This is a genomic window from Burkholderia sp. MS455, from assembly GCF_016899445.1.
Classification (GTDB): domain Bacteria; phylum Pseudomonadota; class Gammaproteobacteria; order Burkholderiales; family Burkholderiaceae; genus Burkholderia; species Burkholderia pyrrocinia_C.
Map to the genome: position 1 here is coordinate 1,470,276 of NZ_CP041779.1, position 113,498 is coordinate 1,583,773.

At 66.9% G+C, this 113,498-nt stretch carries 101 protein-coding genes, 2 tRNA genes and 1 pseudogene (2 of these 104 cut by a window edge); 70 read left to right on the forward strand and 34 right to left on the reverse strand.

The features are described from left to right. The 4 genes in view from FPJ27_RS25930 to FPJ27_RS25945 are tightly spaced (at most 47 nt apart) and all read right to left on the reverse strand, a layout consistent with a single transcriptional unit that may run on beyond the window. Positions 1–178 carry the 5' end (the start) of a pirin family protein gene (locus FPJ27_RS25930; protein WP_204426191.1) on the reverse strand. The gene continues 716 nt to the left of window position 1, outside the view, so the window shows 178 of its 894 coding nt (coding positions 1–178); it begins with the start codon at positions 176–178; the stop codon falls past the left edge of the window. A gap of 32 nt (positions 179–210) precedes the next feature. Then, complete coding sequence (locus FPJ27_RS25935) at positions 211–603, reverse strand: OsmC family protein (RefSeq protein WP_034183342.1); 393 nt, start codon at positions 601–603, stop codon at positions 211–213. 47 nt (positions 604–650) lie between these two features. Further along, complete coding sequence (locus FPJ27_RS25940; RefSeq protein ID WP_072435776.1) at positions 651–2,231, reverse strand: sodium:proton antiporter; 1,581 nt, start codon at positions 2,229–2,231, stop codon at positions 651–653. Between the two features lie 25 nt (positions 2,232–2,256). After that, positions 2,257–2,517 (reverse strand): XapX domain-containing protein, encoded by a 261-nt coding sequence (locus FPJ27_RS25945; protein ID WP_072435775.1) that lies wholly within the window; start codon positions 2,515–2,517, stop codon positions 2,257–2,259. On the opposite strand from FPJ27_RS25945, the gene FPJ27_RS25950 reads away from it, so the two are divergent. Next, positions 2,516–2,791, forward strand: a complete 276-nt coding sequence (locus FPJ27_RS25950; RefSeq protein ID WP_204426192.1) for a hypothetical protein — start codon at positions 2,516–2,518, stop codon at positions 2,789–2,791. The two genes, FPJ27_RS25945 and FPJ27_RS25950, sit on opposite strands and share 2 nt — an antisense overlap. A gap of 8 nt (positions 2,792–2,799) precedes the next feature. After that, positions 2,800–3,486, forward strand: coding sequence for a hydrolase (locus FPJ27_RS25955; protein WP_072436401.1), 687 nt, complete (start codon positions 2,800–2,802; stop codon positions 3,484–3,486). Positions 3,487–3,508: 22 nt separating this feature from the next. On the opposite strand, the gene FPJ27_RS25960 is transcribed toward FPJ27_RS25955, so the two are convergent. Next, positions 3,509–4,432: a LysR family transcriptional regulator gene (locus FPJ27_RS25960; protein ID WP_072435774.1), complete on the reverse strand. Its 924-nt coding sequence runs from the start codon at positions 4,430–4,432 to the stop codon at positions 3,509–3,511. A gap of 103 nt (positions 4,433–4,535) precedes the next feature. Here FPJ27_RS25960 and FPJ27_RS25965 point away from each other — a divergent pair, with 103 nt between their 5' ends. The 6 genes from FPJ27_RS25965 (at position 4,536) to FPJ27_RS25990 (ending at position 10,262) form a co-directional block, all read left to right on the forward strand. Continuing rightward, entirely contained in the window at positions 4,536–4,703 is a 168-nt protein-coding gene (locus tag FPJ27_RS25965; protein WP_204426193.1) for a DUF1427 family protein, read from the forward strand. Between the two features lie 20 nt (positions 4,704–4,723). Beyond that, positions 4,724–6,613: an amidohydrolase gene (locus tag FPJ27_RS25970; protein ID WP_204426194.1), complete on the forward strand. Its 1,890-nt coding sequence runs from the start codon at positions 4,724–4,726 to the stop codon at positions 6,611–6,613. 1 nt (position 6,614) lies between these two features. Further along, positions 6,615–7,076 carry a DoxX family protein gene (locus tag FPJ27_RS25975; protein ID WP_204426195.1) on the forward strand — a complete coding sequence of 154 codons (462 nt, stop codon included), beginning with the start codon at positions 6,615–6,617 and terminating at the stop codon, positions 7,074–7,076. A 26-nt stretch (positions 7,077–7,102) separates the two neighbouring features. Beyond that, a complete protein-coding gene (locus FPJ27_RS25980; protein WP_204426196.1) occupies positions 7,103–8,017 on the forward strand; it encodes a glyoxalase in 915 nt (304 codons plus the stop codon). After that, positions 8,014–8,709, forward strand: a complete 696-nt coding sequence (locus FPJ27_RS25985; protein ID WP_204426197.1) for a YoaK family protein — start codon at positions 8,014–8,016, stop codon at positions 8,707–8,709. The genes FPJ27_RS25980 and FPJ27_RS25985 overlap by 4 nt, the downstream gene beginning before the upstream one ends. Positions 8,710–8,783: 74 nt before the next feature. Next, positions 8,784–10,262 carry an alginate export family protein gene (locus tag FPJ27_RS25990; RefSeq protein WP_204426352.1) on the forward strand — a complete coding sequence of 493 codons (1,479 nt, stop codon included), beginning with the start codon at positions 8,784–8,786 and terminating at the stop codon, positions 10,260–10,262. A gap of 106 nt (positions 10,263–10,368) precedes the next feature. Here FPJ27_RS25990 and FPJ27_RS25995 read toward each other — a convergent pair whose 3' ends face one another. Next, the gene (locus FPJ27_RS25995) at positions 10,369–11,955 is read right to left on the reverse strand and encodes an acid phosphatase (RefSeq protein WP_204426198.1); all 1,587 of its coding nucleotides are present in this window, start codon (positions 11,953–11,955) and stop codon (positions 10,369–10,371) included. 221 nt (positions 11,956–12,176) lie between these two features. Between FPJ27_RS25995 and FPJ27_RS26000 the strand changes: the two genes are divergently transcribed. The 4 genes from FPJ27_RS26000 (at position 12,177) to FPJ27_RS26015 (ending at position 16,050) form a co-directional block, all read left to right on the forward strand. Further along, the gene (locus FPJ27_RS26000; RefSeq protein ID WP_204426199.1) at positions 12,177–13,526 is read left to right on the forward strand and encodes a cytochrome c peroxidase; all 1,350 of its coding nucleotides are present in this window, start codon (positions 12,177–12,179) and stop codon (positions 13,524–13,526) included. Between the two features lie 136 nt (positions 13,527–13,662). Beyond that, the gene (locus FPJ27_RS26005) at positions 13,663–14,049 is read left to right on the forward strand and encodes an RT0821/Lpp0805 family surface protein (RefSeq protein WP_072444405.1); all 387 of its coding nucleotides are present in this window, start codon (positions 13,663–13,665) and stop codon (positions 14,047–14,049) included. 11 nt (positions 14,050–14,060) lie between these two features. Beyond that, on the forward strand, positions 14,061–14,531 hold the full coding sequence (locus FPJ27_RS26010; protein ID WP_204426353.1) for an NUDIX hydrolase: 471 nt from the start codon (positions 14,061–14,063) through the stop codon (positions 14,529–14,531). Between the two features lie 313 nt (positions 14,532–14,844). Then, positions 14,845–16,050, forward strand: a complete 1,206-nt coding sequence (locus FPJ27_RS26015; RefSeq protein ID WP_204426200.1) for a hypothetical protein — start codon at positions 14,845–14,847, stop codon at positions 16,048–16,050. A gap of 128 nt (positions 16,051–16,178) precedes the next feature. Here the strand turns inward: FPJ27_RS26015 and FPJ27_RS26020 are convergent, their stop codons facing one another. Then, positions 16,179–17,888: a glutamine--tRNA ligase/YqeY domain fusion protein gene (locus tag FPJ27_RS26020; protein ID WP_204426201.1), complete on the reverse strand. Its 1,710-nt coding sequence runs from the start codon at positions 17,886–17,888 to the stop codon at positions 16,179–16,181. A 252-nt stretch (positions 17,889–18,140) separates the two neighbouring features. Between FPJ27_RS26020 and FPJ27_RS26025 the strand changes: the two genes are divergently transcribed. Next, positions 18,141–18,350 carry an ornithine acetyltransferase gene (locus FPJ27_RS26025; protein WP_011656605.1) on the forward strand — a complete coding sequence of 70 codons (210 nt, stop codon included), beginning with the start codon at positions 18,141–18,143 and terminating at the stop codon, positions 18,348–18,350. A gap of 165 nt (positions 18,351–18,515) precedes the next feature. Then, positions 18,516–19,064, forward strand: a complete 549-nt coding sequence (locus FPJ27_RS26030; RefSeq protein ID WP_204426202.1) for an alpha/beta hydrolase — start codon at positions 18,516–18,518, stop codon at positions 19,062–19,064. A 48-nt stretch (positions 19,065–19,112) separates the two neighbouring features. Here FPJ27_RS26030 and FPJ27_RS26035 read toward each other — a convergent pair whose 3' ends face one another. Then, entirely contained in the window at positions 19,113–20,333 is a 1,221-nt protein-coding gene (locus FPJ27_RS26035) for a CaiB/BaiF CoA-transferase family protein (protein ID WP_204426354.1), read from the reverse strand. A gap of 254 nt (positions 20,334–20,587) precedes the next feature. Between FPJ27_RS26035 and alaS the strand changes: the two genes are divergently transcribed. Beyond that, positions 20,588–23,212, forward strand: a complete 2,625-nt coding sequence (gene alaS, locus FPJ27_RS26040; protein WP_204426203.1) for an alanine--tRNA ligase — start codon at positions 20,588–20,590, stop codon at positions 23,210–23,212. A gap of 237 nt (positions 23,213–23,449) precedes the next feature. Here the strand turns inward: alaS and FPJ27_RS26045 are convergent, their stop codons facing one another. Beyond that, positions 23,450–24,364, reverse strand: a complete 915-nt coding sequence (locus tag FPJ27_RS26045) for a LysR substrate-binding domain-containing protein (protein ID WP_204426204.1) — start codon at positions 24,362–24,364, stop codon at positions 23,450–23,452. Between the two features lie 123 nt (positions 24,365–24,487). On the opposite strand from FPJ27_RS26045, the gene FPJ27_RS26050 reads away from it, so the two are divergent. From FPJ27_RS26050 to FPJ27_RS26085, 8 genes are all read left to right on the forward strand, one after another. Then, the gene (locus FPJ27_RS26050) at positions 24,488–25,723 is read left to right on the forward strand and encodes a YbfB/YjiJ family MFS transporter (RefSeq protein ID WP_204426205.1); all 1,236 of its coding nucleotides are present in this window, start codon (positions 24,488–24,490) and stop codon (positions 25,721–25,723) included. A gap of 122 nt (positions 25,724–25,845) precedes the next feature. Continuing rightward, on the forward strand, positions 25,846–26,382 hold the full coding sequence (locus FPJ27_RS26055) for an NUDIX domain-containing protein (protein ID WP_204426206.1): 537 nt from the start codon (positions 25,846–25,848) through the stop codon (positions 26,380–26,382). A 139-nt stretch (positions 26,383–26,521) separates the two neighbouring features. Then, positions 26,522–26,959, forward strand: a complete 438-nt coding sequence (locus FPJ27_RS26060; RefSeq protein ID WP_047901196.1) for a thioesterase family protein — start codon at positions 26,522–26,524, stop codon at positions 26,957–26,959. A 9-nt stretch (positions 26,960–26,968) separates the two neighbouring features. After that, positions 26,969–27,904 carry a branched-chain amino acid ABC transporter permease gene (locus FPJ27_RS26065; protein WP_204426207.1) on the forward strand — a complete coding sequence of 312 codons (936 nt, stop codon included), beginning with the start codon at positions 26,969–26,971 and terminating at the stop codon, positions 27,902–27,904. Further along, complete coding sequence (locus FPJ27_RS26070; RefSeq protein ID WP_204426208.1) at positions 27,897–29,126, forward strand: branched-chain amino acid ABC transporter permease; 1,230 nt, start codon at positions 27,897–27,899, stop codon at positions 29,124–29,126. The genes FPJ27_RS26065 and FPJ27_RS26070 overlap by 8 nt, the downstream gene beginning before the upstream one ends. Further along, positions 29,123–29,875: an ABC transporter ATP-binding protein gene (locus FPJ27_RS26075; RefSeq protein ID WP_204426209.1), complete on the forward strand. Its 753-nt coding sequence runs from the start codon at positions 29,123–29,125 to the stop codon at positions 29,873–29,875. The genes FPJ27_RS26070 and FPJ27_RS26075 overlap by 4 nt, the downstream gene beginning before the upstream one ends. Continuing rightward, positions 29,872–30,579, forward strand: a complete 708-nt coding sequence (locus FPJ27_RS26080) for an ABC transporter ATP-binding protein (RefSeq protein WP_204426210.1) — start codon at positions 29,872–29,874, stop codon at positions 30,577–30,579. The genes FPJ27_RS26075 and FPJ27_RS26080 overlap by 4 nt, the downstream gene beginning before the upstream one ends. 161 nt (positions 30,580–30,740) lie before the next feature. Next, entirely contained in the window at positions 30,741–31,487 is a 747-nt protein-coding gene (locus FPJ27_RS26085) for a glucose 1-dehydrogenase (protein WP_204426211.1), read from the forward strand. Positions 31,488–31,548: 61 nt separating this feature from the next. On the opposite strand, the gene FPJ27_RS26090 is transcribed toward FPJ27_RS26085, so the two are convergent. From FPJ27_RS26090 to iolC, 5 genes are all read right to left on the reverse strand, one after another. Further along, a complete protein-coding gene (locus FPJ27_RS26090; RefSeq protein WP_204426212.1) occupies positions 31,549–32,028 on the reverse strand; it encodes a heme-degrading domain-containing protein in 480 nt (159 codons plus the stop codon). Between the two features lie 79 nt (positions 32,029–32,107). Then, a complete protein-coding gene (gene iolB, locus FPJ27_RS26095) occupies positions 32,108–32,926 on the reverse strand; it encodes a 5-deoxy-glucuronate isomerase (RefSeq protein ID WP_204426213.1) in 819 nt (272 codons plus the stop codon). Positions 32,927–32,979: 53 nt separating this feature from the next. Further along, complete coding sequence (gene iolE, locus FPJ27_RS26100; protein WP_204426214.1) at positions 32,980–33,909, reverse strand: myo-inosose-2 dehydratase; 930 nt, start codon at positions 33,907–33,909, stop codon at positions 32,980–32,982. Between the two features lie 61 nt (positions 33,910–33,970). After that, positions 33,971–35,854 carry a 3D-(3,5/4)-trihydroxycyclohexane-1,2-dione acylhydrolase (decyclizing) gene (gene iolD, locus FPJ27_RS26105; RefSeq protein WP_204426215.1) on the reverse strand — a complete coding sequence of 628 codons (1,884 nt, stop codon included), beginning with the start codon at positions 35,852–35,854 and terminating at the stop codon, positions 33,971–33,973. A gap of 47 nt (positions 35,855–35,901) precedes the next feature. Then, positions 35,902–37,857, reverse strand: a complete 1,956-nt coding sequence (iolC, locus tag FPJ27_RS26110) for a 5-dehydro-2-deoxygluconokinase (protein ID WP_204426216.1) — start codon at positions 37,855–37,857, stop codon at positions 35,902–35,904. Between the two features lie 307 nt (positions 37,858–38,164). Between iolC and FPJ27_RS26115 the strand changes: the two genes are divergently transcribed. The 8 genes from FPJ27_RS26115 to FPJ27_RS26150 all read left to right on the forward strand — a co-directional run bounded on the left by FPJ27_RS26115 (position 38,165) and on the right by FPJ27_RS26150 (position 47,223). After that, a complete protein-coding gene (locus tag FPJ27_RS26115; protein WP_175961624.1) occupies positions 38,165–39,091 on the forward strand; it encodes a sugar ABC transporter substrate-binding protein in 927 nt (308 codons plus the stop codon). Between the two features lie 67 nt (positions 39,092–39,158). Continuing rightward, positions 39,159–40,754 (forward strand): sugar ABC transporter ATP-binding protein, encoded by a 1,596-nt coding sequence (locus FPJ27_RS26120; protein WP_204426217.1) that lies wholly within the window; start codon positions 39,159–39,161, stop codon positions 40,752–40,754. A 27-nt stretch (positions 40,755–40,781) separates the two neighbouring features. Beyond that, complete coding sequence (locus FPJ27_RS26125) at positions 40,782–41,807, forward strand: ABC transporter permease (RefSeq protein ID WP_111017279.1); 1,026 nt, start codon at positions 40,782–40,784, stop codon at positions 41,805–41,807. Positions 41,808–41,850: 43 nt separating this feature from the next. Then, entirely contained in the window at positions 41,851–42,762 is a 912-nt protein-coding gene (locus tag FPJ27_RS26130) for a sugar phosphate isomerase/epimerase (protein ID WP_204426218.1), read from the forward strand. Positions 42,763–42,822: 60 nt separating this feature from the next. After that, positions 42,823–43,836 (forward strand): Gfo/Idh/MocA family oxidoreductase, encoded by a 1,014-nt coding sequence (locus tag FPJ27_RS26135; protein ID WP_072444357.1) that lies wholly within the window; start codon positions 42,823–42,825, stop codon positions 43,834–43,836. Between the two features lie 62 nt (positions 43,837–43,898). Continuing rightward, complete coding sequence (locus FPJ27_RS26140) at positions 43,899–44,825, forward strand: TIM barrel protein (protein WP_204426219.1); 927 nt, start codon at positions 43,899–43,901, stop codon at positions 44,823–44,825. A gap of 48 nt (positions 44,826–44,873) precedes the next feature. Next, positions 44,874–46,046, forward strand: coding sequence for a Gfo/Idh/MocA family oxidoreductase (locus tag FPJ27_RS26145; RefSeq protein ID WP_204426220.1), 1,173 nt, complete (start codon positions 44,874–44,876; stop codon positions 46,044–46,046). Positions 46,047–46,338: 292 nt separating this feature from the next. Beyond that, on the forward strand, positions 46,339–47,223 hold the full coding sequence (locus FPJ27_RS26150; RefSeq protein WP_072444351.1) for a MurR/RpiR family transcriptional regulator: 885 nt from the start codon (positions 46,339–46,341) through the stop codon (positions 47,221–47,223). A gap of 57 nt (positions 47,224–47,280) precedes the next feature. Here the strand turns inward: FPJ27_RS26150 and FPJ27_RS26155 are convergent, their stop codons facing one another. Further along, positions 47,281–48,801 carry a CoA-acylating methylmalonate-semialdehyde dehydrogenase gene (locus tag FPJ27_RS26155; RefSeq protein WP_072444348.1) on the reverse strand — a complete coding sequence of 507 codons (1,521 nt, stop codon included), beginning with the start codon at positions 48,799–48,801 and terminating at the stop codon, positions 47,281–47,283. Positions 48,802–48,911: 110 nt separating this feature from the next. Here FPJ27_RS26155 and FPJ27_RS26160 point away from each other — a divergent pair, with 110 nt between their 5' ends. From FPJ27_RS26160 to FPJ27_RS26190, 7 genes are all read left to right on the forward strand, one after another. Continuing rightward, positions 48,912–49,847 (forward strand): LysR family transcriptional regulator, encoded by a 936-nt coding sequence (locus FPJ27_RS26160; protein ID WP_065500209.1) that lies wholly within the window; start codon positions 48,912–48,914, stop codon positions 49,845–49,847. Between the two features lie 116 nt (positions 49,848–49,963). Further along, positions 49,964–50,191, forward strand: coding sequence for a sulfurtransferase TusA family protein (locus FPJ27_RS26165; RefSeq protein ID WP_006402122.1), 228 nt, complete (start codon positions 49,964–49,966; stop codon positions 50,189–50,191). A 306-nt stretch (positions 50,192–50,497) separates the two neighbouring features. Then, a complete protein-coding gene (locus tag FPJ27_RS26170) occupies positions 50,498–50,932 on the forward strand; it encodes a peptidase (RefSeq protein ID WP_204426221.1) in 435 nt (144 codons plus the stop codon). 269 nt (positions 50,933–51,201) lie between these two features. Continuing rightward, a complete protein-coding gene (locus FPJ27_RS26175) occupies positions 51,202–51,906 on the forward strand; it encodes a response regulator transcription factor (protein WP_034183383.1) in 705 nt (234 codons plus the stop codon). Then, complete coding sequence (locus FPJ27_RS26180) at positions 51,903–53,249, forward strand: FecR domain-containing protein (protein ID WP_204426222.1); 1,347 nt, start codon at positions 51,903–51,905, stop codon at positions 53,247–53,249. Before FPJ27_RS26175 ends, FPJ27_RS26180 begins: the two co-directional genes overlap by 4 nt. Positions 53,250–53,259: 10 nt before the next feature. Next, positions 53,260–55,647, forward strand: a complete 2,388-nt coding sequence (locus tag FPJ27_RS26185; RefSeq protein WP_204426223.1) for a CHASE2 domain-containing protein — start codon at positions 53,260–53,262, stop codon at positions 55,645–55,647. A gap of 35 nt (positions 55,648–55,682) precedes the next feature. Next, positions 55,683–56,297, forward strand: a complete 615-nt coding sequence (locus tag FPJ27_RS26190) for a DUF4136 domain-containing protein (protein ID WP_072444340.1) — start codon at positions 55,683–55,685, stop codon at positions 56,295–56,297. A gap of 52 nt (positions 56,298–56,349) precedes the next feature. Here FPJ27_RS26190 and galU read toward each other — a convergent pair whose 3' ends face one another. Together galU and FPJ27_RS26200 are read right to left on the reverse strand one after the other, a co-directional pair. Then, positions 56,350–57,234 (reverse strand): UTP--glucose-1-phosphate uridylyltransferase GalU, encoded by an 885-nt coding sequence (galU, locus tag FPJ27_RS26195; protein WP_034183387.1) that lies wholly within the window; start codon positions 57,232–57,234, stop codon positions 56,350–56,352. An 87-nt stretch (positions 57,235–57,321) separates the two neighbouring features. Next, positions 57,322–60,189: a valine--tRNA ligase gene (locus FPJ27_RS26200; RefSeq protein WP_072444338.1), complete on the reverse strand. Its 2,868-nt coding sequence runs from the start codon at positions 60,187–60,189 to the stop codon at positions 57,322–57,324. A 214-nt stretch (positions 60,190–60,403) separates the two neighbouring features. On the opposite strand from FPJ27_RS26200, the gene FPJ27_RS26205 reads away from it, so the two are divergent. Both FPJ27_RS26205 and FPJ27_RS26210 read left to right on the forward strand, forming a co-directional pair. Next, on the forward strand, positions 60,404–62,767 hold the full coding sequence (locus FPJ27_RS26205; RefSeq protein WP_204426224.1) for a UvrD-helicase domain-containing protein: 2,364 nt from the start codon (positions 60,404–60,406) through the stop codon (positions 62,765–62,767). Next, positions 62,764–63,561 carry a 5'-methylthioadenosine/adenosylhomocysteine nucleosidase gene (locus tag FPJ27_RS26210; RefSeq protein WP_204426225.1) on the forward strand — a complete coding sequence of 266 codons (798 nt, stop codon included), beginning with the start codon at positions 62,764–62,766 and terminating at the stop codon, positions 63,559–63,561. The genes FPJ27_RS26205 and FPJ27_RS26210 overlap by 4 nt, the downstream gene beginning before the upstream one ends. A gap of 66 nt (positions 63,562–63,627) precedes the next feature. Here the strand turns inward: FPJ27_RS26210 and FPJ27_RS26215 are convergent, their stop codons facing one another. Continuing rightward, complete coding sequence (locus tag FPJ27_RS26215; protein ID WP_072444332.1) at positions 63,628–64,866, reverse strand: MFS transporter; 1,239 nt, start codon at positions 64,864–64,866, stop codon at positions 63,628–63,630. A 403-nt stretch (positions 64,867–65,269) separates the two neighbouring features. On the opposite strand from FPJ27_RS26215, the gene FPJ27_RS26220 reads away from it, so the two are divergent. Next, positions 65,270–66,943 carry a methyl-accepting chemotaxis protein gene (locus tag FPJ27_RS26220; RefSeq protein WP_204426226.1) on the forward strand — a complete coding sequence of 558 codons (1,674 nt, stop codon included), beginning with the start codon at positions 65,270–65,272 and terminating at the stop codon, positions 66,941–66,943. Between the two features lie 21 nt (positions 66,944–66,964). Here the strand turns inward: FPJ27_RS26220 and FPJ27_RS26225 are convergent, their stop codons facing one another. The 4 genes from FPJ27_RS26225 to FPJ27_RS26240 are packed head-to-tail and all read right to left on the reverse strand — an operon-like array spanning position 66,965 to position 71,841. Further along, positions 66,965–67,840 carry an HlyD family secretion protein gene (locus FPJ27_RS26225; RefSeq protein ID WP_014897260.1) on the reverse strand — a complete coding sequence of 292 codons (876 nt, stop codon included), beginning with the start codon at positions 67,838–67,840 and terminating at the stop codon, positions 66,965–66,967. 12 nt (positions 67,841–67,852) lie between these two features. Next, a complete protein-coding gene (locus FPJ27_RS26230; protein ID WP_048244099.1) occupies positions 67,853–68,056 on the reverse strand; it encodes a DUF1656 domain-containing protein in 204 nt (67 codons plus the stop codon). After that, positions 68,053–70,257 (reverse strand): FUSC family protein, encoded by a 2,205-nt coding sequence (locus tag FPJ27_RS26235; RefSeq protein WP_204426227.1) that lies wholly within the window; start codon positions 70,255–70,257, stop codon positions 68,053–68,055. The genes FPJ27_RS26230 and FPJ27_RS26235 overlap by 4 nt, the downstream gene beginning before the upstream one ends. Positions 70,258–70,272: 15 nt before the next feature. Then, a complete protein-coding gene (locus tag FPJ27_RS26240; protein WP_204426228.1) occupies positions 70,273–71,841 on the reverse strand; it encodes an efflux transporter outer membrane subunit in 1,569 nt (522 codons plus the stop codon). Positions 71,842–71,998: 157 nt separating this feature from the next. Here FPJ27_RS26240 and FPJ27_RS26245 point away from each other — a divergent pair, with 157 nt between their 5' ends. After that, a complete protein-coding gene (locus FPJ27_RS26245; RefSeq protein ID WP_204426229.1) occupies positions 71,999–72,940 on the forward strand; it encodes a LysR family transcriptional regulator in 942 nt (313 codons plus the stop codon). A 117-nt stretch (positions 72,941–73,057) separates the two neighbouring features. Then, the gene (locus FPJ27_RS26250) at positions 73,058–73,222 is read left to right on the forward strand and encodes a hypothetical protein (protein ID WP_165948056.1); all 165 of its coding nucleotides are present in this window, start codon (positions 73,058–73,060) and stop codon (positions 73,220–73,222) included. 69 nt (positions 73,223–73,291) lie between these two features. Here FPJ27_RS26250 and FPJ27_RS26255 read toward each other — a convergent pair whose 3' ends face one another. From FPJ27_RS26255 to wrbA, 4 genes are read right to left on the reverse strand one after another with little or no spacing between them, the layout of a single operon-like run. Continuing rightward, entirely contained in the window at positions 73,292–74,122 is an 831-nt protein-coding gene (locus FPJ27_RS26255) for a metallophosphoesterase (RefSeq protein WP_204426230.1), read from the reverse strand. A gap of 25 nt (positions 74,123–74,147) precedes the next feature. Beyond that, the gene (locus FPJ27_RS26260) at positions 74,148–75,569 is read right to left on the reverse strand and encodes an FAD-binding oxidoreductase (RefSeq protein WP_204426231.1); all 1,422 of its coding nucleotides are present in this window, start codon (positions 75,567–75,569) and stop codon (positions 74,148–74,150) included. 18 nt (positions 75,570–75,587) lie between these two features. Further along, positions 75,588–75,980 (reverse strand): DUF2069 domain-containing protein, encoded by a 393-nt coding sequence (locus FPJ27_RS26265; RefSeq protein WP_204426232.1) that lies wholly within the window; start codon positions 75,978–75,980, stop codon positions 75,588–75,590. Next, a complete protein-coding gene (gene wrbA, locus FPJ27_RS26270; protein ID WP_111017255.1) occupies positions 75,977–76,597 on the reverse strand; it encodes an NAD(P)H:quinone oxidoreductase in 621 nt (206 codons plus the stop codon). Before wrbA ends, FPJ27_RS26265 begins: the two co-directional genes overlap by 4 nt. Before the next feature lie 144 nt (positions 76,598–76,741). On the opposite strand from wrbA, the gene FPJ27_RS26275 reads away from it, so the two are divergent. Next, a complete protein-coding gene (locus FPJ27_RS26275) occupies positions 76,742–78,070 on the forward strand; it encodes a YihY family inner membrane protein (RefSeq protein ID WP_204426233.1) in 1,329 nt (442 codons plus the stop codon). 15 nt (positions 78,071–78,085) lie between these two features. Here FPJ27_RS26275 and FPJ27_RS26280 read toward each other — a convergent pair whose 3' ends face one another. Further along, complete coding sequence (locus FPJ27_RS26280) at positions 78,086–78,403, reverse strand: Mpo1-like protein (protein ID WP_072444312.1); 318 nt, start codon at positions 78,401–78,403, stop codon at positions 78,086–78,088. 156 nt (positions 78,404–78,559) lie between these two features. Between FPJ27_RS26280 and FPJ27_RS26285 the strand changes: the two genes are divergently transcribed. From FPJ27_RS26285 to aroC, 3 genes are all read left to right on the forward strand, one after another. Beyond that, a complete protein-coding gene (locus FPJ27_RS26285; RefSeq protein ID WP_006488504.1) occupies positions 78,560–79,015 on the forward strand; it encodes a CBS domain-containing protein in 456 nt (151 codons plus the stop codon). A 142-nt stretch (positions 79,016–79,157) separates the two neighbouring features. Beyond that, complete coding sequence (locus FPJ27_RS26290; protein ID WP_072444310.1) at positions 79,158–81,092, forward strand: MFS transporter; 1,935 nt, start codon at positions 79,158–79,160, stop codon at positions 81,090–81,092. 253 nt (positions 81,093–81,345) lie between these two features. After that, on the forward strand, positions 81,346–82,446 hold the full coding sequence (aroC, locus tag FPJ27_RS26295; RefSeq protein WP_204426234.1) for a chorismate synthase: 1,101 nt from the start codon (positions 81,346–81,348) through the stop codon (positions 82,444–82,446). 149 nt (positions 82,447–82,595) lie between these two features. Here aroC and FPJ27_RS26300 read toward each other — a convergent pair whose 3' ends face one another. After that, entirely contained in the window at positions 82,596–84,269 is a 1,674-nt protein-coding gene (locus FPJ27_RS26300; RefSeq protein ID WP_204426235.1) for an electron transfer flavoprotein-ubiquinone oxidoreductase, read from the reverse strand. Between the two features lie 178 nt (positions 84,270–84,447). On the opposite strand from FPJ27_RS26300, the gene FPJ27_RS26305 reads away from it, so the two are divergent. Next, positions 84,448–85,230, forward strand: coding sequence for an SDR family oxidoreductase (locus FPJ27_RS26305; protein WP_072444305.1), 783 nt, complete (start codon positions 84,448–84,450; stop codon positions 85,228–85,230). A gap of 32 nt (positions 85,231–85,262) precedes the next feature. Continuing rightward, positions 85,263–85,703: a thioesterase family protein gene (locus tag FPJ27_RS26310; protein WP_034184001.1), complete on the forward strand. Its 441-nt coding sequence runs from the start codon at positions 85,263–85,265 to the stop codon at positions 85,701–85,703. Between the two features lie 116 nt (positions 85,704–85,819). Here the strand turns inward: FPJ27_RS26310 and FPJ27_RS26315 are convergent, their stop codons facing one another. Further along, a complete protein-coding gene (locus FPJ27_RS26315; protein WP_072444303.1) occupies positions 85,820–86,365 on the reverse strand; it encodes a LuxR C-terminal-related transcriptional regulator in 546 nt (181 codons plus the stop codon). A 223-nt stretch (positions 86,366–86,588) separates the two neighbouring features. Here FPJ27_RS26315 and FPJ27_RS26320 point away from each other — a divergent pair, with 223 nt between their 5' ends. Together FPJ27_RS26320 and FPJ27_RS26325 are read left to right on the forward strand one after the other, a co-directional pair. Continuing rightward, entirely contained in the window at positions 86,589–87,293 is a 705-nt protein-coding gene (locus FPJ27_RS26320) for a CoA transferase subunit A (protein ID WP_111017248.1), read from the forward strand. Between the two features lies 1 nt (position 87,294). Then, positions 87,295–87,936, forward strand: coding sequence for a CoA transferase subunit B (locus FPJ27_RS26325; RefSeq protein WP_204426236.1), 642 nt, complete (start codon positions 87,295–87,297; stop codon positions 87,934–87,936). A 142-nt stretch (positions 87,937–88,078) separates the two neighbouring features. Here FPJ27_RS26325 and FPJ27_RS26330 read toward each other — a convergent pair whose 3' ends face one another. Genes FPJ27_RS26330 through FPJ27_RS26340 form a run of 3 tightly spaced genes read right to left on the reverse strand, consistent with a single transcriptional unit; the run spans position 88,079 to position 90,416 of the window. Beyond that, positions 88,079–88,795 carry an SDR family oxidoreductase gene (locus FPJ27_RS26330; RefSeq protein WP_072441745.1) on the reverse strand — a complete coding sequence of 239 codons (717 nt, stop codon included), beginning with the start codon at positions 88,793–88,795 and terminating at the stop codon, positions 88,079–88,081. Between the two features lie 35 nt (positions 88,796–88,830). Continuing rightward, the gene (locus tag FPJ27_RS26335; RefSeq protein ID WP_072441743.1) at positions 88,831–89,847 is read right to left on the reverse strand and encodes a polysaccharide deacetylase family protein; all 1,017 of its coding nucleotides are present in this window, start codon (positions 89,845–89,847) and stop codon (positions 88,831–88,833) included. A gap of 11 nt (positions 89,848–89,858) precedes the next feature. Continuing rightward, positions 89,859–90,416 carry an ester cyclase gene (locus FPJ27_RS26340; RefSeq protein WP_072441776.1) on the reverse strand — a complete coding sequence of 186 codons (558 nt, stop codon included), beginning with the start codon at positions 90,414–90,416 and terminating at the stop codon, positions 89,859–89,861. Between the two features lie 138 nt (positions 90,417–90,554). Between FPJ27_RS26340 and FPJ27_RS26345 the strand changes: the two genes are divergently transcribed. From FPJ27_RS26345 to FPJ27_RS26405, 13 genes are all read left to right on the forward strand, one after another. After that, positions 90,555–91,463, forward strand: coding sequence for a LysR family transcriptional regulator (locus FPJ27_RS26345; RefSeq protein ID WP_072441741.1), 909 nt, complete (start codon positions 90,555–90,557; stop codon positions 91,461–91,463). 198 nt (positions 91,464–91,661) lie between these two features. Next, positions 91,662–92,567: an alpha/beta hydrolase gene (locus FPJ27_RS26350; RefSeq protein WP_204426237.1), complete on the forward strand. Its 906-nt coding sequence runs from the start codon at positions 91,662–91,664 to the stop codon at positions 92,565–92,567. A gap of 80 nt (positions 92,568–92,647) precedes the next feature. Next, positions 92,648–93,001, forward strand: a complete 354-nt coding sequence (locus FPJ27_RS26355; protein ID WP_034184009.1) for a RidA family protein — start codon at positions 92,648–92,650, stop codon at positions 92,999–93,001. A gap of 54 nt (positions 93,002–93,055) precedes the next feature. Then, positions 93,056–95,290, forward strand: a complete 2,235-nt coding sequence (locus FPJ27_RS26360) for a bifunctional (p)ppGpp synthetase/guanosine-3',5'-bis(diphosphate) 3'-pyrophosphohydrolase (protein ID WP_204426238.1) — start codon at positions 93,056–93,058, stop codon at positions 95,288–95,290. A gap of 85 nt (positions 95,291–95,375) precedes the next feature. Continuing rightward, positions 95,376–95,452: transfer RNA gene (locus tag FPJ27_RS26365), tRNA-Val, on the forward strand. Between the two features lie 271 nt (positions 95,453–95,723). After that, a complete protein-coding gene (thrS, locus tag FPJ27_RS26370) occupies positions 95,724–97,631 on the forward strand; it encodes a threonine--tRNA ligase (protein ID WP_072441734.1) in 1,908 nt (635 codons plus the stop codon). Between the two features lie 49 nt (positions 97,632–97,680). After that, positions 97,681–98,205 (forward strand): translation initiation factor IF-3, encoded by a 525-nt coding sequence (gene infC / locus FPJ27_RS26375; protein WP_071734130.1) that lies wholly within the window; start codon positions 97,681–97,683, stop codon positions 98,203–98,205. A 190-nt stretch (positions 98,206–98,395) separates the two neighbouring features. Beyond that, the gene (gene rpmI / locus FPJ27_RS26380; RefSeq protein WP_004191477.1) at positions 98,396–98,593 is read left to right on the forward strand and encodes a 50S ribosomal protein L35; all 198 of its coding nucleotides are present in this window, start codon (positions 98,396–98,398) and stop codon (positions 98,591–98,593) included. Between the two features lie 30 nt (positions 98,594–98,623). Beyond that, a complete protein-coding gene (gene rplT, locus FPJ27_RS26385; protein ID WP_004192938.1) occupies positions 98,624–98,983 on the forward strand; it encodes a 50S ribosomal protein L20 in 360 nt (119 codons plus the stop codon). Between the two features lie 283 nt (positions 98,984–99,266). Continuing rightward, complete coding sequence (gene pheS / locus FPJ27_RS26390; RefSeq protein WP_034184012.1) at positions 99,267–100,280, forward strand: phenylalanine--tRNA ligase subunit alpha; 1,014 nt, start codon at positions 99,267–99,269, stop codon at positions 100,278–100,280. 97 nt (positions 100,281–100,377) lie between these two features. After that, on the forward strand, positions 100,378–102,807 hold the full coding sequence (gene pheT, locus FPJ27_RS26395; RefSeq protein ID WP_204426239.1) for a phenylalanine--tRNA ligase subunit beta: 2,430 nt from the start codon (positions 100,378–100,380) through the stop codon (positions 102,805–102,807). Positions 102,808–102,879: 72 nt separating this feature from the next. Continuing rightward, positions 102,880–103,266, forward strand: coding sequence for an integration host factor subunit alpha (locus FPJ27_RS26400; protein WP_040144036.1), 387 nt, complete (start codon positions 102,880–102,882; stop codon positions 103,264–103,266). Positions 103,267–103,327: 61 nt separating this feature from the next. Further along, complete coding sequence (locus FPJ27_RS26405) at positions 103,328–103,744, forward strand: MerR family transcriptional regulator (protein WP_072441730.1); 417 nt, start codon at positions 103,328–103,330, stop codon at positions 103,742–103,744. 81 nt (positions 103,745–103,825) lie between these two features. On the opposite strand, the gene FPJ27_RS26410 is transcribed toward FPJ27_RS26405, so the two are convergent. Then, complete coding sequence (locus FPJ27_RS26410) at positions 103,826–106,042, reverse strand: hypothetical protein (RefSeq protein ID WP_204426240.1); 2,217 nt, start codon at positions 106,040–106,042, stop codon at positions 103,826–103,828. Positions 106,043–106,468: 426 nt separating this feature from the next. On the opposite strand from FPJ27_RS26410, the gene FPJ27_RS26415 reads away from it, so the two are divergent. The 5 genes and pseudogenes from FPJ27_RS26415 (at position 106,469) to FPJ27_RS36935 (ending at position 111,811) form a co-directional block, all read left to right on the forward strand. Next, positions 106,469–107,182, forward strand: a complete 714-nt coding sequence (locus tag FPJ27_RS26415) for a methyltransferase domain-containing protein (RefSeq protein ID WP_204426241.1) — start codon at positions 106,469–106,471, stop codon at positions 107,180–107,182. A 160-nt stretch (positions 107,183–107,342) separates the two neighbouring features. Continuing rightward, a tRNA-Pro gene (locus tag FPJ27_RS26420) sits at positions 107,343–107,419 on the forward strand. 131 nt (positions 107,420–107,550) lie between these two features. Beyond that, positions 107,551–108,735, forward strand: a complete 1,185-nt coding sequence (locus FPJ27_RS26425) for a DUF6538 domain-containing protein (RefSeq protein ID WP_204426242.1) — start codon at positions 107,551–107,553, stop codon at positions 108,733–108,735. Positions 108,736–109,172: 437 nt separating this feature from the next. Next, positions 109,173–110,977: pseudogene (locus FPJ27_RS36930) on the forward strand (type VI secretion system Vgr family protein); the annotation flags it as partial. Beyond that, a complete protein-coding gene (locus FPJ27_RS36935) occupies positions 110,972–111,811 on the forward strand; it encodes a DUF2345 domain-containing protein (RefSeq protein ID WP_239483394.1) in 840 nt (279 codons plus the stop codon). The pseudogene FPJ27_RS36930 and the gene FPJ27_RS36935, both read left to right, overlap by 6 nt. Positions 111,812–111,996: 185 nt before the next feature. On the opposite strand, the gene FPJ27_RS26435 is transcribed toward FPJ27_RS36935, so the two are convergent. Further along, positions 111,997–113,322, reverse strand: coding sequence for an IS256 family transposase (locus FPJ27_RS26435; RefSeq protein WP_239483157.1), 1,326 nt, complete (start codon positions 113,320–113,322; stop codon positions 111,997–111,999). Between FPJ27_RS26435 and FPJ27_RS26440 the strand changes: the two genes are divergently transcribed. Next, on the forward strand, positions 113,293–113,498 hold the beginning of the coding sequence (locus FPJ27_RS26440; protein ID WP_204426243.1) for a hypothetical protein. The gene runs 925 nt beyond the window's last position; the window shows 206 of its 1,131 coding nt (coding positions 1–206); its start codon is at positions 113,293–113,295; the stop codon falls past the right edge of the window. The two genes, FPJ27_RS26435 and FPJ27_RS26440, sit on opposite strands and share 30 nt — an antisense overlap.

Genomic DNA, 113,498 nt, shown 5'->3' on the forward strand with positions numbered 1-113,498 from the left:
GCGGATGCGGCAGCACGTCGATGCCGCGGCCGGCCGGCAGCACGGCCGGGCCCATCTCGTCGAAGAAGATGAACGGGCCGACGAGGCGCGCGGCGCGCGCGGGCAGCACGCGGCGCACGACGAGGTTGCCGATGTCGTTTTCGCGCGGCGTGAGCAGGGTCTTGATCGATGCGGTCATGATGGGGAACTCGTGTTCGGTGCGGTGGGCGGTCAGGCGATCGCCGTGTCGATCGTGATCGGATGCGTGAGGATCTTGTGTACCGGGCACGCGTTCGCGATCTGCAGCAGGCGCTCGCGCTGTTCGCCGGACAGGTCGCCTTCGAGCGTGATGCGGCGCACGATCGTGCTGCCCGCGCTGCCCGATTCGTGCGCGAGCTTCACGTGTACTTCGGCGAGCGGCCAGCCCTTGCGCTGCGCATACATCTTCAGCGTGATCGCGGTGCAGGCGCCGAGGCTCGACAGCAGCAGCGCGACGGGCGTCGGCGCCGCATCGCCGCCGCCGAGCGGCGCCGGTTCGTCGGCACGCCACTGGTGGACGCCATCGCTGAAGTGGACCAGGTAATCGACCGAGCCGATGCTCGCTTCGACGGACAGTTCGCTCATTGCAGTTCCATGGGGGAAAGGGGGAGGGCCGGCGGCTTGGCCGGACGTTACGGTTCGAGCAGCCGCTGCAGCCGCAGTTCCTCGAAATCGAGCTCCGATTCGATCCGGTGCAGCACCGTGTCGTCGACCTTGCCGTCGCGATGCAGGTCGAGCAGCGCCTGGCGCGACACGCCGACGAGTTCGAGCTCGACGCGCAGCATCCGTGCTCGCATGTCGGCCGGCTCGGCACCATGCCGATGCGCGCGTTCGTTGAACATGACGCGGTTGCGGTATTCGGCGAGCAGGCGGTCGAGCGAAGGGCGCTCGAGGTTCGACCCGCGCTGCTCCAGCGCGTCGAGTTCGGCGAGCGCCGCGCCGAACGTATGCGCGCGCACCGCGTGCTCGGACATCGTGTGCCGCGCGACGGGCCGCAGCTTCAGCACGCGGATCAGCGGCGCGAGCGTGCCGCCCTGCACGACGAGCGTCGCGATGATCAGCAGGAACGTGCTGAACAGGATCAGGTCGCGGCCGGGAAAGTTGCTCGGCAGCGCGATCGCGGCCGCGAGGCTCACGACGCCGCGCATGCCCGACCAGCCGAGCACGACGGCCTCGCGCCACGACCACCGCGCGTGGCCCGCGCGCGGTGCGCGCAGGCGGTCCGGCAGCCACATCGCGACGAATACCCACACGACGCGCGCACCGATCGCGGCGGCGGTGGCGGGCAGCGCGACGCGCAGGCCGGCCATCAGCACCGCGCCTTCGTGGTTCACGCGCACGAGGATCGCGTGCAGCGCGAGACCGATCAGGATGAACACGAGCGCATCGAGCACGAACACGATCGCTTCCCACGTCGCCTTCGCCTTGATCCGCAGGTCGGCGTCGAACACGCGATGCTGGCGCACGCCGAGCACGAGGCCGCAGGTCACCACCGACAGCACGCCCGAGCCGTCGACGGCTTCCGCGATCCCGTAGCTGCCCCACGCCATCGCGAAAGTCACGACGATGCCGAGCATCGGGTCGCGCAGGCGCGGCAGCACCCAGCACATCGCATGGCCGCACGCGAGGCCGACCGCGATGCCGATCAGCGTCAGCGAGAAGAACAGGCCGGTGGCGCTCGCGGCCGTGATCGACACGGCGAGCGCGGCCGACACGGCCATCTGGTACAGCAGCAGGCCCGACGCATCGTTGACGAGGCTTTCGCCTTCGAGCACCGCGACGAGCCGCGCGGGCAGCGGGTAGCGCTGCAGGATCGCCTTCGCGGCCACCGCGTCGGGCGGCGACACGATCGCGCCGAGCGTGAAGCACGCGGCCCACGGCAGCGCCGGGTTCGCGGCACGCACGGCCACGGCGACCGCGACGGTCGTGAACGCCACCGCACCGAGCGCGAGCGACGCGATCGATGCGAGCTCCTGCCTGAATTCCTTCCATGCGGTGTAGAACCCGCTCGACATCAGCAGCGGCGGCAGTACGGCCGCGAGCAGCAGCGCCGGGTCCATGTCGGGCACGCGCTTGCCGGCGATCGCCACCGCGCAGCCGCCCAGCAGCAGCACGACGGCCGGCGGAATCGAGATTCGTTCGGCGAGCCACGTGAGCGCGCCCGCGCCGCAGATCAACAGCAGCAGGTAGTGGAACAGCTCGACGTTGGTCATGCGCGGCCTGCGGCGACGGCGTGCATCACGACGGCTTGCGGTCGTTCGCGGCGCCACCCGGCAGCGCGCCGAACATGTGCTGGCTGCATTGCGCGTCGCGCCATGCGGTATTCAGCCGGTGTCCGGAAAGCATCCGGCGCGCGACGGGCAGGATCTGTTCGCCGGCCAGCATGCCGAGCAGGCCGGTGAGCGCGATGATGGGCGGCGCCGGCGAATTCACGCCGAGCGCGCCGTAGATGACACCGGCGAGAATGCCGGCGAGCAGCGACAGAAAATACGGTTTCATGATGAAAACCTCTCGTGATAGGCTGGTCGGGCGCGAAGGGCGCGCCTTCAATGTGCTGGAAGCGTATCGGGTTTACGTGTGGAAAAAAAGGGCGGATTGCCCTTGGGAGACCCCTCTTTCGGAATTCGATCGATTCCGTTTCTTGGATGTTCGAGCTGCGACTTTTCCGATTAAATGGCTGCAACCGGAAGACGCAAATCCGGGGCAACGCACAGTCGGCTCCTCGTACTTTCCGATCGAGGCAAGCCTTAAACGTTTCCTGTCCAAAGGATGATTCGCGCCATGAGCAACCCCAAGCTTGAAGTCCTCACTCCCCAGAACAGCCAGTTGATCTTCATCGACCAGCAGCCGCAGATGGCATTCGGCGTGCAGTCGATCGATCGCCAGACGCTGAAGAACAACGTCGTCGGGCTCGCGAAGGCAGCGAAGGCATTCAACATTCCGACCACGATCACGACGGTGGAATCGGAGAGCTTCTCCGGTTACACCTATCCCGAACTGCTCGACGTGTTTCCGAACCAGAAGACGCTTGAACGCACGTCGATGAACTCGTGGGACGACCAGAAGGTGCGCGACGCGCTGGCCGCGAACGGCCGCAAGAAGGTGATCGTGTCGGGCCTGTGGACCGAAGTCTGCAATACGACGTTCGCGCTCTGCGCGATGCTCGAAGGCGACTACGAGATCTACATGGTGGCCGATGCATCGGGCGGCACGTCGAAGGACGCGCACGACTTCGCGATGCAACGGATGATCCAGGCTGGCGTGGTGCCCGTCACGTGGCAGCAGGTCGCGCTCGAGTGGCAGCGCGACTGGGCACGCCGCGACACCTACGACGCCGTGATGGCGATCGCGAAGGAGCACTCGGGCGCGTACGGGATGGGCGTCGACTATGCGTACACGATGGTCCACAAGGCCGAACAGCGCACCGCGACGCCGCACGAGTCGCTCGCGCCGGTGCCGGCGAAGTAACGGGCCGCGTGCCGCCGCGCGTTCAAACGGGCGGCAGTGCCCACGGCGCGTGTGTCAGATTCTCGACGAGAAAGTCGAGCAGGGCCGTCACACGCGCCGCACGCAGCATGCCGGGCGGCGTGACGAGGTTGACGTTGATGTCGGGGATTTTCCAGTCGTGCATCACTTCCTCGAGCTCGCCGCTTTGCAGCGCATCCCACACCAGGAACGCCGGCTGCAGCGCGAGGCCGTGGCCGGCGATCAGCGCGGGGCAGAGGACGTCGGCGTTGTTGGCGCGAATGCGCCCGCGCACGGGCACGCCGAATTCGTCGCCCGACGCCGTGTGGCGAAAGCGCCAGTATTCGGGTGTCGGTATGTTCGTGTAGGTCAGGCACACGTGCTGGTCGAGTTCGCTCGGATGGGTCGGCCGGCCGCGCCGGTCGAGATACGCGGGCGATGCGACGAGCGGCCGGCGCACGGCGCAGAGGCGGCGCGCGCGCAGCGACGAATCGTTCAGTTCGGCGATCCGGATGGCGACGTCGAAGCCGCCGGACACGATGTCGACGAAGTTGTCGGTGAGCACGAGGTCGACGTCGACGCGCGGGTAGCGCTCGAGAAACGCGGGCAACAGCGGCGCGAGATTGCACAGGCCGTAGGACATCGGCGCGTTCACGCGCAGCAGGCCGTGCGGTTCGAGCGCGTGCGCGGACGCCTCGCCTTCGATCAGCTCGGCGTCGGCGAGCAGCCGGATCGCGCGATCGCGCAGCAGTTCGCCGGTCGGTGTGAGCGACAGCTTGCGCGACGTGCGGTACAGCAGCATCGAGCCCAGGCGTTTTTCGAGACGCGCGATCGCTTTCGACACCGTCGGTTGCGATATGCCGAGCAGGTCGGCGGCCTTGGCGAACGAACCGGTTTCCGCGACGCGCGCGAAGATGGCCCAGGCTTCGAGATCGGGAAGATGTTGCATGGCTGGAAGGCGTGGCAGGGAAGCGAAGCGGATTCGGCGGCAGCGGATCGCGCCGATGGCGCGCGGCAATGCGGGTCATTCTAATCCAGTCGGGAGGGAGCATATGGAATCGTATGTCGTTTCACTGGGCGCCGGCGTGTTGATCGGCGTCGTATACAGCGTGATCAAGGTGCGCTCGCCCGCACCGCCGCTGATTGCACTGGTCGGGCTCGCCGGCATGCTGATCGGCGCAGCGGGCATCGCGCCGGTCCGTCACTGGCTCGGCTTCTGATTGCATCGAGGACCCAATTGATGAGCGCAACCGACACTCAACCCGATCTCATCCTGCACAACGGGCGCATCACGACGCTCGATCGTGCGAACCCCGTCGCCACCGCCGTCGCGATCAAGGACGGTCGCTTCGTCGCGGTCGGCGGTAACGCGGACGTGATGCCGCTCGCGGGCCGTGCGACGAAGGTCGTCGATCTCGACGGCCGCACCGTGCTGCCGGGCCTGATCGACAACCATACGCACGTGATTCGCGGTGGCCTGAACTACAACATGGAACTGCGCTGGGACGGTGTGCCGTCGCTCGCGGTCGCGATGGACATGCTCAGGCGGCAGGTCGCGATCACGCCCGCGCCGCAATGGGTGCGCGTGGTCGGCGGCTTCACCGAGCACCAGTTCGCCGAGAAGCGCCTGCCGACGATCGAGGAGCTCAACGCCGCCGCGCCCGATACGCCGGTGTTTATCCTGCACCTGTACGACCGTGCGCTGCTGAACGCGGCCGCGCTGCGCGTGGTCGGCTACACGAAGGACACGCCCGAGCCGCCGGGCGGCACGATCCTGCGCGACGCCGCGGGCAACCCGACCGGGCTGCTGCTCGCGAACCCGAACGCGACGATCCTCTACGCGACGCTCGCGAAGGGGCCGAAGCTGCCGTTCGAATACCAGTACAACTCGACGCGCCACTTCATGCGCGAACTGAACCGTCTCGGCGTGACGGGCGTGATCGATGCGGGCGGCGGTTCGCAGAATTATCCCGACGATTACGAAGTGATCCGCAAGCTGCACGACGCGGGCGAGATGACGATCCGGATCGCGTACAACCTGTTCACGCAGAAGCCGAACGCCGAGAAGGAAGACTTCGTGAACTGGACCAAGAGCGTCAAGTATCACGACGGCACCGACTATTTCCGCAACAACGGCGCGGGCGAGATGCTGGTGTTCTCGGCGGCCGACTTCGAGGATTTCCGCGTCGCGCGGCCGGACCTGCCGGCGCAGATGGAGGACGATCTCGAAGGCGTCGTGCGCGTGCTCGCGCAGAACCGCTGGCCGTGGCGCATGCATGCGACCTACGACGAAACGATCGACCGCGCGCTCGACGTGTTCGAGAAGGTCAACAAGGACATCCCACTCGAAGGCCTGAACTGGTTCTTCGATCACGCGGAAACCATTACCGAAAAATCGATGGACCGTATCGCGGCGCTGGGCGGCGGCATCGCGGTGCAGCACCGGATGGCGTACCAGGGCGAATACTTCGTCGAGCGTTATGGCGCGCAGGCGGCCGAGGCGACGCCGCCCGTCGCGAAGATGCTCTCGAAGGGCATCAAGGTGTCGGCCGGCACCGACGCGACGCGCGTTGCGTCGTACAACCCGTGGGTGTCGCTCGCGTGGCTCGTGACGGGCAAGACGGTCGGCGGGCTGCGCATGTATCCGCAGCGTAACCTGCTCGATCGCGAGACCGCGCTGCGGATGTGGACCGAATACGTGACCTGGTTCTCGAACGAAGAGGGGAAGAAAGGGCGCATCGCGGTCGGGCAGCTTGCCGACCTGATGGTCCCGGATCGCGATTTCTTCACATGTGCGGAGGATGATATCGTCGACACGACAGCGTTGCTGACGGTGGTCGGCGGCAAGATCGTATGGGGCGCGGGGCCGTTCGCGTCGCACGACGCGCCGATTCCGCCCGCGATGCCGGACTGGTCGCCCGTGCGTGAGTACGGCGGCTACGGCGGCTGGGGCGCGACGCAGCGCAACGGCGCACCGTTGCAGCGTGCGGCGGCCGCCGCGATGTGCGGCTGCGCGAGCGCGTGCAGCGTGCACGCGCATGCCCATGCGAGCGCGTGGGGCAGTGCATTGCCGACGTCGGACGCGAAGGGCTTCTGGGGCGCGTTCGGTTGTTCGTGCTGGGCGGTCTGACATGGCGGCCCCGATCAAATCCGGCGGCTTCGGCAACCCGGCGTGGGTCCGCGCGCTGCTGGCGCAGCCGTGGGTCCTGCCGCTCGTGCGCCTCGCGCTGGTGTCCGCCTACCTGATCGGCGGCGTCGCGAAGGCGCTGGATTTCGACGGCGCGGTCGCCGAGCAGGCGCATTTCGGCCTGCATCCGGCCGCGCTCTGGGCGGCGCTCGCGATCGCGGTCGAGATCGCCGGCTCGCTGTGCGTGGTGTTGAACCGCTTCACGTGGCTCGGCGCCGGCAGCCTCGGCATGCTGACGCTCGTCGCGATGCTGGTGGCGAACGATTTCTGGAATCGCACGGGCGCCGATCATTTCATGGCGCTCAACAGCTTTTTCGAGCATCTCGGGCTGATCGCCGCACTCGTGCTCGCGATGCCGCTCGCCGATGCGAAGCACACGGCCGGCGACGGCCGTACCACTCGATGACGATGAAACAACAAGGAAATCCTGTGATGAAAACGATTCGTTCCGCCTTGCTCGCGCTTGCGATCGCCGCCGGCCTCGTCGCGGCGCCGGCGTCGTACGCGAAGCCGCCCGTGCCGCCGGCGGCCACGCCGGCGCTTGCCGTCGGGCCGCAATACGACACGACACACGTATACGTCGCCCCCGAGGATTTCGATCGCTTCACCGACAGCTTCGTCGCGACGTTCGGCGGCAGCAAGTCGAAGCAGGGCGTGTTCCAGGTCACGCCGACCCCGAGCCAGACGATGTCGCAACTCGTTTTCACGCCGGCGGGCACGATCTCCGTGTTCGGCTTCAAGACGCCCGTGCCCTGGCCGTTCGGCGCGGAGCGCACGGGTTATCTCGTCGCCGACATGGACGCGGCGATGAAGGTGGCGCGCGAGCATGGCGCGGAAGTGATCGTCGACACGTTCCCCGATCCGATCGGCCGCGATGCGGTGATCGCGTGGACGGGCGGCGTGAAGATGCAGCTGTACTGGCACACGCAGGCGCCGAACTACGCGGCGCTGCAGACGATCCCCGAGAACCGCGTGTATGTGTCGCCGCAGAGCGTGCGCAAGTTCGTCCATGATTTCGTCAAGTTCTCGAACGGCAAGGTGGTGTCCGACAACCTCAAGGCGCCCGGCATCGAGATCGGCCGGCCGAACGACACCTATCGCCGCATTCGCATCACGTCGGGCTTCGGCAAGATGACCGTGCTCGTGACGGACGGCCAACTTCCTTACCCGTACGGCCGCGAGATGACCGGCTACGAAGTGCCGGATCTGGCCGCGACGCTGAAGCAGGCGCAGGCCGCGGGCGTGAACGTGCTCGTGCCGTCGTATACGGCGGACGGGCGCGATGCGGCGCTCGTGCAGTTCCCCGGCGGCTACGTCGCCGAGATCCACGCGAGCGCGGCGCGATGAAGCACGAAGACACGATCCTTTCCGCGGTGGCCGGCTTCGTCGATACGCTGAGCTTCGTCGCGCTGTTCGGACTGTTCACCGCGCACGTGACGGGCAACTTCGTGCTGATCGGCGCGGGCGTCGCGGGGTTCGGGCAGGGCGTCCTGCTGAAGCTCAGCGTGTTTCCCGCGTTCGTGTGCGGCGTCGTCACGAGCAGCCTGATTGCGCGCGCGCTCTCCGCGCGACCCGCATGGCAGGGCGCGCGAGCGCTGCATACGGTGCAGGCGGTACTGCTGCTCGGCTTCTGCGCGGCCGGCGTGTGGGCGACGCCCGTGACGCAATCCGACAGCCTGCCGGTGCTGGTGGCGGGTTTCGTCGGCACGTTCGCGATGGGCGTGCAGAACGCGCATCCGCGCGTGATCGCGCGCGCCGGCGTGCCGAACACGGTGATGACCGGCAACGTCACGCAGGCGATCCTCGATGTCGTCGACCTGCTGTCCGCCGGCACGGCCGACAGCGTGCGCGCGACGGCACGCGCGCGCTTCGCGAAGATGCTGCCGGCGATCGTCGCGTTCGCGCTCGGCGCGGTATGCGGCGCGCTGGGTTTTCGCCATATCGGGTTCTGGGCGCTGCTTGTGCCCGCCGGCACGCTCGCGGTGCTGGCCGCATGGACGGGGGTGTCCGCCCGTACCGGCACGCAGGAGCATGCATGATCGTGCAGCGTGGAGGGGCGCGTCGCGACCGCGGCGGGCGAGCAGGCCGGACCGAGGCAGGCGGTCGCGAACGGATGGCCGCGACAAGCGGACAGCGTGCCGCGACGACCCGAGGCAGACGCTTCGACCGGGTTGCCCGCGCATCGGTTGTCGCGGGGCTGCTGCTTGCGGGTGCCGATGCGGCGTTCGCGGACACGGCGACTGCACCGGCGGCGGACAGCGCGCCCGCATCGACGTGCACGGCCAAGCGGCCGACCGTGCTGTTCAACCGCTGGCAGGAAGACTGGTCGGTGCTCGCGAATCCATGCGTGCCGCGCGCGCCGCTCGACGGGTTGAAATACATCCCGCTCGGAAACGATCCGTCATCCTATCTTTCGCTCGGCGTGAACCTGCGCGAGCGTCTGGAAACCAACGACGCGCCGCTGTTCGGGACCGGCTCCGCGCAATCGGACACGTACCTGATCCAGCGCGTCGAAGTGCATGCCGATGCGCATCTCGGCCAACACTGGCAGTTCTTCGTGCAGTTGCAGGACGACCGCGCGTTCGGCAAGAACACGATCTCGCCGGTCGACAAGAACCCGCTCGATCTCGAACAGGCATTCGCGACCTACACGGGTGCGCTCGGCGGCGGCACGTTCAAGTTGCGCGTCGGCCGGCAGGAGATGGCGTTCGACCTGCAGCGTTTCATCGCCGCGCGCGATGGCCCGAACGTGCGGCAGGCGTTCGATGCGGTGTGGGCCGACTACGAATATCAAAAGTGGCGCTTTATCGCGTATGCGACGCAGCCCGTGCAGAACCGCACCGTGTCCGCGTTCGACGACGTGTCGAACCGCAACCTCACGTTCAGCGGCGTGCGCTTCGAGCGGCAGTCAGTCGGGCCCGGCGACCTGTCGGGCTACTGGTCGCGCTACAACCGCAGCAACGCACGCTTTCTCGACGCGAGCGGCGCCGAGCGCCGCGACGTGTGGGACGTGCGCTACACGGGCACGCAGGGGCGCTTCGACTGGGATCTCGAAACGATGCTGCAGACGGGGACGGTCGGCAGCAGCTCGATCCGCGCGTGGGCGCTCGGCTCGATCGCAGGCTACCGGCTCGATGCGCCATGGTCGCCGCGCGTCGCGCTGCAGGTCGACGCGGCGTCGGGCGACCGGCATCCGCACGACGGCCGCATCGGCACCTTCAATCCGCTGTTTCCGAACGGCTATTACTTCACGCTCGCGGGCTTTACCGGCTACTCGAACCTGATCCACGTGAAGCCGTCGGTGACGCTGAAGCCGTCGCCGAACCTGGCGCTGCTCGGCGCGCTCGGTTTCCAGTGGCGCGAGACGACCGGCGACGCCGTCTACCAGCAGGGCAACGCCGTGGTGCCGGGCACGGCCGGCAAGGGCGGGTTGTGGACGGGGATGTACGTGCAGCTGCGGGCGGACTGGACGATCGCCGCGAACCTGATCGGCGCGGTCGAAGCCGTGCATTTCCAGGTCGGCGACGCGATCCGGCAGGCGGGCGGGCACAACGCCGACTATGTCGGCGTCGAGCTCAAGTACGGCTGGTGACGAAGGGGCGCGACAACGACGCGCACTCATGAACGAAGGGCGGCCATGAGGCCGCCCTTCGTTCGTCCGGACCGGCAGCGCCGCCGGCCCGTTCGTCGCGATGCCGTTACAGGTTCGGCGACAGCGTGAGCGCGTTCGTCAGGTCGCCCATCGGCTGCGCGCCGTTGGCCTTCAGCGCGTCGTCGCGCTGTTGCAGGCCCGCGAGGCGCGGCAGCGAGTAGCGGCGCGTGATGAAGCGCAGGATCGAGCCCGTGTCGTACTGCGTGTGGTCGACGAAGCCCTTCTTCGCATACGGCGACACGATCAGCGCCGGAATGCGCGTGCCCGGACCCCAGCGGTCGGCGGTCGGCGGCGCGGCGTGATCCCAGAAGCCGCCGTTTTCGTCGTACGTGACGACCACGACCATGTTCTTCCACTGCGGGCTCGCCTGCAGGTGCGCGATCACGTCGGCGATGTGCTGGTCGCCCGACGTGACGTCCGTGTAGCCCGGGTGCTCGTTCAGGTTGCCCTGCGGCTTGTAGAACGTCACCGCCGGCAGCGTGCCCGCGTCGATCGCCTTGATGAACTCGGCGCCGTTCGCGCCGCCGTCGAGCAGGTGCTGCGCGCGGTTCGCGGTGCCCGGCGCCTGGTTCGCGAAGTAGTTGAACGGCTGGTGGTGCGGCTGGAAGTTCGGCGTCGACAGGTCGGCGCCGTAGATCACGTTCGACGTGCCGTTCTGGCTCGCCTGCAGCGCCTGGCCCCACGCGCCGCTATACCATGCCCACGACACGTTCGCGCTGGTCAGCAGGTCGCCGATGTTGGTGGCCGTCTGCGGCGGCATCGTCGACGCGTTGGCCGGGTCGGCGAGCAGCGGGTCGCCGCCCGTGGCCGCCTTGTTGCCGCTCGGCTGATACGGCGGCTGCATCGTGTTGACCGCGAAGAAGTCGGGCGTGATCGCGCCGTCGTTGACGAACTTCGGCGGGCCGCTCAGCGCGGAGGCGGGCGAATTCGCGGCGACCTTCAGCGACTTGCCGTCCGCGTTCAGGACCGCGATCTTGCCGGCCGCGGGGCTCGTGTTCGCGTTCGCGTAGAACGGCGCGCACGCGCAGATCAGGTACTGGTGGTTCAGGAACGAGCCGCCGAACGCGCCCATGAAGAAATTGTCGGCGAGCACGTACTGCTGCGCGATCTTCCACAGCGGCAGCTTCGACGGGTCCGGCGTGTAATGGCCCATCGTCAGGCCGCCGGCATCGGTCCACGCGGCGTACATGTCGTTCTTGCCGCCGTTGATCTGCATCTGGTCCTGGTAGAAGCGGTGCACGATGTCGCGCGTCGCGATGCTCATCGGCTGGTTGAAGCCGTTCGGATCGTCGATCGCGAATGGTGCGTTCGGCAGGTTCGCCGTCATCGCCTCGGTGAGCGCCGGCGTGATGCCGGTCGCGGTCAGGCCGCCCCAGACCTTCGGCAGCGTCGCCATCGTCGAGCCGTCGCGATCCTTCTGCACCGAGTTCGCGGCCGTTGCGTTCTGCAGGCCGTTCGCGCCCGGGAAGTTACCGTACAGGTTGTCGAAGCTGCGGTTTTCCGCATAGATCACGACAACGTTCTTGACGGCCGACAGGCCCTGTTGGGTGACGTCGTCGCCGCCGCAGGCGGTCAGGCTGAGCGCGGCCGCGAGGGCGATCGGCGTATGGCGAATCCAGGCGTGCTTCTTCATGCGATGTTCTCTCTTTCGTCGTTGGTCGCGTGTGGGAACCGGGGTGGCTTGGGGCCGGCGCAGCAGGCGCCGGGCGCCGACCGGCTGCGCGCATTATCTGGAACCCGTTTGACAGGCGGGTGTAGGGGCGCTTTCAATTGACTGTCGGCGGAACGTCACGCGACGGACACGGAACTGACATAAGCTCCGGCCGATTGCCCACCGCTACCCATAGAACGACGATGCCCACCACCCCGAAATCCTTTGCGTCCGCGCGATCGTTGATCCATGCCGCGGCGGCCCTGGCGCTGGCTGCCGGGCTCGCGGCGCTCGCCGGTTGCGATGCGCGGCCCGGCACGAATTCGCCGGCGGCGGCCATCGTGCCGGCCGCCCAGGCCGCGCCGGTCGCGCCCGCGGTCGCACCGGCCAGCCAGCCGCAGACGCGTGCGCAGGTGTTCGAGGGCGTGAAGCAGATGACGGCGCTCGGCAAGCAACTGTTCTCCGATCCGTCGCTGTCGGGTTCCGGCAAGCTCGCGTGCGCGTCGTGCCACAGCGCCGAACATGCGTTCGGGCCGCCGAACGCGCTGTCGGTGCAGCTCGGCGGCGACGACATGCATCGCATCGGGTTCCGTGCGGCGCCGTCGCTGAAGTACTTGCGCGGCATCCCGCCGTTCAGCGAGCATTTCCACGATTCGCCCGACGAGGGCGACGAAAGCATCGACGCGGGCCCGACCGGCGGGCTGACCTGGGACGGCCGCGTCGACACGCGCGACGCGCAGGCGCGCATTCCGCTGCTGTCGCCGTTCGAGATGAGCAGCTCGCCGGCGCGGGTCGCGCAGGCGGTGCGCGCGGCGCCGTATGCGGACGCGTTCCGCAAGGCATTCGGCGAGCGGGTGCTCGGCGACGATCAGGCCGCCTTCGACGCGGTGTTGCGTGCGCTCGATGCGTTCCAGCAGCAGCCTGCGCTGTTCGATCCGTACACGAGCAAGTACGACGCGTACCTGGCCGGCCGCGCGCAGCTCACGCCCGCCGAGTTGCACGGTCTGCAACTGTTCAACGACGAGAAGAAGGGCAATTGCGCGAGCTGCCACATCAGCCAGCGCACGCTCGAAGGCGGCCCGCCGCAGTTCAGCGATTTCGGGCTGATCGCGATCGCGGTGCCGCGCAACCGCGCGCTGCCTGTGAACCGCGACCCGAGCTTCCACGATCTCGGCGCGTGCGGCCCCGAGCGCACCGACCTGAAGGGCCGCGACGAATTCTGCGGGCTGTTCCGCACGCCGTCGCTGCGCAACGTCGCGCTGCGCAAGACGTTCTTCCACAACGGCGTGTATCACTCGCTCGAGGACGTGATGCGCTTCTACGTCGAGCGCGACATTCATCCGGAGAAGTTCTATCCGGTCGTGCACGGCAAGGTGCAGATCTACGACGACCTGCCGAAGCGCTACTGGCCGAACATCAACCGCGAACCGCCGTTCGACCGCAAGCGCGGCGAGCAGCCGGCGCTGAACGCGGCCGAGATCAAGGACGTGATCGCGTTCCTGGGCACGCTGACTGACGGATATCAACCCGGGTCGACGCAGGCGGCCCGCTAGGGCCCGTTATTAGAGGGAACAGGCCCGAAAGCGTCGCGCGCGGCACGCATGCTATGCTCGCTCGCTGACGGGCGTGGCGCGTGCCGGTTCGCCGGCATGCACCGCGCCGTTCGATCGAACATCCAAGGAGAACAACATGTCGATGCGTGCATCCCTTTCCGTCGTCACGCGTGTGCTGGCCGGCGCCGCGTGCGTTGCCGCGATGCTGCCCGCCCACGCGCAGAACAATCTGAACTTCCTGAACGACACGCCGCTCAGCTATTTCAGCAAGGCCGACACCGCATCGCTGTCGAAGGCCGCCGCGAAGGTGCGCGACGAAGGCAAGGACGGCGAGACGACGACGTGGCAGAACAGCGGCAGCCGTACGCAGATCGAGGCGAAGCTCACGCCGACCACGACCGAGACGGACGGCAAGACCTGCCGCGAAATCACCACCGACATCACCGCGAAGGGCCAGACGATGACGCTCAAGCCCGTCTACTGCAAGACGGCCGCGGGCAAGTGGCAGTTGCAGAAGCGCTGAGCACGCGGGTGATGAAGCGGGGCGACGCGCCGCGCGCGGTGTCGTGCGGCGTCGTGATCCTCGATGCGGGCGGCCGCGTGTTCCTCGCGCACGCGACGGACACCACGCACTGGGACATCCCGAAGGGGCAGGGCGAGCCCGGCGAGACGCCGGCCGACGCGGCGCTGCGAGAGCTGCTCGAGGAAACCGGCATCGAGTTCGCGCCGGCCCGGCTGCTCGATCTCGGCCGCTTCGCGTACCGGCACGACAAGGACCTGCACCTGTTCGCGGTGCTGGTGGCGGACGGCGAGATCGATCCCGCGCTGTGCACGTGCACGTCGCTGTTCCCGAGCCGTCGCGACGGCTCGATGATTCCCGAGATGGATGCGTACCGCTGGACCGCGCCGGGCGATATCGACGCGTATGCGAGCCGCAGCCTCGCGCGGCTGTTTCGCACGAAGCTGTCGCTGGCGGAACTGCATCGGCGGCTGTCGGGCGCGTGAAGGAACGCGGTGGCTTCCGTCACCGCGTCTCTTGGCTTCGTTGCATGCAATAAAAAAACCGGCCCTCGAGCCTAATGCCGTTCAGTTAAGAACTGAACGGCATTTTTTATTAGCAGCGCCACCCGATGGAACGGGTGGCGTTTTTTTTGCAATCGCGTCGCATGACGCACCGGGTTGCCATCGCGCTTCGGATTTCAGTGCGCGGATTCGCGGGTGGCGCAAGCGCGCCGGAGACGCTGGGCGATAGTCAGGCACTCGCCAGGACGATCGCAATGAGCCTGGCTTTCACACGTCTCAAAATGGAAAATTGGCCATGAGCAGCCCGTCGGGAATTAACCGTTCGTCACCGAGAATGCGGCAGTTGGAAACATCCCAGGTTATCGCCCCGCGCCCCGACAATTCGCGTCCCGGCGGGAGCGTATCGGGAGGCGGATCGTCACCACAGCTCCAGGCTTTGACGCCTCATTCGAGTACGGCGACACTGGTAACGAACAGGGCCCCCCTGCCCTCCGCACGCGCGTCATCGGCATCGGCACCCGCACCGGAAACCGGCTTTTCACCGGCGCCGACGGGAGGAGGCGCCAAGGACTGGGCGGAATGGTATGCAGCCAACGCGTCGAAAGTCGGCACGTCGGCGGGCGACGTAGCGGCAGGAAAACAAAGGAAGCTGCCGGAAGAACTCCCTCCGAGGCTCCAGGAGGCGCTCAGATTCCTCGAGAAAACGGGTGACCTCAAACAATATAGCTCTCCGAAAGAACTTGTCGACCACCTCAAGCAAGTGAACGACTCTCGGCCGGGTGTGGAATTTTTCAGCGAGACCAAGAGCCAGTTTCGCGTTTTCCCCGGTGAAATGGACCCCTCCAACAATGGGTTCCCGAAGAATTGGGACCTTGGAACACCCACGGCGCATGCGGTTCCGACCGAACTGGACCCGGCGACCACGACCTCCCTCGCACACGTCACCCGGCCGAGTGCGCTTCACCACTTCGATCACGCACAGGTCAATGTGGACAGTGGAGAGGGAGAATTCGGCAAAGGATTCTATCTGACGACTGGGCACGAGACCGCCGCACAAAACCAAATTGCTTCGGTCTGGAACAAGCCGGGCGCCAAGGAGAACCTTCAGGAGGTGCTTCGCTTCGACGTCGGAAACAACGTGTTGCGCAAGATGGTCGAGACGGATGGACAGCGCGATTTCCTCGTCCATGTGATGCAGAATCGCAATGGTTACCCGGAGGGCATGACCGAGCAGGCTGCCGTCGAGATGATCAATCAGATCAACGCGCAGGGAAAGGTTCTGATCTTTCCCGACAACAAGGACACCAAGGTCAAGATCGACTCGACCAACGAGAAGAGTTGGCACGAGTATGTCGAAATGAAAGGCGGGACCGGCGATCACTATATGGTGATCGGTCCGCAAAAGCCGGACGACCTACAAGGCATCCGGCAAATCGCGATGCGTTATCAGATGGGCGAGTTCATGATCAATTCGGTTCCGCGCTCGCATCAACAGATGTGAACCGAACAGATGGCGGTGGCCCGTACCGGCCCCGCTTCTGGAAAAGACCGGGCATCGCCCCTCGAGCCGGTTTTTTCATGGTCGCGCGACGTCGGCCCGAGGCCGCGCGCCGCGCGCGGAGCAGGCCGTCAGGCCGGCTTGCCCCAGCTGTCGCGCAGCCCGACGATCCGGTTGAACACGGGCTTGCCCGGCTTCGAATCGACACGGTCGGCAACGAAGTAGCCGTGCCGCTCGAACTGCAGGCGCGTTTCCGGCGCGATGTCGCTGTTGCCCGGCTCGACGTACGCCTGCACGATCTTCTTCGAATCGGGATTCAGCGCTTCGAGGAAGTTCGCGCCGCCCGCGTCCGGATGCGGCTCCTTGAACAGGCGGTCGTAGATCCGCACTTCGGCCGGCTGCGCATGCTTCGCGCTGACCCAGTGGATGTTGCCCTTGACCTTGTACGTGTTCGCGCCGTCGGTGCCCGACTTGCTGTCCGGGAAGTAGTTGCAGTGCACGGCCGTCACGTTGCCGTCGGCGTCCTTGTCGAAGCCCGTGCACTCGATCACGTAGCCGTAGCGCAGGCGCACCTTGTTGCCCGGGAACAGGCGGAAATAGCCCTTCGGCGGGTTCTCGACGAAATCCTCGCGCTCGATCCACAGCTCGCGCGAGATCGGGAACGTGCGCACGCCGCGCTCCGGGTGATGCGGATGCACGGGCGCCGTGCACGCTTCTTCCTGGTCTTCCGGATAGTTGTCGATCACGAGCTTCAGCGGATCGAGCACCGCGACCGTGCGCGCGGCCTTGTCGTCGAGGTCGTCGCGCAGCGCGCCTTCGAAGATGCTCATGTCGATCCACGAGTCGATCTTCGTCACGCCGATCCGCTCGCAGAACAGGTGGATGCTCTCCGGCGTGAAGCCGCGGCGGCGCACGCCGACGATCGTCGGCATCCGCGGGTCGTCCCAGCCGTCGACGTGGCCTTCGGTGACGAGCTGCAGCAGCTTGCGCTTGCTGGTGATCGCGTACGTGAGGTTCAGCCGCGAGAATTCGATCTGCTGCGGCAGCGGGCGCGTGAACACGCCGGCTTCCGCGAGTTCGTTCAGCACCCAGTCGTACAGCGGGCGGTGATCCTCGAATTCGAGCGTGCACAGCGAATGCGTGATGCCTTCGAGCGCATCCGAGATGCAGTGCGTGTAGTCGTACATCGGGTACACGCACCACGCGTCGCCGGTGCGGTAGTGGTGCGCGTAGCGGATCCGGTAGATCACCGGGTCGCGCATGTTCATGTTCGGCGAAGCCATGTCGATCTTCGCGCGCAGCACGTGCTCGCCTTCCTTGAACTCGCCGGCCTTCATGCGGCGGAACAGGTCGAGGTTCTCGTCGGGCGTGCGGTCGCGGAACGGCGACGGCTTGCCGCCTTCCGTCAGCGAGCCGCGGTTCGCGCGCATTTCGTCGGCGCTCTGGCTGTCGACATATGCCTTGCCGCGCTTGATCAGGAGCTCGGCGAATTCGTACAGCTTGTCGTAGTAGTCGCTCGCGAAATACTGGTGGTCGACCGCGTCCTTGCGCCAGTCGAAACCGAGCCAGCGCACCGCGTCGACGATCGAATCGACGTACTCGACGCTTTCCTTTTCCGGGTTCGTGTCGTCGAAGCGCAGGTGGCACACGCCGCCGTAGTCGCGCGCGACGCTGAAGTTCAGGCAGATGCTCTTCGCGTGGCCGATGTGCAGATAGCCGTTCGGCTCGGGCGGGAAGCGCGTTTCGACGCGGCCGCCCCATTTGCCGGTGCGGTTGTCGTCGTCGATGATGTTACGAATGAAGTTGGAAGCCGCGGGGGCGTCGTTGCGTTCGGTGCTCATGCGGTTGGCGTCAGGTTGTGTCGGCGCGTCGCGCCGGTTTAATCCTGTAATTCTACCTGACCGGGGTCCGTCCCGCGCGGCTTGCGGGTGAGGGCCGTTGCGTTCGCGATGCGTGCCGCAATATCTCGATAGTGTGTCGGCTGTAACACGACGTAAATCGGATTGCTCGCGCCGTTCGGGTTTTCCTATGATGGCTTCACCGATTCAATGCCGCCATTCGCGTAATTGCGTGGCGGGAGGAAGCCAATAATCATGATGAAGAAGACCACTTTTCTCGTTCGTACCGCGGTGATCGTCGCGGTGCTGTCGCAACTCGGCGCATGCGCGATGACGCATACGCAACGCAATGCCGGTATCGGCGCGGCCGCTGGCGGCGCGCTCGGTTACCTGATCACGGGCGGCCCGGTCGGCACGGTTGCCGGCGCGGCGGCAGGCGGCCTGGTCGGCGCCGGCGTGCGCTGATCGAAGCCGGCGCGATCGAGCGCCGGCCGGGCGTGACGCCGATTCGAGCGCGTCACGATCCGCTGCACATCCTTCCGGTTTTTTGACAGGCAGCATCAGGGAGAGGAGGGTGTGCGACACTTCGTCGACATCACATTACGACACCATTCGTCGACGAATCCTTTCATGAGCGCCCCCCTCGTTTTCGTCCTGCCGGGCTACGCCAATTCGGGCCCGCTTCACTGGCAAAGCCGCTGGGAGCGCGCAGATGCGCGCTTCTCGCGCGTCTCGATGCCCGACTGGGACCGCGCGTTCCGCAACGGCTGGTGTCTCGCGCTCGATCGCGCGGTCGAAGCCGCACACGCTCCCGTGCTGATCGCAGGTCACAGCCTCGGCACGCTGACCGCCGCGTGGTGGGCGACGCGTTATGCGCGTCCGGCCGCGCTCGCGAAAGTGCGCGGCGCGCTGCTCGTCGCGCTGCCCGATCCCGCCGGGTCGGCGTTTCCCGCCGATGCGCACGGCTTCGGGCCCGTGCCGCACGAGCGGCTGCCGTTTCCGACCTGCGTGGTCGCGAGCAGCGACGATCCGTACGGCTCGCTCGCGTTCGCGCGCGGCTGCGCACATGCATGGGGCAGTGAATTCCGCGACATCGGCCCGCGCGGCCACATCAACGCGGACAGCGGGCTCGGCGACTGGCCGGCCGCGCGCGGCTGGCTGGACGCGCTCGCGCGGTAGACGCCGGTCGGGTAGCCGTCGCCGCGCGAGCCGTTGAAGCGTCGATCGTCAGATCGCCTGCTTCGCCTTCAACGCCGCGATCCGTTCGTCGTCGTAGCCGAGCATGTCGCGCAGCACGTCGTCGGTCTGCGCGCCGAGCAGCGGCGGGGCCGTGCGCGCGTCGGGCGGCGTCGCGCTCATCCGGATCGGGTTGCGCACGAGCTGCACGTCCGCGCCGCACGGGTGCGGCAGCGACACCTGCATCCCGCGGGCGACGACCTGCTCGTTGTCGAACACTTCCTCCAGATCGTTGATCGGCCCGCACGGCACGCCGGCCGCTTCGAGCACGCCGATCCAGTCGGCCTTGCCGCGCGCCTTCACCATCTCCGCGAGGATCGGCACCAGCGTGTCGCGGTGGCGCACGCGCGACGGGTTCGTCGCGAAGCGCTCGTCGTCGGCCAGTTCGGGCCGGCCGCCGGCCTCGACGAACTTGCGGAACTGCCCGTCGTTGCCGACCGCGACGATGATCCACCCGTCGCTCGTCTGGAACGTCTGGTACGGCACGATGTTCGGATGCGCGTTGCCCCAGCGCATCGGCGGCTTGCCGCTCGCGAGGAAGTTGGTGTTCATGTTCGCGAGCAGCGCGACCTGCACGTCGAGCAGCGCCATGTCGATGTACTGGCCTTCGCCCGTGCGGTCGCGGTGCGCGAGCGCGGCGAGCACGGCGATCGTCGAGTAGAGGCCGGTCGCGAGATCGGCGATCGCGACGCCGGCCTTCTGCGGGCCGCCGCCCGGCTCGCCGTCGCGCTCGCCGGTGATGCTCATGAAGCCGCCGATTCCCTGCACGATGAAGTCGTAGCCCGCGCGGTGCGCGTACGGGCCCGTCTGGCCGAAGCCGGTGACCGAGCAGTAGACGAGATCGGGCTTCACCGCGCGCAGCGATTCGTAATCGAGCCCGTATTTCTTCAACTGGCCGACCTTGTAGTTCTCGAGCACGACGTCGCATTGCGCGGCGAGTTCGCGCACGATCTGCTGGCCTTCGGGCGTCGCGATGTCGATCGTCACCGAGCGCTTGTTGCGGTTCGCCGCGAGGTAGTACGCGGCCTCGGCGGTATCCGCGCCGTCCGCGTCCTTCAGGTACGGCGGCCCCCAGTGGCGCGTGTCGTCGCCGGCGCCGGGGCGCTCGACCTTGATCACGTCCGCGCCGAAATCGGCGAGGGTTTGCGCGCACCACGGGCCCGCGAGCACGCGGGTGAGGTCCAGCACGCGGATATGGCTCAGGGCACCCATCGTCGAATCGTCTCCTTTCATGGCTGGCCTCCGTTGCTCGGCAAGGCCGATTGGCATGCCGAGCATCTTAAGGCGAATCGGCCGCGCGGGTGGCCCGGCCGGGCCGGCCGGATGGCCGGACCGCTTTGCCGGCGCTTTGCCCGGAAGCCGGCCCCGATCCCGTATAATCGATCGTTTCCGAATCCATGCCGCCGCGCGCCCCGCCTGGGGCGACGGCGTTTGAAGCCGTCTTTGCCAGACTGTCCCCGCACGCCATGAAAGCTGCCGAAATCCGCGAGAAATTCCTCAAATTCTTCGAATCGAAGGGCCACACGATCGTCCGCTCGTCGAGCCTCGTGCCCGGTAACGACCCCACGCTGATGTTCACGAACTCGGGCATGGTCCAGTTCAAGGACGTCTTCCTCGGCACGGACCAGCGCCCGTATTCGCGTGCCACGACGGCGCAGCGCAGCGTGCGCGCGGGCGGCAAGCACAACGATCTCGAGAACGTCGGCTACACGGCGCGCCACCACACGTTCTTCGAGATGCTCGGCAACTTCTCGTTCGGCGACTACTTCAAGCACGACGCGATCCGCTTCGCGTGGGAGCTGCTGACCACGGTCTACCAGCTGCCGAAGGAAAAGCTGTGGGTCACCGTCTACCAGGAAGACGACGAGGCGTACGACATCTGGGCGAAGGAAGTCGGCGTGCCGGCCGAGCGCATCATCCGGATCGGCGACAACAAGGGCGCGCGCTACGCGTCCGACAACTTCTGGACGATGGGCGATACGGGCCCGTGCGGCCCGTGCACGGAAATCTTCTACGACCACGGCCCGGACGTGTGGGGCGGCCCGCCGGGATCGGCCGAGGAAGACGGCGACCGCTACATCGAGATCTGGAACCTCGTGTTCATGCAGTTCAACCGCGACGCGCAGGGCAACATGACCCGCCTGCCGAAGCAGTCGGTCGACACCGGCATGGGCCTCGAGCGCCTCGCCGCGGTGCTGCAGCACGTGCATAGCAACTACGAGATCGACCTGTTCCAGAACCTGATCAAGGCCGCCGCGCGCGTGACCGAGATCAGCGACCTCACCAACAACTCGCTGAAGGTGATCGCCGATCACATCCGCGCGTGCTCGTTCCTGATCGTCGACGGCGTGATCCCCGGCAACGAAGGCCGCGGCTACGTGCTGCGCCGGATCGTGCGCCGTGCGATCCGCCACGGCTACAAGCTCGGCCGCAAGGGTTCGTTCTTCCACAAGCTGGTGGCCGACCTCGTCGCCGAGATGGGCGGCGCGTATCCGGAGCTGAAGGAAGCCGAACAGCGCGTGACCGACGTGCTGCGCCAGGAAGAGGAGCGCTTCTTCGAAACGATCGAGCACGGGATGTCGATCCTCGAGGGCGCGCTGGCCGACGTCGAAGCGAAGGGCGGCAAGGTGCTCGACGGCGAACTCGCGTTCAAGCTGCACGATACCTACGGCTTCCCGCTCGACCTCACGGCCGACGTGTGCCGCGAGCGCGGCATGACGGTCGACGAGCCGGCATTCGACGACGCGATGGCGCGCCAGCGCGAGCAGGCGCGCGCGGCCGGCAAGTTCAAGGCCACGCAGGGCCTCGAATACACGGGCGCGAAGACCACCTTCCACGGCTACGAGGAAATCGCGTTCGACGACGCGAAGGTCGTCGCGCTGTACGTCGACGGTTCGTCGGTCAGCGAAGTGAAGGCCGGCCAGGATGCGGTCGTCGTGCTCGACCACACGCCGTTCTATGCGGAGTCGGGCGGCCAGGTCGGCGACCAGGGCGTGCTCGCGAATGCGTCGACGCGCTTCGCGGTGGCCGATACGCTGAAGGTGCAGGCCGACGTGATCGGCCACCACGGCTCGCTCGAGCAGGGCACGCTGAAGGTCGGCGACGTGCTGCGCGCGGAAATCGACGCGCACCGCCGCGCGCGCACGCAGCGCAACCACTCGGCCACCCACCTGATGCACAAGGCGCTGCGCGAGGTACTCGGCGCGCACGTGCAGCAGAAGGGCTCGCTGGTCGACGCCGAAAAAACCCGTTTCGACTTCGCGCACAACGCGCCGATGACCGACGACGAAATCCGTCGCGTCGAGCAGATCGTCAACAACGAAATCCTCGCGAACGCGCCGGGCATCGTGCGCGTGATGCCGTACGACGAAGCGGTGAAGGGCGGCGCGATGGCGCTGTTCGGCGAGAAGTACGGCGATGAAGTGCGCGTGCTCGACCTCGGCTTCTCGCGCGAACTGTGCGGCGGCACGCACGTCCACCGCACCGGCGACATCGGCTTCTTCAAGATCGTCGTCGAAGGCGGCGTCGCGGCCGGCATCCGCCGCGTCGAGGCGATCACCGGCGACAACGCGGTGCGCTACGTGCAGGAGCTCGACGCCCGCATGAACGAAGCGGCGGCCGCGCTGAAGGCGCAGCCGTCGGAGCTCACGCAGCGCATCGCGCAGGTGCAGGACCAGGTGAAGTCGCTCGAGAAGGAACTGGGCGCGCTGAAGTCGAAGCTCGCATCGAGCCAGGGCGACGAGCTTGCGCAGCAGGCCATCGAAATCGGTGGCGTGTACGTGCTGGCCGCGACGCTCGACGGCGCCGACGCGAAGACGCTGCGCGAAACGGTCGACAAGCTGAAGGACAAGCTGAAGAGCGCGGCGATCGTGCTGGCGGCCGTCGAAGGCGGCAAGGTCAGCCTGATCGCGGGCGTCACGCCCGACGCGAGCAAGAAGGTCAAGGCCGGCGAGCTCGTGAACTTCGTCGCGCAGCAGGTCGGCGGCAAGGGCGGCGGCCGTCCGGACATGGCGCAGGCAGGCGGCACCGAGCCGGCGAACCTGCCGGGCGCGCTGGCCGGCGTCAAGGGCTGGGTCGAAGAGCGTCTTTGATCGGCCTGGCCGGCGCGGCGCCCGAGAGGGCGGAGCGCCGGCCGGCACCGCTCGGTTCTTTTGGCGGAATCGCATGAAACGAAACGACCCGATCGGCCATTGGCCGGTCGGGTCGTTTTGCGTTTGCACGGGGTGCAGGTGGCTGATCCGCCCGCCATGCCTGACGCACGAGCGGTAGCCGGCCATGCAGACGGGCGGCGCGCGGGTGCGTCGTCGTGCGTCCGTCGGCGGATCGCGTCAGGCCGGCTGCGCCACGCGCGGCTTCTGCGCCGGGTCCGGCTGCCGCGCGGCTTCGCCAAGCGCATCGCGCAGCGCGGCGAGCGCCGCCGACGCATAACCCTGCCGCCACGCGAGCAGCGTATCGATGCCTTCGAGTTCGGGAATCGTGTGCGCGGCGATGTTGCCGGTCTCGGGCTGCAGGTCGAGCACCGAACGCGGCGCGACCGCGATGCCCGCGCCGGCCGCGACGCACGCGACGATCGCGTGATACGAGCCGAGTTCGAGCACGCGCGCCGGCTTCATCCCATGCGCGGCATACCACTGCTCGGCGTACTTGCGATACGCGCAGCCGCGTTCGAACGCGATCAGCGTCGGCAGGATCACGTCGCGCGGCGTGCGCACCGGCGGATGGCCGCGCGGCGTGAGCAGCACCAGATCCTCGCGGAAGACCGGCACCGTCTCGAACGAGTCGGGCAGCGTGTCCGGCGCGGGCGGGCGCGCGAACAGCGCGGCGTCGATCTCGAAGTCGCGCACCTTGCCGATCAGCCAGCCCGTCGTACCCGTCACCAGTTCGAGCGACACGTCGGGCCATGCATGGTGATAGCGCGCGAGCACGGTCGGCAGCCGGCTCGCGGCCGTGCTTTCCATCGTGCCGAGCCGCAACCGCCCGCGCGGCGTGTCCTCGCGCACCGCGTCGCGCGCCTCGTCGGCGAGCGCCAGCAGCCGCTCCGCATACGGCAGCAGCGTGTGCCCGGCCGGCGTCAGCACGAGCCGGCGGCCGTCGCGCACGAACAGCGCGGCGCCGAGTTCTTCCTCGAGTTGCTTGATGCGCGTCGTGACGTTCGACTGCACGCGATTGAGCTTCGCCGCCGCGCGCGTCACGCCGTTCTCGCGCACGACCGCCCGGAAAATCGCCAGCGCCGCCAGATCCATGATTCTCTCCAAGCGATGGATGGATTCTTAATTATTCATTTTTCGAGATCGTCTGGTCAAGCTACGATGGATGCATTCCGGTTTCCGATCCGGCCGGCGCGTCGCGCTCCGGCCCTTGCCGCCATGTCCCGCTCCGATGCCCCGACCGCCGCCGCCGGCGCGCTTCCGTCCGATCAGGCCGACCGACGCGCCCGCGCGGCTGCGCTGGCCTGCATGGTCGGCCTCGCCGTCGTGCTCGGCGTCGGCCGTTTCGCGTTCACGCCGCTGTTGCCGCTGATGCTCGCGGACGGCTCGATCGGCCTGAAGGCCGGCGGCTGGCTCGCATCGGCGAACTATGCGGGTTACTTCGCAGGCGCGGTCAGTTGCGCGGCGCTGCGCGTCGCGCCCGCGCGGATGGTCCGCTTCGGGCTCGCGGCCACCGTGCTGCTCACCGCCGCGATGGGCATCGGCCACCTGCTGCCCGTGTGGCTCGCGGTGCGCTTCGTCGCGGGCATCGTCAGCGCGTGGACGTTCGTGTTCGTATCGCAATGGGGGCTGCGGCGCCTGGCCGAACTGCACGCGCCCGAGTGGAGCGGAGTGATCTACGCGGGGCCCGGCGTCGGCATCGTGCTGACGGGGCTGATCGGCAGCGCGCTGGTCGGCCGGCCAGCAGCGTCGGGCTGGCTCGGCTTCGCGGCGCTGTCGGCCGTGCTGTCGGTCGCGATCTGGCGCACCTTTGCGGTCGCGCCGGCGCAAGCCGTGCCGCCGGCCGGCACCACGCCGCACGCGGCCTCCGCGGCGCCGGCCGACGCGCGCCGCCATCGAGCCGATGCCGCGTGGCTCGTCGTGCTGTACGGCACGCCGGGCTTCGGCTACATCATCACCGCGACGTTCCTGCCCGTGATCGCACGCGCCGTGCTGCCGGCCGGTTCGCCGTGGCCCGACCTGTTCTGGCCGATGTTCGGCGCGGCGCTGATCGTCGGCGCGATCGCCGCCGCGCGACTGCCCGGGCACTGGGACAACCGGCTGCTGCTGGCGGCCGGCTGCGCGACGCAGGCGCTCGGCATCGCGGCCGGGATCGTGTGGCCGAACGCGCTCGGCTTCTCGGTCGGCAGCGTGCTGCTCGGGCTGCCGTTCACCGCGATCACGCTGTTCGCGATGCGCGAGGCGCGGCGCCTGCACGGCGAGCGCGCGGCCGGGCTGATGGGCTATGCGACCGCGTCGTACGGGGTCGGGCAGATTATCGGGCCGCTCGTCGCGGCGCCGCTTGCCGCGCGCTTCGGGTCGTTTTCTCCCGCGTTGTGGGTCGCGGTAGCCGCGCTGCTCGTGGGTGCCGCCGGCTTCGCGGCGATCGCGGCAAAGGGCCGCCTGCGACGCTGACGCCGGCGGGGCCGGATCGTCTGCGGTGCGGCCAAACTCGCTAGAATGGAAGCCTTTCCCGCGCCGAGCGGGTGCGCGGGCGGCCGGCAGGCGGCCGCCGGGCGTCCGCCAGATCCCCATCGATGACCACCGCCGACTACCGCTTTTGCCCGCGCTGCGCGAGCCCGCTGACCGAGCGCGCCGATTCCGAACATGAGGGCGGTCGCGTCCGCCAGGCGTGTCCCGACGATACCTGCGGCTATGTCCACTGGAACAATCCGCTGCCCGTCGTCGCCGCGATCGTCGAGCTCGACGGCAAGATCCTGCTCGCGCGCAACGCGGCCTGGCCCGAAGGGATGTTCGCACTGATCACCGGCTTCCTCGAGAACGGCGAGACGCCCGAGGACGGCATCGCGCGCGAGGTGTTCGAGGAAACGGCGCTGAAGGCCGAGCACGTGTCGCTCGTCGGCGTCTACGAATTCATCCGCAAGAACGAACTGATCATCGCGTACCACGTGCGCGCGTCGGGCACGGTCGCGCTGTCGCCCGAACTGCTCGAATACCGGCTCGTCGAGCCGCCGCTGCTGCGCCCGTGGCGCGCCGGCACGGGCGTCGCGCTCGCCGACTGGATGCGCGCGCGCGGCCTCGATTTCGAATTCGTCGACCGGCCGGGGCAGTGACGGGCCGGCCCGTCCGCAGGGTTTCATCCGCCGTGCCGCGCGCGACCGCGACGCGGCGCTTCGCCTGTTGCCGGCGCGCCGTGCCACCCGGCCGCCGCGCTTCGTCTTCATCGTCCCCATCGTCCTGACCGCCATCGCCATGTCCGACAAGCCGCAGCCGCGTTCCCGCGACGCCTACCGCCACTTCCTGCCGATCACGACCCGCTGGATGGACAACGACGTCTACGGGCACGTGAACAACGTCGTCTACTACAGCTACTTCGACACCGTCGTGAACGAGTACCTGATCCGCGCGGGCGTGCTCGACGTCGAGCACGGGCAGACGATCGGGCTCGTCGTCGAGACGCAGTGCAACTACTTCGCACCGCTGGTGTTTCCGCAGTCGGTCGACGCGGGGCTGCGCGTCGCGAAGCTCGGCACGTCGAGCGTGCGCTACGAGGTCGGGCTGTTCGCGCAGGGCGACGCATCGCCCGCCGCGCAGGGGCATTTCGTGCACGTGTACGTCGATCGCGGCACGCGTCGCCCGGTGCCGCTGCCCGACGCGCTGCGCGCCGCGCTCGACCCGCTCGCGGCCTGACGGTTCGCGGTGCACGCGGTCGCGCTCCAGGCCTTCAACGGCCTCAGCTACGGTTTGCTGCTGTTCATGCTGTCGGCGGGTCTCACGCTGATCTTCAGCGTGCAGGGCGTGCTGAACTTCGCGCATGCGAGCTTCTACATGCTCGGCGCGTATCTTGGCTACAGCATCGCGGCGCGCGCGGGCTTCTGGCCCGCGCTCGTGCTCGCGCCGCTCGCGGTCGGGCTGCTCGGCGCCGGCTGCGAACGCGCTCTGCTGCGCCGCGTGCAGGCGCGCGGCCATACGAGCGAGCTGCTGCTGACCTTCGGCCTCGCGTACCTGATCGGCGAGGGCGCGAAACTGCTGTGGGGGCTCGCGCCGCTGCCGGCGCCCGTGCCGACGCTGTTCGACGGCGCACCCGTGACCGTATTCGGCCTCGCGCTGCCGCGCTACCGGTTGTTCATGATGGGGATGTCGACGGCGATGCTGGTCGCGCTCGGCGCGCTGCTGCGCGTGTCGCGCATCGGGCTCGTCGTGCGCGCGGCGCTCACGCATCGCGCGGCCGTCGAGGCGCTCGGCTACGACGTGCCGCGCGTGATGACGGCGCTGTTCGGCGCGGGCACCGCGCTCGCGGGGCTGGCCGGCGTGATCGGCGCGCCGCTCGCGGTGATCGAACCCGCGCTGGCCGAGACCGTCGGGTCGGTCGTGTTCGCGGTCGTCGTGATCGGCGGGCTCGGTTCGCTCGGCGGCGCGTTCGCCGCATCGCTCGCGGTCGGTTTCGCGCAGACCTTCGCGGCCGCGAGCGACACGTCGCTGCGCGACCTCGCGCAATGGGCCGGTGTCGCGCTGCCCGACAGCGTGGCCGCGGTGTCGATCGCGCAGCTGGCGCCGCTGGTACCGTACCTGCTGCTCGTCGCGGTGCTGGTCGCACGGCCGCGCGGGCTGTTCGGCGAGCGTGCCGATGCGTAGCCGCGCGCTCGCCGGCCTTGCGCGCTGGTCGCTGTTCGCCGCGTGCGTCGTGCTGCCCGCGTGGCTGTGGCCGCACGGCGCAGTGCTCGGCTATCTCGCGCAGACGGCCGCGCTCGCCGTGCTCGCGCTGTCGTACAACCTGCAGCTCGGCACGACCGGGCTGCTGTCGTTCGGGCATGCGGCGTTCGCGGGCCTCGGCGCATTCGCGGCCGCGCACTGGTTCAACCGCTTCGGCGGGCCGCTGCCGCTGCTGCCGCTCGTCGGCGGCATGGCCGGCGCGGGCTTCGGCTTCGTCGCCGGTCTGCTCGCGACGCGCCGTTCAGGCACCGCGTTCGCGATGATCACGCTCGGGCTCGGCGAATGCGTCGCGGCCGCCGCGTGGAGCGTGCCCGCGTGGTTCGGCGGCATCGGCGGCGTGCCGATCGATCGCGCGAGCGGCACGCCGTGGGGCGGCTGGCATTTCGGCGCGCCGGTGCAGGCATACGCGGTGATCGCCGCATGGTGCGTCGTGTCGGCGTTCGCCATGCATGCGCTGACGCGCACGCCGCTCGCGCGGCTCGCGAACGCGGTGCGCGACAACCCGGAACGCGTTGCCGCGCTCGGCACCGATCCGCGCCGCGTGCGGCTCGCGATGGTCACTTGCGCGTCGTTCTTCGCAGGCATCGCCGGCACGCTGACGTTGATCGACGTCGAAATAGCGACGCCCGACAGCGTGTCGATGGCGCGCTCGGCGACCGTGCTGATCGCCGCGGTGATCGGCGGCACCGGCGCGTTCTTCGGGCCGGCGGCCGGCGCGGCCATGCTGACCGCGCTGAGCATCGTCGTCGCCGGCGTGTCGCGCGCGTGGGCGCTGTATCTGGGCGTCTTGTTCGTCGTGATCGTGGTGGCTGCGCCGCGCGGGATCGCGGGCATCGCGCAAGCGCTCGCGCATGCGTTGCGCCGCGGCGCGCCGGCGGCCGAGCGGTGGCGCATGCTGTGCGGCGTCGGCGCGTGCGTGTTCTGGGGCGTTGCGATCGTCTGCGCGGCCGAACTCGGTTATGCGTGGCGCTTCGCGCAGGACGACGGCACGGGCCTCGCGTTCGGCGCCTGGGGCATCGACGCCGATACGCCGGCCGGCTGGGCCGTTGCATGCTCGGCGGCCGGCATCGGCGCGCTGCTGTGGGGCTGGCGTGCGCGGCTCGTGCAGGGCACGCGGGCCGGCAAGCGGGAGGACGGGCGATGAACGGCAATGCGATCGCGCTGCATGGCGTCACGCAGCGCTTCGGTGCGCAGACCGTGCTCGACGGCGTCGAGCTGAGCATCGCGGCCGGCGAGCGCCATGCGCTGATCGGGCCGAACGGCGCAGGCAAGTCGACGCTGTTCGGCGTGATCGCGGGTGCGACGCGGCCGACCCGCGGGCGCGTCGTGCTGCATGGCGTCGAGCTGCACGGGCGCGGGCCGGTCGTCGCGAGCCGCCTCGGCATCGGCCGCAGTTTCCAGCAGACGAGCGCGTTCGCGCGGCTGACCGTGTTCGACAACCTGCGCTGCGCGGCGCTGCATGCGCCGGCCGAGCGGCGGCGCTGGTGGAACCGGCTGCGCGAATCGGCGTCGGTCGATCTCGCGGCCACGCGCGTGCTGCACGACATCGGTCTCGACGCGCGGCGCGACACGCCGGCCGCCGAACTGGGCTATGCGGAGCAGCGCGCGCTCGATCTCGGGATCGCGCTCGCGAGCGGCGCGCGCACGCTGCTGCTCGACGAGCCCACGGCCGGCATGAGCCGCACGCAGGCGGCGCGGATGATCGCGCTGATCCGCGCGACGACGCAGGGCCGCACGGTGCTGATGATCGAGCACGACATGGATGCGGTGTTCGGCTTCGCCGAACGCATCACGGTGCTCGTGCGCGGCACGGTGGTCGCGACCGGCGAGCCCGATGCGATCCGCGCCGATCCGGCCGTGCGCGCCGCGTATCTCGGGGAGGGCGGTGTATGACGAACGCACTGCTCGACATTCGCGACCTGCGCGCGTGGTACGGAATGCAGCCCGTGCTCGACGGCGTCGATCTCGCGCTCGCGCCGGGCGAGACGCTCGCGCTGCTCGGCCGCAACGGCTCGGGGCGCTCGACGCTCGCGAAGGCCGTGATGGGGCTCGTGCGCACGGCCGGCTCGGTGTGCATCGCCGGCGCCGAATGCGCGGGCGCGCGCACGTTCGAGATCGCGCGGCGCGGTGTTGCTTACGTTGCCGAAAGCCGCGATGTATTTCCGCTGCTGACGGTGCGCGACAACCTGAAGCTCGGGCTGCGCGGCACGCGTGGCGCGGCCGAACGCGCGGCGCTCGAACGCCTGTTCGGCCGTTTTCCGCTGCTGGCCGCGCGCGCGGACGTGAGGGCCGGGCGGCTGTCGGGCGGCGAGCAGCAGGTGCTCGCGCTGGTGCGTGCGCTCGCCGGCAGCCCGCGCGTGCTGATCGTCGACGAACCGGCCGAAGGGCTCGCGCCGCTCGCGGTCGACGAAGTCGGCGCGTGCCTCGCCGCACTGCAGGCCGACGGCGTCGCGATCGTGCTGATCGAACAGCGATTGCAGCTTGCGCCGAGGTTGACGACGCGCGTCGCGGTAATGGGGCGCGGACGGATCGTCTACGACGGCGCGCTCGACGGCCTGGGCGGAGACGTCGCCAACGCGTGGCTGAGCGCCGGCTGACGACGCCGAACCGATTGTTCGGCTGGCCCCGCCAGACAATTCGCGTCGAGCCGCTTTATCGCCGCCGCGCGGCGCCTTAAATTGCCACTCATGCCGGGCCGCCGCATCGACGCGGCGACCGGCGCCATCCATCGATAGTCTTCTGACTGAGGAATGAAATCATGAGCAAGCTGACAGGCAAGGTAGCGATCGTCACGGGCGGTTCGAAGGGCATCGGTGCCGCGATCGCGCGGGCGCTGGCCGCGGAAGGCGCGTCGGTCGTCGTCAATTACGCGAGCAGCAAGGCGGGCGCCGACGCGGTGGTGAGCGCGATCGTCGAAGCCGGCGGCCGCGCGGTCGCGGTCGGCGGCGACGTGTCGAAGGCAGCCGACGCGCAGCGCATCGTCGATACGGCGATCGACACGTACGGCCGTCTCGACGTGCTCGTCAACAATTCCGGCGTGTACGAATTCGCGCCGATCGAAGCGATCACCGAAGAACATTACCGCCGGCAGTTCGATACGAACGTGTTCGGCGTGCTGCTCACGACGCAGGCGGCCGTCAAGCATCTCGGCGAAGGCGCGAGCATCATCAACATCAGCTCGGTGGTGACCAGCATCACGCCGCCCGCCAGCGGGGTGTACAGCGGCACCAAGGGCGCGGTCGACGCGATCACCGGCGTGCTCGCGCTCGAGCTCGGCCAGCGCAAGATCCGCGTGAATGCGATCAACCCGGGCATGATCGTGACCGAGGGCACGCACAGCGCGGGCATCATCGGTTCCGATCTCGAAGCGCAGGTGCTTGGCCAGACGCCGCTCGGCCGCCTCGGCGAGCCGAACGACATCGCGTCGGTTGCCGTGTTCCTCGCGTCGGACGATGCGCGCTGGATGACCGGCGAACACCTCGTCGTGAGCGGCGGGTTGAACTGATCCCGCGATACGGCAAATCGGCACCATCGGCGCGCGTGCGCCGATGGTGCCGATTACGTCGTCAAGCGATCATCGCCAGCGCGTTCGCGCCGACGTGCCAGCGCAGGCTCTCGACGACGAGCGCGTGATTGCGCTCGGAGTCGAGCCCCGCGATCGTCATCGCACCGACGAGGCCGGCACCGGCGACTCGCAACGGCACGCCGCCGCCGTCGAGTGCGTAGTCGTCGTCCGACAGGCCCTGCGACCGCAGCGACCAGCCGGCGCGGCGAAACTGCGCGCCGACCTCGAGCGAACTCAGGCCGAAACGGAGCACCGTGTTCTGCCGGCGGCGGATCGCGTCGCTGTCTTCCGCACGGCTGCCGTCGAGCGCGCAGTAGAACAGCGGTGCCGCTTCGCCGACGATGCCGACCGCGATCGGCAGCCCGCGGCGCGACGCGATATTGACCGCGATTTCCCCGAGCCGGCGCGCGGCGTCGGCATTGAAGCGCGGCAGCGCCGTGTGCGGCGCGGCGTGATCGATGCGCAGGAAGGTCGTCACCATGGCGGCTCCGTATCGTCGCAAGTCGTGTTCGCGCGCCGGCGTCGCGTCGTCACGGGCCGCGCGCTCGCCCGTGATTCGTTCAGCGCTTCGGCGCCGCGTCGAGCATCCACTCGTGCGCGGGATCGTTCTTGAATGCCCACGCGCGGCTCGGCCCGGCCATCACGTTCAGGTAGTACAGGTTGTAGCCGTGCGGCGCGACGACCGGGTGGTAGCCGCGCGGCACCATCACGACGTCGTGGTTCTCGACCGCACATGCTTCGTCGAGGCTGCGGTCGTCCGTGTACACGCGCTGGAACGCGAAACCCTGCGGCGGGTCGATCCGGTGGTAGTAGGTTTCCTCGAGCGAGGTCTCGTCGGGTGCCGCGTCGCGGTCGTGCTTGTGCGGCGGATAGCTGCTCGAATGGCTGGCCGGCGTGACGACCTCGACAACCAGCAGCCGGTCGGCCGCAGGGTTGTCGCCCATCAGGATGTCGCACACATAGCGCGTGTTGGTGCCTTGCCCGCGCACCGAGCGGCGCATCCGTTCGCCGTCGAGGCGCCGCACCGGCTTGTCGCCGCTCGCGTACGGCGCGGTGCACAGCGCGATTTCCGCATCGCGCGTCGCGGCCAGCGTGACGGTCTTGCCGCCCGGCACGTACAGCGCGTCCGGCGACACGTCTTCGAAGACGCTGTCGCGCTTGCCGAGCGCATCGTAGGTTTCGCCGTCGACGTCCGCGCGCACCGTGCCCGTGAGCACGACGACGCACAGCTCGCGCGCGCCGGTATCGAGCGTCTCGGTGTCGCCGGCCTTCAGGCGCAGCGCGCGAAAACCGACATGCTTCCAGCCGGCCGACTCGGGCGTGACGTTGCAGATTTCGCGGTCGGCGGATGCCTTGACCAGCAGGGGAGAAATCGTCATGGGGTGGGGCTCCGCAATAGGGTAGGGCTCAAGCGTTCGGGCAACTTGCGTGCTCACGCGCTCAACCGGTCGACGATCGCGCGCAGCGACTCGTAGCCCTTTTTCGCATACGCGTAGCTCGGCGCGACGGCCGGATCCTGCTCGGCCTCGACGACGAGCCAGCCTTCGTAGCCGGCGTCCTTCAGCGTGCGCAGCGTCGCGTCGTAGTCGAGCGCGCCGTCGCCGGGCACCGTGAAGGTGCCGTTGATCACGCCGTTCAGGAAGCTCCAGCCGTCGTTGCGCGCCTGCGTGACGACCTGCGCACGCACGTCCTTGCAATGCACGTGGACCACGCGCGATACATGCTTCTTCAGCAGCGTCACCGGGTCGGCCGCGCCGCCGAAATATGCGTGGCCGGTGTCGAACAGCAGGAACACCTTCGCCGGATCGGTCAGCGCCATCAGCCGGTCGACGTCGTCGGGCGACTCGACGTACGCGCCCATGTGGTGATGGTAGGCGAGCTTGATTCCGTACGTGTCGAGCAGATGCGCGCCGAACGCGTCGAGGCGCGCCGCGTAGCGCTGCCATGCTGCGTCGTCGACGAAGCGCGGCCGCTTCGCGACCGGCGTGTCGATGCTGCCCTGGATCGTGCCCGCGCATTCGCCGTAGACGACGACCTTCACGTCGTTGTACTGCAGCTTCGTCATGTGCGCGCGGCAGCGCTCGATTTCCGCGGCGAGCGCATCGGCGTCGGTCATGCCCGGTTCGACTTCCGCGAGGAAGCCCGAATACCAGCCCGATACGCACACGAGCCCGAACTCGGCGAGCTTCGCCTTCAGCTCGGGGCCCGTCTTCGGAAACTTGTTGCCGAGCTCGAAGCCTGCGTAGCCGATTTCGGCGCCTTCCTTCAGCGCCGTTTCAAGCGGCGTCTCGCCGCCGAGCGACGGCAGGTCGTCGTTCATCCACGACAGGGGATTGATACCGATGCGGACGTTCCAGCTCATGACGTGCTTCCTTGGTTCGAATGTGTTTTTCGCGGGGCGGGTGGGCAGGCAGCGCGCGGCATCAGCGCCGCTGCCGGGTCTTTGCGTCGAGATACGCGCGGTGCGCCTGCTCGACGCCGGCGCGCTCGGATACCTGTGGCACCGCGACTTCCCACCACGCACCGCCGTCGTCGGTCGTGCGCTTGTGCGTGGTGTCGATCACGAGCACCTGGCTCGTCTTCGCCGCGCGCGCGCGCTTCATTTCGCTGCGCAGCTCGCCGACGTCGCGCACGTGCACGGCGTCGGCGCCCATCGCGCGCGCATGCATCGCGAAGTCGATCGTCGAGCGCGCGCCGCCTTCCGGCACGCAGTCGTCGAGCATGTTGTTGAAGCTCGCGCCGCCGCAATTCAGCTGCAGCCGCTCGATGCAGCCGTAGCCGCGGTTGTCGAGGATCACGACGATCAGCTTGCGGCCGAGCATCACGGACGTGGCGAGCTCGGCGTTGAGCATCATGTACGAGCCGTCGCCGACGATCACGATCACTTCGCGTTCGGGCCGCGCGAGCTTCGCGCCGAGGCCGCCCGCGACCTCGTAGCCCATGCACGAATACGCATAGTCCATGTGGTAGTTGCCCGGCACGCCGCTGCGCCACAGCTTGTGCAGCTCGGCCGGCAGCGTACCGGCCGCGCACACCACGAGATCGCCGCGCGCGCTGTCGCGCCCCGCGTCGGCCGCGGAGTCGCGCACCGCGCCGATCACTTCCGCGTCGTACGGCAGCGTGTCCTTCGGCACGCGCGTCGTCAGCTCGGTCACGCGTGCGTTCCACGCGGCGGCCTGGTCGCGGTTGGCGGCCGTCCACGCCGCGTCGGCGCGCCAGCCGGCCAGCGCGGCGGACAACTGGCCGAGGCCCGTGCGCGCATCGGCGACCAGCTGCCGGCCGCGTTTCTTGCCCGCGTCGAACGGCTGCACGTTCAGGCTCAGCAGCGTCGCGTCGCCGTAAAGCGCGTGCGAGCCGGTCGTGAAGTCCTGCAGCCGCGTGCCGACCGCGAGCACGACGTCGGCCTGCGCGGCCGCGCGGTTCGCGGCGGGCGAGCCCGTCACGCCGATCGATCCGAGGTTCAGCGGATGGTCCCACGCGAGGCTGCCCTTGCCGGCCTGCGATTCGGCGACCGGCACGCCGTGCGTGTCGGCGAACGCGCGCAGCGCGTCCCATGCCTGGCTGTACAGCACGCCGCCGCCGGCGACGATCAGCGGCTTCTTCGCGGCCTTCAGCACGTCGAGCGCGTCGGCGAGTTCGAGCGGGTCGGCCGGCGGCCGGCGCATCCGGATCACCGGCGGCGCGAAGAATTCCTCGGGCCAGTCGTACGCGAAGGTCTGCACGTCCTGCGGCAGCGCGAGGCACACGGGGCCGCACTGCGCGGGGTCGGTCATCACCTGGATCGCGCGCGGCAGCGCGACGAGCAGTTGCTCGGGCGACGTGATCCGGTCGAAGTAGCGCGTGACCGGGCGGAAGCAGTCGTTCGCACTGACGTCGCCCTGTTCGAAATCCTCGACCTGCTGCAGCACCGGGTCGGGCAGCCGCGACACGAACACGTCGCCGGGCAGCAACAACAGCGGCAGCCGGCCGACGTGCGCGAGCGCGGCCGACGTCAGCATGTTGGTCGCGCCGGGGCCGATGCTCGACGTCGCGGCCATCATCCGCTGGCGGAAATTCGCTTTCGCGAACGCGACGGCCGCGTTGGCCATCCCTTGCTCGTTATGCGCGCGGAACGTCGGCAGCCGGTCTTTCTCGGCGTGCAACGCTTCGCCGAGCCCGGCCACGTTGCCGTGGCCGAAGATGGCGAACACGCCGCCGCAGTACGGCAGGATCTCGGTGCGGCCATCGGGCTGGACGACTTCGGCGCGCAGGGCGGCCAGGTAGCGCACGAGCGCCTGGCTGACGGTCAGTCTTACGGTAGGGGTCATCGTCGGTCGGTGAAGAAGGATCGGATCGGTCATGACGGGCGCGCGCATCAGGCCGCGGCGGCGCGCGCGGCGCCCCGGCGGCCGAGCCACGCGTCCACGAGTTGCGCGAAGTTGCCGGCGACCTCGTCGATCAGCGCCTGGTCGTCGATCCGGCCGGCGAGCCAGTTCAGCGACGCATCGGCCCACAGCGTGCGCCCGACCATGAAGCCCTTGACGATCGGGTTGGTCGCCGAGCGGAAGCTGTCGACCAGATATTGCAGCGGCTGGTTCAGCCCGAGGATCACCGCGCCTCGGCAATGCGGGTCGCGCTCGGCGATCAGCGTAGCGAGCCGCGCCCAGCCGTCGGCACTCAGCGGCGCGAGCTTCCACCATTCGGGCATCACGCCGAGGTTGTAGAAGCGCGCGACCGCACGCAGCACCGCATCGTCCTCGGTGCCGGCCGGCGTGACCGCGCGCGGCGGAATGACTTCCAGCAGCAGCTCGTTGCCGCTGGCGCGCGTGGCTTCCCACAGCTCCAGCACGCGCTGCTCCTGCGCGACGCGCAGGTCGACGTCGTCGTCGGGGTGATAGTGGACCAGGCACTTCACGACCTGCTCGGTCGGCCAGTGCGTGAGCGACGAGCCGACCGAGCGCGTCTCGTCGAAGCGCAGCGGCCGCGAACCCGGCAGCTCGACCGGACGGCCGACCCACCAGCCGCGCCCGGTGGCCGACGCGAGCGCGTCGCTGCCGTACGCGCCGCCGTCGATCAGCACGCCGACATGGCCTTCGATATGACGATCGCGCTCGACCTGTTCGGCCGCGCGCACGAGCAGGCGCTTCAGCGTCTTGATCCGCGCCTCGTCCGCGCCGGCCTGCACCGCGAGTTCGTAGAACTGGCTGCGATGGTCGAACGCCATCACGCACAGGTCGTCCCATTCGCGGCGCGGCACCGTGACGCGATGCAGGTGCGCGAGCGTGCGGTCCGCATCGACCACGGGATTGCGGCTGCCGTCGAACCAGTGCGCGAGTTCGGCCGGCGTCGGCATCGCGGCCGAGCACGCATGGCGCGACACGACGATCGCGCCGCATGCGTTCGCGATGCGCGTCGATTCGGCCCAGTCACGTCCGCGCAGCAGCCCCGACAGCAGGCCCGACAGGAACGCGTCGCCCGCGCCGAGCACGTTGAGCACCTCGACGCGTTCGCCGAGGAAGGTCGGCGCATCGTCGATCCGCGCCGGGATGTCGCCTTCGATCACGCAGCAGCCGAGCGCGCCGCGCTTGACGACCAGCGTGGCGTTCGTGATCCCGCGCACCGCCTGCAACGAACCGATCAGGTCGTGCGGCACGCCGCCCGCGATCAGGAATTCCTCTTCGGTGCCGACCAGCAGGTCGAATTCGCCGAGCACCTGCTGCAACTGCCGCGTCACCTGCGCGTCCGGCACGTAGCGGTTCTCGCCCGCGCCGCGCGCGGTCAGCCCCCACAGCACGGGTCGATAGTCGATATCGAGGATCCGCACGACGCCGTGGCGGCGCGCGTAGCCGAGCGCGGTCAGCGACGCTTCGCGCGTGGCCGGCGTGGAAAGATGCGTGCCGGTGATCGCGAGCGCGCGGCAGCCGGCGATGAAGTCCTCGCGGATCTCGTCGGCGCGCACGGCCATGTCCGCGCAGTTCTCGCGCACGAACAGCAGCGGGAACGTGTCGCGATCCTTCAGCCCGAGCAGCACCAGCGCGGTGAGGCGCTCGCGGTCGGTCTGCAGCTGGCTCGTGTCGCAGCCTTCGCGCTCGAGCGTCTCGCGCACGAAGCGGCCCATCTGCTCGTCGCCGACGCGCGAGATCATCGCGGTCTTCAGCCCGAGCCGGGCGACGCCGAACGCGACGTTGCCCGACGAGCCGCCGAGATACATCTGGAAGCTGCGCGCGTCCTCCAGGCGGCTGCCGTACTGCTGCGCATAGAGATCCACGGCCACGCGGCCGAGGCAGGCGAGATCGATGGGGCGGTCACTCGGAAAGTTCAGCAGGCTCATATCACGTATCACGCTCGCGGCCGGCGTTCGGCGCTGCCGGCAGTTTAGGGGGACCGATCCTCCGGCGACGGTCCGCAACGTGCGCTGCACGACGCGAGGCTGCCTGCCGCAAGGAATCGGGCTACGGACGCAGTCTAGACTTTTTGGAAATCCAGTTCCCTAGGTGAAATCACGTAGAAATAAATTTCCAAATTTTCGAGGAAGTGATCTACAGTTTCATCCGGATGCTTCAGTCCGTATTGGACTCGGCCCGGCGGCGCGCAACGCGCCGTCTTCCGCCCCCCGGAGATGAGGAGACAGATTGATCATGAAGACCAAGCTGATGGCCGTCGCGGCCGCCGCGATCCTGGCTGCGCCGCTCGCGCACGCCGAGAAGATCGGCGTGACGATGGCGTCGTTCGACGACACGTTCCTGACGATCCTGCGCAACAGCATCAACGACGCAGCGAAGAAGGACGGTGCGACGGTGCAGATCGAGGACGGCGGCAACGACGTCGGCAAGCAGTTGAGCCAGGTTCAGAACATGATCGCGCAGAAGGTCGACGCGATCATCGTGAACGCGGTCGACACCGACGCGACGCCGAAGATCACGAAGATGGTGACGGCGGCGAAGATCCCGCTCGTCTACGTGAACCGTAAGCCGGTCGATTTCGACAAGCTGCCGGCCGGCGTCGCGGTCGTCGCGTCCGACGAGAAGCAGTCGGGCACGCTGCAGGCGCGCCAGGTGTGCAAGCTGCTCGGCGGCAAGGGCGACCTCCTCGTGCTGATGGGCGAGCTGTCCAACGAATCGGCGCGTGCCCGCACCAAGGACATCGAGGACGTGATCGCGACGAAGGATTGCTCGGGCATGAAGATCGTCGACAAGCGCGAAGGCAAGTGGAGCCGCACGCAGGGCCAGGACATCACGATGAACTGGCTGAGCTCCGGGACCAAGTTCGACGCGATCGTGTCGAACAACGACGAGATGGCGATCGGCGCGATCAACGCGCTGAAGGCCGCGCGCAAGTGGACGCCGAAGACCGTCGTCGCCGGCATCGACGCGACGCCGGACGGCCTCGCATCGATGAAGAGCGGCGAGCTGAAGGTGTCCGTATACCAGAACGCGATCGGGCAGGGCGCGCAGTCGGTTGCCGCCGCGCTGAAGCTCGCGAAGAAGCAGAACGTCGACCGCTTCGTGAACGTGCCGTTCGAGCTCGTGACGCCCGAGAACATGAACCAGTACGCCAAGCACTGACCGGCTTTTCCGTTGAACTGCGCGGGCCCGGCCTGGCCGGGCCCGCGCGACTTGTCGAGGAACGTCCATGTTTACAGCCAGGATCGCGCGCCCGATGGCCGGCGTCGACGCGCCGGCCGCTTCATCCGGAGGATCGCCCGGCGCATCCGGATCGTCCGGTTCGCCGGCTTCTGCCGCGGCCGACTGCGTGCTCGAGGTGCGCGGCGTCGGCAAGTCCTTTCCCGGCGTCGTCGCGCTCGACGGCGTGCAGTTCCGCGTGCGCCGCGGCACCGTCCATGCGCTGATGGGCGAGAACGGCGCGGGCAAGTCGACGCTGATGAAGATCATCGCGGGCGTCTACACGCCCGATCAGGGCGAGATCCTGATCAACGGCGAACCCGTCGTGCTGAACGGCCCGCTCGATGCGCTCGACCGCGGGATCGCGATGATCCACCAGGAACTCAACCTGATGCCGTACATGACGGTCGCGGAGAACATCTGGATCCGCCGCGAACCGAAGAACCGCTTCGGCCTGATCGATCACGCGGCGCTGCGCCGCCGCACGGCCGCGCTGTTCGAGCGGCTGTCGATCGACATCGATCCGGAAACCGACGTGCGCACGCTGACGGTCGCGAGCCGGCAGATGGTCGAGATCGCGAAGGCCGTGTCGTTCGACTCGGACGTGCTGATCATGGACGAGCCGACGTCGGCGCTGACCGACAAGGAAGTCACGCACCTGTTCCGGATCATTCGCCAGCTGCGCGAGCAGGGCAAGGGCATCGTCTACATCACGCACAAGATGAACGAGCTGTTCGAGATCGCCGACGAGTTCTCGGTGTTCCGCGACGGCAAGTACATCGGCACGCATGCGTCGAGCGACGTCACGCGCGACGACATCATCCGCATGATGGTCGGGCGCGAGATCACGCAGATGTTCCCGAAGGAAGAGGTGCCGATCGGCGACGTCGTGCTGTCGGTGAAGAACCTCGGCGTCGACGGCGTGTTCCGCGATGTGAGCTTCGAGCTGCGGGCAGGAGAAATTCTCGGCGTCGCGGGCCTGGTCGGCTCGGGGCGCTCGAACGTCGCCGAGGCGCTGTTCGGCGTCGTGCCGGCCACGTCGGGCGAGATCCGGATCGACGGCAAGCCGGTGCGGATCGCGACGCCAGCGCAGGCGATGAAGCACGGGATGGCGTTCCTGACCGAGGACCGCAAGGACAGCGGCTGCTTCCTGAATCTCGACCTGCTCGCGAACATGGAAGCGGCGGTGCTCAGCAACCGCTACGTGAAGTTCAATTTCGTGCAGCAGGCGCAGTTGAAGCGCGACTGCGAGGAAATGAGCCGGATGCTGCGCGTGAAATCGCCCGGGCTGCACGAGGAAATCCAGAACCTGTCGGGCGGCAACCAGCAGAAGGTGCTGATCGGGCGCTGGCTGCTCACGCAGCCGCGCATCCTGATCCTCGACGAACCGACGCGCGGCATCGACGTCGGCGCGAAGGCCGAGATCCACCGGCTCGTCAGCGCGCTCGCCGGCAAGGGCGTCGCGGTGCTGATGATCTCGTCGGAGATGCCGGAGGTGCTGGGGATGAGCGACCGCGTGATGGTGATGCACGAAGGGCGCATGACCGGCATCGTCGAACGCAAGGACGCCGACCAGGTCCGCATCATGGATCTCGCGTCGCGTTGAGCCGAAACAAGATTGGAGACAACTGAAATGGGCAACCTGAATCCGGTCGCGGACGCGCAGACCATGACAATCAAGACGCGGCACACGAAGTGGCCGCCCGAGCTGAGCATCTTTCTCGTGCTGGTCGGCATCAGCCTGTTCTTCGAGATCGTCGGCTGGATCGTCGTCGGCCAGAGCTTCCTGTTCAACGCCGAGCGGCTCGAGATCATCGTGCTGCAGATGGCCGTGATCGGCATCATCGCGGTCGGCGTGAACCTCGTGATCATCACCAGCGGGATCGACCTGTCGTCGGGGTCGGTCGTGGCGGCTGCCGCCGTCGTGTCGGCGAGCCTCGCGCAGGTGTCCGACTTCCCGCGCGCGGTGTTTCCGCACCTGACCGACCTGCCGATCATCTGGCCGGTGCTGGCCGGCGTGTGCGTCGGGCTGCTGGTCGGCCTGCTGAACGGCTCGCTGATCGCGATGACGGGCATTCCGCCGTTCATCGCGACGCTCGGCACGATGGTCGCCGCACGCGGGTTCGCGAAGTGGTTCACCAACGGGATGCCCGTGTCGATGCTGACCGACCAGTTCGCGGCCATTGGCGCGGGCGCCAATCCGGTGATCATCTTTCTCGTGATCGCCGCGATCTTCCACGTCGTGCTGCGCTACACGCGCTTCGGCAAGTACACCTATGCGATCGGGGCGAACCGCCACGCGGCCGTCGTGTCGGGCATCAACGTCACGCGTCACCTGGTCTTCGTCTATGCGATCGCGGGCCTGCTGAGCGGGATCGCCGGCACCGTGACGGCCGCGCGCGCGATCTCGGGACAGTCGGGCATGGGCGTGATGTACGAGCTCGATGCGATCGCGGCGGTCGTGATCGGCGGCACGTCGCTGTCGGGCGGCCTCGGCCGCGTGACGGGCACCGTGATCGGCGTGCTGATCCTCGGTGTGATGACGTCGGGCTTCACGTTCATCCGCATCGACGCGTATTACCAGGAGATGGTCAAGGGCGCGATCATCGTCGCGGCCGTGATCGCCGACCAATATCGCAACAAGAAGAAGCGTCGCTGACCCTGCCGGTCCGACCGGAATCCGATATTGCCAAGGAACCCTGATGAAGATCGCGCTGGACCCGTACATGATTCGCCACCTGCCGCTCGACCGGCTGCCGCACGCGGTGGCCGAACTCGGCTACGACCAGATCGAGCTGTCGCCGCGCAGCGACTTCCTCGACTGGTGGGTGATGCCGCGCGCGACGCGCGAACGCATGGCCGCGTTTCGCCAGGCGATGCGCGCGAGCGGCGTCGGCCTCGCGTCGCTGCAGCCGATGTACCGCTGGGCTAGTCCGTTCGAGGACGAGCGTCAATGGGCTGTGCGCTGCTGGAAGAAGGCGATCGAGGTCGCGGTCGAAATGGAGTGCGCGCTGATGGTGTCCGAGTTCGGGCGCGGCGCGTCGCCGGAGCGCTCGGTCGGCGAGCGGCCGGGCGCGAACCCGAAGGAGCTGTGCGAAGCCGCGTGGTTCCGTTCGATGGACGAGCTGCTGCCGATTCTCGAACGCGAGGGCATCGTGCTGTCGGTCGAGCCGCATCCGGAGGACTGGATCGAGCAGCTGCAGCCGGCGATCGACATCGTGACGAACCTCGGCTCGCCGTCGCTGAAGTTGTCGTATATCGCGCCGCACACGTTCTACTACGGCGACGACATGGCCGCGATGATCGCACAGGCCGCGCCGATCCTCGCGCACGTGCGCGTGGCCGACACCTTCGACCACCGCAAGAGCAGCCAGCTGCGCTACATCGTGAACCCGCCGGGTTCGAACCAGATCCGCGTGCACCAGCATCTCGACATCGGGCAGGGCGAGATCGACTGGGACGTGTTTTTCCGCGCGCTCGGCGCCGCGGGCTTCGACGGCGTGATGTCGTCGTGCGTGTTCGCGTGGGAGGACCGCGCGGAAGCATCGTCGCGCTACATGCGCGACACGATCCAGCGCTACGTCGATCGTCATTTCGATCGCACGGCGCGCTGAACGATTACCGACCGGCGCGGCACGGGCCGCGCCGCTGATGAAACGACTGGAGACTCCCGGATGACCTTGCAAATCGGCGTGATCGGCTGCGGCGCGATCGGCCAGGACCATATCCGCAGATTGACCCGCACGCTGTCCGGCGCGCGCGTCGTGGCCGTCAACGACATCGATCCGCAGCAGGCGCGCGATGCGGTGACGAAATACGGGCTCGATGCCGAGATCTACGGCGACGGCCATGAAGTGGTTGCGGCCGCCGACGTGCAGGCCGTGCTCGTCACGTCGTGGGGGCCGACCCACGAAGCGTTCGTGCTCGACGCGATCGCGCACGGCAAGCCCGTGTTCTGCGAAAAACCGCTCGCCGTCACGGCCGACGGCTGCATGCGGATCGTCGAAGCGGAAGTCGCGCACGGCAAGCGGCTCGTGCAGGTCGGCTTCATGCGGCCGTACGACGAAGGCTATCGCGCGCTGAAGCGCGTGATCGACAGCGGCGAGATCGGCGCGCCGCTGATGCTGCATTGCGCGCACCGCAACCAGTCGGTCGGCGAGCGCTACACGACCGACATGGCGATCACCGACACGCTGATCCACGAGCTCGACGTGCTGCGCTGGCTGCTCGGCGAGGATTACGCAAGCGCGCAGGTCGTTTATCCGAAGAAGACGCGCCATGCGTCCGCGCATCTCGCCGATCCGCAGATCGTGCTGCTGGAAACCGCGAGCGGCGTGCGCATCGACGTCGAGATCTTCGTGAACTGCCAGTACGGCTATGACATCCAGTGCGAGGTGGTCGGCGAGCAGGGCATCGCGAAGCTGCCGGATCCGCCGGCCGTGGGGCTCAAGCGCGCGGCGCGGCAATCGGTCGACATCATGACCGACTGGAAGGAGCGCTTCATCGCGTCGTACGACGTCGAGCTGCAGGCGTTCATCGACGGCGTGCGGCAGGGTGCGCTGACGGGCCCGTCGGCCTGGGACGGCTACGCGGCGGCGGTCGCGGCCGACGCCTGCGTGCGTGCGCAAAAGAGCGGTGCGGTCGAACCGATCGCGATGGCCGAGCGCCCCGCGTTCTATCGCGGCTGAACCGTGGCCGCGTCGCGACGACTCGTGCGGCCGTGCGCCGCTTTTCTGCCGGACTGACCAACATGACGATGAAGATTGGTTGCGCACCCTGCTGCTGGGGCGTCGACGACGTGAAGAACCCGCACCTGCCGCCGTGGCGGCACGTGCTCGCCGAAGCCGCGCAGGCCGGCTACTCGGGCATCGAGCTCGGGCCGTACGGCTATATCCCGCTCGAACTCGACGTGGTGAGCGCCGAGCTCGAGCGGCAGCGCCTGAGCATCACCGCCGGCACGATCTTCGACGATCTAGTGTCGTCGGAGAACCTGCCGAACCTGCTGCGCCAGACGCGCGAGATCTGCGCGCTGATCTCGCGGCTGCCGAAGCTGCCGACGCAGCACGGGCAGCGCCACGCGGCGCCGTACCTGGTCGCGATGGACTGGGGGCATGAAGAACGCGATTACGCGGCCGGCCACGCCGATCGCGCGCCGCGGCTGTCCGGCGAACGCTGGGCGCGGATGGTCGAGCACATCCGGCAGATCGCGACGATCGCGCGCGACGAGTTCGGCGTGCGCGCGGTGATCCATCCGCATGCGGGCGGCTACATCGAGTTCGCGGACGAAATCGACCGGATCGTCGCCGATCTTCCGGCCGACACGGTCGGCCTCTGTCTCGATACGGGCCACCTGTACTACTCGGGCATGGACCCGGAGGCCTGGCTGCGCCGCCATGCGGCGCGCGTCGACTACGTGCATTTCAAGGATATCGACAAGGCCGTGTACGACGCGGTGATGGGCGAGCACATCGCGTTCTTCGCCGCATGCGCGCGCGGCGTGATGTGCCCGATCGGCACCGGCGTGCTCGACTACCGGTCGATCCGGCACGCGCTCGACGACATCGGCTACGCGGGCTACATCACGATCGAGCAGGAGCGCGATCCGCGCAATGCGGGCACGAGCCTGCGCGACGTCGCCGCGAGCCGCGCGTTTCTCGCGTCGGCAGGCTTCGCATGAACATTCGCACTACCGAAACCCTGAACACGGACCAGGAACACCACCATCATGATTGACGGACAGATTCTGCTTGGACACTCGATTCGCTGGGGCATGGTCGGCGGCGGGCTCGGCAGCCAGATCGGCTACAGCCACCGGTCGGCGGCGCTGCGCGACGGCAGCTTCGAGCTGGTCGCCGGCGCGTTCGACATCGATCCCGAACGCGGCCGCCAGTTCGGCGTGAAGCTCGGCGTCGCGGCCGAGCGCTGCTATCCCGACTACGCGACGATGTTCGACGCCGAGGCGCGCCGCCCGGACGGCATTCGCGCGGTGTCGATCGCGACGCCGAACAACACGCACTTCGAGATCTGCCGCGCCGCGCTGAACGCGGGGCTGCACGCGGTCTGCGAGAAGCCGCTGTGCTTCACGACCGACGAGGCCGAGACGCTGCAGCGCCTGTCGGTCGAGAAGAACCGGATCGTCGGCGTCGCATACGGCTATTCGGGTCACCAGATGATCGAACAGGCGCGCGAGATGATCGCGCGCGGCGATCTCGGCGAGATCCGCATCGTGCAGATGCAGTTCGCGCACGGCTTCCACAGCGAAGGCGTCGAGGCCGCGAGCGCGGCCGCGCGCTGGCGCGTCGACCCGAAATTCGCGGGTCCGAGCTACGTGCTCGGCGACATCGGCACGCATCCGCTGTACATCTCCGAGGTGATGGCGCCCGAGCTGAAGATCCGGCGGCTGATGTGTTCGCGGCAGAGCTTCGTGAAGAGCCGCGCGCCGCTCGAGGACAACGCGTTCACGATCATGGAATACGACACGGGCGCGATCGGCTACGTGTGGTCGAGCGCGGTGAACGCGGGTTCGATGCACAGCCAGAAGGTGAGGGTGATCGGTTCGAAGGCGAGCATCGAATGGTGGGACGAGCATCCGAACCAGTTGCGCTACGAAGTGCAGGGGCAGCCCGCGCAGGTGCTCGATCGCGGGATGGGTTACCTGCATCCGAATGCGTTGCGCGAGGATCGCATCGGCGCCGGGCATCCGGAAGGGCTGTTCGAGGCCTGGTCGAATCTCTACGCGCGCTTCGCGCTCGCGATGGACGCGGCTGATCGCGGCGACGCCGCGGCGCTGAAGGGCATCCGCTTTCCGGACGTCCACGCGGGCGTCGAGGGCGTCCGATGGGTCGAGAACTGCGTGCGTTCCGCCGACGCGGGCGGTGTGTGGGTCGACTATCGTTGAGCAGGGCAGGCCGGATGCGGCGCACTGCGCGCCGCTTCGCGCCGGCCGTCGGCGTCGATAGTCTCGGTAGACGCCCTAATCTTTACGACGCCGCGAGAGCGTTGGACAATCGTTTCCAGCCTTGCCGTGGAGCGTGTGCAGGTGATGATCGAGCGCGTGGGAGCGAAACGCGCGGCGCGGGCCGTGCCGCAAACGTGATTAAATTCGCCCTTCATGCATGTATCCAGGTGAGCCTCGGGCCGCATCCGTCAGCATCGCGCGCGCACCGGGGCCGTCAACTTCGCGCTATCCGATGAGTTCATCCGAGAAACCTCCCGCCACCGTCGAGCAGTTCCTGCAGCACCTGACGCAGGAATACGACAGCCTCAGCAATCGCCTGAAGGTCATTGCGCGCCACGTGGAAACGCATCGGGACCAGTTGGGCCTGGAAGGCATCCAGTCGCTCGCGGAAGCGTGCGGCGTCCAGCCGTCGGCCGTCGTGCGCTTCGCGAAGCATTTCGGCTTCTCCGGCTTCTCCGAGATGCAGCGGCTGTTCCGCGAAGGGCTTGCGCAGCAGATCGCGCCGGGGCGCGCATACAACCTGCGGCTGCGCGACGTGATCGAATCGGGCTCGTCGAGCCTGCAGCCCGAGCAGATCGCCGACGAATTCATCAAGGGCAGCATTGCCGGGATGCAGCAGTTGCGGCAGACGCTCGACCCGCAGGCGCTCGCGCAAGCCGTCGAGCTGCTCGCCGACACGCAGGCGATCTGGATCGCCGGCTCGCGGCGCGCATTTCCGATCGCGGTGTATCTCGACTATGCGCTGCAGCACACCGACAAGCGCATCGGGCTGTTCAGTGCGCTCGGCAGCATGCATCTCGGGCAGATCCGGTCGGTGCGCAACGGCGACGTGATGATCGTCGTCTCGTTCATGCCGTATGCGGACGAGACCGTGCAGGTCGCGCAGCAGGCCGTGCAACGCGGCGCGCGCCTGATCGCGATCACCGACAGCCGGATGAGCCCGCTCGCGCGGGAGGCCGAGGTGACGCTGATGGTGCAGGACAGCGAGACGTTCGGGTTCCGTGCGCTGACGGCCACGATGGGCCTCGCGCAGAGCCTGTTCGTCGCGCTCGCGTACCGGCTCGAACTGTCGTACCTGCCGACCGCCGACGGTGCGCACGGCAAGAAAGCCGGCTGACGCGTTCTGCCGGCGCACCGCCCGCCGATCGGTCAGGCGGGCGGCGCACCGGCCGGCTTACTTCGCGGTCGGCATCGCGAATTCGGCGCCCTTGCCGATGCTCGACGACCAGCGCTGCATCACCGACTTCTGGCGCGTGTAGAAACGCACGCCTTCCTCGCCGTACGCATGCATGTCGCCGAACAGGCTCTTCTTCCAGCCGCCGAAGCCGTGCCACGCCATCGGCACCGGAATCGGCACGTTGATGCCGACCATCCCGACCTGGATGCGCCGCGCGAATTCGCGCGCGATGCCGCCGTCGCTCGTGAAGCACGACACGCCGTTGCCGAATTCGTGCGCGTTGATCAGGTCGACCGCTTCGCCGAAATCCTTCACGCGCACGCAGCCGAGCACGGGCCCGAAGATTTCTTCCTTGTAGATCCGCATGTCGGGCGTCACGTGATCGAACAGCGTGCCGCCGGTGAAGAAGCCTGCCTCGCGGCCCGGCACGCGCAGCCCGCGCCCGTCGACCACCAGTTGCGCGCCTTCGCTCACGCCTTGCTCGATATAGCCTTCGATGCGCTTCAGCGCTTCGCCGGTGACGATCGGGCCCATCTCGACTTCCGGTTGCATGCCGTCGCCGATCACCAGCTTGCGTGCGCGCTCGGCGACCGCCGGCACGATCCGGTCGGCCACGTCGCCGACCAGCACCGCGATGCTGATCGCCATGCAGCGCTCGCCGGCCGACCCGTACGCGGCGCCGATCAGCGCGTCGACCGCCTGCTCGATGTTCGCATCGGGCATCACGACGAGATGGTTCTTCGCGCCGCCGAGCGCCTGCACGCGCTTGCCCGACTGCACCGCGCGCTGCTGCACGTAGGCCGCGATCGGCGTCGAGCCGACGAAGCTGACGGCCTGCACGTCCGGATGGTCGAGCAATGCGTCGACCGCGTCCTTGTTGCCCTGCACGACGTTGAACACGCCGGCCGGCAGCCCGGCCTGCGTGAGCAGGTCGGCGATGAACAGTGCCGCCGACGGATCGCGCTCGCTCGGCTTCAGCACGAACGTGTTGCCCGTCGCGATCGCGACCGGGAACATCCAGCACGGCACCATGCACGGGAAGTTGAACGGCGTGATGCCCGCGACCACGCCGAGCGGCTGGCGCATCGTCCAGTTGTCGATGCCGGTGCTGACCTGGTCGGTGAAGTCGCCCTTCAGCAGCTGCGGCACGCCGCATGCGAATTCGACGATATCGATGCCGCGCGCGACTTCGCCCTGCGCGTCGGAGAACACCTTGCCGTGCTCGGCCGTGATGATTGCCGCGAGCGTGTCGCGGTGCTCGTTCATCAGCTGCAGGAAGCGGTGCAGCACGCGCGCGCGACGGATCGGCGGCGTCTCGGCCCAGGCCGGGAACGCCGCGTTGGCCGAAGCGACGGCCCGCTGCACTTCGCTGTCGTCGGCAAGCGCCACGCGGCGCACCGCGCGGCCGAGCGCCGGGTTGAGGACGTCCTGGAAGCGGCCGCTGCGGCCGGCGACGGGCGCGCCGTCGACATAATGGCCGACGTCGGCGTCGGATGTGTACGCGGGAACCGGATTCATCGTGTCTCCTGGGGGATGAAGGGGGAACGGAACCCAGTCTAGGGAAACCGGCCGCGCGGGAGAAGGCCGCGAAACTTGATTCACTGTTCAGAATTCTGAATAATCGGCGAATGAATCAGCAAAATGTCCAGGCGCTCTGGCCGCATATCCATTCGCTGACGGTGCTGGCCGCGGCCGGCAGTTTCACGGCCGCCGCGCAGCGGCTCGGCATCAGCAAGGCCGCGATGAGCCAGCGCATCGCCGATCTCGAAAAGGCGGCCGGCGTGCCGCTCGTGCGCCGCACGACGCGCAGCGTGCGGCTCACCGATGCGGGCCAGACGCTCGTCGACAGCACGCGCGACGCGTTCGAGTCGATCGGGCAGCATTTCGCGCGCGTGAAGGACCTGGCCGGCGAGCCGCGCGGCCTGCTGCGCGTGACGGCGCCGGTCGCGCTCGGGCGCCAGCAGGTCGTGCCGCACCTGCCCGATTTCCTGCGGCAGCATCCGGGCGTGCACATCGAGCTCGACCTGTCGGACCGGCTGCATTCGCTGACGCAGGAAGGCTTCGACCTCGCGATCCGCCATACGACCACCGCGCCGCAAACCCACGTCGCGTGGAAGCTGTGCGACACGCGCTCGCTGCTCGTCGCGAGCCGCGACTACCTCGACGCGCGCGGCGCGCCGCGGCACCCGAGCGAACTCGTCGATCACAGCTGCCTGTGCTACCTGCGCGACAACGAACCGGCCGCATGGAGCTTCGAGCCGGACGGCCGGCGGCGCCAGCGCGTGAGCGTGCCGGTGCGCGGCAGTTTCGCGGCGAACAACAGCGAGGCGATGCGCGAGGCCGCGCTCGGCGGGCTCGGCATCGCGCTGCTGCCCGATTTCAGCGCGCGGCGCGATCTCGACGCCGGCCGGCTCGTCGCGCTGCTCGACGGCTGGCGGCCGTCGGGCGCGTTCGGCGACCACATCTTCGCGATCCGCCCGTACAGCCCGGTCGTGCCGAGCGCGGTGCGCGCGCTCGTACGGCACCTGCGCGAACGGCTCGCGGGTGGCTTCTCCGGCGCGTGACGCCGGTGCCCGCGGCGCGGCGCCGTGGGCTGCCCGGGCGGGCGGGGCGGCGCTGCGGTAAAATCGCGGCTTCCTCCCGCGCCTCGTGTGGCGCGACATTCGAAGGTCGACAGCCGATGCAGATTCACAAGGAAGTGGACGCGCGCGGGCTCAATTGCCCGTTGCCGATCCTGCGTGCCAAGAAAGCGCTTGCCGATATGGAAAGCGGGCAGATCCTCAAGGTGCTCGCGACCGATCCCGGCTCGCAGCGCGATTTCGCCGCGTTCGCGAAGCAGACGGGCAACGAGATCGTCGAATCGACGACACAGGACAAGACCTTCGTGTTCCTGATGCGCCGCCGCTGACGGCCTGCCTCGCGCGCCCGGCCGCGGCGTCCGCTCGCGGTGCGCGGGCCAACAACAGGCTCATTTGCATTGGAAACGCGCCAAAGGCGCTACACAAGAACCAGCGAAGACCCTCGCCCAGGCTCCTGTTCCATTGGAAAGCGCTTCCGGTCGAGCCTCTGACAATTCTTAAACCTCGCTTCGTGAACGGCTGCGTATACTGACCCGGCCGGTCGTCCGCTTGCAGTGGAGGCGCCGGCCACGGTACGTCGTACGGCGGGCACGGGGGCCATGCCTGGCGGTACCGTCGTACAACGGGGAGAGGACATGTCCTTCAGACCAGGGACCTATCGAAGTCCGTCCGGAGCGGAATGCATTGCGCCCGAGCGCGCGTCGGAATTGAGCCGTATCGAGCTCGATCCGCAACAGGACCGCCACGCGCGTGCCGCGCTGGAGGCCTATGCGGATTCGGCAGCAGTCGAGATGCCGTGGCTGGCCGAGTGGCTCGACGAGCGGCTGCGCGATGCCGCACAGGACGACGGCTCGGGCCCGACCTACTGCGGTGCGACGATCGAGCGCGTGTTCGATCTGGCGCAGGCATGGGCGGCGGGCCAGCCGGACTACGCGGCCACCGCGTGGGAGCGCGTGCGCGGGCAGTTGCAACGGATGCTTGCACAACCGGCGCTGTCGCAACCGCTGTTGCGGCGCCTGCCTGCCGACGATTTCGCCGAGCCGGTGGCCCGCATCGCGGGCGTCGATTAGGCGTCGGATTGCGCGACGGGAAGGATTATTCGAAGAAAGAACGGTAGTCCGCGCAATTTATTGGCGAATTTCATACTACTATGATGAAATCGCCGGTTCGTCCGTGCCCCGTTTTTGAGATATTTAGCCGGGGTCGCCGGTTTGCGCAGGTGGCGCGAGCGGCGAACGACGGCTCGCCGGCCGGTATCCGGAAGCTGCGCGCGTGCTGTGCGGTAGGGTGGGTGCCGGGGAGCTGAACTGGACGAATCGATTTCGCTTTGCGGGGTGCTATGAGAATTGCTGTACTGGATGACGATCCGGCCCAGACGGATTTCGTCAGTCAAACGCTGACTGCCGTTGGCCATACATGCTATGCGTTCAAGGAAGGCAAGGCCCTGAAGAAGCGTCTGCAGCGCGAAACGTTCGATCTGCTGGTGCTCGACTGGAACGTGCCCGACATGTCCGGCGAGGAAGTGCTCAAGTGGGTGCGCGCCAACCAGACCGAGCACAGCCTGCCGATCATCTTCATGACGAGCCGCGACGACGAGGCGGGGATCACGCAGATCCTCAACGCCGGCGCCGACGACTACGTGGTCAAGCCCGTGTCGGGCCCGATCCTGCGCGCGCGCATCGGCTCGCTGCTGCGCCGCGCGTATCCGGTCAACGCCGAGGCGACCGTCCGCGAATTCGATCAATTCCGTTTCGACGTGAACCTGAAGCAGGCCTACGTCGGCGACAAGCCGGTGAGCCTGACGCAGAAGGAATTCGAGCTCGCGCTGCTGCTGTTCCAGCATCTCGACCGGCCGCTGTCGCGCGCGCACATTCTCGATCTCGTGTGGAAGCAGGCGACCGACATCCCGTCGCGCACGATGGATACGCACATCTCGATGCTGCGTACCAAGCTCGGCCTGCGGCCCGAAAACGGCTATCGCCTCGCGCCGATCTACGGCTACGGCTACCGGCTCGAGCGGGTCGGCCAGGGAGAACCGGAGTGACGTCGGGAATCACGCAGCGTACCGCGAACCTGCGCACGGCCTGCGCGGTCGCGTTTGCGTTCGCCGCGCAGCATGCTGCAGCACAGCCTCCCGCTGCCGCGGGCAAGACGGTCGTCTACCGCACGCAGGCCGGCGACACGCTGTACGACGTCGCCGCGCGCTACCTGCAGGGCGCGGACGATTGGCAACTGCTCCAGCAGATCAACGGCGTGCCCGCGCCGAAGCACCTGCAGCCCGGCGTCGCGCTGAAGCTGCCGGTCGCGCGCCTGCGCAAGGAAAAGCTGACCGCGCGCGTCGTCGCGGTGCAGGGCACGGCCGAGCGCGCGTCCGGCGACGCGTACGCGCCGCTGGCGAACGACGCGACGCTCGCCGAGGGCGACCGCGTGCGCACGGGCGCGAACGGCTTCGTGACGATCGAACTCGCCGACGGCACGCACATGAGCCTGCCGCCCGACAGCCAGCTCGACCTGAAGGCGCTGCGCCGCACGGTGCTGACCGGCACGCTCGATCGCCAGTTCGAACTCACGCGCGGCTCGGTCGACAGCGAAGTCACTCATCTGAAGAAGCGCGACGATCGCTTCCAGATCCGCTCGCCGTCGGTCGTGGCCGGCGTGCGCGGCACGCGCTTTCGCGTGAACTACGACGCGGCCGGCAGTGCGTCGACGCGCGTCGAAGTGCTCGACGGCACCGTCGGGGTCGCGGGCGGCCGGCAATCGGCCCGCTCGACGCTCGTGCATGCGAACTTCGGCAGCGTCGCGACGTCGTCCGGCGCGGTCGGCGCGCCTGTCGCGCTGCTGGCCGCGCCGGCGCTCGCGCATCCCGACAAGGTGCAGGACGAGCCCGACGTCGCGTTCGACGTCGCGCCGCTGGCGAACGCGCATGCGTATCGCGTGCAGCTCGCGCACGATGCGGGGCTGCTCGACCTGTTCCGCGAAACGCGCACCGATGCGCCGCGCGCGGTCTTCCGCGACGTGCCGAACGGGAACTACTTCGTGCGGATCGCCGCGATCGATGCCAACGGCCTCGAGGGGCTGCCGCGCACCTATGCGTTCGAACGCCGCGTGATGGGGCTCGACGCGAGCGCGTCGCCCGGCGCGGATGGCTACGGGTTCCGCTGGTCGCCGAACGGTTCGGGCAAGGACGCGCGCTACCGGTTCGTGCTGTCGCGCTCGACGGACCTGAGCGCACCGGTCGTCGACCAGGTCGGCCTGCGCGCGCGCCAGATCACCGTCGCGCACCTGCCGCCGGGCGATTATTTCTGGGCAGTGACCGTCGAAGAGTTCGAAGGCGGCAAGTTCTACGAGAAGACCAGTCCGGTCAGCGCGTTCACGCTGTCGCGCTGACCCGCGGCGCATGAAACCCGACTCCGTTTCCCCGCGGCGGCATCTCGGCCGCCGCTTCCTGATCGAATGGATCGCGATCGGCTGCCTCGGGATCGCGGTCATCCTCGCGTGTGCGCTCGGCCGCCTGTCGTCGAGCGTCGACGGGCTGATCTACGACCGGCTGCTGATGCTGCGCAGCCTGCCGCTGTCCCCTGACGTGGTCGTCGTCGACATCGACAACCAGAGCGTGTCGGCGCTCGGCCGCTGGCCGTGGTCGCGCGACGTGCATGCGCGGCTGCTCGACACGCTGGCGCGCGCGCAGCCGGCCGCCGTCGTCTACGACGTGCTGTTCACCGAGCCGTCGCAGGAGGATCGCGCGTTCGCGGACGCGATGAGCCACGTGCCGACCTTCCTGCCCGTGCTGCTGAGCCCCGAGCAGGCGGACGGCACGCGTACCGTCGAACCGCCGGTGGCCGCGCTCGCGGCGCGCGCGACTGGGCTCGGCCACATCAACCTCGAAGTCGATCCCGACGGTATCGTGCGCAGCGTCGCGCTGTTCGAAAGCGACGGCCGCGTGCGCTGGCCGCAACTGATGGTGCCCGTGTACCGCGCGATCCAGGCCGGCCGGCTGCATCCGGCCGGCGGCGCGCCGGGCGCGAACGCGCACGACCTGGCGCACGACGCGGCCGGCGACGGCCGCTACCTGATCCCGTTCAGCCGCAACACGCCCGCTTATCCGACGCTGTCGTTCGACGACGTGCTCGAGGGGCGCGTGAAGCCCGACGCGCTGCGCGGCAAGATCGTCGTCGTCGGCGTGACCGCTTCAGGGCTGTACGACCGTTTCGCGACGCCCGTATCCGGCGATTTCGGCCCGCTCGCCGGCGTGTATATCCACGCCAACGTGCTCGACATGCTGGCGACCGGCAGCGCGATCTCGCCGGCGTCGCGCGCGGGGCTGTTCGCCGCGTCGCTGCTGCCGCTCGCCGCGCTGCTGGGCGGCTTCCTGATGCTGTCGCCGTGGCGCGCGCTGCTGCTGACGCTGAGCCTCGCCGCGCTCGCCGTCGTCGCGAGCACGGCGCTGCTGTTCGAGGCGCGCATCTGGCTGTCGCCGGCGCCGGCGATCTTCGGGCTGATCGCTGTCTACCCGATCTGGAACTGGCGGCGCCTCGAAATGACGATGTCGTACCTGCGCCGCGAACTGCAGCGGCTCGCCGACGAGCCGCACCTGCTGCCCGAGGCGCCGCGCACGCGCAGCGTCGGCGGCGACGTGCTCGAGCGCCAGATGGCGCTGATGGCGCAAGCCGCGCAGCGCGTGCAGGACATGAAGCGCTTCGTGTGGGACAGTCTCGACAGCATGCCTGAGCCGATCTTCGTGACCGACCTGGACGGCACCGTGCTGATCGCGAACCATGCGGCGAAGCGCTACGGGTCGCGCCTCGCGCTGCCGCTGCCGGAAGGGCGGCCGCTGCGCGCCGCGCTCGGCGAGCTGACGTTCATGAAGACCGTCGACGGCAACGCCGAACACGATGCGGCGATCCGCGAGCACTGGCCGGCCGCGCTCGACCCGACGCTCGAGGCCGAGCACGACGCGATGGCGCGCGGCATCGAGGTGCGCGATCGCGACGGGCTTGACCATCTGTTACGCTACGCCGCCTGCACGAATGCGCAGGGCCGCGTGACGGGCTGGATTGCCGGCCTCGTCGACGTGACCGAACTGCACGCGGCCGAGCGGCATCGCGAGGAAGCGCTGCACCTGCTGTCGCACGACATGCGCTCGCCGCAGGCTTCGATCCTCGCGCTCGTCGAGATCGAGCGCGACCGCGTCGACACCGATGCGATGCGCGGGCTGCTCGCGCGGGTCGAGCGCTACGCGCACCGCGCGCTGTCGCTTGCCGACGAGTTCGTGCAGCTGGCGCGCGCGGAGTCGCAGGCGTACCAGCTCGAAGCGACGAGCCTCGTCGACGTGCTGATCGATGCGAGCGACGAGGTATGGCCGCAGGCGCAGGCGAAGCACATCCGCATCGACACCGACGTCGGCGCCGACATGTGCTGGGTGCGCGCGGACCGCTCGCTGATTACGCGCGCGTTCGTGAACCTGCTGAACAACGCAGTCAAATACAGTCCGTCCGACACCGTGATCACGTGTACGCTGACGGTCGAGCACGCGTCGAAGCGGATGTTCTGTACGATTCGCGATCAGGGGTACGGCATTGCGCCGGAAGATCATCGGCATCTGTTCGAGCGTTTCAAGCGATTCCATGCCGGCGAGCGGCCCGAGATCCCGGGTTCCGGGCTCGGCATGGCATTCGTGAAGACGGTCGTCACGCGCCATGGGGGCAGCGTGTCGGTCGACAGCGAAGTGGGTGTCGGCACCGCGGTGACGGTGTCGCTGCCCGCGATCGACGAGCCGTCCGCCTGACAGGGCCGGGCGCGACGGCAGGATTGGGGAAAGCCATGAGAAAGGAATGGGCAGCGACCGCGCTGGCGGCGTCGTTGTTGACGGGTTGCGCCGGCGTGACGAGCGGCGTGAGTGCGGTCGGGCAGCCGAATGCATTCGCATCCGGCGCGCACGGCTACGATTTCGTCCGGACGGCCGCGCAGGCCAACGATGCCGAATACCGGCAGATCGAGACGCTCGTGCGCGACGAACTCGCGCGCCGCGGTTTCGACGCGCAGCCGCTCAAGGACGCGCGCTACCGGCTGTCGATCGCGTATGCGACGCAGCCGGCGGCGGTCGCGGCCAGCGCCGACCAGTGCGGCGCCGCGAGCAGCGCGTGCGTGACGGTCGACGGGCCGTCGCCGCCCGCGCTGCCGTTCGCGGGTAGCGTGTATCGCCACGTGCTGACGTTGCGTTTCGTCGATGCGAAATCGGGCGCCGACGTCTATCGCGTGACGGCCGCGCTGCGCGACCGCGAACCGGCCACGCAGCAGGCCGCGCCGGCGCTCGTGAAGAGCGCGCTCGCGAAGCTGCCGTTCGGCGATGGCGGCGGCTGGCTCGTGAAGACGAAAAAAGACGACGCGGGCGGAATGCCGGGCGTCGTCTCGGTGAAGCCGGCCGAAGCGCGCTGAGCGCCAGCCGGTGAGGTGAGGGCGGCCCCGCCGGGGCGAGCCCTTGCCGCGCTCAGGCGGCCGGTTGCGCGCCGCCGCGCGTGCGCAGGTATTCGTCGAATTCCGCGCCGACTTCCGGGTGGCGCAGCGCGAATTCGACCGTCGCCTTCAGGTAGCCGAGCTTGCTGCCGCAGTCGTAGCGCGTACCCTGGTACTTGTAGGCCAGCACCTGTTCGTCGGCGAGCAGCGCCTGGATCGCATCGGTGAGCTGCAGCTCGCCGCCCGCGCCCGGCTTCAGCGCGCGCAGGTGTTCGAAGATCCGCGGCTTCAGGATGTAGCGGCCGACCACGCCGAGGTTCGACGGCGCGACTTCCGGCGCGGGCTTCTCGACGATCGCCGACATCTTGACGATCGACTCTTCCCATTCCTTGCCGTCGACGATCCCGTACGACTTCGTTTCCGACGGCGGGATCTCTTCGACGCCGATCACCGAGCTGTGATAGTGGTCGAACACATCGACCATCTGCTTCATCACGGGCGGGTTGCCGTCGAGCAGGTCGTCCGCGAGGATCACCGCGAACGGGTTGTCGGCCACCAGCTTCTCCGCGCACAGCACCGCATGGCCGAGGCCGAGCGCTTCCGGCTGGCGCACGTAGAAGCAGTCGACATGGCTCGGCTTGATGCTGCGCACGAGCTCGAGCAGCTTTTCCTTGCCGCGCGCCTCGAGCTCGGCTTCGACCTCGTACGACTTGTCGAAATGATCCTCGATCGCGCGCTTGCTGCGCCCGGTGACGAAGATCATCTCGGTGATGCCCGCGGCGATCGCTTCCTCGACTGCGTACTGGATCAGCGGCTTGTCGACGACCGGCAGCATTTCCTTCGGGCTCGCCTTCGTTGCCGGCAGGAACCGCGTGCCGAGGCCGGCAACGGGGAATACCGCCTTGGTGACTTTCAACATGATCGAACCTTTATTCCTGTAATCGACTTGTCAGACGATGTATGTTCACGTCCGCATTATAGTGAACGCAAACGGCCTTACGGTTTGTTACGCGGGCAACCGATCGAGCTGCGCACGCAGTTTCTCGAGCGTGCTCTGGAATTCGGCGACGCGTTTCTGCTCCTGTTCGACCACGGCCGGCGGCGCTTTCGCGACGAATGCCTCGTTACCGAGCTTCGCGTGGCACTTCGCGATCTCGCCCGTCAGGCGCGCGATTTCCTTCGACAGGCGCTCGCGTTCGGCCGCGACGTCGATTTCCACCTTCAGCACCAGCTTGTTCGGGCCGACGATCGCGATCGGCGCGCCGTGCGCTTGCCGGTCGAGCGTCGCTTCGTCCGCGAGGATCTGCACTTCCGACAGGCGCGCGAGCGCCTGGACGTACGGCGCGAACGAGCGCAGGCGCTCGGCATCGCCGGCCGCGAGCAGCGGCACCTTCGTCGCCGGCGACAGGTTCATCTCGCCGCGCAGGTTGCGGCATGCGTCGACGATCGCCTTCAGGTCGGCCGCCCACTGCTCGGACGCCTCGTCGATCTTCTGCAGGTTGGCAACCGGATAGGCCTGCGTCATCAGCGACGCTTCGCCCTCGGCCTTGCCTTGCGGATAGCGGCCCGCGAGCGGCGCGACCTTCTGCCAGAGCGCTTCGGTGATGAACGGGATGACCGGGTGCGCGAGGCGCAGCACCGTCTCGAGCACGCGCAGCAGCGTGCGGCGCGTGGCGCGCTGCTGTTCCGGCGTGCCGTTCTGGATCTGCACCTTCGCGAGTTCGAGATACCAGTCGCAGTACTCGTCCCACACGAACTTGTAGATGCTGGTCGCGACGTTGTCGAAGCGGTAGTCGGCGAAGCCCTTCGCGATGTCGGCCTCGGTACGCTGCAGCAGCGACACGATCCAGCGGTCGGCCGCCGAGAAATCGAGGTAGCCGCCGGGGCCGCAGTCGCCTGCGCCGCAGACTTCCGGCTTGTCGGCGCCGCAGTCGTGGCCTTCGCAGTTCATCAGCACGAAGCGCGTCGCGTTCCACAGCTTGTTGCAGAAGTTGCGGTAGCCTTCGCAGCGCGCGAGGTCGAAGTTCACGTTGCGGCCGAGCGTCGCCATCGACGCCATCGTGAAGCGCAACGCGTCGGTGCCGAACGCGGGAATGCCGTCCGGGAATTCCTTGCGCGTCTTCTTCTCGATCGTCGCGGCCTGCTTCGGATTCATCAGGCCCGTCGTGCGTTTCGCGACCAGCGTTTCGAGGTCGATGCCGTCGACGATGTCGATCGGGTCGAGCGTGTTGCCCTTGCTCTTCGACATCTTCTGGCCTTCCGCGTCGCGCACGAGGCCGTGCACGTAGACGGTATGGAACGGCACCTTGCCGGTGAAGTGCGTGGTCATCATCACCATCCGGGCGACCCAGAAGAAGATGATGTCGAAGCCCGTGACGAGCACCGACGACGGCAGGAAGTGCTTCAGTTCAGGCGTCTCGTTCGGCCAGCCGAGCGACGAGAACGGTACCAGCGCCGACGAGAACCACGTGTCGAGCACGTCTTCGTCGCGCTTCAGTTCGCCCGTGTAGCCCTGTGCGGCGGCCTTCGCGCGCGCGTCTTCCTCGCTGCGCGCGACGAACACCTCGCCGTTCTCGCCGTACCACGCGGGGATCTGGTGGCCCCACCACAGCTGGCGCGAGATGCACCAGTCCTGGATGTTCTCGAGCCACTGGTAGTAGGTGGTCGTCCAGTTTTCCGGGACGAACTTGATCTGGCCGCTGCGCACGACGTCGAGCGACGTTTCGGTGATCGACTTGCCGGGATTGAACGTGCCTTCCGGCGCCGCCTTCGTCATCGCGACGAACCACTGGTCGGTCAGCATCGGCTCGATCACGACGCCCGTGCGGTCGCCGCGCGGCACCATCAGCTTGTGCGGCTTCACGGAGTCGAGGAAACCCAGCGCGTCGAGATCGGCGACGATCGCCTTGCGCGCGTCGAAGCGGTCGAGGCCGCGATACTGCTCGGGGCCGTTATCGTTGATCTTCGCGTCGAGCGTCAGGATCTCGATCGGCACGAGGTTGTGGCGCAGGCCGACTTGGTAGTCGTTGAAGTCGTGCGCGGGCGTGACCTTCACGACGCCCGTGCCGAACTCGCGGTCGACGTAGTCGTCGGCGATCACCGGGATCTCGCGGCCGGTCAGCGGCAGCGTGACGAGCTTGCCGATCAGGTGTGCGTAGCGCTCGTCTTCCGGATGGACCATCAGCGCGACGTCGCCGAGCATCGTCTCGGGGCGCGTCGTCGCGACGGTCAGCGAGCCCGAGCCGTCGACGAGCGGGTAGCGGATGTGCCACAGGTGGCCGTTTTCCTCTTCGCTCGCGACTTCGAGATCCGACACCGCAGTGAGCAGCACCGGATCCCAGTTGACGAGGCGCTTGCCGCGGTAGATCAGGCCCTGTTCATGAAGCGTGACGAACACGTCGCGCACGGCGGCCGACATCTTGTCGTCCATCGTGAAGTATTCGCGCGACCAGTCGGTCGATGCGCCGAGGCGGCGCACCTGGCCCGTGATCGTCGAACCGGACTGCTGCTTCCATTCCCACACGCGCTCGACGAACTTCTCGCGGCCGAGGTCGTGGCGCGACACGCCCTGCGCGTCGAGCTGGCGTTCGACGACGATCTGGGTGGCGATCCCCGCGTGGTCGGTGCCGGGCACCCACAGCGTGTTCTCGCCGAGCATCCGGTGATAGCGGGCGAGGCCGTCCATGATCGTCTGGTTGAACGCGTGGCCCATGTGCAGCGTGCCCGTCACGTTCGGCGGCGGCAACTGGATCGCGAAATCGGGGCGGGACGGATCGAACGCCGGGGCGGCATAGCCGCGTTTTTCCCACTCCGGCCCCCATTGGGACTCGATGGTATGGGGCTCGAAGCTCTTCGCAAGCGTGTTGTCGCTCATGTTGGAAATCTGCCGAAAAATGCGTGAATTGGATGCCGAATCCGACAATTATAAATGGATGCACATCGACCAGCCATCGCATTGCCGGCGCAGGCTTGTCGCGAAGCGGCCGCAACGCGCTTGGCGGCGCTCGACCGAACGGATCGGGAACGGCATCGCGCCGCCGACTTATAATGTCGGGTCCGCATTTTTCTCGCCCGTCCGCCGCCGCTCCATGCCCGATCTGCTCGCCAATCTGAACCCCGAACAACACGCCGCCGTCACGTTGCCGAACGAACCGGCGCTGATCCTCGCAGGGGCGGGCAGCGGCAAGACCCGCGTGCTGATCACGCGCATCGCGTGGCTGATCCAGCAGGGCTACGCGTCGCCGCCCACCGTGCTCGCCGTCACCTTCACGAACAAGGCCGCGCGCGAGATGATGGCGCGCCTGTCGGCGATGATGCCGATCGACACGCGCGGGATGTGGATCGGCACGTTCCACGGCCTGTGCAACCGGATGCTGCGCACGCACTGGCGCGACGCCGGCCTGCCGCAGACCTTCCAGATCCTCGATACGGCCGACCAGCTGTCCGCGATCAAGCGGCTGATGAAGGCCGCGAACGTCGACGACGAGAAGTACCCGCCGAAGAACGTCCAGTACTTCATCAACAACGCGAAGGAGCAGGGGCTGCGTCCCGACAAGGTCGACGCGACCGACAACTTCAACCGCAAGTTCGTCGAGCTGTACCAGGCGTACGACCAGCAGTGCCAGCGCGAGGGCGTCGTCGATTTCCCCGAGCTGCTGCTGCGCTGCTACGAGCTGCTGGCGTACAACGCGCCGCTGCGCGCGCACTACCAGGCGCGTTTCAAGCACATCCTCGTCGACGAGTTCCAGGACACCAACAAGCTGCAATATGCGTGGCTCAAGATGCTCGCGGGCGGCCAGAACGCGATCTTCGCGGTCGGCGACGACGACCAGTCGATCTACGCGTTCCGCGGCGCGAACGTCGGCAACATGCGCGATTTCGAAGACGAATTCCGCGTGCGCAACCTGATCAAGCTCGAGCAGAACTACCGGTCGCACGGCAACATCCTCGATGCGGCGAACCAGCTGATTTCGAACAACGCGCACCGCCTCGGCAAGAACCTGCGCACCGACGCGGGCCACGGCGAGCCCGTGCGCGTGTACGAGGCCAGCACCGATTCGCAGGAAGCCGGCTGGATCGTCGAAGAAATCCGTTCGCTGATCAACACCGGGATGGCGCGCAGCGAAGTGGCTGTCCTGTACCGCAGCAACGCGCAGTCGCGCTCGATCGAGCACACGCTGATGTCGTCGGGCATCCCGTACCGCGTGTACGGCGGCCTGCGCTTCTTCGAGCGCCAGGAAGTGAAGCATGCGCTCGCGTACCTGCGCCTGATCGACAACCCGAACGACGACACGGCGTTCGTGCGCGTGGTGAACTTCCCGACCCGCGGGATCGGCGCGCGCTCGATCGAGCAGCTCGCCGACGCCGCGCGTCTATACGGCTGCTCGATGGCCGCTGCGATTCCGTACGTGACGGGCAAGGCCGGCACGAGCCTCGGCGGGTTCGCGAACCTGGTCGCGAAGATGCGCGCCGACACGCAGCAGATGAACTTGCCGGACACGGTCGAGTACGTCGTGCGCGCGAGCGGCCTCGCCGATTTCTACCAGGGCGAGCGCGAAGGGCAGGACCGTCTCGAGAACTTGCAGGAACTCGTGAACGCGGCCACCGCGTTCGTCGCCGAGGAAGGCTACGGGCTCGACACGCCGGCCCGCTCGATCCCGCTGCGCGCGGGTGCGATCGCGGCGCCCGAGCTCGGCGCGGCGACGGACGATCCGGCGGTCGAGGTACTCGATCCGGCATCGCCGGGCGACCCGGCGCAGAACCCCGACACGATGACGCCGCTCGCCGGCTTCCTGTCGCATGCGTCGCTGGAGGCCGGCGACAACCAGGCGCAGGCCGGGCAGGATGCCGTGCAACTGATGACGGTGCACGCGGCGAAGGGGCTCGAATTCTCGGCCGTGTTCATCACGGGCCTCGAGGAAGGGCTGTTCCCGCACGAGAACAGCGTGCTCGAATCGGACGGCCTCGAGGAGGAGCGCCGGCTGATGTACGTCGCGATCACGCGCGCGAAGGAGCGGCTCTACCTGTCGTTCGCGCAGAGCCGGATGCTGCACGGCCAGACGCGCTACAACGTGCGTTCGCGCTTCTTCGACGAGTTGCCGGAGCATGTGCTGAAGTGGCTGACGCCGAAGGTCGAGGCCGGTTCGCGCTGGGGCGGGCGTTCGGACAACGCAGGATACGGGCGCGACTGGTTCGCGCGGCCGGGCGGCGGCAGCCGCGAGCAGATCGTCGATGCGGCGGTGTCCGCGCCGCTGCCTGCGTTCGCGGACAAGCAGCGCGCGGCCGGCGCCGGCTTCCGGGTCGGCCAGCAGGTGTTCCATACCAAGTTCGGCGAAGGCACGGTCACCGCGCTCGAAGGCAGCGGCACCGATGCGAAGGCGCAGGTGAAGTTCAAGCGGCACGGCGAGAAGTGGCTCGCGCTCGCGGTCGCGAAACTGCAGGCGGTGGAATGATGAGCATCGACATGGTTGCCACGCCTTCGACGCGCCCGCTCGGCATTCTGGCCGCGCTGCCCGAGGAACTCGGCGACCTGATCGCCGCGATGCGCGCCGACGGCGCGATGAAGACGGTCACGTTCGGCCGCCGCGATTACCACGTCGGCACCGTGCACGGCGCGGCCTGCGTCGTCACGCTCGCGCGGGTCGGCAAGGTCGCGGCCGCCGCGACGGTCAGCGCGCTGATCCACGTGTTCGGCGTGGCGGGCGTCGTGTTTACCGGCGTCGCGGGCGGCGTGTCGCGTACGGTGCGCGTCGGCGATGTCGTCGTGGCCGACATGCTGCTGCAGCACGATCTCGACGCGTCGCCGCTCTTTCCGCGCTACGAGGTGCCGCTGCTCGGCATCACGCGCTTCGCGACCGACGCGGCACTGACGGCCCGTCTCAGGGCCGCGTGCGCATTGTTCGTCGCGGAAGAGGGCGCGTTGTTCGCCGAGCGCTTCGGGCTCGCCGGCGCGACGCTGCACGCAGGGCTCGTCATCAGCGGCGACCGCTTCGTGTCGAGCGAGCGCGAGGTCGTCACGCTGCGCGACGCGCTGCCGGACGCGCTCGCGGTCGAAATGGAAGGCGCGGCGATCGCGCAGGTGTGCGCGGAGCACGACGTGCCGTTCGCGCTGGTGCGCACGATCTCCGATACGGCCGACGATCACGCGACGCAGTCGTTCTCGCACTTCCTGTCGGCGATCGCCAGCAGCTATTCGTCCGGCATCCTCAAGCGTTTCCTGACGCTGCATGCGACGACGGCGGCCTGAAGCCCCCGTCGTTTTCTCCGTACAAGCCTTTGGGCCGGCCGCGGCGCGCACGCCGCGGCCGGCTTGTCACGCCTGTTTGCGCCGGCTGCTTTCGAGGTTCGGCAGGAACACCGTCAGCACGCCGATCAGCGGCAGGAATGAACACACCTTGTAGACGAACGTGATGCTCGTCGCGTCGGCGAGCTGGCCGAGCACGGCCGCGCCGACGCCGCCGAGGCCGAACGCGAAGCCGAAGAACAGGCCCGCGACCATCCCGACCTTGCCGGGCATCAGTTCCGTCGCATAGACGAGGATCGCGGCGAACGCCGACGCGAGCACGATGCCGATGATCACGGTCAGCACGCTCGTCCAGAACAGGTTCGCGTACGGCAGCAGCAGCGTGAACGGCGCGACGCCGAGGATCGACACCCAGATCACGTACTTGCGGCCGATCCGGTCGCCGACCGGCCCGCCGATCAGCGTGCCGGCCGCCACGGCCGCGAGGAACACGAACAGGTGGATCTGCGCGGCCTGCACCGACAGGTGGAACTTGTCGATCAGGTAGAACGTGAAATAGCTGTTGATGCTCGCGAGATAGAAATACTTCGAGAACACGAGCAGCACCAGCACGCCGATCGCGCCGATCACGCGGCCGCGCGACAGCGTCGGGTGGCCGGCCGCCGCGGCCTTCTTCTTCATCGACGGATGCTTCTTGTACCAGTGGCCGATCTGCGTGAGCACGACCATCGCGACGAGCGCGGCCGCCGAGAACCACGCGATGCTGTGCTGGCCGTGCGGAATGATCACGAGCGCGGCGAGCAGCGGCCCGAGCGCGGAGCCCGCGTTGCCGCCGACCTGGAATACCGACTGCGCGAGCCCGTGCTGGCCGCCCGACGCCATCCGCGCGACGCGCGACGATTCGGGATGGAATACCGACGAGCCGCAGCCGACCAGCGCCGCGGCCACCAGCAGCACGGGGAAGCTCGGCGCGACCGACATCAGCAGCAGTCCCGCGAGCGTGAAGCCCATGCCGACCGGCAGCGAATACGGCTTCGGACGCTTGTCGGTATAGAGGCCGACGAGCGGCTGCAGCAGCGACGCGGTGATCTGGTAGGTGAGCGTGATCAGGCCGATCTGCGCGAACGACAGCGCGAACTGGCTCTTGAGCATCGGATAGATCGCGAGGATCAACGACTGGATCATGTCGTTGAGCATGTGCGAGAAGCTGATCGCGCCGAGCACCGGATAGACGGTGCGCGATGCGGGGGGCGCGGACGGCTGCGCGGCGGTTGCGCCGGCGGCTCCGGTGTCGAGGCTGGTTTCCATGTGAGCTGAACGAGTTGAGGTAACGGGCGCGCTCTGATGGGGATCGGCGCGTTTCGAATCGTTGATGCGTCAAAGAAGTGTAATGTGGCGTATAGAGAATGTCAGGCCAAGTTTTATCGCGAATCGGACATTCATCCGACAGATCGGCGGTTGTCCGTTTTTTTGACCGGGTATAACGCTGGCGGCGCGTCTGCCTGACTGCGAGGCCGCGCCGGGGCCCGGTGCGTGTTTTACCGGACTCAAGAAACGGCGGTGGCGGCCGTAGAACGACCCAATGACCACAGGTGCGCCGCGCCCGGCACCGGCTACCCGCCGTGCAGGCGCAGGACGCGCGGCATGGCCTGCCATCGCGGAACGCCGGAACCGACCTTTCCGGCAGCGTGATCCATACGGGGATATATCGATGAAAGCAGCATCATTGCATCCGCAGCCGGGTGCGGCCGCCGCCGCACCCGACGTTGCCGCCGGTCGCGCCGCACGGCGCCCGCGCGCGGCGCGTCGCGAGCGCCGGCCGTGGACCGTCAAGGCGACCTTGCGCGCCGCGTTCGCGATCCTGCTGGCCGGCACGCTCGCGATCGGCGTGTTTTCGCTGTGGCAGATCAGCCGGCTGAACGCGTCGATCTCGTCGGTCTACGAGCAGGGCCACGTCGCGAGCCGCGCGGCGCAGGAAGTCCGGGCCGAGGTGCTGCGGGCGAGCCGTGCGCAGAAGATGCTGCTGACCGCGACCACCGCGAAGGAGCGCGACGAACTGGGCGCCGAGGTCGGCGCGGGGCTCGCGTCGATCGGCCAGGCGCTCGGCACGCTGCAGCGCTATGCGGATCCGGCCGACGCCGGCGATTCGGCGCGGCTGCGTGCGTTCTCGACGGCTGTCGGCACGTGGAGCGCGCATCTGCGCGATTTCGTCGCGCTCGTGCGCGCGCAGCCGCTCGACCTGTCGCAGATGAACTGGCAGGTCGGCACGCAGGACGTGTCGCTGCTGGTCGAAACCGGCAAGCTCGAAAAGCTCGTCGCCGAACTCGTGAAGACGCGCGGCGAGAAATCGAAGGCGACGCTCGATGCGTCCGCCACCATTTTCTCGTCGTCGTTCGCGATGATCGCGATCATGACGGCCGCGCTGATCGTGCTCGCGATCGCGATCGCCGAACGCGTCGTGCGGCGCCTCGCGTCGCAGCTCGGCGGCGAGCCCGCGCACGCGAAGGCGATTGCCGCCGACATCGCGCGCGGCGACCTGACGCGCCCGATCGCGCTCGGCCGGCACGACCGCGACAGCATGGTGCGCGCGCTGGCCGAGATGCAGACGGGGCTCGCGGCGACCGTCGGCGAGATCGCCGTCAGCGCCGAGGCCATCGCGGCCGCGTCCGGCGAGATCTCGACCGGCAATCTCGACCTGTCGCGGCGCACCGAGCAGCAGGCCGTCGCGCTCGAACGCACCGCGGCCAGCATGGAGCAGCTCACGTCGACCGTGCGGCAGAACGCCGAGAATGCGCGGCAGGCGAGCACGCTCGCGGCCAATGCGTCGGCCGTTGCGGAAACGGGCGGTGAAGTCGTCGGGCGGGTGGTCGCGACGATGAGCGAGATCGACGACAGCGCGAAGAACATTCGCGAAATCATCGACACGATCGAGGGGATCGCGTTCCAGACCAACATTCTCGCGTTGAATGCGGCGGTCGAGGCCGCGCGCGCCGGCGAACAGGGGCGTGGCTTCTCGGTGGTCGCGGGCGAGGTGCGCCTGCTCGCGCAGCGCGCGGCGACGGCGGCGAAGGAGATCCGCGCGCTGATCGGCGCATCGGTGGAGCGCGTCGCGAACGGCGCGGCGCTCGCGCACGACGCGGGCCGCACGATGGACGACGTCGTGCGCGCGGTCAAGCGCGTGACGGACATCATCGGCGAGATTTCCGCGGCATCGGACGAGCAGAGCGCCGGGATCGAGGAGATCGGCCGCGCGGTCACGCAGATGGACGCCGGCACGCAGCAGAATGCGGCGCTCGTCGAACAGGCGGCTGCTGCCGCGAACGCGCTCGACGAACAGGCGCAGGCGTTGAAGTCGCTGGTCGGCCGTTTTCGCATCGCGGCCTGAGCGCGCCCGGCCGTTCCGCGTTTACGATTTCTTCTGCTTGTCCGGATCGATGATGACCGTGCAGGTCGTGCCCGCCGACAGCACCACGTCGGCAGGCACTTCGTCGATCCGGATGCGCACCGGCACGCGCTGCGCGAGGCGCACCCAGTTGAAGGTCGGGTTCACGTCCGCGACGAGGTCGCGGCTTTGCGGGTTGTCGCGATCGTAGATGCCGCGCGAGATGCTTTCGACGTGGCCCTTCATCACGCCGCCGCTCATCAGCCGCATCTCGGCCGGTGCGCCGATCTTCACGCGCGGCAGCTTGGTTTCCTCGAAGTAGCCGTAGACCCAGAACGAGTGGCTGTCGACGATCGCGAGCTTCGCCTGGCCGGCCACCGCGTAGTTGCCCTTGAACGTCTGCAGGTTCGTGATGTAGCCGTCGACCGGCGCGACGACGCGCGTGCGTTCGAGATTGAGCTTCGCGGCGTCGAGCGCGGCGATTGCCTGCTGGTACTGCGCATCGGCGCTCGACGCGCTGTGTGCTGCGTTCTCGCGGTTTTCCTTCGACACGACGAGCGCATCGAGATCCGCGCGGCGGGCCGCGTCGTCGCGGCGCATCTGCAGTTCCGCGCGGCGGGCGGCGACGGCCGCCTGCGCCTGCTCGACCGCGATCTGGTAGTGCGACGGGTCGATCTGCATGATCAGGTCGCCTTTTTTCACGAGCTGGTTGTCATGCACGGGCAGCTCGACGATCGCGCCCGACACGTCCGGCGCGACGTTGACGATCTCGGCGCGCACGCGCCCGTCGCGCGTCCACGGATCGTCCATGTAGTGCACCCACAGCGAGCGCCCGATCAGGATCGCGACGAGAAGGATGACGGCGGTCGCGACGAAGCCGAAGAGTTTTCTGAGAATCATGATGGTTCGGAATCAACGGTAAACGGCAAGACTCAGTCCGCCGCAAATGCAGACGAGCAGGCAGGCCCGGAACAGCGACGGGTGCCAGACGACACGGTAGAGGCCCGTGTAGGCGAGCAGGCGGTCGACGGCCCAGGTCGCGAGTGCGCCGAGGACGAACATCAGCACCACCGTGGGCATGTAGGCATCGAGAATGGCGATTTCACGCGGCATCATGACGAGGCTCCTGGTTGGGGACGCACGGGGCGGTTGCGGTTGAGCGGCTCGAGCGGCGATTCCGGATCGAGCAGCGCGGTGCGCACGAAATGCAGATGGCTCAGGATGCGTTGCAGCCGGTGGCGCTCGTCGCGCGTCGGCTCGAACGCGTCGAGCGTCTGCCGGGTCGCGTCGATTGCGGCATTGGTCGCGGCGAGCGTTGCATCGAAGCGCTCGGCGCTCGGTTTCGCGAACAGCGTCGACAGCGAGCCGCGCATCGTCTCGATCGCGCGACGCCACGGCATCGACGGCGCATAGCGCGGGTCGGACGGCAGCGTCGCCAGCTCGTGGCGCAGGTCGATCGCCGCGTTGCCGGTTTCGAGTACCGCGAACATCCAGCGCAGCGCATCGCGCTGCACGTCGGGCTGGTCGGCCGACAGCGTGTGGGCCTGGTACATCAGGTCGCGCGCGCCGCTCTCGAAGCGCGTGCGCAAGCCGGCGAGCCGTGCGTGGCAGGCCGCGACGGCCTGGTGGCGCAGGTCGGCGAACAGCCGCTTCTTGAGCCACGGCGCGGTCGGCGGGAACAGCACCGCGAACGCGATCGCCGACGCCAGCATCGACAGCACGAGCGCGAGCGCGTCGTTCATGAAGCTGGTCGGGTCGTAGTGCGTGATGTTGTCCGGGCCGGCGAGGAAGCTGAAGAAGATCAGGTAGCCCATCCCGTAGCCCGCGAGCTTCGGCTTCAGCGTCATGAAGATGCCGATCGAGAGCAGCGGCGCGAGCGCGACGCACAGCAGCGGGAAGCCGTCGATGTGCGGATAGATACCGAACGTCAGCAGGAAGCCCGTGCAGACGGCGAGTGCCGTCCCCATGCCCATCTGCGCGGACATCGCGGTCGGGCGCGGCGTCGACGACGCGAGCGCGCAGGTGGCCGCCGCCGTCAGCGTGAGCGTCACGCCGCTCGGCCACGCGCTCTCGATCCAGAACCAGCCGAGCACGAGGATCACGGTCGCGGTGCGAATCGCCGCGATCACCATCGCCGTCATGTTGGTGCGCGGCTCGTAGCGTTCGATCCAGCGCTCGCGTTCGTGCGTCGCGGTCGACAGCGACGCATAGGTCGCCGCGTACTCGTGCAGGTCGGTGATGAAGCGGTACAGCAGTTCGGCGGCCGTATCGAAGTCGAGCAGCGGAAAGTCCGGCTGCGTTTCGAGCGCCGCACGGGTCGCGCGGATGCGGCGCGGCAGCGCGTCGCGCCATGCGAGCAGTTGCTCGGCCGCGTGCCCCGCGTCGGTCGACGTGCGCACGGGTTCGCCCGTGGGCGTCAGCAGCAGCGGCGCGATCTCGCGGAAGTACGGCTCGATCGCGTCGATCGCGGCCTGCGCGCCGGCCGCATGCAGCCGGTTCATCAACTGGTGCAGCGCATGGAAACGGCTCGACGCGCTCATGAACTCGCTGTTCAGCCGCGCGAGGCGGCCGCTGCGCATCCGCGTATCCGGATCCTCGAATACGGCCATGCTGCGCGCGGCCTCGAAACCGACCACGTCGGCGACGAAGCGCGTATGGATGGTTTCGATATGCGCGCGGTCGAGCTTGCCCGACAGCGCCGAAGCAACATAGTCGACGAAGCTGCCGAAGCGCTTGCGCACCGTCGTGCGCATCTGCTCGCCCGTGTACTGCGGAAACACGAGCGCGCTGACCACGCCGGCCGACACGATCCCGACCATGATTTCGGCAACGCGCGTCAGCGCGCTCATGAACGCGCCGTCCGGGTGCTGCGATGCGGGCAGCCCGATCAGCGCGGTCGTATAGCCGGCCAGCAGGAAGCCGTAGCTGCGGAAGTTGCGGTTGCGCGCGGCGCCGGCCGTGCACAGCGCGACCCACAGTGCGACCGCCAGCAGGAACAGCTGCGGCTGCTGCGGGAACAGTCCGACGAACGTGAGCGTCGCGATGAGCCCGAAGATCGTGCCGGCGACGCGGTAGAAGCTCTTCGCGAGCACCGCGCCGCTTTGCGGCTGCATCACGATGAACACCGTGGTCATCGCCGTTTTCGGCGCGGGCAGGTCGAGCCGCATCGACACGCCGGTCGCGATGAACGCGGCGAGCAGCGCCTTGAACAGATAGAGCCACGCGGCGCCGTCGCTGCGGGCCCAGTCGCCGAACGCGGCGGACCAGGCCGCGAGCGGACCGCCGGCGTGCGTGGAAGCGGGGGAGGAGGCTGACATGGCGGGCGCTCCGCGTTACCGTGCGGCCGGCGTGCCGGACGTGCCGGCAGCGGCGACCTGCGCGGGCCGGGCAACGGCCGCCGCGGGCTTCCCGCCCGACGGGTTGGCGCCGTCGGCGGGTTGATCGTCCGCCGGAACGTCTTTGCCCGTCTCGACGCCGCCGCCGAGCGCGGCCATCAGCTGCGCGTGCGCGGCGAGGCGTTCCGCATCGATGCGGGCCGCTGTCTCCTGCGCGCGCAGCAGCTGCTGTTGCGCGATCAGCACGTTCACGTAATCGGTCAGCCCGCGGCGGAAGCCCTCGCGCGACAACTGGTAGCTGCGGTCGTTGGCGGCCACCGAACGCGCGGCGTCCTTCTTCTGCGTATCGAGCGAGCGGATTCGCACGACCTGGTCGGCGATGTCCTTGAGCGCGCCGACGATCGTCTGGTTGTAGCGCTCGACCGCCTGGTCGTAGCCGGCATTCGCCGCGCCGAGCTGCGCGCGCAGCCGGCCGCCTTCGAAGATCGGCAGCGTCAGCGCGGGGCCGGCCGTCCAGCCGCCGTTCATCGCGCGCAGGAAGTCGGTGAACGGCGCGGTCACGCCGAAGCCGCCGACCGTCGCCAGCAGGTCGATGTTCGGGTAGAACGAGGCCTTCGCGACATCGATGCCGCGCGCCTGCGCGTCGACCGTCCAGCGCGCCGCGACCACATCGGGGCGGCGGCCGAGCAGGTCGGCCGGCAGCGCCGACGGCAGGCCGGCCGGCGCGTCGAGCGCAAGCTGCGGCCGCTTGATCGCGTCGCCGGCGCCCGGGCCCTTGCCGGCCAGTGCGGCGAGCTGGTGGCGCGCGAGCTGGATCGCTTCTTCATAGCTGTCGATCTGGCGCTCGTAGTCGGGCAGCGTCGATTCCGCCTGGCTCACTTCGAGCTGCGTGCCGAGGCCGGCCTGCAGCCGCTTGCGCGCGAGATCGGCGAGCGAGCGCTGGCGTTCGAACGTTTCGTGCGCGAGGTCGAGCAGCGCATAGTTCATCGACATGCCGACATACGCGCGCACGACGTTGACTTCGAGTTCGAGCTTCGCCGCGCGCGCGTCGGCGGCGCTCGCATGCGCGGTGTCGAGCGCGCGCTCGGTCGTGTTCTTGTCCTTGCCCCACAGGTCGAGGTGGTACGACAGGCCGAGCGTGCCGGTGTTGTTCCAGGTGTCCGCGTTCGCGAGCGGTCCCGGGCCGTAGAACACGTTGTCGGGCCAGTGCTCGCGCATCAGCGACAGGTTGCCGTTGATCTGCGGCAGTTCGGCAGAGCGGGCGACGCGCGCCATCGCCTGCGCTTCGCGCACGCGTGCCTCGGCGGCTGCGAGCGTCGGGTTGCCGGCCTGGGCGGCGGCGATCCAGGAATCGAGCTGCGGATCGCGGTAGGCGCGCCACCAGTCGGCCGCGGGCCAGCCCGCGTCGCGGTCGGCCGCTCGGATCGCGGCGCCGGCGTCGAGCGCGTTCGCTTCGATGCGGGCCGACTGCGGCTTGTTGTCGCCCATGCTCGCGCATCCGGCCATTATTAATGAGACTGCAAGAACCGCCAGTGCGAGCGTCCCTTTTGTCGCCGGAGACTGCACGATTTTCTCCCTTTCGGATATAGATGAGTCGGATGCGATTATATTTTTCAGTGATTCCTGAATAAACGAACAACGGTGCAAGTCATTTTTACGAATCCTGAGACAATACTTGTTCGCCTCTGTGCAACAATCCGTCCGGATTCAAACGGGTAATCGGATGGATACGTTACAAAACATGCGGGTATTCGTCCGCGTGGTCGACGCGGGGAGCTTTACCGCGGCCGCCCAGCAGATGAATTCGACCACCGCCTATGCGTCGCGCGCGGTCTCGGATCTCGAGGCGCACCTGCGCACGCGCCTCCTGAACCGCACGACGCGCCGGATCGCGCTGACCGAAGCCGGCGAGCGCTACCTGCAGCGCTGCGAGCAGATCCTCGCGTACGTCGACCAGGCCGAAGCCGAGGCCGGCGACGCGCACGCGCGCCCGTCCGGCAAGCTGAAGGTCCATTGCTTCACGAGCCTCGGCCAGCACTACCTGGTGCCGGCCGTCGCGCGCTATCGCGAGCGCTATCCGGACGTGCACGTCGAGCTGACGCTCGCGCAGCGGATGCCCGACCTGCTCGACGAGGGGTACGACGTTGCAATCGTCGTCGGCCGCGACCTGCCCGATTCGGGGCTCGTGTCGCAGCGGCTCGGCGAGAGCTACAGCGTCGTGTGCGCGTCGCCCGGCTACGTCGAGGCGCACGGCGTGCCGCAACGGCCGGCGGATCTCGCGCAGCACGTGTGCCTCGGGATGGTCGCGCCGGGCTTTCACTACGACGAATGGGCGCTGGCGGGGCCGAACGGCGAAGAGGTCGTTCCGATCACGGCGCCGCCGTTTCGCGTGAACGTCGCCGAGGCGCTCGCGGTGGCCGTGCGGGAGGGGATGGGGATCGGCGGGCTGCCGCTTTATTCGGCGATCGGCTGGCTGCGCAGCGGGCATATCGTGCGCGTGATGCCCGAGTACCGGTCGCACGTGATGAGCATCTACGCGCTGTATCCGTCGCGTCAGTACCTCGACGCGAAAATCCGTACCTGGGTCGATTTCCTGCGCGACGAGTTGCCGTCCACGCTCGCCGCCGACGAAGCCGCGCTCGAGCAGTACACGCGTGCGACATGACCGCGCGGTTGACCGCAATCTGACGAGATTTGTCCTTCACGCAACATTTTTTTACGAACGCGTGTCGGACAGTTTGATACTGTTAAAGTAATCGAGATACGTCACCCCGGAGTAGCAATGGACACGCACCTGATGATCGGCCTTGGAGTCCTGCTTGGCGCGGCCGCTGCCGCCGCGGCGACCCGCGACCTGCTGCGCGCGATGAAGGCGAAGGCACGGATGAAGCCGGTGCCGGTGCGCGTGCGCGCGGCGCAGCACGGATCGCGCCGCAGCGACCGCTGATCGGGCCATATCAGCCCATATCAGCCCCGGTCGGAGAAGGCCGCGCAACGCGGCCGGGCGGGCCGGCGTTCAGCCGAGCTCGACGACCTTGTCCCACACGAACGCGGTATTTTCCAGTTCGCCGGTGCGCCGACGGATGTAGCCGCGCGGATTGCACACCACGCGTGTGCCGCCCTCCGCAACATAGTCGAATGACGTATGCGTGTGGCCGTGGATCCACAAATCCACCGGCGGCCGCACGAGTTCCGCCATATCCGTGATGAACCCCGCCGACGCAAGGTCTTCCGCATAGCGTTCCGCCAGCGAGCGCCGGTGCGGCGCATGATGGGTGACGACGATCGTCCGCCCCGCGAACGGCACCGCGAGCTGCGCTTCCAGCCACGCGCGGCCTTGCCGATGCAGCGCGATCGCATCGGCCGGCGAGAAATCCCGCTCCGCCGCGCCCGGTGCCGCATGCAGCGCCGCGTCGTGCGGCCAGGTCACCTGGATCAATCCCTTGAAATCGAGCATCACGCGCAGCCCGGCGTCGATTGCGGCGGCGATGCTGGCTTCGTCGCTGCCGAACAGCGAGAAATCGGCCCACAGCGTCGTGCCGAGCACGCGGAAGCGCTGTTCAGGATCGACATAGATGCCGTTGTTCAGGTAATGCACGTTGTCGAGCGCATGCGCCGCGTCGCGCATCGCCGCCTCCAGCGCGCCGAATTCCCCGTCGTAGTACTCGTGGTTGCCCGGCACGTAGATCACCGGCACGGCCGGGTCGAACGTCTCGGCGGCCCAGCGCAGGCCTTCCGCGTGATTGTGGATGTCGCCGGCGAGCACGACGAGATCCGCGTCGGCATGCGCGATCACGTCGGGCTGGTTGCTTTCGAGATGCAGGTCGGACAGTACGCGGACTTTCACGGGCTTCGCTCCGGAGTGGGCGGCTTCAGCGCAGGACCTTGCCGGGATTCATCAGGCCGCGCGGGTCGAGCGCGGTCTTCAGCGTGCGCATCAACGTCGTTTCGACCGGCGACTTGTAGCGCTGTGCGTCGTCGATCTTCAACTGGCCGATCCCGTGTTCCGCGCTGATCGTGCCGTGGTGGCGGTGCACGTTGTCGTAGACGATCCGGTTGATCGGCGCCTGGAACGCGGCGAGGAACGCCTTCGGATCGCCGCCTTCGGGCATCTGCACGTTGTAGTGGAGGTTGCCGTCGCCGAGGTGGCCGAACGTGACCATCCGCGCGCCCGGCGCGGCCTGCTGGATCGCCGCGTCGGTCTCGTCGATGAACCGCGCGACTGACGAGATCGGCACCGCGATGTCGTGCTTGATGTTGAGCCCCTCGTCGGCCTGCGCGAGCGGGATGTGCTCGCGCAGGTCCCAGAACGCGCGCGACTGCGCGAGATTTTCCGCGACCACCGCGTCGACCACGAGCCCGGCCTCGAACGCTTCTTCCATCAGTTTCTCGAACAGCGCGCGCGCATGCGCTTCGCTTTCGTTGTCGGACAGTTCGAGCAGCACCGTCTGCGAATGCGTCTGCGTGAACGGGTAGCGCAGTTGCGGGTAGTGCTTGCCGACCAGTTGCATGCAGAAATCCGACATCAGCTCGAAGCCGGTCAGCAGCGGCCCGGCCGCGCGCTGCGCGAGCGCGAGGAAGTCGAGTGCCGCGTGCGGCGATTCGAGCGCGGCGAGCGCCGTGACCTGGGCGGCCGGCAGCGGATGCAGCTTCATCACGGCAGCGGTAATGATCCCGAGCGTGCCTTCCGCGCCGATGAACAGGTCGCGCAGGTCGTAGCCGGTGTTGTCCTTGCGCAGCCCGCGCAGGCCGTCCCAGATCTCGCCCTGCGGCGTCACGACCTCGAGCCCGAGGCACAGCTCGCGCGCGTTGCCGTAGCGCAGCACCGCGGTGCCGCCGGCATTGGTCGACAGGTTGCCGCCGATCGTGCAGCTGCCTTCCGCCGCGAGGCTCAACGCGAACAGCCGGCCGCCGTCGCGGGCGCGTGCCTGCACGTCGGCGAGGATCACGCCGGCCTCGACGGTGATCGTGTTGTTGTGCGGATCGAGCGTGCGCACGCGGTTCAGGCGCGCGACGCTGAGGACGGCCTGACTGCCGCTCGCGTCGGGCGTCGCGCCGCCGGCGAGGCCCGTGTTGCCGCCTTGCGGCACGAGCGCGATGCCGTGCGCGTTGGCCAGCTTGACGAGCGCGGCGACTTCGGCCGTGTTCGCGGGTTTCAGCACCGCGCACGCGGCACCCTTGTAGCGGCGGCGCCAGTCGGTCAGGAATGGTTCGGTATCGTGCGGATCGGTCAGCACGTGGTCGGCGCCGATCGCGTCGCGGCACGCGGAAACGAAAGCTTCGGAGGACATCATCACCTTGTCGCGTAAGGGTCAGGACGCGGCGCGCGACTTTTTCGCCGCGCGCTTGAACGGCGCGACGTACGCCAGCGCCGCCACGAAGAAGCCGACGGCAAGCGCGGTCTCGCACCAGCCGAGCGTCGCGGACAACCCGCGATCGGACATGCCGCGCACGATGCCTTCGGCGAAATAGACGAGAATCAGCATGCTCGCCCACTGCATCGTATAGATGTTACGCCGCCAGACGCCGGGCAGCGCGAGCGCGAGCGGGATGGCCTTCAGCATCAGCGCGGAGCCGCCCGGGCGCAGCGGCGCGAGCCACAGCTCCCACGCGAGCGACAGCACGATCAGTGCGACGAGGCACGCGACGGCGGCCAGCGCGCAGCGCGGCCGGGCGGCAACGGCGGGGCGGGCGGGCGCGTTCATGCGGCTTCGGCGGCCTGCGCGTTGGAGAGGGCCGCCGCCGCGCGTGCGAGCCGCACGCCGAGCGCGGCAGCGAGCGCCTTTTCGTCCGCCGACAGCCCTTCGGGGTCGGCGCGGCCGTGCTGCGCGACATGCGACGCGCCGTACGGCGTGCCGCCGGTGCGGGTCGTGCTGAGCGCGGATTCGGTGTACGGGATCCCGACGATCATCATCCCGTGATGCAGCAGCGGCAGCATCATCGACAGCAGCGTCGATTCCTGGCCGCCGTGCAGGCTGCCGGTCGACGTGAACACGCTCGCCGGCTTGCCGGTCAGCGCGCCCGACAGCCATTGCGGCGTCGTGCCGTCGAGGAAATACTTGAGCGCGGCGGCCATGTTGCCGAAGCGGGTCGGCGAGCCGAGCGCGAGGCCCGCGCATTCCTCGAGGTCGCGCAGTTCCGCATAGGGCGGACCGTCGGCGGGAATGTCGGGGGCGCTGGCTTCGCAGACCGTCGACACGGGCGGCACGGTGCGGATGCGTGCCTGCATGCCCGGCACGCTGTCGATGCCGTTGGCGATCGCGAGCGCGAGATCGCGCGTGGCGCCGTGACGGCTGTAATAGAGGACGAGGATGTCTTTCATGGGCTACGGAACCGCGTGCGGCCGCGCGCGTGCCCGGTGCAGTCGGCCCCTGCTGGATCGAGCGGCTATTATAGGGGCTGAAGCCGTCGCGCAGCGCGGCGGCGGCGCGCCTTCGGGCGCGCAGCACCAAGTAGGAGAAGCCGTTTGCCGAAGTTGAGCGTCGATCTCGACACCCTCAAGCGCCTCGCGCAGTTCGCGGCCCGGCGCAGCGCCGAGGATCGCATCCCGCAAGTGGCGGGCAGCCTTACGTTCACGACGATGCTGGCGCTCGTGCCGCTCGTGACGGTCGCGTTCGCGCTGTTCACCGCGTTCCCGATGTTCGCGTCGTTCCAGCTGTCGCTGCAGGGGTTCCTCGCGGATCATCTGATGCCCGCGCAGTTCAACATCCAGATCTTCAAGTACCTGAACCAGTTCGCGTCGAAGGCCAAGGGGCTGACGACGGCCGGCCTGATCGTGCTTGTCGTCACGTCGGTGATGACGATGATGACGATCGAATCGGCGTTCAACCTGATCTGGCGGGTGCGCAAGCCGCGGCCGTTCGCGCAGCGCGTGCTCGCGTACTGGGCGCTGATCACGCTCGGCCCGCTGCTGTTCGGCGTGAGCCTGTCGATCTCGTCGTACCTGTTTACACAGTCGCTGGCGTTCACCGGCGCCGCGCCGTCCACGTCGATCGTCGAGTGGCTGCTCGCGCTTGCATCGCTGCCGTTGACGGTTCTCGCGTTCACGCTGCTGTACGTGTACCTGCCGAACTGCACGGTCGCATGGCGCGACGCGGTGATCGGCGGGCTGTTCGCGGCCGTTGCGTTCGAGCTCGCGAAGCGCGGCTTCGGCTACTACGTGCGGCGCATTCCGACCTATACGGCCGTGTACGGCGCATTCGCGGCACTGCCGGTGTTCCTGCTGTGGGTGTATCTCAGCTGGTTCGTCGCGCTTCTCGGTGCGATGGTGACTTCCGCGCTGCCGGCGATCCGCGTCGGCCAGTTCCATCGCATCCATTATCCGGGCAGCGACCTGCTCGATGCGCTCGAACTGCTCGCGCGGCTTGCCGAGGCGCGCGCGGCCGGCAAGCCCGGGTACGCGGCGCTGCGGCTCGCGGCCATGCTGCGCTGCGACATGGAAACCGCGCAACGGCTGCTGACGACCATGGAGGAACGCGAATGGGTCGCGCGGCTGGACGGCGGCGATGCCGCGCCGCGCTATGTCCTGCTGGCGAACCCGGAGCAGTTGACCCTGGCGCAACTGTTCGACGTGCTGGTGATCGATCGCACGGAGCTGACTTACCAGTTGCAGCGGCGGCGCAGCCATGTCGACGGCGCTGCGCTGCTCGAGGTGCTGTCGAACGAGCGATTCGACGTGTCGCTCGCGTCGCTGATCGCCGCGCACCGGCTCGCGGGCGCACAGCCGGCGGGCATCCCCGGGCAGGCGCCGGACGGCGTGCCCGACCCGCATGCGCGGCCGCCGCGGCCCGCGTGAATGCGGGGCCGGCGGCTACAGTGAAATCTTGCCGATGCAGATGTCCTTGAACATCACCCAGTCGCCCATCAGGCTGTAGATCGGGTGCCGGAACGTGGCCGGACGATTCTTCTCGAAGAAGAAGTGTCCGACCCACGCGAACCCGTAGCCGCAGACGACAGCCGCCGGCAGCCACAGCCAGTTGCCTGTCGCGATCGCCATCGCGACGCAGCCGATCACGCCGAGCGAGCCGATGAAGTGCAGCCGCCGCGACGTCGGGTTCTGGTGTTCGTTCAGGTAATACGGGTAGAAATCAGCGAAGCTGGCGAATTGCTCCGAATGGGTATGCGCCATGGCCGTCTCCTCGGGCCGCTGTTCATGCGGCCATTGTGCGGCCGGCGGCCGGTGTCCGCAAGCGGGGCGGCCCGCCGCGCCGGCCCGTGCTTTCCTTTTGACAGGCTTTCCGATAGGATCGAAAGAGGTTTTGCATTCAAGCATGAGGGGACTACGATGCGCGTCAGCGATATTCTGAAAGTGAAGGGCAACACGCTGTTTACGGTGACGCCCGATAAGCCGCTGCGCGAAGCGGTCGATACGATGGCCGAGCACGACATCGGTTCGCTCGTCGTGATGGAGTACGGCGATCTCGTCGGGATGCTGACGTTCCGCGAGATCATCCTGCGCCTGCACGTCAACGGCGGTGCGATCGGCGACGTGCAGGTGCGCAAGGTGATGGACGAGCCGCTCACGTGCACGCCGGAAACGGACGTCAACGAAGTGCGCCGGATGATGCTCGAGCGGCACGCGCGCTACATGCCCGTGCTCGACAAGAAGGTGCTGATGGGCGTCATTTCGTTCTACGACGTCGCGAAGACGGTCGTCGAGGCGCAGAGCTTCGAGAACCGGATGCTGAAGGCGTACATCCGCGACTGGCCGGAATCGGAAGCCGAAGCGCACAAGCCGTGAACCACGCCGCGCCCCGCGCCCTGACGCGCGGGCGTCGCCATCCGGCACGCGGCGGCGCAGGTTTGTCCTGCGCCGCCGTTTTTTCAACGACAACACAACAAGGCCCGCGCAGCTTCGCCAAGACGACGCGCGCGTATTCCGCATGAGCGATCAAACGCAAGCCACTTCGGGGCGGCGCGACGAACGGCGCGCCCACGCATCGCAGTTCGACCTGCTGCGCGAGCGCCGTTTCGCACCGTTCTTCACGACCCAGTTCCTCGGTGCGCTGAACGACAACGTCTTCAAGATCGGCTTCACGTCGCTCGTCACCTATCACACCGCACGATTCTCCGGCGTCGACGCGAAGACTGCCGCATTCCTGATTTCCGCGATCTTCATCCTGCCGTTCGTGCTGTTCTCGGCGACGTCCGGCCAGATCGCCGACAAGTACGACAAGGCGACCCTCACGCGCTTCGTGAAGACCTTCGAGATCGTGCTGATGCTGGTCGGCGCGGCCGGCTTCGTCATGCACAGCGCGACCCTGCTGTATCTGTGCACGTTCATGATGGGGATGCACTCGACGCTGTTCGGGCCCGTCAAGTATTCGTACCTGCCGCAGCATCTCGGCGAACACGAACTGGTCGGCGGCAACGGTCTCGTCGAGATGGGCACGTTCATCGCGATCCTGATCGGTACGATCATCGGCGGCGCGGCCGCGGGCATCGAAGGCAGCGGCGAGCGCGTGCTCGCGGTGAGTGTCGTCGTCATCGCGCTCGCGGGGCGGCTCGTCGCGCAGCGCGTGCCGTCCACGCCGGCGCCGCAGCCCGATCTCGTGATCAACTGGAATCCGTTCAGCGAGACCTGGCGCAATCTCGGGCTCGCGCGGCAGAACCGCACCGTGTTCCTGAGCCTGCTCGGCATCTCGTGGCTGTGGTTCGTCGGCGCGACGTTCCTCACGTCGTTCTTCAATTTCGCGAAGGACGTGCTGTCCGCGAGCCCCGACGTCGTTACGATCCTGCTCGCGACGTTCTCGGTCGGCATCGGCCTCGGTTCGCTGCTGTGCGAGCGCCTGTCGCAGCGGCGCGTCGAGATCGGCCTCGTGCCGCTCGGCTCGATCGGCATCAGCGTGTTCGCGATCGAGCTGTATTTCGCGAGCCACGCGCTGCCGTCGCCCGGCCACCTGCTGTCGGTCGGCGAATTCCTGGCCGGCGCGCGCCACTGGCGCATCCTCGCCGACCTGTTCCTGCTCGCGATGTTCGGCGGCTTCTACAGCGTGCCGCTGTACGCGCTGATCCAGAGCCGCAGCGCACCGACGCACCGTGCGCGGATCATCGCCGCGAACAACATCCTGAACGCGCTGTTCATGATCCTGTCGGCCGTGATGGCGATGGGGCTGACCAAGGCCGGCGTCGGCATCCCGGGCCTGTTCCTCGTCACCGCGCTGCTGAACGTCATCGTCGCGGCGTATATCTACCTGCTCGTGCCCGAGTTCCTGCTGCGCTTCGTCGCGTGGGTGCTCGTGCACACTTTCTACCGGATTCGCCTCGTGCACGCGGAGCGGATCCCGGCTGAGGGCGCGGCCGTGCTCGTCTGCAACCATGTCAGCTATGTCGATGCGCTCGTGCTGGCCGCCGCGAGTCCGCGCCCGATCCGTTTCGTGATGGATCACCGGATCTTCAAGACGCGCTTCGCGAGCTGGGTGTTCCGGCATGCGAAGGCGATCCCGATCGCGCCGCGCCACGAGGATCCCGGGATGCTCGCGCGCGCCTACGACGCCTGCGAGGCCGCGCTGAAGGACGGCGAACTCGTGTGTATCTTCCCCGAGGGCAAGCTGACGAAGACGGGCGACATCAACACGTTCCACCACGGCATCACCGAGATCCTGAGCCGCACGCCGGCGCCGGTGATTCCGATGGCGCTGCGCGGATTGTGGGGCAGCTATTTTTCGCGGCATTCCGATGCGCGGATGCCGCGGCCCATCAAGCGCGGCGTGATGAGCCGGCTGACGCTGGCGGTCGGCGAGCCGATTCCGGCGTCGGTCGCGACGCCCGAATCGCTGCAGGCCGCGGTGACCGAGCTGCGCGGCGCGCGGAAGTAGGCGGGCGGGGTGCCTGCCGGTATCGCGCCAGGCGAGTATTTTGCCTGCAAGCGGGCCGGAACGGGCTTCCGGCCGCACCGCCCGGGCTGCGCGTGCATGTACCGTGCGCCCGGCCTGCGTCTCATGCGGCACGCGCTCTCGGGACGGCTGGCATAATAGCGGCTTACCTCTTTTTCTCGACCGGCAAACGATCGACCTGCCTGCGGCCCGGGCGGCGCATCGGTTTGCCCATTTCTCTTTGGGCGGTTCCATCATGTCCGGCAATACCCTCGGCACGCTTTTCACTGTCACGACCTTCGGCGAATCGCACGGTCCCGCGATCGGCTGCGTGATCGACGGCTGCCCGCCGGGGATGGGGCTGACCGAAGCCGACATCCAGGTCGAGCTCGATCGCCGCAAGCCCGGCACGTCGCGACACGTGACGCAACGGCAGGAGGCCGACGAGGTCGAGATCCTGTCCGGCGTGTTCGAAGGCGTGACGACCGGCACGCCGATCGCGCTGCTGATCCGTAACACCGACCAGCGCAGCAAGGACTACGGCAACATCGTCGAGACGTTCCGTCCCGGCCATGCCGATTACACGTACTGGCAGAAGTACGGCATCCGCGACTACCGTGGCGGCGGCCGCTCGTCCGCACGCCTGACCGCGCCGATCGTCGGCGCGGGCGCGGTCGCGAAGAAGTGGCTGCGCGAGCGCTTCGGCGTCGAGGTGCGCGGCTGCATGAGCGCCCTCGGCGAGATCGACGTGCCGTTCGTCGACTGGTCGCACGTGCGCGAGAATCCGTTCTTCTCGCCGAACGCGGCGGTCGTTCCCGAGCTCGAGGCCTACATGGATGCGCTGCGCAAGGATGGCGATTCGATCGGCGCGCGCATCGACGTCGTCGCGTCGGGCGTGCCGGTCGGCTGGGGCGAGCCCGTGTTCGACCGTCTCGATGCGGACATCGCGAAGGCGATGATGAGCATCAACGCGGTGAAGGGCGTCGAGATCGGCGCGGGCTTCGACAGCGTCGCGCAACGCGGCTCCGTGCACGGCGACGAGCTGACGCCGGGCGGCTTCGTCGGCAACCATGCGGGCGGTGTGCTCGGCGGGATCTCGACGGGACAGGACATCACCGTGTCGATCGCGATCAAGCCGACGTCGAGCATTCGCACGCCGCGCCGTTCGATTACGAAGGCCGGCGAGGAGGCTACGGTGGAAACCTTCGGTCGCCACGATCCGTGCGTCGGCATCCGCGCGACGCCGATCGCCGAGTCGATGCTCGCACTGGTGCTGATCGACCATGCATTGCGCCATCGTGCGCAGTGCAGCGACGTCGAGACGCAGACGCCGAAGATCGCCGGTAGCGCGACCTGACGCAAGAGGGCGGGGCGCGGGGCGCCCCGTCTCGACCATCGAGCGACGAATGCAAACGGGGCGCTGCGTGATGCAGCGCCCCGTTTCGTTTGCAGCAGTTTGCAGCGGCCCTAATAAACGCGCCGCGCGTGGCGGCGCGTTCCGGCAGGTTACATGTTCGGGTAATTCGGCCCGCCGCCGCCTTCCGGCGTGACCCACACGATGTTCTGCGTCGGGTCCTTGATGTCGCAGGTCTTGCAGTGCACGCAGTTCTGCGCGTTGATCACCAGCCGATCGCTGCCGTCGTCGTTCTTCACGAACTCGTACACCGCCGCCGGGCAGAAGCGCCCCTCCGGCCCCGCGTACGTGCGCAGGTTCACGTTCACCGGCACGCTCGCATCCTTCAGCGTCAGGTGCGCCGGCTGGTTCTCCTCGTGGTTCGTGTTCGAGATGAACACCGACGACAACCGGTCGAACGTCAGCTTGCCGTCCGGCTTCGGATACTCGATCGGCTCGCACTGCGACGCCGGCTTCAGCATCTCGTGATCCGCGTGCTGGTGGTGCAGCGTCCACGGCACGTTGCCGCCCATCACCTTCTGCTCCAGCCCGACCATCAGCGTGCCGAGATACAGCCCCTTGGCCATCCACTGCTTGAAGTTGCGCGCGCGGTACAGCTCCGTGTACAGCCACGACTGCTTGAAGGCGTCCGGATACGCGTTGAGTTCGTCCGACTGACGGCCGGCCTGCACCGCGTCGAACGCGGCGTCCGCCGCCAGCATGCCGGTCTTGATCGCCGCGTGGCTGCCCTTGATCCGCGATGCGTTCAGGAAACCCGCGTCGTCGCCGATCAGCGCGCCGCCCGGGAACACCGTCTTCGGCAGCGACAGCAGCCCGCCCGCGGTGATCGCGCGCGCGCCGTACGACACGCGCTTGCCGCCTTCCAGGAACGCGCGGATCGACGGATGCGTCTTGTAGCGCTGGAATTCCTCGAACGGCGACAGGTACGGGTTCGTGTAGCCGAGGCCCACCACGAAGCCGACCACGACCTGATTGTTGTCCATGTGATACAGGAACGAGCCGCCGTACGTATCCGACTTCAGCGGCCAGCCGGCCGTGTGGATCACGAGGCCCGGCTTGTGCTTGGCGGGATCGATTTCCCACAGCTCCTTGATGCCGATCCCGTACGCCTGCGGATCGGCGTTCGCGTCGAGCTTGAACTTCGAGATCAGCTGGCGGCCCAGATGGCCGCGGCAGCCTTCGGCGAACAGCGTGTACTTCGCGTGCAGCTCCATGCCGAGCTGGAAGTTCTCGGTCGGCTCGCCGTCCTTGCCCACGCCCATGTTGCCGGTCGCGACGCCCTTCACGGAGCCGTCGTCGTTGTACAGGATTTCCGCGGCCGGGAATCCCGGGAATATCTCGACGCCCAGCGCCTCGGCCTGCTGGCCGAGCCAACGCGTGACGTTGCCCAGCGAAATCACGTAATTGCCGTGGTTCTTGAAGTTCTCGGGCAGCGCCCAGTTCGGCGTCGTCACCGCGCTCTTCTCGGACAGGAACAGGAAGCGGTCCTCGCTCACCTCGACGGTGAGCGGCGCGCCCTGTTCCTTCCAGTCGGGGAACAGCTCGGTGATCGCGCGCGGGTCCATCACCGCGCCCGACAGGATGTGCGCGCCGATCTCGGAACCCTTCTCGAGCACGCACACGCCGATCTCGGTGCCTTTCTCGGCGGCCAGCTGCTTGAGCCGGATCGCCGCCGACAGCCCGGCGGGGCCGCCGCCGACGATCACGACGTCGTATTCCATCGATTCGCGCGGGCCGTATTGCTCGATGAGGCTTGCGGGGGTCATTGGCGTTCCTCTAACCGTTAGAATGCTTTTATTCGGGAGCGTATTGTCTGCGAAACGAAACGCTTGCCGCAACAGCATGCGTCTAGATTAGCACGATCGTTCTATTTTTGTGCTAGGGTTATGCCGCCCGAGCCGTGTTGCCCGGGCTGGCGAAATGACATCGAAAGGGGATGTGCAAATGGGTCGATCGATCAATCTGGAAGGCAAGGTTGCGCTGGTCACGGGCGCGTCGAGCGGCCTCGGGCAGCGTTTTGCGCAGGTGCTGTCGCAGGCCGGCGCGAAGGTCGTGCTCGCGAGCCGCCGCGTCGAGCGCCTGAAGGAGCTGCGCGCGGAGATCGAGGCGGCAGGCGGTGCCGCGCACGTCGTATCGCTCGACGTCACCGACGTCCAGAGCATCAAGGCGGCGGTCGCGCACGCGGAGACGGAAGCCGGCACGATCGACATCCTCGTGAACAATTCCGGCGTGTCGACGATGCAGAAGCTCGTCGACGTGACGCCGGCCGATTTCGAGTTCGTGTTCGATACCAACACGCGCGGCGCGTTTTTCGTCGCGCAGGAAGTCGCGAAGCGGATGATCATGCGCGCGAACGGCAACGGTAACGGCAAGCCGCCGTGCCGGATCATCAACATCGCGTCGGTGGCCGGCCTGCGCGTGTTTCCGCAGATCGGGCTGTACGCGATGAGCAAGGCCGCGGTCGTGCAGATGACGCGCGCGATGGCACTCGAATGGGGGCGCCACGGGATCAACGTCAACGCGATCTGTCCGGGTTATATCGATACCGAAATCAATCATTACCTGTGGGAAACCGAGCAGGGCCAGAAGCTGCAGTCGATGCTGCCGCGCAAGCGCGTCGGCAAGCCGCAGGATCTCGACGGGCTGTTGTTGCTGCTCGCGGCCGACGAGTCGCAGTTCATCAACGGCTCGATCATCTCCGCCGACGACGGCTTCGGCCTCGCCTGAGCGGATGACATTCAGCAACAAAGAAGACTGCAATGAGCGCAACAAGCGATTACTCACCCGTTTTTGAGATGTCGATGCCGATCCGCTGGGGCGACATGGACGCGTTCGGCCACGTGAACAACACGGTCTATTTCCGCTACATGGAGCAGGCGCGGATCTCGTGGTTCGAGGAACTCGGCATCGCCGGCGGCAACGGCGAGGGGCAGGGGCCCGTCATCGTCACGGCGTCGATGGAATTCCTCAAGCAACTGCACTATCCGGGCGACGTGATCGCGAAGATGTCGGCCGCGAAACCCGGCCGAAGCAGCTTCGACACCGGTTTCGAGCTCACGCGTGCGGACGATCCGCAGCACGTCTATGCGCGCGGCAACGCGCGCTGCGTGTGGGTCGACTACGCGCTCGGCAAGTCGGTGCCGCTGCCGCAACTGCTGCGCGACACGATCGAGCGCGCGCTCGCGACGAAAATCGTCTGAGCGCCGATACGGCGAGGCCGGCGCCGGCGCGCCAGTGATTCGCCATGCCTGTTGTTACCCGAATCGGCCGCCATGCGCGGCCGATTGTCATCCGGGCGCCGCCATTCACGGCCCGTTCACTGCCCGAGCAGGCGCTGCAGCAGCTCCGGCGTGTTGTTCGTCCCGTACTTGCGCATCAGCCGTGCGCGGTAGATGTCGACCGTGCGCGAACTGATGTCGAGCACGCGCCCGATCTGCTTGCTGGTCTTGCCGGTCGCGAGTTGCGCGGCGATCTCGCGTTCGCGCGGAGTCAGTTCGACCGCGACGCGGCGCGTCGCGCTCAAGTCCTCGAAGGTCCAGACGCCTGCCGCGAGCGGCGCGGTGCGGTCGAGCGCGCGGCCCGTCACGTGGCACCAGAACAGCTCGCCGTCGGCCCGTTTCATGATTCTGTCGTCCGAGTAGATGCCGTTCGCGGCCATCACGCGCGAGATGCGCTCGCCGATTCGCTGGAATTCGTCCGTCGACGGGTAGAGCACCTCGTACGATTTTCCGATCAGGTCGGCCCGCGCGCAGCGGAAGATCGACGCGAGCGCGTCGTTGCAGTCCTCGATTACGCGGTCGCGCGACATCACGAGGCCGAGCGGCGCGAGGTGGAAGGCAGTCTGGTAATCGAGAGCGGGCATGGCGCAGGCAAGCGGAGGCAAACGCTTATGTATTTTTGCGTATTGTGCCGCATCCGCGCCGCATCGTACCCTTTCAGGCATCTCGCGGCGGTTCGTCGCGATATAAAAACAGCGCGCCTCGACGCACGCATCGCCGCGCATGCATAGAATGATGCGGCGGGCTTGCGGTCCACATGGGCGCGTGAACCGGTTTCGCTGGTTTCCATAGAGGAAGGGACAACAGATGAACAAAGTCTATCCAAGCGCGGCTGCCGCGCTGGAAGGGATCGTCCGCGACGGACAGACCTTCGCGGTGGGCGGCTTCGGCCTGTGCGGGATTCCCGAGGCGCTGATCGGCGCGTTGCGCGATTCGGGCGTCAAGGGCATCACCTGCATCAGCAACAACGCGGGCGTCGACGGTTTCGGTCTCGGCCTGCTGCTGGAAACGCGCCAGATCAAGAAGATGATCTCGTCGTACGTCGGCGAGAACAAGGAGTTCGAGCGCCAGTACCTGGCCGGCGAACTCGAGCTCGAATTCACGCCGCAGGGCACGCTGGCCGAGAAGCTGCGCGCGGGCGGCGCGGGCATCCCCGCGTTCTTCACCAATACCGGCTACGGCACCGTGATCGCGGAAGGCAAGGAGACGCGCCAGTTCGGCGATCGCCACTACGTGCTCGAGCCGTCGCTGACGGCCGATGTCGCGCTCGTGAAGGCCTGGAAGGCCGACAAGTCCGGCAACCTGATCTATCGCCGCACCGCGCGCAACTTCAACCCGATGTGCGCGATGGCCGGCAAGATCACCGTGGTGGAGGTCGAGGAGATCGTCGAGAACGGCGCACTCGATCCGGACCAGGTCCATACGCCGGGGATTTTCGTGCAGCGCATCGTTCTGAACGCGACGCCGGAAAAACGCATCGAACAACGCGTCGTACGCGCGAAAGGAGACTGACATGGCCTGGAATCGTGACCAGATGGCCGCGCGCGCGGCGCAGGAACTGCAGGACGGCTTCTACGTGAACCTCGGCATCGGCCTGCCGACGCTCGTCGCGAACCACGTGCCGGAAGGCGTCGAGGTGTGGCTGCAGTCGGAGAACGGGCTGCTCGGCATCGGCCCGTCGCCGACCGAGGACGAAGTCGACGCCGACCTCATCAACGCCGGCAAGCAGACTGTCACGACGCTGCCGGGTTCGTCGATCTTCTCGTCGGCCGACTCGTTCGCAATGATCCGCGGCGGCCACATCAACCTCGCGATCCTCGGTGCGATGCAGGTCAGCAAGCAGGGCGACCTCGCGAACTGGATGATCCCGGGCAAGATGATCAAGGGGATGGGCGGCGCGATGGACCTCGTCGCGGGCGTGAAGCGCGTCGTCGTGCTGATGGAGCACGTCGCGAAGGGCGACCAGCACAAGATTCTCGACGAATGCAACCTGCCGTTGACGGGCGTCGGCGTGGTCGACCTGATCATCACCGATCTCGGCGTGATCGAAGTGACGCCGGCCGGTCTGAAGGTTCTCGAACTCGCCGACGGCGTGAGCGTCGACGAGATCCAGGCGAAGACGGGCGCACCGCTCGACGTGAGCGCGGTCGCGTAAGCCGACGGAACCTGGCGCCGCGCGCCGTTGCGCGGCTACGGCGCCCCGCATGCTTCGATGCATGCGGGGCGCTGTCTTTTGGCGCGCGGGAATGCGCGTTTCCATGGCGATCGCGCCCGTGTCGCGGACCTTTCTCGACGTACTACGCGATTGCGCCGCCGCCGTCGACGAGCACGGTCGAACCGGTCGAGTACGGCGTCGCTGCCAGATAGACGATCGCGTTCGCGACATCCTCGGGCCGGCCCACGCGGCGCGCCGGCAACCGTTGCGCGGCGCCGGCGAACATGGCGTCGCGCGCGTCGGTCGCGAGCTTGTCCCACAGCGGCGTGGCGATCAGGCCGGGCGATACCGTGTTGACGCGTACGGGGGCCAGTTCGAGCGCCAGGCCGCGGGCCAGTGCATCGAGTGCCGCATTGATGGCGCCCTGCAGCACCGACGATGCACTCGGTCGCACGCCGAGAAACCCCGACACGAACGTCAGCGAGCCGCCCGGGGCGACGTCGATTGCACGCGCGATGCGATACGCGCCCCAGAACTTGCTGTCCATCGCGGCCTGCGCGGCGTCGAATGCGAGCGAACGGACCGGGCCCGTTGCGGTCTGGGCTGCGGAAATCACGACGTGGTCGAACTGGCCGGCGCGTGCGCAGAACGCATCGACTTCGTCGGTTCGCGTGATGTCGAGCGGTGCGAAGCGCGTGCCGCGGCCGATTGCGGCTGCGATAGCCTCGCCCTTGCGTGCGTCGCGCGAAGCGATCGTCACGCGTGCGCCGCGTTGTGCGAATGCCTGCGCGGCGGCCGCGCCGATCCCGGAGCTTCCGCCGACCACGAGCACCGCGTTGCCATTGAATGAATCGTTCATGATGGTTCGTTTCCGTTGAGAAGAAAGAAATCCGGTCAGATCGTCTCGGTTTCGCGCAGTGTCGCCGCGCTGCCGAGCGCGTAGCGCGCGATCTCGTCCTTGCGCATGAACGCGACACCCGGATGCGCTCGCGCGTAGCGCAGGAATTCGTCCCACGCATGGACCATCTGCGGCGTGCCGCTGATCCGGTCGTGTGCGCTGATCGACATCAGCCTGCGTCGCTGCCCGGCCTCCGCGTAGAGCTGGTCGAAATCGAGCTTGATCTGCTCCAGGAACATCGTCGGCGAGTAATTGCGGCCTTCGATCAGCAGGATGTCGTTGTTGCGCAGCGTGTACGGGACGACCACGAAGTCGCGGCCGCCGACGGTCTCGATGAACGGCTCGTCGCGGCTGACGTCGTCGATGTGATAGACGTAGCCGAGTTCCTGCAGCAACGACAGCGTATTTGGCCCGCGCCGCAACCAGTTGCAGTTGTAGCCGATCGGCCTCGTACCGGTCGCCGCCTCGACCATGTCGCGCGCTTCGGTCAGGAAGCGTCGCTCGTCGTCGCGGCTCATCGCGAATTGCGCGCGCCAGGTCGGGCCGTGCGCGGCCGCTTCGTGGCCGCGCGCGACGATCTCGCGGGCCAGTTCGGGATGGCGGCGCGCGGCTTCCCCGATCATGTGCGAGGTGACTTTCACGTCGTGGCGGTCCCACAGGTCGAGAAGGCGCGGAATCCCTTCCCGGTAGCCGTAAGCGAACCAGGTGGCTGACGCGAGATCGACCGGCACGGACGGTGGAAACGCGACGGGCGGGAAGGGGCTGTCCGCGCCCTTGGGCGGTTGCCCGCCGGCTTCGAACTGCATCGAGATCGAGATCGCCAGGCGGATGTCGTCCGGCCAGAACTTGCCGTGTGCGGCGGTCGGCGCGGCGAGCGGCCCGGCCGTTGCGGCGCTTGCGCCCCGCGCCGCGCTGCCGAGTACCGCGCCGGCGGCGGCCAGCCCGGCGCCCGCACCGGCCTGTGCGAGAAACGCGCGGCGGGCCGTGCGCATCGAAGGATCGAAGTTCGTCATCGGCCGAGCCCTCAGTTTGCGACGCCGAGTTGGCGCATCAGCGTCAGGTTGTCTTCGATGTGCCAGTTCTCGGCGATCCGGCCGGCCGCGATCCGGTAGATGTCGGTCGCGATGAAATCGACTGCCTGCCCATGACCGGTCGTGTTACCGAAGACCTCGGTGAAATGTCCGCGAAACCGCAGGTGAACGACGACGCGATCGCCGGCGACGATCATCTGCTCGATCTCGCAATGCAGGTCGGGAATCGCCGCGCGCATCGTTCGTGATGCCGCGAGCGGCCCCGGCAGGCCCTGGGCGCGTCCGGCCGGCAGCGTGCGATCCGTGAAGTCGGCAGCGAGTGCCGTGCGCGCAAGCGCCTCGTCTCCGGTGTCCCAGAACGTTGCGTAGCGGCGCGCCGCAAGGATCTGGCCGCGCGCCTGCGCGGCAGGCAGTCCGGCCGCGACCGTCAGGTGCAACGGAGCCGCGAGATCGGCCGCATTGGCGGTGACAGGCGGTAGCGCGACTGCGGCAAACGTCGTCGCGAGCGTGCCGGCAATCGAGCGGCGCAGGAATCGTTGCAAGGCAGACATCGGATTCTCCTTTTTCATGATGGTGCGCCTGGATGGCGCAGCGACGTCATGGTAGGTTTCCGGATTCGATATAAATACCAAAGGGAAGCGAATGGATTATTCGAAAAAAGGAAAGGGTGGCGGCTCGAGGATGCTCGAATGCTGATTGACGACCTGCCTGCGCTGGAAACCTTCTCGATCGTCGTCGCGGCGGGCAGCCTGTCGGCGGCGGCGCGGGAGCAGGACTTGTCGCTGTCTGTAATCAGCAAACGGCTTGCGCACCTGGAGGCTCGGCTCGGCGTGCGCCTGCTGCACCGGACGACTCGCCGGCAGACGTTGACCGACGAGGGCGCTCTGTTCCATGCACAGGTGCTGCGCATCCTCGCCGAAGTCGACCTGGCGGAAACGCTGATGCAGGATCGTCGCGGCACGGTGAGCGGCCTGCTGCGCGTGACCGCGCCGGGCGAGATCGGGCGACTGCGGATCGCGCCGCTCGTCGCCGAGTTCCGGCGCCGGCATCCGCAGGTGTGCGTGCAACTGATTCTGACCGACACGGTCGTCGATCTGCTCGCGCACGAGATCGACGTCGCGGTGCGGATCGGCAGTCTCGCCGATTCGTCGATGATTGCGCGTGAACTGGCGCCGAACCGCCGTGTGCTGTGCGCGTCGCCGGCATACGTGGCCGAATGCGGCTTACCGGTGCATCCCGGCGAGCTGCGTGCGCACCGTTGCATCGTGATGGGCGAGCAACTGCAGGCCGAATGGCGGTTCGATGGCTTGGACGGCCCGATCGCGGTCGAGGTCGCGGCGGCGGTGCTGACCAACGACGGAGGCGCGGCGCGCATGCTTGCGCTCGACGGCGCGGGCATTGCGTTGAAGTCGATCTGGGACGTCGCGTCCGATCTCGAGGCGGGCCGGCTCGTGCGGGTGCTGCCTGCGTATGCGGCGCCAGCGGCGCCGCTGCATGCAGTCTATCCGGGCGGGCGGCATCTCGCGTTGCGCGTGCGGACGTTCGTCGACTTCATGCGCGAGCACTTGCAGGCGGCGTGGCGCTGGGACGAGAGCTGACGTTGCGCGCGATTGTGTGGATCGTTTCGTCGAAAGAGGGCGCACGGCGAACATCACGCGCGCAGCATTCCGCGACATGGATGGCCGGCGGCGGACCGCGGCGGACCGCGCCGAGCGACCGAAGCGGTTTACAATCGTCTGCATTGGGCCGCACCAGCGTTGCCTCGCTGCGCGCCCCCGTTCGACAGGATGCCAACGATGCCAACGACCCCAGCGACCCCAGCGAATCCCCCGGTTCCTCGCCAGCGGCGCGTGCAGTGTGCGAGCGCTGCCGGCCTTCATCACGTCGCCTATACCGAATGGGGCGACCCCGCCAATCCGCGCGTGCTGGTCTGCGTGCACGGCCTGACCCGTTCCGGGCGCGATTTCGACCGGCTCGCCGCCGCGCTGTCCGATACCTATCGCGTCGTTTGCCCTGATGTCGTCGGGCGCGGCCGGTCTGACTGGCTCGCCGATCCGCGGCTCTATGCGATCCCGCAATACGTGGCCGACATGGTGACGCTGATCGCGCGGCTCGACGTCGAATCGGTCGACTGGTTCGGCACGTCGATGGGCGGCCTGATCGGCATCGCGTTCGCGGGGCTGCCCGGTTCGCCGCTGCGGCGGATGATCGTCAACGACGTCGGCCCGCGCATCGAACCCGATTCGCTGACGCGCATCGGCGAGTATCTCGGCGTGCAGCCGCGCTTTGCGACCGAGCAGGAGGGTGTCGACTATCTGACGTCGTTGTCGCTGCCGTTCGGCGCGCTGGCCGCCGACGAGTGGCGCGAAATCAACGGGCCGCTGCTGCGCGAGCTGCCCGAAGGCGGCTGGACGATGCGTTACGATCCGCGCATTGCCGAGCCGTTCAAGGCGACGACGCCCGAACTGGCCGCGCTCGGCGAGGCAGCGCTGTGGCGTGCCATCGAGACGACGGACGCGTCGCTGCTCGTCGTGCGCGGCGAGACGTCCGACCTGCTGTCGCGCGAGACGGTGGCCGACATGGTGCGTCGCGGCCGGCATGTGACGCAGGCCGAGATTCCCGGTGCGGGCCACGCGCCGGCGTTCATCGGCGCCGACCAGATTGCGCTCGCGCGGCGGTTTTTCGTCGAAGGCGACGCATAAACGCGTCATAATATGCGGTTCGGCGGCACGCGGGCCGTGTCGTCGTCCGATTCTTTACCCACTCACGACCGGAACATTCCATGGCAGTCATTCGTCATCACGTCGGGGCCCGTCTCTCCGAAACCGCGATCCACAACGGTACCGTGTATCTGGCCGGCCAGATCGCCGAAGACACCGCGCAGGACATCAGGGGCCAGACGCGCGAAGTGCTCGGCCACATCGACCGCCTGCTTGCCGAAGCGAACAGCGACAAGGCGCATCTGCTGTCGGTACAGATCTACATCTCGGATCTGGCGAACTTCGAAGGCATGAATGCGGAGTGGGACGCATGGGTCGCGCAGGGCAACACGCCGCCGCGCGCCACCGTCGAGGCGAAGCTCGCGGATCCGGCGCTGCTCGTCGAGATCGTGGTCGTTGCCGCGCAGCGGAGCTGAGCGGGGCAGAGCTGAGCATCAACCGACGATGACCGCATTCCGTCAGGCCGTGCAATGACCGAGTCCGTTTCCACTTCTCCCGTCGCGGCACCGTCGTTCGACGACGTGCTCGCGTTCGTGCGCGAGCGGGCCGGCGACGCACGGCTGTCGTCCGGCGAACTGCTCGCCGATCACTCGGCGGGCACGGCGTCGATCATGCGCACGCTGAACGTCGATCCGTCCGCGATGCAGGCCGCCGCGCTGTTCGTGCTGACGCCGCACCTGAACGACCCGGAGCGCGAGCTCACCGAACGTTTCGGCGACGAAGTGGCGCGGCTCGTGTCGGACGTGCGCAAGCTGTTGCGGCTCGGCACCGTCAGCCTGCGCGCCGCGCAGAACGCGGTGCCCGACGCCGGGCGCGACGCGGCGGAAGAGCGGCGCACGCAGATCGAGGCGCTGCGCAAGATGCTGCTCGCGTTTGCGCAGGACATCCGCGTGGTGCTGATCCGGCTCGCGTCGCGGTTGCAGTCGCTGCGCTACTACGCGGCCGCGAAGATCGACCCGCCGCCCGACGTCGCGCGCGAGACGCTCGAGATCTATGCGCCGCTCGCGAACCGCCTCGGGATCTGGCAACTGAAGTGGGAGCTCGAGGATCTCGCGTTCCGCTTCGAGGATCCCGTCACCTACAAGCGGATCGCGAAGCTGCTCGACGAGAAGCGCATCGAGCGCGAGGCGTACGTCACGCAGGCGATCGGGCGGCTGCAGCACGAGCTGGCGGACGCGCACATCCAGGCCGACGTGAGCGGCCGGCCGAAGCACATCTATAGCATCTGGCGCAAGATGCGCGGCAAGGAGCTCGATTTCGCCGAGTTGTACGACGTGCGTGCGTTTCGCGTGATCGTGCCCGACATCAAGGATTGCTACGCGGTGCTTGGCATCGTGCATCACCTGTGGCAGCCGGTGCCGAAGGAGTTCGACGACTACATCTCGCGGCCGAAGCCGAACGGCTACAAGTCGCTGCATACGGTCGTAATCGGCGACGACGGCCGTGCGTTCGAAGTGCAGATCCGCACGCAGGAGATGCACCGCTTCGCGGAGTACGGCGTTGCCGCGCACTGGCGCTACAAGGAGGCCGGTGCGCGCGGCTACGGCGGCCAGTTCTCGGCGAGCGACAAGTACGACGAGAAGATCGCGTGGCTGCGTCAGTTGCTCGCATGGAAGGACGATGTCGAGGACGGCCCGGGGGTATCGGGCGACCAGGCGTGGGCGCAATTGCGCGAGACGTCGCTCGACGACGACCACATCTACGTGCTGACGCCGCAGGCGCGCGTGATCGCGCTGCCGCAGGGCGCGACGCCGGTCGATTTCGCGTACCACTTGCACAGCGAGCTCGGTCATCGTTGCCGCGGCGCGCGCGTCGACGGCGTGATGGTGCCGCTGAACACGCCGCTCGCGAACGGCCAGACGGTCGAGATCGTCGCGGTGAAGGAGGGCGGGCCGTCGCGCGACTGGCTGAACCTGCAGCTCGGTTACCTGAAGAGTTCGCGCGCGCGTCAGAAGGTGCGGGCGTGGTTCAACTCGATCGAGCAGGAAGAAAATGTTTCGCATGGCCGGGCGCTCGTCGAAAAGACGCTGCAGCGCGAGGGCAAGACGTCGGTCAACCTGGACAACCTCGCCGCGAAGCTCGGCTTCAAGTCGCCCGAGGAGTTGTTCTCGGTCGTCGGCAAGGAAGAATTCAGCCTGCGCAACGTCGAACATGCGTTGTCGGATGCGCCGCCGCCCGAGCCGGCGCCCGAGGCGCCAGCCGATTTCGAGAAGCGCAGCAGCGGCGCGAGCGTTGCGCACGGTGCGTCGACCGGCGTGCTGGTGGTGGGCGTCGACGCGCTGCTGACCCAGCTCGCGCGTTGCTGCCGGCCGGCACCGCCCGATCCGATCAGCGGCTTCGTCACGCGCGGCAAGGGGATGTCGATCCACCGCAGCGATTGCCCGACGTTTCGCCGGATGGTCGAGCGCGCGCCGGAACGCGTGCTGCAGACGACCTGGTCGGCCGACGTGCTGGGCGGGCGCGGCGCGTCCGTCTATCCGGTCGACCTGATGATCGAGGCGAGCGACCGGCAAGGGTTGCTGCGCGACATCTCCGAAGTGTTCGCGCGCGAAAAGATGAACGTGGTGGGCGTGAAGACGCAGAGTCGCCGCAATGCGGCATTCATGCAGTTCACGGTCGAGGTGTCGAACTCGGCGCAAGTCCAGCGCGCCTGCACGCTGCTCGGTGAGGTGCAGGGTGTCGTACGGGCCGGTCGCAAGGCATGATGGGGCTCGAACCCCGTTATTTTGCTGCGACCGCATAAAAACGCTTGCCAAACCGACAGCGACTCCATATAATTTTAGCTTCTCTAGGCTCGTAGCTCAGCTGGTTAGAGCACCACCTTGACATGGTGGGGGTCGTTGGTTCGAGTCCAATCGAGCCTACCAACGAATTGAGAATGCCCGGTCTCCGGGTATTCGATGCAGTAAATAGCTCAACGCGAACAAGGCGAATACGGTTATGACACCGCGAACGTTGACCGAAACCACTTCGGAGCGACGCTAGTCGAGGAACGTTTTCGTCCTTTCAGTTTGAGTGAAGTATCGAATGCGGCCCCTCGAAAGCGGGGCCGCATTTTTTTTGTCGCGAAAATTCCGCGCGTGACTTTTACATCGCGTGCCTGGTCTGCCGCCCACTGTCGGCATCACGGAGATTGCTATGGTTTCGATACGCTTGCCTGACGGCTCAGTTCGACAATACGAGCATCCGGTGACAGTTGCCGAGGTTGCAGCCTCGATCGGTCCCGGCCTTGCGAAGGCTGCGCTTGGTGGCAAGCTCGACGGCGAGCTCGTCGATACGTCCGCGGTGATCGACCGCGACGCGTCGCTCGCCATCGTCACGGACAAGGATGCCGACGGCCTCGACATCATCCGTCACTCGACCGCGCACTTGCTCGCGTACGCGGTGAAGGACCTGTATCCGGATGCGCAGGTGACGATCGGCCCCGTGATCGACAACGGCTTCTATTACGACTTCTCGTACAATCGTCCGTTTACGCCGGAAGATCTGGAAAAGATCGAAAAGCGCATGCAGGAGCTCGCGAAGAAGGACGAGCCCGTGACGCGCCGTGTCGTGTCGCGCGACGAGGCTGCAGGTTACTTCCGCAGCCTCGGCGAGAAGTACAAGGCCGAGATCATCGAATCGATTCCGCAAAGCGACGAAATCAAGCTGTATTCGCATGGCGGCTTCACCGATCTGTGCCGCGGCCCGCACGTGCCGTCGACCGGCAAGCTGAAAGTCTTCAAGCTGATGAAGGTCGCGGGCGCGTACTGGCGCGGCGATTCGAAGAACGAGCAGCTGCAGCGCATCTACGGCACGGCCTGGACGAAGAAGGAAGACCAGGATCAGTACCTGCACATGCTCGAGGAAGCGGAAAAGCGCGACCACCGCAAGCTCGGCAAGCAGCTCGACCTGTTTCATATGCAGGAAGAGTCGCCGGGCATGGTGTTCTGGCATCCGAAGGGCTGGGCGCTGTGGCAGCAGGTCGAGCAGTACATGCGCCGCCGCGTGAACGAAGCCGGCTACCTCGAGATCAAGACGCCGATGATCATGGACCGCTCGCTGTGGGAAGCGTCCGGCCACTGGCAGAACTACCGCGAGAACATGTTCACGACGGAGTCGGAGAAGCGCGACTACGCGATCAAGCCGATGAACTGTCCGGGGCACGTCCAGGTGTTCAAGCACGGCCTGCGTTCGTATCGCGACCTGCCGTTGCGTTACGCGGAATTCGGCTCGTGCCACCGCAACGAGGCGTCGGGCGCGCTGCACGGCCTGATGCGCGTGCGCGGTTTCGTGCAGGACGATGCGCACATCTTCTGTACGGAAGACCAGATCATTGCCGAGTCGATCGCGTTCAACAGGCTCGCGATGAGCGTGTATGGCGATTTCGGCTTCGACCACATCGACATCAAGCTGTCGCTGCGTCCGGAGCAGCGCATGGGTTCCGACGAAACGTGGGACCGTGCCGAGCAGGGCCTGCGTGAAGCGCTGACGGCGTGCGGCCTCCAGTGGGAAGAACTGCCGGGCGAGGGTGCATTCTATGGTCCGAAGATCGAGTACCACATCAAGGACGCGCTCGGCCGTTCGTGGCAGTGCGGCACGCTGCAGCTCGACATGATGCTGCCGGAACGTCTCGGCGCTGAGTACGTGGCGGAAGATAACAGCCGTCGCCGGCCCGTGATGCTGCACCGTGCGATCGTCGGTTCGATGGAGCGATTCCTCGGCATTTTGATCGAGCACCACGCTGGTGCGATGCCGGTCTGGCTCGCGCCGATGCAGGCTGTTGTGCTCAATATCGCCGAAAGTCAGGTCGAATATGCGCAATCTCTGGCCCAATCGTTGCAAAAACAAGGGGTTAGAGTGACGGCGGATTTGCGCAACGAGAAGATTAGCTATAAAATACGCGAGCACACGCTGGAAAAGGTACCTTATCTCCTCGTCGTGGGCGATAAGGAGCGTGATGCGCAAACGGTAGCCGTGCGTGCCCGTGGCGGCGTCGATCTTGGCGTGATGCCGGTCGATGCCTTCGTTGAGCGTCTGCAGGAAGACCTGCGCTCGTTCAAGTAACCACCCTGGCAGCGCGGCTCGTTTTTTTAATTTTTAGAGGAAACGTAACATCGCTACTGATAAGTCGTCGCATCGCATCAACGGTGAAATCACTGCGCCGGAAGTGCGTCTGGTCGGGATCGAGAACGAACCGCTCGGTATCGTAAAACTCGCTGATGCTTTCCGTAAATCGGAAGAACTGGATGTTGACCTGGTGGAAATCGCGCCGCAAGCGGTTCCCCCGGTTTGCCGTCTGATGGATTACGGCAAGTTCAAGTACCAGGAATCGAAGAAGCAGCACGAAGCGAAGCTGAAGCAGAAGGTCATCCAGGTCAAGGAAGTCAAGTTCCGCCCGGGTACCGATGACGGGGATTACAACGTCAAGCTTCGCAATCTCGTGCGCTTCCTCGAAGAGGGCGACAAGACGAAGATCACGTTGCGTTTCCGCGGCCGTGAAATGGCTCACCAGGAAATCGGTATGCGGATGCTTGAGCGTCTGCGCACGGATCTCGAGGAAGTCGGCCAGGTCGAGCAGATGCCGAAGATGGAAGGGCGCCAGATGATCATGGTGCTCTCGCCGAAGAAAAAGAAGTAACGGGCTCGCGCGCTTCGCGCGCAGGTTCGGAAGTGGTTCGGCGCGTTGCCCGGTCAGGGCGGCGCGCCAACAATGACGGCGGCTGCGCAAGCGGCACGCCGTACACAAGTGGACTGGGTTTCGAAGGGCGGGTCAAGGGCGCAAGCCAACCGCACACCCATCGCCATCTAATAAACTGGAGTTGTTCGTCATGCCTAAGATGAAGACCAAGAAGAGCGCTGCAAAGCGCTTCGTGGTGCGTCCGGGCGGTACCGTCAAGCGCGGTCAAGCCTTCAAGCGCCACATCCTGACCAAGAAAACCACGAAGAACAAGCGCCATCTGCGCGGCGCAACGGCAGTTCATGATTCCGATCTGAACTCCGTCCGCGCGATGCTCCCGTTCGCGTAACCCCTCAATCGATACTCTAAGGAGAGAAACATGCCTCGAGTCAAACGTGGGGTAACCGCACGGGCCCGCCACAAGAAGATCATCAACCTGGCCAAGGGTTATCGCGGCCGCCGCAATAACGTCTACCGCATCGCCAAGCAGGCGGTGATGCGCGCTGGCCAGTACGCGTACCGCGATCGCCGCAACAAGAAGCGTGTGTTCCGCGCACTGTGGATCACGCGTATCAACGCGGCAGTTCGCCAGCACGACATGACCTACAGCGTGTTCATCAACGGCCTGAAGAAGGCGTCGATCGAACTCGACCGTAAGGTGCTGGCCGACATGGCGGTGTTCGACAAGGCTGCTTTTGCTGCGATCGTCAAGCAGGTGAAAGCCGCCGTTGCAGCCTAATTGCGAAATTAGCACTGCGTGGTTAGTTGCAGCGATGATCCGGTAGTCTCGGCCGCTGCAGCGAAAACGGGGCTCTTCCGAGCCCCTTTTTTTATCGGCCCTCGCTGGGCCGCCCCAAGAGGGCCGATCGCCCCCTCGGGGGGCAGCGAATGTGTCGATCCGGAGTTAGCGCCTTTGGCGCTTACTCCGGTCCCATGCAAAGCACGAGAGCGTGGGGGCCGTTTTTTGTTGGCCGGGCGATTTCGCTCGCCAAGACCGAATGACGTTGGAAATGATGGGATCTATGGATCTGGACCAGATTGTCGCCGACGCGCAGCAGTCCTTCGAACAGGCTGCCGACATCACCACGCTCGAAAACGAGAAAGCACGATTTCTCGGCAAATCGGGTGCGCTGACCGAGTTGCTGAAGGGCCTCGGCAAGCTCGATCCCGAAGCACGCAAAACCGAAGGCGCACGCATCAACGTCGTGAAGCAGCAGGTTGAAGCCGCGCTGACCGCACGTCGCCAGGCGCTGGCCGATGCGCTGTTGAACCAGCGCCTCGCCGCCGAGGCGATCGACGTGACGTTGCCGGGCCGCGGCGCCGGTGCAGGCAGCCTGCACCCCGTGATGCGCACGTGGGAGCGCGTCGAACAGATTTTCCGCTCGATCGGTTTCGACGTGGCCGACGGTCCCGAAATCGAGACCGACTGGTACAACTTCACGTCGCTGAACAGCCCGGAGAACCATCCGGCGCGTTCGATGCAGGACACCTTCTATGTCGAAGGCAAGGACGCCGACGGCCGCCAACTGCTGCTGCGCACGCACACGAGCCCGATGCAGGTGCGTTACGCGCGCATGAACCGTCCGCCGATCAAGGTGATCGCGCCGGGCCGCACGTATCGCGTCGACAGCGATGCGACCCACTCGCCGATGTTCAATCAGGTCGAGGGGCTGTGGATCGACGAAAACATCAGCTTCGCCGACCTCAAGGGCGTCTATACCGACTTCCTGAAAAAATTCTTCGAGCGCGACGACATCCTCGTGCGCTTCCGGCCGTCGTATTTCCCGTTCACGGAACCGTCGGCCGAAATCGACATGATGTTCGAGCAAGGCAAGAACGCCGGCAAGTGGCTCGAGATCTCCGGCTCGGGGCAGGTGCATCCGACCGTGATTCGCAACATGGGCCTCGATCCCGAGCGTTACATCGGCTTCGCGTTCGGCAGCGGCCTCGAGCGCCTGACGATGCTGCGCTACGGCGTCCAGGATCTCCGGCTGTTCTTCGAGAACGACCTGCGTTTCCTGCGCCAGTTCGCATAACGCCGCTCGCCGCGCCGACCTGTGCCCGCACACGCCCCGACGGACGATCCGATGGGGCCCCGGGCGTCGATCTAACCTGTTTCGAACGTAGACATCCATGCAATTCCCTGAATCCTGGTTGAGAACCTTTGTCGACCCGCAGCTCACGACCGACGAACTGTCGCACGCGCTGACGATGGCGGGGCTCGAAGTCGAATCGCTGAGCAAGGCTGCGCCGCCGACGTCGAAGATCGTCGTCGGCCGCGTGCTCGAAGTCGTCAAGCATCCGGATGCGGACAAGCTCAATGTCTGCCAGGTCGACGCCGGCACCGGCGCGACGCTGAATATCGTCTGCGGCGCGCCGAACGTGGCGCCCGGCATCAAGGTGCCGGTCGCGCTGGTCGGCGCGGAACTGCCGCCGGCAGAAGAGGGCGGCAAGCCGTTCGCGATCAAGCTGTCGAAGCTGCGCGGCGTGGAGAGCCAGGGGATGCTGTGCTCGGCGCGCGAGCTGAAGCTGTCCGAGGACCACAGCGGCCTGCTGATCCTGCCGGAAGACACGCCGGTCGGTCAGGACATCCGCGAGACGCTCAATCTCGACGACACGATCTTCGAAATCAAGCTGACGCCGAACAAGGCCGACTGCCTGTCCGTGTTCGGCATCGCGCGCGAGACGGCCGCGATCACCGGCGCACCGCTGACGCCGGTCGACATCCGCCCGGTGCGCGTCGAGCTCGACGAAACGCTGCCGGTGCGCATTGCCGCCCCCGATTTGTGCGGCCGCTTCTCGGGTCGCGTGATCCGCGGCGTGAACGCGCATGCGAAGACGCCGCAGTGGATGGTCGAGCGTCTCGAGCGTTCGGGCCAGCGAAGCGTGTCCGCGCTTGTCGACATCTCGAACTACGTGATGTTCGAGCTCGGCCGTCCGTCGCACGTGTTCGATCTCGACAAGATCCACGGCGGCATCGAGGTGCGCTGGGGCAAGCGCGGCGAATCGCTGAAGCTGCTCAACGGCAACACGGTCGAACTCGACGAAACGGTCGGCGTGATTTCGGACGACCGCCAGGTCGAAAGCCTGGCCGGCATCATGGGCGGCGACAGCACGGCCGTCACGCTCGACACGACCAACATCTACCTGGAAGCCGCGTTCTGGTGGCCGGACAGCATCCGCGGCCGCGCGCGCAAGTACAACTTCTCGACCGATGCGGCCCATCGCTTCGAGCGCGGCGTCGATTACGCGACGACCGTCGAGCACGTCGAGCGCATCACGCAGCTGATTCTCGAGATCTGCGGCGGCAAGGCCGGCCCGGTCGACGATCAGTCCGTGAACCTGCCGCAGCGCGCGCCGGTGAAGATGCGCGTGTCGCGCGCAAACCGCATCATCGGCGTGAAGATCGGCGCCGACGAGATCGCCAGCATCTTCACGCGCCTCGGCCTGCCGTTCGAGCGTGAAGACGACGCGTTCCTCGTGACGCCGCCGTCGCACCGCTTCGACATCGAGATCGAGGAAGACCTGATCGAGGAAGTGGCGCGTATCTACGGCTTCGAGAAGATCCCCGCACGTCCGCCGGTCGCGACGAGCGAAATGCGTGCGACCAACGAGACGCGGCGCTCGATCCACGACATCCGTCATGCGCTCGCCGCGCGCGACTATGCGGAAACCGTCAACTTCAGCTTCGTCGATGCGGAGTGGGAGCACGATTTCGCAGGCAACGACAACCCGATCCGGCTGCTGAACCCGATCGCGAGCCAGCTTTCGGTGATGCGCACGACGCTGTTCGGCAGCCTGATCGCCGTGCTGCGCCACAACCTGAACCGGCGCGCCGATCGCGTGCGCGTGTTCGAGTCGGGCCGCGTGTTCCTCGCCGATCCGTCGGTGAAGGCCGGCGAGCTGGCCGTCGAGGGGCATTCGCAGCCGAAGCGTGTCGGCGCGCTTGCGTACGGTCCGGCACTCGACGAGCAGTGGGGCGTCGCGACCCGCGCGGTCGATTTCTTCGACGTGAAGGGCGATCTGGAGGCGCTGCTCGCGCCCGCGGCCGCGCGTTTCGTGAAGGCAGAGCATCCGGCCCTCCATCCGGGCCGCAGCGCGCGGATCGAGGTCGATGGCCGCGCAGTCGGCTGGATCGGCGAGTTGCACCCGCGCCTGATGCAGAAGTACGAGCTGCCGCATGCGCCCGTGATGTTCGAGATCGATGCGGACGCGTTGATTGCGCGTGCGCTGCCCGCGCCGACCGACGTGTCGAAATTCCCGCCGGTACGTCGCGATATCGCCGTTGTCGTCGATCAGGCGGTCGAGGTTCAGGCACTTTTCGACGAAATGAAGAAGGCGCTTGCCGAAGAAGCCTGCCGATTCGTTCAGAAGGTTGTACTCTTCGACGAATTTCGTGCAAAATCAAATACTTCCGGTGGTCTTGCCGCGCACGAGAAGAGCCTTGCCTTCCGCGTGACGCTGCAGGACGCGGCTGGCACGCTACAGGACGAGGTCGTCGATCAGGCGATCCAGACGCTGGTCGAGCGGATGGCTCGTGCCGGTGCGCGCCTGCGCGGCTAAGGAGAGGGCCCGCCCGCTTGCGGGCGGCTTTTTCCCATCGTAAGTTTTGATTCAACGCGCTGTATGGCAGATATGAACGACATGACCTCGAGTGAATTCGAAGCCCTCCTGACGGCGCAACGCAGCGCCATGAACCGCGACGCTTCGGCGCCGGCGTCCGCCGAGACGCCCACGCTGACGAAGGCGGAACTGGCAGAGCTGCTGTTCGACAGCGTCGGGCTGAACAAGCGTGAAGCGAAGGACATGGTCGAGGCGTTTTTCGAGGTGATCCGCGACGCGCTTGAAAACGGCGAAAGCGTCAAGCTGTCGGGGTTCGGCAATTTCCAGTTGCGCGACAAGCCGCAGCGTCCTGGCCGCAACCCGAAGACGGGCGAGGCGATTCCGATCGCGGCCCGCCGGGTGGTAACCTTCCACGCGAGCCAGAAGCTGAAGGCGCTGGTCGAAAACGGCGCGGAGTAAGCCCCGCGCGCTGACGTCTCCGCGCGGCCGCCGCGCACCCTTTACCGACGGTTAACCGACGATGACCACCACGGTTGAGAAAGTCGTTTTGCCTCCGATTCCCGCGAAGCGCTACTTCACGATCGGCGAAGTCAGCGAACTGTGCGGGGTCAAGCCGCATGTGCTGCGTTATTGGGAACAGGAATTCACTCAGCTGCGGCCGGTGAAGCGGCGCGGCAATCGTCGGTATTACCAGCATCACGAAGTGCTGCTGATCCGGCGGATTCGCGAGTTGCTGTACGAGCAGGGGTTCACGATCAACGGTGCACGCAACCGGCTCGATTCGCCGAGCGGCGGGCGGGCTGCGGCGGAACCGGTCGAATCCGCCGAGATGCAGGCCGCCGACGCGCGTGCGCCCGGCAAGCCGGGCGCAACCGTCGACGTCATCGCGTTGCGGCAGGCGCTGCTCGACGTGATCGACGGACTGAAGCACGACTGAAGCGCGAAGTACGAAGGACGAAATGAACAGCCCGGTTGGCGAAGCGCCACCGGGTTTTTTCATGCGCGTCGCGCACGCGGATCAGCGCGACGCGAGCGGATTCTTCTGCCCCATGTCGACGACCAGCGTGCCGTCCGGCAGCATTCTCACCGAGCCCTGCGCGACCTGGCTGCGGTAGTCGTACAGGTCGAAACGCATCGGGCCGGCCTCGGCCGAATTCCGGATCAGCGCGCGCACGTTCAGTTCGAGCACGTTGAACATCTTCATGTCGCCGCCTTCCATCCACATGTAGCTCGGCGCATCGATCTGCGGCCGCTTCGGCACGGGCGCGCCCGCGGCCCGCCGGAACGTGAGGCGCAGCCCGTCGCGCTCGACCGTTGCCTGCCCGAGCTTGCCGTTCAGCACCGGCGGCGGGAACACGGTGTACTGGTCGAGCACGAGCGTGTCGCCGCGCAGTTCCGCGCCGCGACGCTGCAGCGGCGTCAGCGAAGCGAGCTCGATACCGAGCGAGCGCAGCAGCTTCGCCTGCGGAATGCCGAGCACCGACACCTCGGATGGCTTGAACGCGAGGTGCCGGTCGTCGAGTACCGTCAGCGAGCCCTTCATGTCGGTCGGCAGCCAGACGCCCGGCACGTGATTCCACAGCTTGATGCCGCCCTGGACGCGCAGGTTCTGGCCGTCCGCACTGAGCTGCAGGTCGTTCAACGAACGTGGCGAGTAGTCGAGCAGGTAGTTGTTGAAGAGCGCGGACATCGCCTTCCATGACTCGACGACCGTGCCGCCGAGAATGCGGATGTCGTACTGGTTCGGATCGTCGAGGTCGACGGGCTCGACGGGCCGCTTCGACACGAGTTCGACGTCGAGATCCTCGACATGAAAGCCGATATCGCCGGACAGGTTGAAGTCGACGTTGTGCAGATGGATCGTCGGGTTGCGGTTCGACACGTGCCGCTCGTTGAACGGCGTGGTCGACATGCGTCGCATCGCGACCTTCTGCATGCCGGGCCGCGCCGTGTCCGCCGCGAGCGCGTAGGCTTCCCAGTGCTGGCGCACCTCGCGCAGCGCATACTGCTGCGCGGCGAGGAAGCTGTCGTTCAGGCGTGCGGCCGCGTTGCCGAGCTGCGCGCCGCTGGCCGGGCCCGTGTACGAAGGCATCCGGATGGCCATCGCACCGCTTTCGTCGAAATTGAAGTAGCCGGCCGACACCTGGTCGCGATAGTGATACAGGTCGAACACGAAATTCCGGTCGCGCTTCGCCGGATCGACCGGACCGATCAGGATGTCGGCGTTCATCGGCATCGAGCGCATGAATTTCACGTCGCCGCCGCGAATGACCATCGCCTGCTGCGGCGCGTTCGCAGGCATCGCGAAGCCTGCATGCGTACCGTCGTCGAGCGTAAGGTCGAGGCCGGCCGGCGTCACGCGCAGCGCGGTGATCGTGAGCTTCAGGCGCGGCGGCGGCATCAGCTTGTCGACCGACATTACGAGATCGTCGCCGGCGAGCTGCGCGATCGGCGTCTGGACCTTCAGCAGGTCGGCCATCTTCACGTTGGCCGCGCGCATCACCGGCTGCGCGTTGATGCCCGACACGCGCACGCCGGTCGGGTGGAACACGAGCTGGCTGCCGTCGCGGATCGCGAGCGTGCCGGTCAGCGAGAACGGCGCCCAGCCGTCGCGCTGCATTTCGCCCTGCAGGTGGATCACGCCGTCGCCGGCCGACACGGCGAGCTTGCGCAGCGGTGCGTTGCGGTAACCGAAGATATAGGTATTGAAGAGGGCGGTCAGCTTCGCGTTGTCGAGCGTGACCGTGCCTTCGTGCACGTCGATCTCGAAGCTCGTCGGATCGTCGAACACGATCGGCGCGCCGGCCTGCGTCGGCACGAGCGTGGCCGACAACCGATGGATGAAGAAGCCGAGGTTGTTGACGATGCGGAAATCGACGTCGCGCAGGAACGTCATCGCGCCGTTCTGGCCCGAGTCGCGCAGCGTGAACGGGCGCGGTTGCGTGAGGCCGATCGATGCGAGCGACGGCACGGTGCGCGCGATCTGCTGCTCGCGGGCGAGGCGTTCGGCTTTGGTGCGCTCGATCTTCGTCGACGCGACCGACGCGTTGCCGTCGCGCTGCGCGGACGATTCCGCACAACCGGTGCAGAGCAGCGCGAGCGCCAGCGCCAGCGCGCCGCAGCCGAACACGCGGGCTGTCTTGTGCGAAACCGGGGCGGCCGCGCGTCGCGGGCCGGAAATCCAGTCGAAAATTGCCAAAGGCGAGCGATGGCCGCGCCGGACCGCATTCCGCATCGTCTGTCTCCGTGTCTTGTCGTGATCGACGGCGGCGCGCGCCACTGTCCGGCGCGAGCGTCGATGCCGTGCAGTGTGTCATAGCGCGCTAGAGCGGCGTTACCAAACAACGGGCGCCCGGGCGCTGCGAGCCGACGGGCTGCGGGACAATGGATTCGGGGTAGCTGGGCGGCCGGATCAAACGGTCGTTTGGTTTGTGCAGACCCTCGGCCGACGTGTTTTTTAGACGAATGGGCGAATCCGCTGCCAGCCTTGGCCGGCGCGGGTTTTCAGCGGATTCGCGACGCGTCGGTCGAGGGGGTCGAGGCAAGCGTGCGATCCTTCCCGGTCGTGCAGCGTCGACAGGTACGATCGGCGGCAACGGCGAGGTAAGATCAGTTTTATGGCTGTACGGATCAAAACACTTGGCCGTCACGGGGAAGCGTCATGGATCTGAAGGAAGTCGACGTATTGGGTGCGGGTGTGGGCGATCACTGGTACTACGCGTCGAAGGCGAGCGCGATCCGTCGGTTCCTGGGCGGGGCGGGCGCGAACCGGATACTCGACGTCGGTGCAGGCTCCGGCTTCTTCTCGAAGCACTTGCTCGAACGCACGCAGGCGACGGAAGCGTGGTGTGTCGATACGAGCTACGCCGACGATACCGACGAAGAGACGGCCGGCAAACCCATCCACTTTCGGCGGTCCGTCGAGCGATTCGATGCCGATCTCGTTCTGCTGATGGACGTGCTCGAGCATGTCGACGACGATGTCGGGCTGCTGGCACAGTATGTGAAGGGGGCGCCTCCGGGCAGCCGGTTCCTGATCACGGTTCCCGCGTTCCAGTTCCTCTGGAGCGGCCATGACGATTTTCTCGAGCACAAGCGCAGGTACACGCTCGGCGGTCTCGAGGATGTGGTTCGTCGTGCGGGGCTCGACGTCGAGCGCGGCGCCTATTACTTCGGCCTCACGTTTCCGCTCGCGGCAGCGCTGCGGCTGGGCGAGCGGGCGCGTCGGCATCCGCGCGAGCCGGCGTCGCAATTGCGCCGGCACCATCCGCTCGTCAACGGCTTGCTCAAGACGATCTGTCGCGCCGAGTTGCCGATGTTCCGGTTCAACCGCGTTGCCGGCCTGACAGTCATCTGTGTTGCGCGCAAGCGGTGAATGCGATGCGGCCGCCGTGCAATGGGAGCGCAGATCGCGCCAGCGTGCGCGGCTTCACTCGTATCGGCACCGGCACGCCAAAAAATTTCACAAGAACATTCACAAAATGCATGCGACCCGATTCTAAATTGGAAAAGTGTCTGTTATACTTTTCTTCTTTCGGGGCGTAGCGCAGCCTGGTAGCGTACCTGCATGGGGTGCAGGTGGTCGGAGGTTCAAATCCTCTCGCCCCGACCAGGAATCAAGGCCTGGAAGGCTTGTCAGTAAAGGGTTTCCTTATCTGGTATAGCTTTCCAGGCCTTTCCTTTTTCCGGGTGTGTCAGTTTGGTGTGTCAATTCCGCCGTGCAACAATGCGGAGATGACTGACTTGGCAACCCTTCCCACTGGCGTCTATTTGCGCCCAGGCTCGTCCGTGTTCCACCTCCGGATCGGCGTGCCCAAAGACCTGCAACAACACTTCCGCAATCCAAAGACCGGCAAGCCGAAAGCCGACGCCTATCGGGCGAGCTTGCGTACATCGAACCGCGACGAGGCAATCACCAAGGCCCTCAAGCTGATAGTAGAGTACCGGGATCGATTCGACGCGTTGCGGGCCAAAGCCGCCCCTGCGCCGTTTGTTACGCTCACGTCAGCGTTGGTGCGCCAGATTGCAGACGTGCTACGCCACCAGATTTTGCAAGCTGACGACAATGTGACGTTCCTAACACCTGAGCCGGAACTGAAGGCGTTAGGAATGAAGGGCCTGAGACGGTCATACTCCGCAGACTTGGCGGCAATGAAACGCGGTGACCTTCAGTCAGCACGCGCCTACGCCGAGCGTACCGTCGAGGCTTGGGGTATCCGGGTCGATTGGTCATCCCCGGAGGGGATGCGCGGGCTACTCCAGATCGCGCGAGCGTCAATGGCGGCCTGGCAGGACGTGATGGAGCGGAAGGATGGTGCACCTATCGATACCCCGCCTGCACCGGAGCCGCCCGCATTGCACGCGGACGCGCATGAGTCCGCCGAGTCGCAGGAGTCGCCTAAGACGCTCAGGGATGTCGTACCGGCGTGGATCGCTCGAAATGCCCCGAAGGCCAACGCTGTAGGGCGCACCGATAAGGCACTGGCCCTGTTCGAGCAGGCCGTGGGCCGCGTACCACTCACCAAGCTGACCAAGGCAACGGGGGCCACATTTGTCGACTTCCTGCTAGACCCGGCTCGCGGATGGTCTCGGAAGACTGCTGGAAATCATGCTACCTGCATCACGTCGCTAGCAAACGTAGCCGTAAGCTATGTGTCGCAGGTGCTCTTTGTATGCCTGATTGAAATAGTCCTTGTAGGCTTGAAGCAGTGGCAATCCAGCCGTGTCTTGCCCGCAGAAGGGGCAGTGTTCCTCTGGCTTGTGGCGAAGCCCTTCGTTGACCCACCGCTCTGTCTCTTGGCCAAGATGCGCGTCGAAGTGCTTTCTCACCTCTGTTTCCGCATCCTCCTGCAGCCTTTCAAAGTGCGACCGAAGGATTCTAAAGCGTTTGAATTGGTATTGGCTCATATGAGTCGATATTTCGTTTGACAACCTGATTTCCAGCGAGAGGCAATGGTTCCCGACGAGGTCCGTCGCTGGGGACCAATGCGGTTTGCGTTGGCCTTGGAATGCTGAGGGCTGGCGTTCGCCGCGCTGGCGCACCTATCGCCTTTGACCTCTCGCCGTCGGCACATTGCGCCATTCCGTTGCGGAATGGGCGCGACTGCCCGCCCAACAGTTCGACAGCGGTTCCGTGAGGGGTGGACGGAACGGCTGAGATTGACATGGGACACTCATCGATGACATCGGTGCAGATGCTGTCGAAAAACTTTCATCGGTTTTGCATTGGTTGACGGACAACGAGGCACGAGTAAGGGGAAGCACTAGCTATTCAGCTGTAGAATACCCGGCGAGAGAACCTGGGCTATCTTGGTAGCAAGTAAGCTAAAAGTAATAAAAGGATCGGGATGAGTGTGCAAGACATCATGAGGGCGATTCAAGGCGGGCCGATCCAACGGGATCGTTTACTGAAACTCGACACCCCGCTTGGGGACAATGTATTGCTGCCTACGCGTACCGTAGGTCGGTCCAGAATTGGACGACATTACGATTTCACGCTCGATGTGGCGTCGACGCGTAGCGATCTCAAGCTGACGAGGCTGATTGGCCAGCCCATTACTCTGTGGCTCCAGCAGGCCGACCACTCCTACGTTCCGCGTCACGGTTACGTTTATGCAGTAAGGCGGCTGGGATCGGAAGGCGGACTAACCAGCTTCCAAATCAGCTTCGCTTCGTGGATGCATTTCCTGAAATTTCGCCGCGATCAGCGTATCTGGCAGGACAAACCGGTGGATGAAATCCTCCGGGACGTATTCAACGCTCATTCGCAGGCGAGAGGCCGATTCGATTTTGCACTCTCGAAGCCGCTTCCGCCGAGATCATATTGCACACAGTACGAGGACGATTGGAATTTCGTTCATCGGTTGATGGAAGAGGAGGGGTTGTTCAGCATCTGGAAGCAGGCCAGCGACGGTAAATCGCATACCGTCTGGATTCGTGTGAGCCGCTTGTCGCGAGTTCAGTGCAGTTCTCGCGCGACGGTGTGAATAGCGAGGTCGACGGGTTGATCCACTGGTCCGGCCTGCGCACCCTCCATAGCGCCGCGCTGACCACTCGCACGTTCGACTACAAGAGTCCTTCACCCCTCGCGAATCCGAAGGGTACCAACGTCCCGACGGTATCCCACGAACTGCCGGAACAGTTGGAGATGTACGAGTACACCGGTCCGTATACGTATCTTGAACAGGGGCGTGGAGACCACCTCTCCAAAATTCGCATGGAAGAGTGGGAGTCTCGCGCCAAGCGGTTTTACGGTACGGGCGGACTGCGCAGTGTTGATGCGGGGCGGACATTTACGCTTGTTGGACATCCACAACACGACCTTGACTCCGCCGAGCGCAATCAGTTCGCCATCATCGAAGTGGTTTGGCTGATCGAGAACAATCTCCCAGTTTCAAACCATCACGCAAATCTCCCAGGTAGTTTGCAACGCCAATTGGCAGAGGCGTCGGCGAATCAGGACGGAGCACGGCCATCCCGCGTACCCCATCATGATGGCTCCGAGGGCTTTTTTCTGATTGAGTTAGAGGCGCAGCGTAAATCCGTGCCTTTCCGAAGCCCGTTCGAGCACCGCAAGCCCGTCATGCAAATGCAAACTGCGACGGTGGTTGGTCCGCGAGAGCAGAATATATATACCGATGAGTTGGGTCGAACCAAGATCCAATTCCACTGGGACCGAATCGGGCAACGCGATACGCGGAGTTCGTGCTGGGTGCGTGTGAGTCATCCGTGGGCGGGGCAGGGATTCGGAATGATCCATGTCCCACGTATCGGCGATGAAGTCGTCGTGTCGTTCTTGGACGGGTGCCCCGATCGCCCTCTTATCACGGGCCGCGTGCCGAACGGCGTCAATTTTGTCCAATGGAAGCTCCCGGATAACCAAGCCTTGTCGGGTCTACGTTCGCGAGATTTGGCCAGTACGATGGCGAACCATATCGTTGCCGACGACACGCCGGGCAAACTTCAAGTGCAAGTCGCGAGCGATCACGAGCGGTCTCGCCTAGTTGTCGGGTACAACACGCGCATTGAAGGCAATGAAGGGCGTGGTGAAGCACGCGGAATCGGTTGGGAACTGGCAACCGACTCGTGGGGCGTGCTGCGGGCGAACCAAGGGATGTTGGTGACAACCGAGGCTCGCTCGGGTGCGGCCGCCGCTGTGAAGGACATGGGCGAGACGGTGCAGCGTTTGGCACAAGCGAGAGACTTGCACGATACGCTTGCCAATGCGGCCGTCCAAGCGCAAGCGCAGGATGCGCAGGACCAGCCCGAGGTTGCCAAGGTACTTCGGAAACAGAGCGACGAGATCAGAGGGGCGGGTGGGGGACAAGGGAGTGACGCGTTTCCGGAACTGTCGAAGCCCCATCTGGTTTTCGCGTCACCGGCCGGAATTGAAGCGACGACGGCAGGTAGTACTCACCTTGCGAGCGGTGAACATATGGCGCTCACGAGCGGCGCTCACGTTAGCGTCAGCAGCGGCAGCAACCTGCTAGCCACTGCTCGAAACGCTATTCGCTTGTTTGCGTACAAACTGGGTATCCGAATGGTGTCGTACGCCGGAGACATCGATATCAAGGCGCTACAGAAGAACCTCAACCTGCTGGCGAAGCTCGAAATTACGCAGACCGCGAACCGAATCACAATCAAGGCGACTGACGAAGTGATGTTGCACGGTGGCGATAGTTATATCAGCCTGAAAACCGGCAAGATTACGGTGGGTGGTGGCGTTTATGAGGTTAACGCTCAAGTCAGCAACATGCCGCCCAAGCCGATGGGGGTTGCGTCGAACGGTACACCCGCCGTCGAGGCGAACGACCAAACTTTCAGAATGCTCACTCCCTCAGGGCGATCTCTGCCGGGTGTTGCCTATCGAATGACGTCCGACTCCGGAGAGCATGTTTTCCAGACCAATAATCTCGGGCGGTCGGCAACCTTGAATACAGCTCAGGAAGAAAATGTTAAATTTGGCATTCACTGGGACGAATTCTTCACGGACGCAGATAAGTAAAGGTTAAAAGATGGCCAATCTTGCAGAAGATACTACCAACCCAAAAAGCAATACGTGCATTGACGCGAATTGTGATTGCAAAATCATCTGGTCGCTCGCCCATCAATATGCGATGGCCCAACTGGATACACGCACTCCCGTCCGAGCAATCGTCAAGACTGGTGTACGCGGGTCGGGCGGCATGATCAGGCGGCTAGCGCTTGAGGAGCCGGTGTGCTTTCCATCACCGGGGTGCCGTCCTTGAAGGGAATGCCCTTCAGAAGCGGTTCGATCCTGTCGACGCCGCGGATCTTCCTCCAGGTCTGCTCGGCCGCTTCGATCAGCTTGAACGCCATCGCGAGGAAGGTCGAGCGCGACAGACAGTTGCGCGTGCGGCTCGTGCGGTGGCGCACCGTCGCGAACGTCGATTCAATCGGATTCGTGGTCCGCACGTGCTGCCAGTGTTCGGCCGGGAAGTCGTAGAACGCGAGCAGTGCGTCGCGGTCTTTCGTGAGCTTCTCGACGGCCTTTGGGTACTTGGCCGCGTACGTGTCGACGAACTGGTTGAACGCGGCGATTGCGTCGGCTCTTGTCGCGGCATTCCAGATCTCGGCGAGCGCAACCTTGGCCTTGCCGTGCTGCGATTTGGGCATGACGTTGAGTATGTTGCCGATCTTGTGAAACCAGCAGCGCTGGTGCCGTGTCTGCGGGAACACCTCTTCAAGCGCCGCCCACAGCCCCATCGCGCCATCGCCGACGGCAAGCAGCGGCGGCGCCTGCAGACCTCGTTTCTTCAGATCGAGCAGCAGCTCTTTCCAGGATTCCTTCGATTCGCGATAGCCGTCGTTGAGCGCCACGCGCTCCTTGCTGCCGTCCGGTTTCACGCCGATGATCACCAGCAGGCACTGCCCGTCCGAATCCTCTGCGCGGGCTTGCGTATGGATGCCGTCGGCCCACCAGTAGACCCAGCGCGAGGTGGACAGGTCGCGCTTGTTCCACTTCTCGTACTCTTCTGACCAGGCGGCCTTCAGGCGGCTCACGACGCTCGCTGACAGCCCTTTAGCCTGTTCGCCGAGCAGCTCGGACAGTGCGTCGCCCATGTCGCCGGTTGAGACTCCTCGCAGGTACAGCCACGGCAGCGACGATGACACGCGCGGCGACTTGCGCACATAGGGCGGCACGATCGTCGAATTGAACTTGATGCCGGAGCCCGAACGATCGCGGACCTTCGGCACCTGAACGGGCACCGGACCGACTGCCGTGACGATCTCGCGCTCTGGCAGGTACCCGTTGCGCACGACAGCGCGCCGGCCATCGATCGTCTTCACATTCGAATACTGTTCGAGCATTGCCGCCAGTTCCGCCTCGATTGCCTGCTGGATGATCCGCCGCGCCCCTTGCTGGATCAGATCGTCCAGGCCGGGCGTACCCTTGATGTCTGCTTCTGTTGTTTGACTGCCGCTCGTATCCTGCGTAAGTTTCGCCATGGTGGTGGAGTTCGATTGAGGAAGTGTTACCGTGAGAAGCAACATTCTCCTTCAATCGCCACCGCCTTCTCCTGCCTCAACCCTACGCCGCATACACCACTTTCAACGATAGCTCCTCCCGTCCTGAAGGATGGAACGCCCGATTATCGATTCAGTTCGCATTCCATTTCAGAAACCAAGATTGAACCCGGCGATGCATCGTTTGTCGGAAAAAACTATGG

Excerpts from the sequence above, each read along its gene's own strand:
- FPJ27_RS26175 (WP_034183383.1), top strand. The coding sequence starts at position 51,202 with ATGAGAATTGCTGTACTGGATGACGATCCGGCCCAGACGGATTTCGTC.
- FPJ27_RS26070 (WP_204426208.1), top strand. The coding sequence starts at position 27,897 with ATGCGTAGCCGCGCGCTCGCCGGCCTTGCGCGCTGGTCGCTGTTCGCC.
- FPJ27_RS25995 (WP_204426198.1), bottom strand. The coding sequence starts at position 11,955 with ATGAAGAAGCACGCCTGGATTCGCCATACGCCGATCGCCCTCGCGGCC.
- FPJ27_RS26145 (WP_204426220.1), top strand. The coding sequence starts at position 44,874 with ATGATTGACGGACAGATTCTGCTTGGACACTCGATTCGCTGGGGCATG.
- FPJ27_RS26205 (WP_204426224.1), top strand. The coding sequence starts at position 60,404 with ATGCCCGATCTGCTCGCCAATCTGAACCCCGAACAACACGCCGCCGTC.
- FPJ27_RS26185 (WP_204426223.1), top strand. The coding sequence starts at position 53,260 with ATGAAACCCGACTCCGTTTCCCCGCGGCGGCATCTCGGCCGCCGCTTC.
- FPJ27_RS26400 (WP_040144036.1), top strand. The coding sequence starts at position 102,880 with ATGAACGACATGACCTCGAGTGAATTCGAAGCCCTCCTGACGGCGCAA.
- FPJ27_RS26355 (WP_034184009.1), top strand. The coding sequence starts at position 92,648 with ATGGCAGTCATTCGTCATCACGTCGGGGCCCGTCTCTCCGAAACCGCG.
- FPJ27_RS26165 (WP_006402122.1), top strand. The coding sequence starts at position 49,964 with ATGCAGATTCACAAGGAAGTGGACGCGCGCGGGCTCAATTGCCCGTTG.
- FPJ27_RS26305 (WP_072444305.1), top strand. The coding sequence starts at position 84,448 with ATGGGTCGATCGATCAATCTGGAAGGCAAGGTTGCGCTGGTCACGGGC.
- FPJ27_RS26265 (WP_204426232.1), bottom strand. The coding sequence starts at position 75,980 with ATGAACGCGCCCGCCCGCCCCGCCGTTGCCGCCCGGCCGCGCTGCGCG.
- FPJ27_RS26125 (WP_111017279.1), top strand. The coding sequence starts at position 40,782 with ATGGGCAACCTGAATCCGGTCGCGGACGCGCAGACCATGACAATCAAG.
- FPJ27_RS36935 (WP_239483394.1), top strand. The coding sequence starts at position 110,972 with ATGGGCGAGACGGTGCAGCGTTTGGCACAAGCGAGAGACTTGCACGAT.
- FPJ27_RS26320 (WP_111017248.1), top strand. The coding sequence starts at position 86,589 with ATGAACAAAGTCTATCCAAGCGCGGCTGCCGCGCTGGAAGGGATCGTC.
- FPJ27_RS26360 (WP_204426238.1), top strand. The coding sequence starts at position 93,056 with ATGACCGAGTCCGTTTCCACTTCTCCCGTCGCGGCACCGTCGTTCGAC.
- FPJ27_RS25960 (WP_072435774.1), bottom strand. The coding sequence starts at position 4,432 with ATGCAACATCTTCCCGATCTCGAAGCCTGGGCCATCTTCGCGCGCGTC.
- FPJ27_RS25950 (WP_204426192.1), top strand. The coding sequence starts at position 2,516 with ATGATGAAAACCTCTCGTGATAGGCTGGTCGGGCGCGAAGGGCGCGCC.
- FPJ27_RS26290 (WP_072444310.1), top strand. The coding sequence starts at position 79,158 with ATGAGCGATCAAACGCAAGCCACTTCGGGGCGGCGCGACGAACGGCGC.
- FPJ27_RS26120 (WP_204426217.1), top strand. The coding sequence starts at position 39,159 with ATGTTTACAGCCAGGATCGCGCGCCCGATGGCCGGCGTCGACGCGCCG.
- FPJ27_RS26330 (WP_072441745.1), bottom strand. The coding sequence starts at position 88,795 with ATGAACGATTCATTCAATGGCAACGCGGTGCTCGTGGTCGGCGGAAGC.
- alaS (WP_204426203.1), top strand. The coding sequence starts at position 20,588 with ATGAAAGCTGCCGAAATCCGCGAGAAATTCCTCAAATTCTTCGAATCG.
- FPJ27_RS25975 (WP_204426195.1), top strand. The coding sequence starts at position 6,615 with ATGGCGGCCCCGATCAAATCCGGCGGCTTCGGCAACCCGGCGTGGGTC.
- FPJ27_RS26410 (WP_204426240.1), bottom strand. The coding sequence starts at position 106,042 with ATGCGGAATGCGGTCCGGCGCGGCCATCGCTCGCCTTTGGCAATTTTC.
- FPJ27_RS26075 (WP_204426209.1), top strand. The coding sequence starts at position 29,123 with ATGAACGGCAATGCGATCGCGCTGCATGGCGTCACGCAGCGCTTCGGT.
- FPJ27_RS26230 (WP_048244099.1), bottom strand. The coding sequence starts at position 68,056 with ATGATGCCGCGTGAAATCGCCATTCTCGATGCCTACATGCCCACGGTG.
- FPJ27_RS26435 (WP_239483157.1), bottom strand. The coding sequence starts at position 113,322 with ATGTTGCTTCTCACGGTAACACTTCCTCAATCGAACTCCACCACCATG.
- FPJ27_RS26310 (WP_034184001.1), top strand. The coding sequence starts at position 85,263 with ATGAGCGCAACAAGCGATTACTCACCCGTTTTTGAGATGTCGATGCCG.
- FPJ27_RS26170 (WP_204426221.1), top strand. The coding sequence starts at position 50,498 with ATGTCCTTCAGACCAGGGACCTATCGAAGTCCGTCCGGAGCGGAATGC.
- iolD (WP_204426215.1), bottom strand. The coding sequence starts at position 35,854 with ATGACCCCTACCGTAAGACTGACCGTCAGCCAGGCGCTCGTGCGCTAC.
- FPJ27_RS26090 (WP_204426212.1), bottom strand. The coding sequence starts at position 32,028 with ATGGTGACGACCTTCCTGCGCATCGATCACGCCGCGCCGCACACGGCG.
- FPJ27_RS25955 (WP_072436401.1), top strand. The coding sequence starts at position 2,800 with ATGAGCAACCCCAAGCTTGAAGTCCTCACTCCCCAGAACAGCCAGTTG.
- FPJ27_RS26025 (WP_011656605.1), top strand. The coding sequence starts at position 18,141 with ATGATGAAGAAGACCACTTTTCTCGTTCGTACCGCGGTGATCGTCGCG.
- FPJ27_RS26345 (WP_072441741.1), top strand. The coding sequence starts at position 90,555 with ATGCTGATTGACGACCTGCCTGCGCTGGAAACCTTCTCGATCGTCGTC.
- FPJ27_RS26325 (WP_204426236.1), top strand. The coding sequence starts at position 87,295 with ATGGCCTGGAATCGTGACCAGATGGCCGCGCGCGCGGCGCAGGAACTG.
- FPJ27_RS26220 (WP_204426226.1), top strand. The coding sequence starts at position 65,270 with ATGAAAGCAGCATCATTGCATCCGCAGCCGGGTGCGGCCGCCGCCGCA.
- FPJ27_RS26215 (WP_072444332.1), bottom strand. The coding sequence starts at position 64,866 with ATGGAAACCAGCCTCGACACCGGAGCCGCCGGCGCAACCGCCGCGCAG.
- FPJ27_RS26405 (WP_072441730.1), top strand. The coding sequence starts at position 103,328 with ATGACCACCACGGTTGAGAAAGTCGTTTTGCCTCCGATTCCCGCGAAG.
- FPJ27_RS26245 (WP_204426229.1), top strand. The coding sequence starts at position 71,999 with ATGGATACGTTACAAAACATGCGGGTATTCGTCCGCGTGGTCGACGCG.
- FPJ27_RS25940 (WP_072435776.1), bottom strand. The coding sequence starts at position 2,231 with ATGACCAACGTCGAGCTGTTCCACTACCTGCTGCTGTTGATCTGCGGC.
- rplT (WP_004192938.1), top strand. The coding sequence starts at position 98,624 with ATGCCTCGAGTCAAACGTGGGGTAACCGCACGGGCCCGCCACAAGAAG.
- pheT (WP_204426239.1), top strand. The coding sequence starts at position 100,378 with ATGCAATTCCCTGAATCCTGGTTGAGAACCTTTGTCGACCCGCAGCTC.
- FPJ27_RS26080 (WP_204426210.1), top strand. The coding sequence starts at position 29,872 with ATGACGAACGCACTGCTCGACATTCGCGACCTGCGCGCGTGGTACGGA.
- FPJ27_RS26300 (WP_204426235.1), bottom strand. The coding sequence starts at position 84,269 with ATGACCCCCGCAAGCCTCATCGAGCAATACGGCCCGCGCGAATCGATG.
- FPJ27_RS26225 (WP_014897260.1), bottom strand. The coding sequence starts at position 67,840 with ATGATTCTCAGAAAACTCTTCGGCTTCGTCGCGACCGCCGTCATCCTT.
- FPJ27_RS26235 (WP_204426227.1), bottom strand. The coding sequence starts at position 70,257 with ATGTCAGCCTCCTCCCCCGCTTCCACGCACGCCGGCGGTCCGCTCGCG.
- iolE (WP_204426214.1), bottom strand. The coding sequence starts at position 33,909 with ATGAGCTGGAACGTCCGCATCGGTATCAATCCCCTGTCGTGGATGAAC.
- FPJ27_RS26335 (WP_072441743.1), bottom strand. The coding sequence starts at position 89,847 with ATGACGAACTTCGATCCTTCGATGCGCACGGCCCGCCGCGCGTTTCTC.
- FPJ27_RS26140 (WP_204426219.1), top strand. The coding sequence starts at position 43,899 with ATGACGATGAAGATTGGTTGCGCACCCTGCTGCTGGGGCGTCGACGAC.
- FPJ27_RS26280 (WP_072444312.1), bottom strand. The coding sequence starts at position 78,403 with ATGGCGCATACCCATTCGGAGCAATTCGCCAGCTTCGCTGATTTCTAC.
- FPJ27_RS26260 (WP_204426231.1), bottom strand. The coding sequence starts at position 75,569 with ATGATGTCCTCCGAAGCTTTCGTTTCCGCGTGCCGCGACGCGATCGGC.
- FPJ27_RS25935 (WP_034183342.1), bottom strand. The coding sequence starts at position 603 with ATGAGCGAACTGTCCGTCGAAGCGAGCATCGGCTCGGTCGATTACCTG.
- FPJ27_RS26005 (WP_072444405.1), top strand. The coding sequence starts at position 13,663 with ATGTCGATGCGTGCATCCCTTTCCGTCGTCACGCGTGTGCTGGCCGGC.
- FPJ27_RS25990 (WP_204426352.1), top strand. The coding sequence starts at position 8,784 with ATGGCCGCGACAAGCGGACAGCGTGCCGCGACGACCCGAGGCAGACGC.
- FPJ27_RS26160 (WP_065500209.1), top strand. The coding sequence starts at position 48,912 with ATGAATCAGCAAAATGTCCAGGCGCTCTGGCCGCATATCCATTCGCTG.
- FPJ27_RS26210 (WP_204426225.1), top strand. The coding sequence starts at position 62,764 with ATGATGAGCATCGACATGGTTGCCACGCCTTCGACGCGCCCGCTCGGC.
- FPJ27_RS26115 (WP_175961624.1), top strand. The coding sequence starts at position 38,165 with ATGAAGACCAAGCTGATGGCCGTCGCGGCCGCCGCGATCCTGGCTGCG.
- FPJ27_RS25945 (WP_072435775.1), bottom strand. The coding sequence starts at position 2,517 with ATGAAACCGTATTTTCTGTCGCTGCTCGCCGGCATTCTCGCCGGTGTC.
- FPJ27_RS26340 (WP_072441776.1), bottom strand. The coding sequence starts at position 90,416 with ATGTCTGCCTTGCAACGATTCCTGCGCCGCTCGATTGCCGGCACGCTC.
- FPJ27_RS26000 (WP_204426199.1), top strand. The coding sequence starts at position 12,177 with ATGCCCACCACCCCGAAATCCTTTGCGTCCGCGCGATCGTTGATCCAT.
- FPJ27_RS26250 (WP_165948056.1), top strand. The coding sequence starts at position 73,058 with ATGGACACGCACCTGATGATCGGCCTTGGAGTCCTGCTTGGCGCGGCC.
- FPJ27_RS26135 (WP_072444357.1), top strand. The coding sequence starts at position 42,823 with ATGACCTTGCAAATCGGCGTGATCGGCTGCGGCGCGATCGGCCAGGAC.
- iolC (WP_204426216.1), bottom strand. The coding sequence starts at position 37,857 with ATGAGCCTGCTGAACTTTCCGAGTGACCGCCCCATCGATCTCGCCTGC.
- FPJ27_RS26020 (WP_204426201.1), bottom strand. The coding sequence starts at position 17,888 with ATGAGCACCGAACGCAACGACGCCCCCGCGGCTTCCAACTTCATTCGT.
- FPJ27_RS26155 (WP_072444348.1), bottom strand. The coding sequence starts at position 48,801 with ATGAATCCGGTTCCCGCGTACACATCCGACGCCGACGTCGGCCATTAT.
- thrS (WP_072441734.1), top strand. The coding sequence starts at position 95,724 with ATGGTTTCGATACGCTTGCCTGACGGCTCAGTTCGACAATACGAGCAT.
- aroC (WP_204426234.1), top strand. The coding sequence starts at position 81,346 with ATGTCCGGCAATACCCTCGGCACGCTTTTCACTGTCACGACCTTCGGC.
- FPJ27_RS26285 (WP_006488504.1), top strand. The coding sequence starts at position 78,560 with ATGCGCGTCAGCGATATTCTGAAAGTGAAGGGCAACACGCTGTTTACG.
- wrbA (WP_111017255.1), bottom strand. The coding sequence starts at position 76,597 with ATGAAAGACATCCTCGTCCTCTATTACAGCCGTCACGGCGCCACGCGC.
- FPJ27_RS26045 (WP_204426204.1), bottom strand. The coding sequence starts at position 24,364 with ATGGATCTGGCGGCGCTGGCGATTTTCCGGGCGGTCGTGCGCGAGAAC.
- FPJ27_RS25965 (WP_204426193.1), top strand. The coding sequence starts at position 4,536 with ATGGAATCGTATGTCGTTTCACTGGGCGCCGGCGTGTTGATCGGCGTC.
- FPJ27_RS25970 (WP_204426194.1), top strand. The coding sequence starts at position 4,724 with ATGAGCGCAACCGACACTCAACCCGATCTCATCCTGCACAACGGGCGC.
- FPJ27_RS25980 (WP_204426196.1), top strand. The coding sequence starts at position 7,103 with ATGAAAACGATTCGTTCCGCCTTGCTCGCGCTTGCGATCGCCGCCGGC.
- pheS (WP_034184012.1), top strand. The coding sequence starts at position 99,267 with ATGGATCTGGACCAGATTGTCGCCGACGCGCAGCAGTCCTTCGAACAG.
- FPJ27_RS26130 (WP_204426218.1), top strand. The coding sequence starts at position 41,851 with ATGAAGATCGCGCTGGACCCGTACATGATTCGCCACCTGCCGCTCGAC.
- iolB (WP_204426213.1), bottom strand. The coding sequence starts at position 32,926 with ATGACGATTTCTCCCCTGCTGGTCAAGGCATCCGCCGACCGCGAAATC.
- FPJ27_RS26350 (WP_204426237.1), top strand. The coding sequence starts at position 91,662 with ATGCCAACGACCCCAGCGACCCCAGCGAATCCCCCGGTTCCTCGCCAG.
- FPJ27_RS26050 (WP_204426205.1), top strand. The coding sequence starts at position 24,488 with ATGTCCCGCTCCGATGCCCCGACCGCCGCCGCCGGCGCGCTTCCGTCC.
- FPJ27_RS25985 (WP_204426197.1), top strand. The coding sequence starts at position 8,014 with ATGAAGCACGAAGACACGATCCTTTCCGCGGTGGCCGGCTTCGTCGAT.
- FPJ27_RS26030 (WP_204426202.1), top strand. The coding sequence starts at position 18,516 with ATGAGCGCCCCCCTCGTTTTCGTCCTGCCGGGCTACGCCAATTCGGGC.
- FPJ27_RS26015 (WP_204426200.1), top strand. The coding sequence starts at position 14,845 with ATGAGCAGCCCGTCGGGAATTAACCGTTCGTCACCGAGAATGCGGCAG.
- FPJ27_RS26415 (WP_204426241.1), top strand. The coding sequence starts at position 106,469 with ATGGATCTGAAGGAAGTCGACGTATTGGGTGCGGGTGTGGGCGATCAC.
- FPJ27_RS26085 (WP_204426211.1), top strand. The coding sequence starts at position 30,741 with ATGAGCAAGCTGACAGGCAAGGTAGCGATCGTCACGGGCGGTTCGAAG.
- FPJ27_RS26035 (WP_204426354.1), bottom strand. The coding sequence starts at position 20,333 with ATGGGTGCCCTGAGCCATATCCGCGTGCTGGACCTCACCCGCGTGCTC.
- galU (WP_034183387.1), bottom strand. The coding sequence starts at position 57,234 with ATGTTGAAAGTCACCAAGGCGGTATTCCCCGTTGCCGGCCTCGGCACG.
- FPJ27_RS26010 (WP_204426353.1), top strand. The coding sequence starts at position 14,061 with ATGAAGCGGGGCGACGCGCCGCGCGCGGTGTCGTGCGGCGTCGTGATC.
- FPJ27_RS26190 (WP_072444340.1), top strand. The coding sequence starts at position 55,683 with ATGAGAAAGGAATGGGCAGCGACCGCGCTGGCGGCGTCGTTGTTGACG.
- rpmI (WP_004191477.1), top strand. The coding sequence starts at position 98,396 with ATGCCTAAGATGAAGACCAAGAAGAGCGCTGCAAAGCGCTTCGTGGTG.
- FPJ27_RS26060 (WP_047901196.1), top strand. The coding sequence starts at position 26,522 with ATGTCCGACAAGCCGCAGCCGCGTTCCCGCGACGCCTACCGCCACTTC.
- FPJ27_RS26200 (WP_072444338.1), bottom strand. The coding sequence starts at position 60,189 with ATGAGCGACAACACGCTTGCGAAGAGCTTCGAGCCCCATACCATCGAG.
- FPJ27_RS26055 (WP_204426206.1), top strand. The coding sequence starts at position 25,846 with ATGACCACCGCCGACTACCGCTTTTGCCCGCGCTGCGCGAGCCCGCTG.
- FPJ27_RS26150 (WP_072444351.1), top strand. The coding sequence starts at position 46,339 with ATGAGTTCATCCGAGAAACCTCCCGCCACCGTCGAGCAGTTCCTGCAG.
- FPJ27_RS26315 (WP_072444303.1), bottom strand. The coding sequence starts at position 86,365 with ATGCCCGCTCTCGATTACCAGACTGCCTTCCACCTCGCGCCGCTCGGC.